Source organism: Corynebacterium sp. HMSC073D01, assembly GCF_001815555.1.
Classification (GTDB): domain Bacteria; phylum Actinomycetota; class Actinomycetes; order Mycobacteriales; family Mycobacteriaceae; genus Corynebacterium; species Corynebacterium glucuronolyticum.
This window is the reverse complement of sequence record NZ_KV821038.1, coordinates 1-114264: the sequence shown is the minus strand read 5'-3', so window position 1 is coordinate 114264 and position 114264 is coordinate 1. Positions and strand designations below refer to the sequence as shown.

Sequence of the window (114264 nt, the reverse complement as noted above, 5' to 3'; positions counted from 1 at the left end):
CATTGCGCATATCGACCACGGGAAATCCACCCTTGCGGATCGCATTTTGCAGCTCACCGGAGTGGTGGAGCAGCGAGATATGCGCGACCAGTACCTGGACAACATGGACATCGAGCGCGAGCGCGGGATCACCATTAAAGCGCAGAACGTTCGCCTGCCGTGGGTGCCCCGCAGCGGTGAGCACGAGGGCGAGAACATCGTCATGCACCTCATCGATACGCCCGGCCACGTCGACTTCTCCTACGAGGTGTCCCGCGCGCTCGAGGCGTGCGAGGGGGCAATTTTGCTTGTCGACGCTGCCCAGGGCATCGAGGCGCAGACGCTCGCCAATCTCTACATGGCCATGGAAAATGATCTTGAGATCATCCCGGTCTTGAACAAGATTGACCTCCCCGCCGCCGACCCGGACAAGTACGCGGAGGAAATCGCCCAGATCATCGGTGGTGACTCAGAGGACGTGCTGCGGGTATCGGGCAAGACGGGTGAGGGTGTTGAGGAACTCCTTGACCGCGTGTGTGACCTTGTGCCCGCTCCGACGAGCGAGCACGGAGCCGATGCCCCTGCACGAGCGCTTATTTTTGACTCTGTCTATGACACCTACCGTGGTGTGGTCACCTATGTCCGTGTGATAGATGGCAAGTTGGAACCGCGCCAGAAACTGAAGATGATGTCCACCGGTGCAACCCACGAATTGTTGGAAATCGGCATTGTCTCGCCGACACCGAAGCCCTGCAAGGGGCTTGGCCCCGGCGAGGTGGGCTATCTCATCACCGGCGTGAAGGATGTTCGCCAGTCCAAAGTGGGCGATACCGTCACGTGGACAGTCGGTGGTGCAGAGGAACCACTCAAGGGCTACGAAGACCCCAAGCCGATGGTGTACTCGGGGCTTTTCCCGATTTCCCAGGCGGAATACCCCGACCTTCGTGACGCGCTGGAGAAGCTGCAGCTCAACGACGCAGCCCTGACCTACGAGCCGGAGACCTCCGTGGCTCTGGGGTTCGGCTTCCGCTGCGGATTCCTGGGGCTCCTGCACATGGAGATCACCCGTACCCGCCTGGAGCGAGAGGCTGGACTCGAACTCATCTCGACCGCCCCGAGTGTGAACTACCGCGTGGTGACGGAGGACGGCAGTGAAAAGATCGTCCACAACCCGTCAGACTGGCCCGAGGGCAAGAACCGTGAGGTGTGGGAGCCGATCGTGGATTCCACCATCATCGTTCCCAGTGAATTTGTGGGCCCCGTCATGGAGCTATGTCAATCCAAGCGCGGTCAGATGAAGTCCATGAATTACCTGTCCGAAGACCGCGTTGAGCTGGACTACACCATGCCACTCGGCGAGATCATCTTTGACTTCTTCGATTCCCTGAAATCGCGTACGCGTGGCTATGCCTCGCTGAACTACGAGGAGGCAGGGGAACAGCAGGCTGACCTCGTGAAGGTGGACATCCTGCTGCAGGGTAAGGCCGTCGACGCGTTCAGCGCGATCGTCCACCGGGATAACGCGCAGTGGTACGGCAACAAGATGACGGTGAAGCTGCGCAAGCTCATTCCCCGCCAGCAGTTTGAGGTGCCCGTGCAGGCGGCAATCGGCTCCAAGATCATTGCCCGTGAGAACATCCGCGCGCTGCGGAAGGACGTGCTCAGTAAGTGCTACGGCGGCGACGTCTCCCGCAAGAGGAAGCTCCTGGAAAAGCAGAAGGCCGGTAAGAAGAGGATGAAGTCTATCGGCTCCGTATCTGTGCCACAGGAGGCCTTCGTTGCAGCTCTGTCCACGGACGAAGATGAGAAGTAGAGCAGTAGTGGCCGTGGCCATCGCCACGGGCCTCACCGTCGCAGGCTGCAGCACGGGCACGAGCGACTACCCTCCGACAGAGCCCCTATCAACAGAAAAGGTGGCCCCCACAACGGAGACCACCACACCTGGAATCGGCCTACCCGATCCGGTGAAATAGATTACTGCTGCTCGCCCTCTGCAGGTGCCTCGGGGGCGGGCTGCTGTTGCTCACGGTCTGCACCACGGTTGCCGATGCGCTCGTCAGCGGCATCGCGGGCCTGGCGGATCTGATCGGCCTTGTCCGCACCGAGCTTCTCGGTGGCGATTTGCTCCAGCTTGTCCAGGCCAGCGTCGGAGGCCTTTTCGATGAGATCGTCCTTGTTGAAAATGCCCATGGGGAATACCTTTCTTTAACGTTTCTTTTTAGTTCCAGAACTTCTCTGTAGCGTACCACCCGCCGTTTCCGTCGGGGGCAAATCCGATTCCGACCTCCCGTGCGCTTGGGTGCATCATGTTGGCATAGTGACCGGGGGAGTTCTTCCAACTCTCGGCGGCACCGCCGGGGTTGTTGGCGGATGTCCAGAAGATGTTCTCTGATTCGCCCGGTCGCATCACGGCGTGCCGGAACGCGTTGTGGGAGGCCATCCACTGGGAGTGTGCGCGAGCATCGTTGGCAAGCCCCTCGTTCCATGCGACGGGGGCAAGGCCGTGGCTGGTGCGCTCCGCGTTTAGCTTGTCAAAGATCGAGCGCTGAGCATCAGAAAGCTGCTGGTTGGTCAGCGCCGGGGCGGGCGCGCCGGGGGCGTTGAGGAGCTGAACGGAACCGTTGGTGATCTGGAACAGGAGATCTGAGGACCCGGGAATGCGGAGGGCGAGATCGACCAATGGTTGGGGGATAGCAATGGTGGCAGCGCTCGCTGCCGGTGCGACGGTGAGGGTCGCGGCGAGAGCAGTGGCGCAGGCGATGGCTAGGGGGTGTCGTTTCATCATGTTCCTCGGTAGGGATCGGGTGTACACTCCGCTAGCCTAGTGGAGCTAGGAGCTCGCTGCAGCGGAGATTTCTTCCTCGGTCAATGGATCGACAGTGATGATGGCCGGCTTCTCCGCAGGTTCGGTGGATGCGCGGAAAACAACGTACCACTTTCCCTCGTCGTTGTGCTTATAGAAGGCGATGGCTCCGGACTGCAGTGTGGGTTCGAAGATCATCTTCTTGCTCGGCGTGTTGTCGCTCCACTCGCGGTAGGACGTGGGAGCCCACAGCGAGTCAGAGGTGCTGGAGATTTCGATTTCCGTCGAGGCAAGGTCGCTGGCGCGGATCAGGCGCTTCTGCTTGGCCTGGTAGACGGCCGAATCCCGGGCGGCGTGGAGTTGTTTGTTGTCCCATGTCAGCGGTTTTAATCCCCTGGCCTCTCGCTCTTTGTTGATGAGCAGGAAGAGCTGCTGCTCGTTCTTGGATTGGAAGGAGATATCCGAGGACATGAGGGAGGACAGGTACTCGCTTGTGGGCTCGGGGCGGCCCTCCCACTGGTCAGCAAATGCGATCAGTGCCATGAGCCCGGATGAGATGGAGGCAATGGCAACGGCGACCTGTGCAGCGATGTTGGGGTCAAAGTTCGTGTTGACCTGCGGTGCCGGGAGATTGGGTAGCTCGATGGGAGGGAGTCCGGGGATCCCGATCTGGGTGGCACTCGCCGGCGCTGCTGGGGCAACGGTGGCGGTGAGGGTGCATGCGGTGACAGTGGTCAGGGCGACAGCGCGGGCGATGCGGCGGTTGTTCACGTGCGGGCCTTTCTCCGAGGACATATCTGACTGCCAATTGTAAAGGGTGTGTGCGCGAGGCGGGGTATTGGCGTGGGGTAAATTTTATGCTACAAATGAACCCGGCGGTTCAGAAAAAATAGACAATACGGTTCATTTTGGAATTGAGGACACAGTGATTATCACCGGAATAGCGCTCGGCATTGTGCTGGGCATTGTCATGCAACGGGGCAGATTCTGCGTCACAGGCATGCTGCGCGATATTTCCCTCGCACACACGTGGCGCCCGTTCACGGCACTACTCATCGTGATCGCCATCCACGCTGTGGGTATCGCGGGGTTAACCGCAGCCGGCGTTATTCAGCCGGAATACGACCCCTTCGCGCCCTACGCCGTGGTTATCGGCGGCTTTGTCTTCGGGATTGGCATTGTCCTTGCCGGTGGCTGTGCCTCGGGTACGTGGTACCGCTCCGGTGAGGGCTTGGTTGGTAGCTGGTTCGCGCTCCTGTTCTACGGGCTGTCAGCCGCCGCGATGAAGGCCGGTGCCCTCGGCGGTCTTAATTCGTGGTTGCGCGACAAGACTGTGAACCTCACCACGATCCACGGTTCGCTGGGCCTGTCCGTGTGGTGGCTCGCAATCCCGTTTGCCGCGTTGACCGCAGGACTAGCCGTGTACTTTCTGCAGAACGAGTCCACACCCGTCTCCCTGCAGCGGGGCTGGAAGAAGCCGCTTCACCTGTACACTGCAGGCGTGCTCGTGGGCATCCTCGGCGTTATTGCCTGGCCGCTTTCCGCCGCTGCCGGCCGCAATGATGGTCTTGGCATTACGAGCCCCACGGCGAACCTGACCAAGTTCATTGTCACCGGAGATAGTGGCCGTGTGGACTGGGGAGTCATGCTCGTGCTGGGGATTCTTGTCGGTTCCTTCATTGCAGCGAAGGCGACCGGTGAGTTCCGGGTGCGGGTCCCGGATGCCACGCAGACGGTGAAGTCCATTGTCGGTGGCGCGCTCATGGGTATTGGTGCCGCGTGGGCCGGTGGCTGCACGGTGGGCAACGGCATGGTGCAGACCAGCTTGTTCACCTACCAGGGATGGGTCGCGCTGCTGGCCATCGCCACGGGTGTATTCACGGCGGCAAAGATCTGGCTCAAGCCGACGAAGTCAGCTGCTCCGGCAGTGCCTGCCACGTCTGAGGGCGAGCACGTAGGTACCTTCAATCTCAACGCTCCTGTCCTCGGCGGTTCGGCTGTGGCCGTCGCCACGGCGACGGAACTGAGGGAGGTAGCACCTGCGGTCTTCGCTCTGGATACGCTCGGCTCGGTCTGCCCCTTCCCGCTTATCGACGCGAAACAGGCGATGAATGAACTGGAGCCCGGAGAGTGCCTCCGCATCGATTTCGATTGCACGCAGGCTACGGAATCCATCCCGCGGTGGGCGGCCGACGAGGGTTATGAGGTCACTGACTTCCACGAGGTCGGCGACGCCGGCTGGCAAATCACGGTGAGGAAGTAGCAGCTCAGCGGCGGGCGCTACTCGTCGGATGAGGAGTCCTCGTACCCGTCGGCCCACGTGTCGGTGGAGAAGTCGTAGTCGACGGGTTCGCCTGCCTCGTTCGTCCGCTGGTACCAGTCCGTGACGCTGGAAGCGGCGGAGTCGAAATCGGCCCCGGCGCCGCGTCCGTCGCGGGCTGACTGAATAGACAACTCAAAATCATCTCCATGCTCCTCAACACCACGGCGGACGGCGTTAGCCACCGCCGTTTTTGCGTAGTCGGAGCGGATGGCAGCGGGATCCTTACGGAGATCCATGAGGAAGGCGACCATCATGACAATGAGGATCGCAGAGAACGGGAGGGCCATGAGGATGATGAGGGACTGCAGTCCGCTGAGCGCCTCCTCGCCTCCGGCGAGGAGCATGACCACGGCGATTCCCATCATGCACAGGCCCCAGAAAACGACGATTGGTTTCGGCGGTGCGGGGTTGCCCTTGGTGCTCATCGTCCCCATCACCACCGAGGCGCTGTCCGCCGAGGTGATGAAGAAGATCGCCAGCACGACCATGAGAATGAACGGCGTGATCTGGTGGAGGGGGAGCTCCCCAAAGAGGGCGAACAAAACCTGCTCGCCGGAGTGGGAGCCGTCGAAAAGCGAATTTCCCTCGCGGCGGAAACTGATGGAGGTGCCACCGAAGACCGTGAAAGCGAAGATGAGAATCGCCGTGGGCACGAGCGTGGCGACGATAGTGAACTCACGGATGGTGCGACCGCGGGAGATGCGGGCGACGAACATTCCCACAAACGGCGTCCAGGCGATCCACCACGCCCAGTAGAAGGCGGTCCAGGAGGCCTGGAATTGTAGCGTGTCCTCGCCCCAGGACAGCGACCTGCTGAGCATCGGGAGCAGCTCATCCACATACATGAGCGTGCCGGAGGGGATGAGGTTGAGGAGGAACAACGTGGGGCCGGTGAGGAACACGAAGACGATGAGTCCGAGAGTGAGGGTAATGTTCGCGTTGGACAGATAGCGGATGCCCTTGGACACGCCGGAAACCGCCGAAATGATGAAGCACACCGTCAACACGGTGAGGATCGCGATGAGGATCGTGTTTGTTACCTCGCCTGCGCCGGAGATGATCGTGTAGCCTTCGCCGAGCTGGATGGCGGAGATCCCGAGGGAGGCGGCAGTTCCGAAGAGCGTTGCCCAGATGGCAAAGATATCGACCACCCGCCCGGCGATGCTGCCGGCGGGGGACTCGCCAAAGAGCGAGTGGAATGTGGACGAGATCAAAGAGACGCGACCGCGCCGGAAACAGGAGTAGGCCATCGCCGCGCCGACGAAGGCGTAGAGCGCCCACGGGGCGAGACCCCAGTGAAAGTGGGACTGTGCCATCGCCATGTGCAGGGCAGCCGGCGTTTCCGGGGAGACCGTTTCCGGGGGAGGGGTGATGTAGTGGGATAGTGGCTCGGAGGGGCCGAAGAAGAAAATTCCTACGCCGATGCCGGCGCCGAACATCATCGCCACCCAGGAAAAACGTGAAAACTCCGGCTCCTCGTCGTCGCGGCCGAGCTTGATCTTGCCGTAGCGGGAACACGCGAGGTAGGCCATGAGCACTATGCCGAGGCCGCAGACGGCGTTGAGGAGCCAGCCTACATTGCGCATCGCCCAGCCGAACGCCGTCGCCGCCACGCTGGCAACGGAGGCGGGGCTGAGGACACCCCAGATGATGAAGGCAATGATCAGGATGCCGGTGACACCGGCGACAACCTTGTCCACGCCGAAGGCGTTGCGCTGATCGTCGACGCTGATCCCCGGTACGAGGGCGGGGTGGAGGCCGTGGGGGTATTGGGAGAAGTCTTTACGGTCGGGATTTTCCGAGCGACCGGAGGAGGTGGGCATAGACGCGCTCACTTACAAAAGTAGAAAATAGTTGTTTCGCCAGTGTAGCAAGCGTGCGCGCGGAGAAAGAGAAAAAGGGAACGCGAAGCGCGTTCCCTTTTTGCCACTAGCAAGCGAAGTTAGGCCTCTTCGCTGGTGGATTCCCCACCGAGGCGGGCATCGATGCGGAGGATGCCGGAGCCGTCGGAACCGACGAGTTCGAGCTGGTCGACGATCTCGGAGACGGTTGCCTCCTCCTCGATCTGCTCGTCGAGGAAGAAGTTAATGAGGGAGCGGGAATCAAGATCCTTCACCTCGTCAGCGATGAGTGCGAGGTCGCGGATCATCGCCGAGACCTTCTTCTCGTGGTCGTAGGCTGCCTTGAAAGCATCCAGCGCGCTGTTAATAGTCAGCGAGGGAACCTCGATGGTGTGGAGGGCAACCTTCTCGCTGCGGTCCAGGAGGTGCTGCGCAAACTTTGCTGCGTGGCTCTGCTCCTCAACGGCATGGGAAGCAAACCAGTCGCAGAGGCCCGGGAGGGAGAGAGCGTCCATCTCGTACGACAGCTGCTGGTAGATGAGGGCAGCCTGGAACTCAGCGTTGACCTGCTCGTTGATTGCAGTGAGGAGCTTGTTATCGATAGTCATAGACATTCCTTTACTTGACGTGCAGGGGCACGAACGGAGGTGTCGTGCCCGTCTGTGAGACAAGAGCAATTTTACATAAGAATGGAAAAGGTAAACAGTAAAATGAAGGGTAGCCTAAGTTTGTGTTAGCCCCGCGGGGGTACCTCGCCGGGAAGGGTGTCGGCCATGTCGGGGTAGCTTGCCTGCGCGCCACGGTGGGTGACGGCGAAGGCGGCGACACGGGTGGCGTGGCGGGCAGCGTCGACAAGGCCCTCACCGGCCAGCAGCTTCGCGGCGACCGTGCCCACGTACGCGTCTCCCGCGCCGGTGGTCTCCACCGGTTCGACGGCGACGGCCGGAATGTGCGTCGTTTCAGACGCGTCGCTGACAATAGACCCGTGGGCACCGAGGGTAATGATGACGGAGGCGAAACCGGCGGCGCGCAGGGTGGTGGCTTGCTCCTCGGGGGTGGCCTGGGAGGGGAGGCCAAGGAGAGTGAGGATTTCCCCGGCCTCGTGCTCGTTGGCGATGAGGGGGTTGGCGCGGAGGAGATCCTCGCGGTTGACCTCAATGACGGGGGCCAAGTTGATGACGACACGGCCGGTGGCGTGGGCAATGGCGGCCGAAAAACCACTGGCCGGGATCTCGCCCTGCAACAAGATCATGTCGCTTTCCGCGATTGTCTCGGCGTGGGCTTCGACGCGCTCCGCGTCCATAGCGGAGTTCGCCCCGGGCACGACGACGATGGTATTCTCCCCGGACTCGGAGACGGTAATGAGGGCGAGGCCGGTGTGCCCCTCGAGGAATTCAACGTCGGCGAGGGAGACATCGGAGGATTTCAGATTCGTGAGGGCGGATTCCGCATACGGATCCTTGCCCACGGCACCCACCATGCGCACGTTCGCCCCCTGCAAAGAAGCGGCCACGGCCTGGTTGGCCCCCTTGCCGCCGGCAGAAATATCGCCGCCTGTGCCGAGGACAGTTTGTCCAGGAGCCGGGTGGCGGGTGGCATGTACGGTGAGGTCGGCGTTAATAGAACCGATGACTGTCAGACGCGGATTCATAGGCAACACCATACCGCCTGGTGTCTGAGGAAACAGAAGACCCCGGGCACGGGGACCTGCTCACGGCTTCAGGGAACCGATCGCACATCACAGTGTCCGGGGCACCGTCCGGGGTAATGCATCTGGGGTTTAGCCGGGGGAGCTCAGTTACTCCACCCAGCCGTAGGTGCGCTCCACAGCGCGGTTCCAGTCGTGGTAGAGCTTGTCCACTTTCTCCTTTTCCATCTGCGGCTCCCACACCTTGTCGATGTCCACCTGCGTCTTCAACTGCTCGAGGGAATCCCAGAAACCAATGGCCAGGCCGGCGGCGTAGGCGGCGCCGAGGGCGGTCGTCTCCGTCACCTTCGGGCGAACGACCTCGGTGCCAAGGATATCGGCCTGGAACTGCATGAGCAGCTCGTTCTTGACCATGCCGCCGTCGACCTTCAGGCGGGTGATCTCGACGCCGGAATCGGCGACCATCGCGTCGAGGACCTCGCGTGTCTGGTAGGCCGTCGCCTCGAGCACGGCGCGGGCGAAGTGGTTGCGGTTGGAGAAGCGGGTGAGTCCGACGATGGCACCGCGCGCGTCGTCGCGCCAGCGGGGTGCGAACAGTCCGGAGAACGCGGGGACGATGTAGACACCGCCGTTATCGTCAACCTCGCGGGCCATCGACTCGATCGCTGCGGCGTTCGGAGTTATTGCCAGCTGATCGCGCAGCCACTGGACGAGGGAACCTCCGATGGCCACGGAACCCTCGAGGGCGTACACGGGCTTTTGGTTTTCGATCTGGTAACAGACGGTGGTGATGAGGCCGTTGTCGGACCACGTCGCCTTATTGCCCGTGTTCTGTAGCATGAACAGGCCCGTGCCGTACGTGTTCTTGGTGTCGCCGGGCTGGAAGCACGCCTGGCCGAAGGTTGCGGCCTGCTGGTCACCGAGGACACCACGGATCGGAACATCGGCGAGCGGACCCACATCACGGGTGCGCCCAAAATCGCCCACCGAGGGGCGGATCTCCGGCAGCATGGACATAGGGATATCCATGGCGGCGCAGAGCTCCTCATCCCACTGCAGGGTTTCGAGATCCATGAGCAGGGTGCGGGACGCGTTGGTCACGTCCGTGACATGCTCGGCGTTGCCCTCGGCGCCGCCGGTGAGGTTCCAGATGAGCCAGGAATCGACTGTACCGAAGATGAGATCGCCCTTTTCTGCGCGCTCGCGGGCACCCTCGACGTTGTCCAGGATCCACGTGATCTTCGGACCAGCGGGGTAGGAAGTAATGCGGAGACCCGTCTTCTTGCGCCACCGGTCAATCCCCTCATCGCCGGCGAGCTCCTTGCAGATCGCCGAGGTGCGAGTGTCCTGCCAGACGATAGCGTTGTACACGGGCTCGCCCGTGTTCTTATCCCAGACAACGGTGGTCTCGCGCTGGTTGGTAATGCCCAGTGCGACCACATCGGAGGTATCGGCATCGATATCGGTGAGGGCGCGCCCCATAGCGCGGCGGGCGTTTTGCCACAGCTTCATCGGGTCGTGCTCCACCCATCCAGCCTCGGGCATGATCTGATCATGCTCATACTGGCCGGTGGAACAGACGGTGCCTTCGTGGTCGAACAGGATGCAGCGGGTGGAGGTGGTGCCGGCATCGAGTGCGGCGATGAACTTCTTGCGTCCCATAGCGGTAAAACCTTTCTTTTATGTGGGTGAGAGATATTGAAATATCTGTAGTTCGGGAGTGCGGGAGTGCTGGTTAGACGGCGAGTGACAGTAGACCGACGGCAACAGCCGCCAGCAGCGGTCCGATGATCGGAACCCAGGCGTAATTCCATGACGCGGATTCCTTGTTCTTAAAGGGTAGAACGAAGGCATACATGAGGCGCGGGCCGAGATCGCGGACCGGGTTAATGGCGTACCCGGTGGGCGTACCAACCGAGAGGCCGATGGCGACGATGATGAAGGCGACACCGAAGTAGCTCAGCGGGCCGAGCTCTCCGCCGGACGGGCCGAAGGCGATGAAGGCCAACAGCGCGAAGGTGCCAATGAACTCGGTCACGCAGTTCCAGCCGTTGTGCGGATGTGCGGGCCGGGTGAAGAAGATCCCGCCGGGGATGGCCTCATCGTGGTGATCAAACAGCTGCTTGTAAGCGAGGTAGGCGGCACCGGCGCCGACCATGGCGCCGAGCATCTGGCCGGCGATGTAGGCGGGGGCCAGCGACCAAGACAGGTTCCCGGCGATCGCTGCCCAGATCGTCACTGCCGGGTTGAGGTGGCCGCCCGTGGGGTCGGCGATCGACGCACCGATGAACACGCCGAGGCCCCACCCGAAGGCGATCATGAGCCAGCCGGTTCCTTTAGCGGCCGATGTGCGAAGGTTGACAGCGGCACAGACACCGTTGCCAAACAGGAGGAGCATGGCGGTGCCAAAAAACTCCCAACCGAATGCAGATAGGGGGGTTAATTCCATAATCGGACTTTCTTGTTGTTGGGTTATTGCCCAGTTATCTGTGTTTATGTGGGTTTTGCTCTGAATAGGTGAAAACCCCGCACATGGCGGGGTCTTCGGCGTTATGTAGTTTTACTGTTCGTCCTGCGACTCATCGAGGTGAGTGCGCGGATCGGAGACTTCTTCCAAACGGGCATTCGCAGCCGCATCGGTAAGCTCCTTCTCGGCGGCGAGCTGACCCTTCATGCGGGAGGTGAAGGACTCAATCTCGGCCCGCTTGGTCTCGTCATCCCAGCCAAGTAGTGGGGCGATGATGTCAGCCACGGCCTCCGCAGAGTCGATGCCACGGTGGTCGTACTCCATCGTGATGCGCGTGCGGCGGGCGAGGATGTCCTCGAGGTGCTGTGCGCCCTCGTGGGTGACGCCGTAGCGCACCTCTGCCTCGAGGTAGTCGGGCGCGCCGGGGATCGGCTTCAGGCCGTCCGGGTCGGCGGCCACAACATCGTCGACAAGCGAACCATAGCGGTGGATGAGGTGGTCGGCGACCTTCTCGGACACACCGAGGCGCTTGGCCAGGGCCGGCAGCGAGTTCTTCAGGGCCTGGAAACCGTCGGCGCCGAGAATCGGCGTGTGATCCGTGACGGACTCGGGGACGCGGATCTTGATGTCCTCGGCGGCCTTGTCCACGGCGTCCTTGCCGATGACGCGGTAGGTGGTGTACTTACCGCCAGCGACGGAGACGAGACCCGGGGCAACGCGGGCGACCGCGTGGTTGCGGGACAGGTTCGTCGTGGTGTCGGACTTGCCGGCGAGCAGCGGGCGCAGGCCGGAGTACACGCCGACAATATCGTCGTGGGTGATCTGGCGAGAGACGCGGGAGTTGAGCTCGTCGAGGATGTAGTTGATATCCGTTGCCGTCGGGGCCGGGTCAGCGCGATCCATGTCCCAGTCGGTGTCCGTGGTGCCGACGATCCAGTAGTTGCCCCACGGGATCACGAAGAGCACGGACTTCTCGGTGACGAAGCAAATGGCGGCGTCTCCCTCAAAACGGTCCTTCGGGATCACAATGTGGACACCCTTGGATGCGTGGACGGTGAACTTGGCATCCACGTCGGCAAGCTCCTGGATCTCGTTGGTCCACACGCCGGTGGCGTTGATGAAGGCGTCTGCGTGGATGGTCGTCGTGTCGCCGGTGTCGGAATCCTGGACGTGGACGCCGGTGACGCGGTCGCCGTCCTTCTCAAAGCCAGTGACCTGGGTGGAGTTGCGGACCGTCGCGCCGTAGTGGGCGGCGGTGCGCAGGACGGTCATCGTGTGGCGGGCGTCGTCGACAAGGGTGTCGAAGTAGCGCACGCCACCGACGAGGGCATCCTTCTTCAGACCCGGAGCCAGGCGCAGGGCACCCTTGCGGGAGAGGTGCTTCTGGAATGGCACGGTCTTCGCGCCGCCCATGAGGTCGTAGAGGGCGAAGCCGCAGAACATCATGACGCGTTCCCACACGGGGTGGGTCAGCGGGAAGAGGAAACGCAGCGGGGTGACCAGGTGGGGAGCGAGGGCGGACATGGACAGCTCGCGCTCGTGCAGGGATTCGGCGACGAGGGCGAAGTCGAACATGGCGAGGTAGCGCAGGCCACCGTGGAACATCTTGGAGCTCCTGGAGCTGGTGCCGGCGGCGAAATCGCGAGCCTCGATCACGGCGACATTCAGACCGCGCGTTGCAGCGTCGAGTGCGGCGCCGGCACCAACGGAGCCACCGCCAATGATGACGAGGTCGAAGTGCTCATTGCCGAGTTTTTCCCAGGACTCCTTGTGCACCTCGGGGGAAAGTGTTGAGGTGGGGTGAAAAGCCATGATAAGTCTCCCTTTCATGTGGTTTTGTTTGACGGCTTGGTGATGACTAAAACTTTACCTACGAAACCGTAAGTTACGAAAGTGTAGCGTCCCCTGTTTGGGGTTAGGGGGCGGACACGTGGATGCACGGCCAACGTTAGTTTTGTGCCCGTGATCCTGCATGACAACGTTTATTCCTGCACGTGAAGGAAGTGGGGTGTGTGCGGGGAAGAGGAGGCGGGTGCCGTGATGTGTCTCACTATGTGGTGTGAGGGGGTGCATGTGGCTGTGGCGGGTTGACACAGGTGCGAGGTTCTCGTCGTCCCGTCGTGCGAGTCGGGTCAGTGGGGTAGGCTGAAACGCGTACGTTGTTTACGGCCAGTGGGTGTCCGCACCCCTTCGAGTACTTGGAGATAACAATGGAAGCGTATTTCATGCCCCGTCGTGTGCCCACAGTTCACACGGTGGATCCCCAGGTTGCTGCAGCGGCCGCAGCACAACATCGGGACGACAATATCCTGCAGGCCTTGGACACCCAATTCTCGGTAGACCAGGAGCACGTCATCGACATCATGTCGGAATATTGGGGACCATATTCCAGCTAGCACCTGCAGAAGCAGATAAGCTACCGCACTTTCCAGGCAAAACGGTAGATTGGGGGAAAGAAACCACTTCCATTGATCGCCGGTGATCGTGTGTGGCCCGGCAGTGAGGACAGTAGTCATGATTCCCGCCGACAAGAATGACGCTAACGACGCTCTTTTAGACCGTGCACAGGGGGTGCTGTACGGCCAATTCATCGGGGACTCCCTCGGCTCACTCGTGGAGTGGATGTCCCCGCACGAGATTGAGGCTGACTATCCGGATGGGGTTCGGGAGCTTGTCGACGGCGGGCCCCACGGTCTCCTCGCAGGCCAGCCAACTGACGACTCGGAAATGGCGCTGGCACTCGCGCGGTCGCTCGTCTCCCTCGGCTCTTTCGATCTCGACGATATTCGTGGTGCCTACGAACGCTGGATGCGCTCGGAACCCTTCTCCGTGGGGCAGACGTGCCGGGCTGCACTCACCGGTGGCTATATGAGCCCGGATTCGCAGGCCAACGGCGCCCTCATGCGGATTTCACCGCTCGCCGTCTTCGGCGCGGGCCGCCCGGCAGATGCCGACGGATCGATCGCCGAGGCCGCCACGGAAGACGCGAAAATTACGCACATCAACCCGCTGTGCACGGCGGTGAACGCCACCTACGTTCTCACCCTCACGCGGATCGTGCGCGAGGGCCTCACCCGCGATGCGGCGGTGGACACCCTCCAATCCGTCGCGCGCGAGTATGGCTCCCCAGAAGTAGAAGACCTGGTTGAGCGCGGGCTGCAGGCACCGCCGACGGACTTCGTCCAGCAGATGGGCTGGGTCACCATCGCGTTCACCAACGCCGTGTACGAGCTCGCGCACGGCGACAGCATTGAAGAGTCCCTCGTCCGAACGGTGAGGCAGGGTGGCGATACCGACACAAACGCCGCCATCTGCGGCGCGCTGCTGGGTGGCCTTTACGGTGCCGAGGCGATCCCCGCACGGTGGCGGGAAACTATCGACACCTGCAAGGCCTACCCCGGTACCCTGCGCCCACGGCCGGAGGAATACTGGCCCGCAGATGTCTCCCAGCTCGCACGGAGCCTGTTGGCCCCGTAGCTAGACAGGCGGTAGCCCCTACGATGTGGTGAGCGTCAGCCGGGAATCCAAGAGCTGCTGCGTGTACGCGTGCTGGGGGTTCGTGTACACGGCATCGGAGGAACCGCGTTCCACGATGCGGCCACCCTGGAAGACGGCCACATCCGAGCAGATCTCGTGAATGACACCCAGATCGTGGGAGACAAACACCGTGGTCAGGCCGTACTCCCGCGACAGACGCTGGAGCAGGTTCAGGATCTGGGCGCGCACGGACACGTCGAGGGCAGAAACCGCCTCGTCGGCAAGCAAAACCTCCGGATGCACGGACAGCGCGCGAGCGATAGAGATGCGCTGGCGCTGGCCACCCGAAAACTCGTGCGGATACTTGTCGGCGGCCGACGGATCGAGACCCACCTCCGCTAACACCTCCTCCACACGAGCGCGGGACACGTCTCCCGGCTCTGCAATCGAACGCCCCACCGTCATCCGGGGGTCGAGCGAGCCACGTGGATCCTGGAATACCATCTGCACGCTCCTGCCCACGGTGCGCGGATCGACCGGTTTCCCGTGCAGGGTGATGGTGCCACTGGTAGGCGTAATGAGGCCGGAGAGGAGACGCAGGAACGTCGACTTGCCCGAGCCGGATTCGCCCACGATGCCGAGCTGCATCCCCTGCGTCACAGTGAGCGAAACATCGGACAATGCCGTGTTTTCTACTGCCGGGTGGAAGAGCTTCTTAGAGGTGAACACCTTGGACACGTTTTCAGCAACGATAATCGGGGCAGGGCCGTGTGTGCTCGCCGCTGTTTCTGCTTCTGCTGATTCTGTTTCTGCTGTTTCTGTAACCGCCGTTGCTGTTTCCGTCGGGGCTGCCGATACGCCCTTCTTCACACCGGGGACGTACGTGTCCGCCGTGGAGACCGTGTAGAACTCGCCGTTTTCGTCGCGGGCGGTGAGATCCGTCGCCGCAACGAGCCCGGCAGTGTAGGGGTGCGCGGGAGAACTGATGAGAGTCGACGTAGCGCCCTTTTCCACAAGATGCCCATCCTTCATCACGATGAGGGAATCGCACACGTGGGAAACGAGGCCGATGTCGTGCGAAATGAACAGCACAGCCGTGCCACGCTGTTCCGTCAACCGCGAGATAAGGTCCACGATCTGCTGCTGCACAGTAACATCGAGGGCCGTCGTTGGCTCGTCGCAAATGAGAAGATCCGGGTTGTTCGCCACAGCCATGGCGATCAGCGCCCGCTGCCGCTGGCCACCGGAAAGCTCATGTGGGAACGCCTCATAGGCGCGTTCCGGCAGGGAGCACTCCGCAAACAGGTCCTTGGTGCGCTGGGCGGCAGTGGCCTTGTCCGCCGTGCCGTGCAGAAGCATCACCTCGTCTACCTGTTTGCCCACGCGCTTCAGGGGGTTCAGCGCGGTCAACGGCTCCTGGAAGACGATCGAGATGCGGTCACCACGTAGAGGGGCAACCTCCTTTTCCGGCGCGCCGATAAGCTCCCGCTCCGCAAAGGTGGCGGAGCCGGTGGCGTGGAGATTTTCAGCGAGGAGGCCGAGGATGGCGTAGGACGTGAGCGTCTTGCCGGAACCGGACTCGCCGATGATGCCGAGCTTTTCGCCGACATCCAGCGCGAACGTGATTTCCTTGACCAGGTCACGGCCGGAGGCGGTGGAGACGGTGAGGTGGGAAACGTTAAGAAGACTCATCGGTTTGCTCCCGTTGTCGGATCAAGGATGTCGCGGAGGGCATCACCTAGCAGGTTGAAGCCCAAAACCGTGAGGGCAATAGCCATGCCGGGCCACACCACCAAAAGCGGCTGGGTGGACAGGAAGGACTGCGCCCCCTGCAGCATGCGTCCCCACGATGGATCTGGCGGGGGAGTGCCGAGCCCGAGGAAGCTGAGGGCCGCCTCGGCGAGGATCGCCAGCGCAAATACGATGGAGGCCTGGACGATGACGAGGCCAGCGATGTTCGGGAGCACGTGGTGCACAGCCTTGGATACTCCCCCCTTGCCCGCGAGCGTGGCGGCCTCCATATACGGGGCCGTCACCACACGCAGCGTGCCCGCGCGGGAGACGCGAATGAAGGCGGGGATGGAAGCAATGCCAATGGCCACCATAGCCGAGCCCGTGCTCGCACCCACCATCGCACCGGCGATAATCGCCATGAGCAGGGCGGGGAAGGCGAGCAGAATATCCGCGCCGCGGATGATCAGCTGCTCGATGACGCTATCCCTGTTCATCCCGGCAATGATGCCGAGCGGCACCCCGACGAGCATGCCGATGGTGACGGCGACAAAGCCGACAAAGAGGGTGATCTGGCTTCCGGCCATGATGCGCGACAGGATGTCGCGCCCGTAGCGGTCGGTTCCCATGAGGTGTTCCCACGAGGGGCCCTCCAAGGCGGAGTGGGGGAACGCCTGGATCGGGTCGTAGGGCGTCCACACCAGTGAGATAAGGGCGACGGCGACGACGATGATGACGAGGCCGGAGCCGAGGTAAAGCTGGAGTTTTTTCATGCGCGGACCCTCCTCACGCGGGGGTCAATGATGGTGTAGCAGAGGTCCACGATGGTGTTAATAGCCAGCGTGAACACGACGAGGACAAGGACAGCGGACTGGACGGCGGGGAGGTCGCGGTTGGTCACGGAATCCAACAGGAATGCGCCGAGGCCGGGGATGGCGAAGACGCGCTCGATGACAACCGCGCCGACCACGAGGCCGGCCAGCTGCACGCCGGTGACGGTAATGACAGGAAGGGCGGCGTTGCGCAGGCCGTCCTTGACCAGAGCCTGCCAGCGGGTCTGGCCTTTGGCGCGCGCCGTCCGCAGGAAGTCGTCGTTAAGAATATCGAGGACGGCGTTGCGAACGTAGCGGGTGATAATCGCGGCCTGCACGGCAGCGAGGGCGAGGACGGGGAGGATGAGTCTGGACACGAATGCGCCGAAATTCCATCCCGGTGGCATCCAGCCGTTGGCCGGCAGCCACCCCAGCTGTACGGAGAACACCGTCACCAACAGGATCGCGGCGAGGAAGGAGGGGATGGCGATACCTACCTGGCTGGCAGCCGTGATGAGCACACCGTCGATCTTGCGGGCTCGCAGGGCGGCCCACATCCCCAGCGGGACGGCGATGGCTACCGCAATGATGAGCGCCGTGGTGACCAGGATGAGGGAAACCTGCAGGCGGTCGGCGATGAGCGGGGAGATGTCCTGCGAACTGGTGAGGGACTTTCCAAAATCACCGGTGAACAGGCCGGAGACCCAGTCGACGTACTGGGTGAGAAGCGGCCGGTCGGTGCCGAGTTCCGCGCGCTTTTTGGCGAGGAGTTCGGGGGTGGCGTTCACGCCGAGGGCAATCTCGGCGGGGTCGCCGGGGACGACGCGGAGCGCCAAAAAGATGAGGATAGAGGAGGCAAAAACCGTGCCCACGAAGCGGACCCCGATGCGGAGGAGCTGTCTAATCACTTGTCTGCCTCCATATCCGCCAGAGGCAGGCCCTCCGTCACGACGTTGGGGTTAAAGCCCGTCACGCCCGGCTTGGTGACCACGATATTGGGGAAGTTGAACACGGTATCTGCTGCCGCATCCTGCATGATGGTGTCCACCGCATCGCGCATGTACTGCACGTTTTCCTCGGGGGTTCCCGTGTCGGCGAGGCTAAGTTGCTCGCGCAGTTTTTCGCTGTCGTAGCCGAGGTAGTAGTCGGGGTTACCAAACAGGTGGGGGATGTCGCGGGCCTCCACGTGGGCGATGAGCGACATCTGGTAATCGGCCTGGCCCATGACCTTGTTCAACCACACGGCGGGGAACTCCGTGCCCACGATGTAGGCATCGAGTCCGATGTCACGCAGCTGGCTGACAATGATCTCGGAGGCGCTCATGGCGTAGGGGAAGCTGGGGACAGCGAATTCCACCTTTGCGCCCTCGGCACCCGCTGCGCGGATGAGCTCCCGCGCCTTGTCCGGATCGTAGGGGTAGTAGTTCTTCTCTGTGTACCACGGATCGGTGGGGGGAACTGGTTGCCCGCCGGTATCCGTGCCGTAGCCTGCCCATGCGGTATCGATGACCGCTTGGCGGTCGATGGCGTACATGACGGCTTGGCGGACGCGGACATCGTCGAACGGGGCGCGCTTGTTGTTCATCGATAGCAGCACCTCCCCGTTGGTGGTTCCCACCTGCACGTTGTACTTGCCACCGGATACGAGCCCGGATACGAGCTCGGGTTGCTGCGCGGCCCAGAGAATATCGATGTCGCCGCTGAGGAGGGCGTTGGTGGAACTTGTGGCATCCGCGAAGTAGCGAATCACCGCGTGGGAGTGGTGGGGTTTTTCGCCCCAGTAGGTCGGGTTTTCTTTAAGCGCGACGGACTGGCCGACGGCGAAGCTGTCAATGGTGTAGGGGCCGGTGCCCACTGGTTCGGTTGCTAATTTGTCCACGTGGTCGGGGTGCATCATGGCACCGATGAGCGTGCCCATGGACCACAGCCACTGGTTCGACGGGTGAGACAGGGTGACTTCGAGGGTGAGGGGATCAATAACGCGGACGTGGTCGACCACGTCCATGCCCTTTTTCATTCCGTTGGTCCAGTTTTCCTGCACGTTGGTGATGGAAAACGCTGCGGTATCCGCGGTGAAGGGTTCCCCTGTAGAGAAAGTCACGCCGTCGCGGAGGTGGAATGTGTAGACGGTGCCGTCCGGGGACATTTCCCAGCTAGTGGCAAGGCCGGGTACGATGTCGCCCTTTTCATCCAGTTGGATGAGGGTCTGGTACACGTTGCCCATGAGCGCCGAGGGGATGGCGGCGCCACCGGTGGTGGTGAAGTCCAGGCTCGCAGGTGGCCCGGAGGTTCCGACGACGATGGAGTCTTGTTGCTGATTTGTTGCTGTGGGGGTCGCCGTGTAGCCAGCGCTACACGCCGTTGCCGCAGTCGCGATCGTGATGCCCGTGAGGACACTCGCGGTCGCCCGGAGTGAAAACATGTGGAACATGGTAAAACGAACGGCAATTAAAAACACGTTTTTTTGAATATTTCCCCCCGTTTTCTCCTGTCGCTTCGCGCACGAGTGCAATAATGGCCCATCGTGGGAGACGTTATTCATGGTTTTACTGTCGTCGCGCTGATTATCGTCGCCGGATTCGCTGTCGCGCGGACCGGTGTCCTTGGGTCGCATGCGGAGAAGGTTCTCTCCGCCCTCGTCTTCTACGTGACCACCCCGGCGCTCATCATCACGCACACGGCGACGACGCGCCCTGCGGAGCTCTTCTCCCCACTGTTCTTCGTCATCGTCGCTGCGGAAATGGTGATGTTTGTCCTCGTTGCGGTGGGCTACCGGCTCGTCGGGCGGACCCGCTGGGACCGGGCGATCTTCGCGGGGATGAGCACGTCCTACGTCAATGCGGCGAACCTCGGCATCCCGTTTGCCGTCTATATTCTTTCCGACGCCCACCCCGCCGTCCTCACCATCGTGTTTCAGACCTCACTGTATGCTCCCTTTGCGCTGCTGCTTGTCGACGCTTCCCGGGGCAGGCACGCCAGCGACACGCGCGCCTGCGGCCGCAACCGGTGGGCGCCACTGAAGAACCCCATCGTCATCGCTGCGGCTATCGGCATCGCGGTGAGTCTCACGGGCGTGACGATCCCCTCGGTGATCTTTGATCCACTGCAGCTGTTATCCGATGCGGCTGTGGGGCTCGCACTCATCTTCTTCGGTGTTTCGCTCTCCTCCACGACGTTCCTGGAAAAGGGGGTGGTCTCCCGGCGGGAGGCGGCGGGACTCAGCGTGGCCAAGTCCATACTGCACCCGGTAGTGGGGGTGGGGATTGCTACGCTTGTGGGGCTGGATCCCGCCGGTGTCATCGCGGCGGGGCTCATGGGGGCGCTGCCCACCGCGCAAAACGTGTTCGTGTACTCCTCGCAGTACAACACCGCACCGCACCTTGCTCGGGATGTGTCCGTCATCACCACGTTGGCGGCGCTTCCTGTCATGCTCGTCATTGCGCTGGTTCTGGGGTAGGGGCAGTAGTCACCGCTCTGAAAAGTCGAGTGCCCCCACCCCGAACATGTATTGAAGGGATTCTATGTGAGTGCTAGCCTACGTATTGAAAAGTTTCGATATATAGGAGGTTGGCAGTGGCACCTGAAGAGCGCTATTCCCGCATCGCCGGCATGATAACAGCCCTCTCACAGCCCAAGCGGCTGCAGATTGTGGATATGTTGTCCTGCGGGGAACTGTGTGCGTGCGAAATATTGGAAGCGTTCCACATCACCCAGCCGACGCTGTCCTACGACATGAAAGTGTTGACGGAAGCCGGCATTGTGAAGGGGCGAAAAGACGGCAAAAACACCTACTACACGTTGTGGCGAGAAAACCTCACATGGCTGCTAGGAGAGCTCAATGCCGTGTGTTCTGACACCCCCGATTGCCTGTGTCATGTGGCCCACCGAGGTGACTGCTAATGGACTTCTTCCACAAATATCTCTCAGTGTGGGTTCTCCTCTGCATGCTTGCAGGTGTCGCCCTCGGTGCTCTCGTGCCTGCCGTCCCGGACGCTCTGGGGAGGCTGACTGTTTCAGGGATCTCCATCCCTATCGCCGTGCTCATCTGGATCATGATCTACCCCATGATGATCAAGGTGGACTTCGCCAGTGTCCGCACGGTAGGGAAGAATCCCGGTGGGCTCGTCCTCACGTGGGTGATCAACTGGTTGGTCAAGCCGTTCACGATGTATGCCATCACCGCCTTCTTCCTCTTTACTGTTTTTTCGGCAGTCATCCCTAAGGATCTCGCTACCGACTACCTTGCTGGCGCGGTTCTGCTTGGCGCCGCGCCGTGCACGGCCATGGTTTTTGTGTGGAGCAGCCTGGTCAAGGGGAATCCCGCGTACACGGTTGTTCAGGTTGCGACCAACGACCTCATCATCCTCGTGGCCTTCGTACCCATCGTCACGTTCCTCCTCGGGGTAACAGATGTGCACGTGCCCTATACCGTCCTCATCCTCTCCGTGGTCCTGTTCGTCGTGATCCCGCTCGTGGCCGGCGTAATTACCAGGCAGGTAGTCGTCCGGAAGAGGGGAGAAAAGTACCTGGCGGACACGTTCCTGCCGGCCTTCGACGGCGTGACCACCATTGGTTTGCTGGCAACCTTGGTCATCATCTTCAGCTCCCAGGCGGAGACGATTCTGGCGCACCCGGTTCATATCGCCCTCATCGCGGTCCCCCTCATCATTCAGACCGTCGTCATCTTCGGTCTTGCGTATGCGGGAGCCCGGGTCATGGCACTGCCGTTCGACATTGCTGCACCGGCGGGAATGATCGGGGCCTCGAACTTCTTTGAGCTTTCTGTAGCCGTCGCCGTTGCACTGTTTGGCGCGGGCAGCCCGGCAGCTCTGGCAACGACCGTGGGGGTACTCACCGAGGTGCCCGTCATGCTGGCCCTCGTGGCGTTTGCGAACAGAACCAAGGGCTGTTTTGCGACCGGGCAAAAAGCGAGGGGCACCTCCAGTGTGAGCAACACCTCCAGCGGGGGTGAGCCGCGTGAGAACTGAGCATGGTGTGAGAACTGTGCATGGCGTGGGAACGAGGCCACGCGTCGCGTTTATTTGTGTGCATAACTCGTGCCGGAGTCAAATCGCGGAGGCGTTCGCGCGGCTCCGCCTGGCTGATGTGTGCGATGCCTATTCTGCGGGGGTCGCCGCTTCCGGAAGCCTCAACCAGGACGCGGTGCGGCTCATGAAGCAGCTGTACGGCATCGATCTGACAGGGCAGAAGAGCAAGACGATCGAGGAGATCCCGAACCCGGACATTGTTATCTCCATGGGGTGTATGGACGGGTGCCCATACATTGGCAGGGGATACGACGAGGATTGGGGGATACCGGATCCGACAGGAACCGATGACGAGACCTTCGCCCGCACGATCCGGGTAATTGAAGGAAAGGTAGCTGCGCTGGGAGCACGCCTCAGACAGCACAAAGCCCACCGAAAGTAATTCCGGTGGGCTGCCTGCCGTCAGTATAGGCGGGAGAAAAAGTCGGGGTTTACGCGGTAACCGCTGCCTCCACGGGTTCATCCTCGTGGAGGGTGGCGACACCGACCTGGATGTCTTCCTTCTTACGGGTGGTGAAGTCCAGGATCAAGCCGACGATAGCGGCTGTCAGAACCGGGAGCCACCAGCCGAGGTCGTTGGAGTGACCCGGTGCCCAGCTGATGAGCGGCTCGATGACAGCAGAACCCCAGCCGAGGGAATTCAGGCTCATGAGGCCGGCCCAAATGATGGCCACATACAGGGAGATGCGGTACGTCCAGAACAGCTTCCGGCCGAACAGGGGCTCCACCAGGGTGATGAGCACGAGGGTCATGGCCGCCGGGTAGAGGAAGCCGATGATCGGGGCGGCGACGGACAGCACGGCGGTCAGGCCCAGGGAGGAAATGCCCAGTGCGATGACGGAGAAGATGATCACCCACGCGTGGTAGGAGATGCCGGGGGCAATCTCGTTGAAGAACTCGGAGGTCGAGCCGATAAGGCCGACCGAGGTGGTCAAGCAAGCCAGGAAAACGATGGCGCCGAGAGCGTACATGCCGGGGGTGCCCATGATCTCATGCGCGGATGCAGCAAGCAGTGACGCGCCATCCTTGTAGGAGCGACCATCAGCCAGGTTCTTGCCGATGATTCCCAGACCGATGTAGACGAGGGCCAGGAGAATGCCGGCACCGATGGCGGCGGCGGACACGGAGCGGACGAGGCGCGGGCCTTCGCCGACGCGCTTGTACCGCAGGGAGGTAACGACGAGAATGCCGAAGGCGAGGGCAGCCAGGGAATCCATGGTGGCGTAGCCCTGGATGAGGCCAGCGGACATCGGGGCAGCATAGTCCTCAGCTGGGGGCAGAGCCTGCGAGTCCAAACGGACGAAGCTCATGATGATCATGACGGCCAGCAGGAACAGCAGCGCCGGTGTCAGGAACTTACCCAGGTTGTCGATGATCGAGTTCGAGTTCCATGCCAGGGCGGCCGAAATGACGAAGAAAACGATGCAGTAAATGACCAGTGAGGCCTTGTTGTCCACGCCCGAGATCGGGACGAACCCGGAGCCGTAGCTCACGACGGCTGTACGGGGGACGGCGTACAAAGCGCCGATGGACAGGTACACAAGGATCGGGAAAACGATGCCGAATACCTTGCCGCCACGGTTGGACATGTCGGTGATGGAATCACCGGTCACGGCGACGGCGATGACGGAAATCACAGGAAGAAGCACACCGGCGAGAAGGAAGCCGATAATGGCGGGCGTGAAAGCCTCGCCTGCGTGTGCGCCGAGCATCGGCGGGAAAATAAGGTTACCGGCGCCGAAGTACATGGAAAACAGCATCATGGACGCCACGATGAGCGTTATGTAGTACTTTCCACCTCGGATCGTCGGTGTTGCTGCGTCGGCTGACGCATTCTTTGCAGTCATGGTAGGAACTCCAGTCCTCTCAAAAATCTCACTCTGACGGATTACCTACCGGCCCTGTGCCCTTTGTCAGATCGGGTCGATTCGGTAGTGGTTTGCCGTGGTTACCGCCTATGGGTGGGGCGGACTACGGCTCCCCATGTCCTTTATTTCACTGTATGGGACGGTATCCTACACAGTGGGAGGCAATTTGTGAAATTTTATCCCTAAAAGGTATTCCCAATTCTGCTTATCATTTCTGCTAGGGTTGACCGGTCGCACCCGAAATTGAGACGCGCAAACCCGTCATGAACTGCCCCGAACCCGGTGCATGCGTTGAGTCCGACGCGCGCTTTCTCGGCCAAAACCTGCTGTGGGTTGTTGCGCAGCGCAAGGATCTCACATTGTGAGAAATCAAGCCACATGAGGTAGGTCGCATCCGGATGTGACATGCCGATTCCGGGCAGAACCTCGGGCAGGTGGGTGAGGAGATAGTCTCGGTTTTCCACGAGGTACGCGATTTCGTCATCGAGGAACGAGGATGTGTCGGTGTAGCAGGCCACGGCCGCAACGTTCCCGAGAATCGATGGTGGGGGCACGGCGCTTGGGTTGAGTTTCCCCCACGCGTCATTGTCGTGGTCGTTGGTGAGGATGATCTGAGCGGAGCGCAGGCCAGCGACGTTCCACCCCTTGGACGTGGACATGAACGTGATTGTGCGCTCAGAGGCGACATCGGACACGCTGGCGGTGGGGCGGTGATGGTGGCCAGGGTAGACCAGAGGCGCGTGAATTTCGTCGGAAAGCACGCGCACGTCGTACCGGTCCGCGAGTTCCGCCAGATGGATGAGGTAATCCCGCTCGTGGACAACCCCCAACGGATTGTGTGGGGAACAGAGAATGAACGCTGCGGGGTGGTGGTCCTGGAATGCCTCCTCCACTGCGTCGAGGGACAACCCGTCAATGGTGACAACCTCTCGCCCTGCTGATCGGCAAGCGAAGAAGAACGGCGGGTAGCTCGGTGTGGGGATCACGACGGGGCCTGCGGGAACGATGTAGCGGAGCGCTGCGATGAGCGCCTGCATGACGTCGGTTGCCAGATGGATGCGGGAGGGATCGACGTGCCACCCGTAGCGGGCTTGGCAGAACTGGCTGAGCGCCTCTGCGACCTCGTTTCCCGCCGGGGGATAGCCGAATTGTTCCTCGTCAATGGCCTGGTGGAGAGCCTGGGTGATGCAGGGGTTGGTGGCAAAATCTGATTCGGCGATCCACAGTGGCAGCACATCTGGCTCGAAGGCTGTCCACTTCATCGTCCGGCGGCGGCGGAGCGTGTTGAGGTCTGGGCATTTCATGCTTTTGATTGTATTCCTCTGCCGTGCTCATGGAACCTGGCTCACTGTGTCTGCGGTGTCTGGGGTGCCTGGGGTGCCTGGGGTGCCTGGGGTGCCTGCGGTGTCTACTGTGTCTGCTGTGCCTTGCCCACAGAGCGATTAGTTGATGAGGCCGAATTCTTTCAGACGCTTGCGGCTCTCCTCCGTTGCCGTGGAGGTGAGGGCGAGGAGCTGGGAGTAAATACCACCGGAGGCCGCCAGCTCCGCCGGTGCGCCGATCTCGTCCACGCGTCCCTTATCCATCGTGACGATCGTGTCCACGGTCGCAATCGTGGACAAACGGTGGGCGATGATGAGCGTCGAACGGTTGCACATCAGCGCCTCCAACCCGGCCTGAACCTGCTGCTCCGCTTTGGTGTCAAGGGCACTCGTCGCTTCATCAAGAACGAGGATGGGAGCATCCTTCAGCATTGCGCGGGCGATAGCCACGCGCTGCTTCTGGCCACCGGACAGGCGAAGACCACGTTCGCCGATGACAGTGTCATAGCCGTCGGGGAAAGCCTCGATGAAGTCGTGGGCGTACGCGGCCTTGGCAGCGTCGATAATTTCCTCGTCCGTGGCACCGGGCTTGCCGTAGGCAATGTTCTCGCGCACCGTGCCGGAAAACAGCGAAGAATCCTGGAACACCACGCCGATGGATGCCCGCAGATCCTCTGCCTGAACATCGGTGACATCGTGCCCGTTGATGGTAAGTCGGCCGTCGGTCGGCCTATACAGGCCGAGGATGAGATTGACCAGCGTCGACTTGCCGCCGCCGGATTCGCCAACGAGTGCAACCTTTTCACCCGGGTGGACAGCAAAGCTGATGTTGTGGATGACCTCGTCGCCCTCGTCGTAGCTGAAGCTCACGTCGTCGAAAGTGATGGCGGTCGATCCGGCCGCTGCCAGGGGCGTGGCGTGCTGGGGCTGCGCCTCGAGCGTGTGGGAGGAGCCGGTCGCATCGACGACGATCTCGTTGGCCGTCGGCTCGGGGGACACCTCCATCACCTCGAAGTAGTCCTTGGAGCCCGCGATCGCCCGCTGCGTCGTGTCTACGAGGTAGCTCATCATCATGACCGGTTGACGCGCCATGGTGACCAGCTGGATAAGCATGACCATGTCACCGAGGCTGAAATAGCCGTGGAGAGTGCGGTAGAAGAGCACGCCGTAGATGAACAAGAAGATGAGGTCCATCGCCGCGCCGCGTGCGACATCCATGAGGTGCCAATAGCGGGACTGCTCGCGGGTATGCGTCACCGTCTTGCCGTAGCGACGGGAGAAGCCGACGAGCTCAGCCACCTCCGTGACGAAGGACTTCACCACCTTGACCTGGCCGATGACCTCGGCAAAACGCCCGCCTGCGAGGTCAATTTCCCTGTTCTTCGCTGCCTCGATGCGCTGCCATTTCTTGCTCGTCAGCGCCGTCAGCCACATGTAAATGGGGAAAATGATGGCCAGCAGGACCGCAAGCGGCCAGTAATACACCGCCGTGATGATGAGGACAGCCGCCACCGTGAGCAGCATCGGGAAAAAGTTGTTGGAAAAAGCCTGCAGGAACTGCGTGATAGAGGTGATGGACCGGTCAAGCCGGGCGATGATCGTGCCGGTCACTTGGGAATCAAAGTAGCGCTGTGGCAGGGACAACAGCTGCGCGTAATAACGCGTGGAGAGGATCTGTCGCATCCGCGCGGCCATGACATCGCCGATATAGCCGCCGATGTTGCGCACGCCGGTGTTGAGAAGTCCGACGACGAGGATTGCCACGGTCAGCCAGATGATCCGCGTGTTCGCGTCACCCAGTGGCTGCTCGCCGGAAACGACGGAGACGATGGTGTCAGTCGCGTCGCGCATGATGAACGGGTTAATCAGGCCGAGCGCTGCGGTGACAAGGGAGGCGAGGATCACTCCCACATAGAAGGGCCACAGGGCTGTGGCATTTCTAATAATTCGTAGGATGCTACGCACACATACTCCTTCTACCCGCTGTCCCCGGCTCCCGGGGATTATTGCCATATCACCAAACACGCACCCTACCTCACATATTCCCACGACGTGGGGTCGGTAGAATAAGCTAAAGTGCACGTGCTCAGTTCTGGTACGTGTGGACCAAGGATTTCAAGGATGGACGTTTCGTGATGAATCTTCGCCGACCGATCGCCTCTGTGGTAGCTGTTACTGTGTCTGCTGCGCTGGTTCTAGCTGGTTGCTCCGACGAGAAACACGACGGGAACAGTGCCCAAGAATCGTCGGTTAGTGAGAAGGTGTCCACCTCGACTGAGGCTGCCCCGTCGTTCACTCCCAAGGATGTCGCGCCTAAGACGGTGGAAAAGTTTTCCGAACCGGTCGTCGACGAGGGCCTCGGGTTGACCTACAAGCTCGTCAGCGTTGCCGCGGGTAACTTCGGTGGCACCACCGTCGTTGTCACGGTGGAAAACAACAACGAGCAACCGTTCCCGCCGAGCGCGCTGAAGGCCACGTACAAATTTGAGGACTACGACGGCAACAAGGAGCTTTCGGAGGGGGAACCGCTCACGATTTCCGATCCGGACTACATCGTGGGTCTCGACGTGCCCCTCGGTGTGGGGGCGAAGGCGAACCTGAACTTCCCCTACGCTGTGTCCCCCAGCACCGCCTACGATGCGGAGTTCACCATCGGTAACGTGACGTTCAAGGGGAATCTCACCGCCGCCAACTAGGAGCGCACGGTTTTTCGATGCCTCCGCGCACCCTCTTCTCGTCCCCCACGGTCTGCACCGGTGGGGGTTTTTCTTTGCCCCCTTACGCGTAGGGCAGGGGACCGGATGTGGAATCTCCGCGCAGGCGCTTGAGCACATTCTCGGCAGAAATGAGGCACAGTGGAACACCGACACCGGGAACCGTCGTTCCGCCCGCAAAGTACAGGCCGGCGACTTTGGACGAGGCGTTGGAGCCACGGAGGAATGCGGACTGCCACAGCGTGTGCGCCAAGCCAATGGAGGAGGCCTGCCACGAGTTATAGCGCTGGGCGAAATCCGCCGGTCCGATGGTAAACCGCTTTTCCACCTTGGTCTTCAACGCCGGGGCATCCGCGCGCCGGGCGACGACGTCGATCACCTCATCCACGATGTCCTCCACCCGTGGGCTGGGCGCATCATTGTAGGCGGAGCCCCGGCCGATGTGCGGATCAGCGACCGTCGGGATGAGGATGAAGATGTTGGAATGCCCCTCCGGGGCCAGCGTCGGATCGGTGGCGCTGGCCTTGCACACGTAGACGCTGCGCGAAAACTCCTGTCCCGGACGCTTGCCGGAGATAGCAGCAAAGTCGGGCGACCAATCGTCGGAAAGCGAAAGAGTGTGGTGAGCAAGCGTCGGCAGCGGATCGGCGACGCCGAGGAGCGCGACGATCGAACTGATCCCCGGGTCCTTCCGCGACCAGGAGCGGACCGAGCGCAACCGGCGGGGGAGGAGAGACGTCTCCGTGTGGTGGAGATCTGCGGTGGAAACAACGATCGCCGCCGGGATCGTCTCCTCTGTGCCGTCGTGGGTCACCCGAACACCCGTGACCGTTGCGTCCTCCGTGAGGATGCGGGTGACGGTACAGCCGGTGCGCAGCGTCGCGCCGCTAGCGGTGGCGAGCTCCGCCATCTTCCTGATGAGCTGATAGTAGCCACCCTGGGGGTAAGCCACGCCGGCGATGAGGTCGGTGTGACTGAGGAGCTTGTACATGCTCGGCGCGCGGTCGGGTCGCGTGGCCACAAAGACGGCGGGGTACTCCAGCAGCATCCGCAGAATCGGGTTGTTGAATTGGGACTCCACATCGTCCTTCAGGCTGCGGGTGAGCAGCCGGATGAGAAGCGGAATGCGGGTAAGGATCTCCCTGTCCAGGAATGGCTTGATGGAGGTGAACGTGGTGTAGAGGAACGTGGTGAGCGCCACCCGGTAGGTGAGGCTCGCCTCCTCCAGGTAGGCGCGGAGCTTTTCGCCCGCGCCGCGCTCCACCGACTCAGCAAGAGCAACCACATTCTCCATGCCCGTGCGCACGTCGACGGTGGGGAAACTGTCGGTGACCACGCGGTACGCGGGGTCGAGGCGATGGAGGTCGAGCTCCGCCTCCGTTGATGTGCCCATGAGCGAAAAGTAATGGTCGTAGGCCTCCGGCATGAGCCACCAGCTGGGGCCCGTATCCCACCGGTAATCGCCGCTGGTGAAGGTGCCGACGCGCCCGCCCAACCCAGTGAGCTTTTCCACGAGCGTCACCGAATAACCCGCGCGAGCACACAGACCCGCTGTGGCGAGGCCGGTTACCCCACCACCAATGACGACGATAGGGGCGGATGTGGCGGAGACGGGGGCGGGCACGGTGGATTCCTTTTCTCTCGGGTGCGGGGTGAGCATTGGCAGGATTCGCTGCGGGTCTTACTAATCCACATAATCGGGGTGGAGGAGCGCGCGGAAGCGCGAGCACAGGTACAAGAAGGTTGTTGTGGCTGGTGCGGAGAACACGTGACCGGCAGTGGCCTTGTCTGTCGCTGCGGCGAGGTGGCTCTCGCCGATGGAACGGGCCTCGTCCACGATCCCTGAATCGGCGAGGAGCGTGCGTGCCTCATCTAAGCGCATCGAGCTGAGCGCCAGGTGGATTTTCGGCCACGCGGGATAGTTTTCGGCGAGCACCATGAGCGGGGTGGTGCGGTGGTTGCGGATATCGCCCACGAATCCGTTGCCGGTGAGGGCGCGAAGATCGTTCGCCATCCGGAAAGCGGCCCCCAGGTGGCGGGCGACCACCCGGAGCGTGTCACACACCGCCACCGGCCTGCCGGCGATGAGCGCCCCACAGACGAGCGGGGCCTCGAAGCTATAAGGAGAGGTTTTGAGCAGTGCCGCGTTGTCCACCTGGCGTGGGGTGGGGTCGTGGCCGGGGAGAGAATGCTCGACGTCCATGAATTCACCGATGATCGCGTCGTCCACAGCGGTGGTGAGCTCGGCAATCACCCGGCGTGTCGTTTCCGGATCCATGTCCGCCTTGGCTACCAGGGAGGTCGCAGCGTTGAGGGAACTCATCCCGATGAGGACGGCGATGGAGTTGCCATAGTGCGCCGCCGCGTGCGTGCCGATGGTGGGGGAGGCGATGCCGGTGGCGGTGGCGTGAATGGTCTTCAGCCCGCGACGGCTGTGATCGGCATCGATGACATCGTCGATGATGCACAGTCCCGTATGGACGAGGTCGAAGGCCGCACCAACAAGCGCATCCGGTTCGTAGACGGCATCCGCGTCTCCGCCTCCGTCTCCGCCGTTGCCGTCGTCGGCGTTGGTCGGTCGATCGGCACCCAAGTGAACGAGCAGGGAGCGCAGGTGCGTTCCCGTCGTGGCGATCTCCGCCGTGCGTCCGCCGTAGTCAGCGTTGTCTGAGTTGAACTCGTCCAGACGAACGGAAAACGCCGCCGCCTCACGGGCGACGATCTGGGCGGAGGCGTGTGTTCTGGCGCGGAAAATCGGGTGCGCTTCAAGCGGGGCGGGCATAGTGCCATTGTCCCACAGCACCAGGTGATTTCGTGGGAGCACCGGCCAAGTACCCTTAGGGGCATGACAACTCCTCGTACCGAACCAGAGCTGGTCGTGCTCCTCGATGCGTCCAAGGCCCCGTGTGGCGTTGCCGATAAGGCCACCGTCCACACCGACAAGACTCCGCTGCATCTCGCATTCAGCTGCTACGTCGTTGATTCTGCGGGGCGCGTCCTCGTCAGCCGGCGGGCGCTGAGCAAGCTCACCTTCCCCGGTGTGTGGACGAACTCCATGTGCGGGCACCCCGGTCCGGGGGAGACACCGGAAGAAGCGCTCGTGCGGCGGGGCGCGGAGGAGCTCGGCATGCGGCGGGAGGACTTCGTCTCCATCGAGTGTGTGCTCCCTACCTTCGAGTACCGGGCGACCGATTCCAACGGGGTAGTGGAGTGGGAGGTCTGCCCGGTGTTCGTCGCGCAGGTGGCGCCGGACGCGCACGTGGAGGTCGTCCCCGACGAGGTCGATGCCTTCACGTGGGTTCCTGCGGAACAGCTCATCGCCGGGGTGCAGGCCACCCCGTTCGCGTTCAGCTCGTGGATCGGCGCGCAGCTCTCGCACGACGAGCTCCGCGCGGCACTTGTCCGCCGGGTGTAGGCGGGATGACGAAACGGGGTGAGGCCGGAACGAAATCAGGCAGGGGCGAGATCAGGCAAGGATCCGCGCGAGGGCGGTTTCCGGCACGCTGATCATCTCCGGCCGGTTCTCCCTCTCGTACACGACCTCGTAGGCGCACTTATCCGCGATGTACGCGCGGAGGACATCGGCATCCACGTCACCGTAGCTGCCCAGCAGCTCGGCTGCTTTCTCCTCGGTCCAGCCGTCGTCCTTCCCACTGGCGGCTGCAGCGTAGCCGAAGGAGCGGATCATCCCCGCCAGGTCGCGCAGCGGTGAGTCGAGACGCCGGCGCTCCTCAAGGCTGGCTGCGGGCTCCCCCTCAAAATCGATGAGCACCCAGGTGCCATCGGCAGTCAGCGTCTGCCCCAGGTGGAGGTCGCCGTGAATGCGCTGGGTGGGTATGGTCCGGTCGGCGACACTGCGGTAGAGGGCACGGAGATCGTCCTCGTAGCGGGACAACTGCGGTGCACGGGCGAGGAGGCCGTCGAGGCGGGCATCGAGGTTGCGTGCGAGCTCGCCGGGGGCGAGGGTGCCCGTGCCGCACGTCGCGGCCAGCTGGGTGTGCACGTCGCGGATCGCGGCGCCGAGGGGTGCTGCGTCGAGGTCATCGGGGTGGGCGGTGACGAAATCGTAGCCGTCCTCGCCGGGCACAACGTCTTGCACCATGGCGGTGACGTATTCCGTCCCCTCAAGCTCAACGGTGGTCCAGCCGCGCAGGGGAGCGATGTGGGTGCACCCTGCTTCGGTCAGCGCTTCCAGGAGCTCGATATCGGGGTTGGGGCTCGGGGTGAGGCGCCGGAAGTATTTGACGATGACCCGGTCGTTGTAGATCCACGAGGTGTTGGATTGCTCACCCACCGGCCGCACGGATTCCACCGGTGGCATCGCCGGGTCGGTGAGCTTGTGCAGCACACCCGACCCCGCCGCATACCCGTTGGACAGCTGTTTTCCCGCCGCGAACGCGGTGTCCTCCTGCCCGAGGATGTCGTTTCCCTGCTTGTCGACGACCAGTTGGTACAGGTCACTGCCCTGCTCACGGTGGATGCGTGCGAAGGTGAGCGTACCCGGGGCATCCTTGCCCTTGATGAGCTCAGGGCGGGCGAGGGGTGCCTCGCCGAGGATCTCCACGCCCGTGATGGGTTCGGACTTGGTGGCGAAGAAACGTGCAGTGGTCAGTGTGTCTGTATTAATCATGAAATATCAAACCAAAAGAATCCGTAGGGGGGCAGGGTGAGCGTCCAGGAGTCCGTCAGAGGCGGGAACTCCTCCCCGCCGGTGAGCTCCCGGGCACTGCCACCGGCGAACTCGGACAGATCTAACCGGGCGGGCTGCGGGCGGGAGCTCAAGTTGTTGACGCACAGTATCGTCTCGTCCTCGTGGGTGAGCACAAAACTGAACACTGTTACATTGTCGCACGGCAGTTCCTTAAATTCACCCTTGCCAAAGGCATCGTACTGCTTGCGGATGTGGATCAGGGAGCGCGTCCAGTTGAGGAGGGACGACTCGCGGCGGCGCTGCGTCTCCACGTTGATGGCACCGTAGCCGAACTCAGCATTCATGATCACGGGAGCGTACAACTTCTCCGGGTCGGCGGAGGAGAAGCCGCCGTTCCTGTCCGGTGACCATTGCATGGGGGTGCGCACGCCATCGCGGTCACCGAGCCAAATATTGTCGCCCATGCCGATCTCGTCGCCGTAGTACAAGACGGGGGACCCTGGCAGGGAAAGCAGCAGCGCGGTGAATAGCTCCAGCTGGTTTCGGTCGCCTTCCAGCAGCGGGGCGAGGCGACGCCGGATACCCACGTTGGACTTCATCCGGGGGTCGTAGGCGAACTGCTGGTACATGTACGCCCGCTCGTCCTCAGACACCATTTCCAAGGTGAGCTCGTCGTGGTTGCGCAGGAAGATGCCCCACTGTGCGGAATCCGGGATGACCGGGGTAGAACGCAGGATGGAGGAGATCGGGTCACGTGATTGCATCCGGGAAGCCATGAAAATGCGCGGCATGACGGGGAAGTGGAAACACATGTGGCACTCGTCGCCGACGGTTGGTTCGCCGAAGTACTCGACGACGTCAACGGGCCACTGGTTGGCCTCTGCCAAGAGGATGCGACCCGGGTACTCCTCGTCGATCATCGCCCGGCAACGCTTCAGGAAGGCATGCGTCTCGGGGAGGTTTTCGCAGTTCGTGCCTTCCCGCTCGAAGAGGTAAGGCACGGCATCGAGGCGGAAGCCGTCGAGTCCCAGGTCAAGCCAGAAACGCATGGCATCGAGGATGGCCTCCTGGACCTTGGGATTGTCGTAGTTGAGATCCGGCTGGTGGTGGAAGAAGCGATGCCAATAATACTGTCCCCGCTTTTCGTTGTAGGTCCAGTTTGAGGTCTCCGTATCCACGAAGATGATGCGTGCATCGGAGTACGCATCGTCGGTGTCACTCCAGACATAGAAGTCGCCGTAGGGGCCGTCCGGATCCTCGACGGACTGGGTGAACCAGGGGTGCTCGTCGCTCGTGTGGTTGACCACCATGTCGGTGATGACGCGCAGCCCGAGCTTGTGGGCCCCGTCGACAAGCGCGACAAAGTCATCGACGGTGCCGAATTCCGGCAGAATCTTCCGGAAGTCGCGGATGTCGTAGCCGCCGTCGCTCAGGGGGGAATCATAAAACGGCGGCAGCCAAATGCAGTCGACGCCGAGCCACTTAATGTACTCGAGCTTTTCTGTGAGTCCCTTAAGATCGCCGGTGCCGTCGCCGTTGGAGTCGTAGAAGGCGCGAACGAGTACTTCGTAGAATACGGCGCTCTTGTACCACTCGGGATCGGATTTTTCCCACGGCAGGTCGCCCGGGGCGGGGGAGGCCTGCGGGAAATTGCGGGCGCTGGTTTCTTTTACCAGGCCGTCGGGGGTGAGAGCGTAGTCGGCGTTATCTTTGTCAGCCATATCTCCACACTAAAACAAATAGTCTCGCTGTGTCCCACGTTTTATTTGCGTCTTGAGTTTAAGACTTAATATGGAAGATTCCAAGGTTGCACATAGAAAAGCAACTCTTTTTAAAAAATGCTTGCCAGAAACTTAAGTGCCGTCTAAGCTAGGCCTTAAGTAAGAAAGCCCCAGCGCCTAAGGAGAAACAATGAAACGAGCAGCCGTAGCAGTCGCTACTTCCACCGCTGTCGCGTTCGCATCGCTTGCAGCCCCTGCAATGGCGCAGGAGACGATCAACGTAAATCCCGTTCCCCCGGTTGCCGAGCGGAACATCCCGGATCCCACTGATCACAACACGAACGATGATTTCCTCGGCAACAAGTCCGGTCTGACCAGCGAGCTTGAGGGTGTCATCGCAGCTATCGCAGCGCTCATGGGGTTGGCCGCTATCGCCGGTGTCGCAACCACCGCAGCAGGCCCCATCGCAGGCTTCAACTTCTGACAAAAGCTTTTCCCCGCAGCCTAGGCTGCGGGGATTTTTTATTGCCCTAATCCTGCGGAAACGCCCTCATGATAGGGGTGAAGGGATCGGAGACGAGCTCCGCTGTTCCTGAAAACAAACCAACGCTAAGAACATTCTTAGACTCACCATAGGCAGGCCAGCTCACCGTGCCATCTGTGGCAAAGCTGAGAACCTCCGGATGAACCCTAGCCACGGTCGCGGAAATATCCGCACCCACACGCTGCTGCTCCTCCTCCGGATTATCCCCAAAAGAATCAAAGAAGATCGGCAAATCCGCGCAGTGCTTCGCGGCGCGGGCCACACCATCGTCGCCCCTCCCATGAAACGACAAGAGCCACGTGGTGTCCGGCGCACACTCCGCCACCCGCACCGCGTGCTGACGAATCATGAAATCGCCCGTGAGCTGCTGCATCCGCCGCTTCTTCGGCTCATACGAGGTGTACAGCTCAGGCGTTGCAAGCCCCAATGTGGGGGCGAGCGTCTCAATCGCCTTGCCAGTAAACGGCAGCCGATCAAAAGACGGCGCCGGAGGCATGTCGTAGCACTCGTTTTCTAAGGTATCTATCACAATCGGGATCTCCACTAGCTCCTCCGGCTTAAACGGTGCCGGGCCGAAGGCGAGATCCAGGCGGGACGCGCGGTGCAGCTTCTTGGTCAACCGGGCGATGTCATCGTGGCGCAGGGAATCGAAGTGCCCCGCAGTCAAAGCCCCGCCGACGCTGCGCCGAATCGTGTCCTCCTTTAGCGTCACAGGGTGCCGGGGGAAAGCAGGAGACAGTGCCCACAGGCGTCGAAAAGCCCCGCGGTAATGATCGCGGCGGGCCAGCCACAAAGCGATCGCCCCGCCAGCAGACTGCCCAGACAACGTGACATTCGTGGGATCACCACCGAACGACTCAATCGCATCCTGCACCCACTCCAGAGCCGTATTCACATCGTCGATCCCCCGGTAGTGGTTCGGCTGATCCGCAGAAAACGGAACAAAACCCTGCACACCCAGGCGGTAATCCACCGACACCGTGATGACGCCATCCCGCGCCGCCGACGACGCCCCATACCACGGGCCGATATGCGTGCCCTCCTCAAAACCCCCGCCGTGCACAAACACGATGACCGGCAGGTGAGAATCCGCAGTGGCATGGGCGGGACCCGTCACCGACAGATACAGTTCGTGCGGCGGACTCTCCGGATCAGGCTGGGGGACAGGCCCTTCCGTGGGGACGATCGCCGAGGCCCCAAACGGGGTAGGAGATGCCCCGAAACGGATCGATTCGAAGAAGGCGACCTCCTCTTCCTCCGTCACCCCAAAGGCCCGCCCGTGAGGCGTATCAATGACTAGCTCGCTTTGTGCCACGTGTCCTCCTATGTCTCGTCTACCATGAATCTTATGACGAACCCACTGCTAAAAGAATCACCACTGCCGTATCACCTGCCGCCGTTTGCTGAGATCACCGACGCCCACGTCCTCCCTGCCTTCCGCGAGGGGCTGGCCGCTCATGATAAGGAGATCGAAGAGATCCTCGCCGAGCCGGAGGCCACCTGGGAGAACACCGTCGAGGCGTTCGAGCGCTCCGGGGCGATCCTCGACCGCGTCTGCGCATACATCTATAACGTGGTGGGCACCGACTCCAACGACACCCGCGAGGCGATCGTCGCCGAAATGAGCCCCGCCCTCGCCGAGCACGAAAACGCCATCTACCAAAACGAGGCGCTCTACGAGCGGATCCAACAGGTCACCCCGCCGGAGGCCGAGGGGGAGAGACTGAAGAAGGAACTCCTGCGCCGCTTCACCCGCGCCGGCGTCCGCCTGTCGGCGAACGGGAAAAAACGACTGTCGGCCATTGACCGCGAACTCGCCGAGCTGGACGACCGCTTCTCCAAGACGCTCAACTCCACCACCCGGGACCTCGCCGTCGAGTTCACCCGCGCCGAGCTCGAGGGGCTTTCCGACGATCAGGTAGCGTCCTACCACGTCTCCGGCGACACCTACCGCGTTCCTCTGGAACTGCCCACGGTCCAGTCCCTGCAGCGCGAACTCACCCGCCACGATTCCCGTGCAAAGCTCTACGAGGAGTCCCAGAAGCGCGGAGGGGAGGAGAACCTCCGTCTGGCAGTCACCATGGCGACGCTGCGCGCCGAGCGCGCCCGCCTCCTCGGCTACCGCACCCACGCCGATTACGTCATCGAGGTGGAGACCGCCGACGATGCCGACGCCGCCCGCATGCTCCTCGCTGATCTCGCGCCCAGCGCCTCCGCGAACGCCGCCGGCGAGTTCAAACTGCTTGTCGACGCCGCCGACGAGCCTGTCACCGGCGCCGACTGGCCCTACTGGGAGTCCCGGGTGAAGGTGCGGGACTACGCCCTCGACGAGGCGGAACTCAAGGAATACTTCCCGCTCGACCGCGTGCTCCGCGACGGCGTTTTCTACGCCGCCAACCGCCTCTACGGCATCACCGTCACCCACCGCGACGATCTCCACGGCTACAACCCAGACACCGATGTGTGGGAGGTGAAGGAAGAGGACGGAACCGGAATCGGCCTCATCATCACCGACTATTTCGCCCGCCCCGAAAAGCGCGGCGGCGCGTGGATGAGCAGCTTCAACGACCAAGCCCACCTCACCGGTGAAAAGCCCGTGGTAGTCAACGTGTTGAGCATCACCAAGCCCACCGACGGCTCCACGCCACTCTTGACCATGGACGAGGTCACCACCTTGTTCCATGAGTTCGGCCACGCCCTCCACGGGCTCCTCTCGGACGTGAAGTACCCAAGCTTCTCCGGCACGAACGTCCCCCGCGACTGGGTCGAGTTCCCCTCCCAGATCAACGAGAACTGGGCGCTCGACCCTGCCGTCATCCGCCACTACGCCCACCACGTCACCACCGGCGAGGTCATCCCCGACAGGCTTATCGACGCCATCGAGAAGGCACGCCTGTTCGGCCAGGGCTTTGCCACCGCCGAATACCTCGGCGCCGCCATCGTCGACCTGGCCTGGCACTCACTTACCCTCGACGAGGTGCAGAAGATCGCCGCCACCCCGGAGTCCGTGGCCGAGTTCGAGGCGAACGCGCTGGAGAGCTACGGCCTGTCCGTCGACCACCTTGCGCCCCGCTACCAGACAGCCTACTTCCAGCACATCTTCGCCGGCGGCTACTCCGCCGGCTACTACTCCTACCTGTGGGCGGAGGCACTCGATGCCGACGGCTTCAGCTGGTTCACCGAGACCGGTGCGGCGGGGGCAGAGGACGTGCCTGCCAGCACCGTCCGCGAGGCGGGGCAACGCTTCCGCGATCTCATCCTGTCCACGGGCGCCTCCAAGGACTACACCAGCCAGTTCCGCACGCTGCGCGGCCGCGATAAGGACGTGGCACCGCTGCTTGCCCGCCGCGGCCTCATGGGTGCTGTGTAAATGCTGGATTGGTGCACCCAAACCCTTACCTCCTCCAGCATGTGGCTGCAGGTGCCGATCGTGCTGGGGGTGGCGGTTCCGCTGTGCGCCGTCGTCGCGGAGTACATGCAGCGGGCGCTCAACTTTTTGGGCGCGAAAACCTATAGGTGGTTTAATGGTGAAAAGACAAGGAGGATACGTAAAGGTGAATAAAGCCGAGCACTTTCAAAAAGACAAGGGAAAGCGAGGCCCAACGGTTATCACGTGGTCGCTCGTGGGCCTCATCGCCTTTGTCATCATCGCCTGGCTAGTGACCTCGCTCTAGCACGAGCGCCTTGTAGTAACGCTGGTCACGGAGCGTTTCCAGCGTCACCGCCTCACCCTTTTCATTGGTGAGCGGGATGCACCAGTTGGGATACTGGCTGCGGACGGTCCCCGGCTGGTTCTGCGCCCGCCGGTCGCCGGTGAGATCCACCAGCGCCGTACACGTGAGCAGCGAGGGCGTGCCACGGACAAACTCCGACAACTGGCGCACAATCTCCAGCGTCGTATCCCTGGAGGGGCGCTCGCTCAGGTCCAAGGAGGCGTAGAACTCCGGGTCAAGCGCGACCTCGTAGATCTGCTTCTGCCACGCAAAATCGGAGGCATCCTCCTCCTCAAAGCTGTTTTCTAGGAGCCCCAGTCGGTCGCGCAGGGCGATGTGCTCGCCTTCCACCATGCCGGCTGTCGGCGGCAGATCATGCGTCGTTCCGCTGGTCAAAGCGAGAGTGCGGTACTCGTCTTGGCGACGCGCGCCTTCATGATGTGGCGACCCCTCAAACCACAAGATCGACGTCCCCATCAGCCCCCGCTCCGCCAGATAATCCTGCACCCACGGCTCGAACGTGCCCATGTCCTCGCCGATGACAACAGCACCGGCGCGCGTGGCCTCGAGGGCGAGGACACCGACGAGGGCGTTGTAGTCATAGTTCATGTACGTGCCGAGCTTCGCGGACTCGCCACGGGGAATCCAAAACAGGCGGAACAGTCCCAGAATGTGGTCGATGCGCAGGGCACCGGAGTGGCGCAGGACCGTGCGAATCATGTCGCGGAACGGCGCGTACCCGGCCTCGGCGAGGGCGTACGGGTTCCACGGCGGCTGCGACCAGTCCTGGCCGAACACGTTGTACGGATCCGGCGGGGCACCGACAGACACCTCCGGGGCGAGGATGTCCGATAGCGTTTCCGCATCCGCGCCCTTCGGGTGCACGCCGACGGCGAGATCGTTCATGATGCCGATCTCCATGCCCGCGTCCTTCAGCGCTTTCTGTGCCGTGGCCAGCTGCTCGTCGCAAATGAACTGCAGCCAGCGGTAGAACTCTGCATCCTCGGGGAAACCGTCCTCCTCGGCGTGGGCGCCGGTCGCGGTGCACTCCGCGCGTGCGAGCTGGTGGCCGCACCAGAGGGCGAACTCGTCGAGCCCGTCGCCTTCGGCCTCGCAGTAGGCGCGGTACATATCATGACGGGGTCCGGACTGTTCGCGGTGGAAGAACAGCTCGCGCAGCGCCTGCAGCTTGATGTCAAAGATTGGGTTGCGCTTGATCGGATCAGGTGTGGTGTTCGTCGCTCGCAGGCCCGCGGCAAGGGCGTCGATGTCGGCGCGGGTCGCGTCGTCGACAAGCGAATACTCGGGGACATCCTCCACACATATATAAATCGGATTGACGAAGCGACGCGAGGTAGGCAGGTACGGGGAATCCTCTACCGGCGGGGCAGGCTGGGCGGCGTGAAGCGGATTGATGAGCAGAAAATCCACATCATCGTCCTCCGCGAGGATGGTGCCCAACGTGGCCAAATCGCGGAAATCACCGATCCCCCACGAGCGTTCCGAGCGCACCGAATACAGCTGCGCCATGACTCCGTGGCGCTGGCGGGATGGGGTGGGCACCTGTGCCGGCACCACGATCAGCCCAGTCTCCGCCTGCACACTCTCCGAATCAAGCCGCAACGTGTGCCAGCCAAGCGGCAGGTCCCGTGGGGTGGAGAAAGTCGCCTCACCCCACAACACCCCACCGATGGTGCGCGGATCCGTCCAGTTCTCCTCCTGCACGGCCTCCACCACTTCGCCCTGCTCCGTGGCGATGGTCACGTGCGCAGACGCGCCATGATGAACGTGGACAGTAAAGAAGTGAGAATCACCCTGCCGGGCAACCACGCAGCGGGGGAGAGGCCGCGAGAACAGTTCCTCCTCCGCCGCCAATTGTTGGGAAACCAACTCTTCCTCGGTTTCACCTACTGTCACGCCGATTGCGTGAAGGAGCGCCGTGAGCGTCTCAGGGCCCGCCTCCACTGTCGTACCCGTCGCCGAGGTATAGCTCGTCGAAATCGAGTATGCCTGCGCCAACTTGGAAAGCTCGTCGATGTAACTCACGAGTTTTATCATGCCAGACTGTTAGTAAATGCGGGGATTCAGGGCTGTCGCGCCGGGGAACTAAGTAGCTGGTTCCGCGAGCTGCGTACTAACCTTAACCCCATGCAGGAATTCAGTACCCCCGCGAAGTACGACATCGGCCCCCACGACACCGTGCTCACAGCACTCCTCGGCCTCGCACAGGCGCGACCATACGGTGTCAGCTTCACCCGGCCCCAGAACTTCGAATGGGTGAACGTCACCACCAAAGACTTCGTCGATGAAGTCTTCGAAGTCGCCAAAGGCCTCATCGCCAACGGGGTACAGCAAGGCGACCGCGTAGCCCTGCTCTCCGAGACCCGGTACGAATGGTCGCTCCTCGATTTCGCCATCTGGGCAGCAGGTGCCGCCTCCGTCCCGATCTACGGCTCCTCCTCCCTGTCCCAGGTGCGGTGGGCCATCGAGGACTCCGGTGCGGTCATCGCCGTCACCGAGACCCGAGACCACACCGAGATCATGAAGCACCTCGTCCTCGGCCCCGATGGCAAGCCACCGCTATCGGATTCCCCCTCCAAACTGCGCCGCATCCTGGAAATCAACAGCTCCGGTGTCGACACCATCAAATTCGAAGGCCGCGATATTTCCGACGACGAGGTGTGGGAACGCATCCGCACCACCTCCTCGGATGACCTCGCATCGATCGTCTACACATCAGGAACAACCGGGCGCCCCAAGGGCTGTATGCTCACCCACCACAACTGGCTCGCCCAGGTGCTGGGTCTACTCACACACCCCATCGGCCAGATCGCCCGCCCCGGCAACTCCATGGTGACCTTCCTGCCGCTGGCCCACGTGCTCGCCCGCGCCGTGTCCCTCGCCTTCGTCGTCTCCGGCGGCACGCAGTCCCACTGGTCCAACTTCAAGACCATCTCCGTGGAGCTGCAGCGCAACCGCCCGAACCTCATCCTCGGCGTGCCCCGCGTATTTGAAAAGGTACGCAACGCCGCGGCCAACAACGCCCTCGACCGCGGGCCCATCCAGGCCGCCACCTTCGCTAAGGCGGAGCAGGTCGCTATCGACTACTCCAAGGCCATGGACGAAGAAGACGGACCCTCCCGCAGGCTGGAGATGCAACACTCCATCTTCGAAAAACTCATCTACAAGAAGATTCGCTCGGCCATCGGTGGCGCCTGCAACTACGCCATATCAGGAGGCTCCGCCATGAGCCATGACTTGCTGCACTTCTTCCGCGGCATCGGGATCCCCGTCTACGAAGGCTACGGCCTCACCGAGGTCGCCGCTGCGGCAGCCGTCAACTTTGGCAAGGACAACGTCATCGGCACCGTCGGCCAGCCCGTCGGTGGCATGGCCGTAAAAATCAACGACGACGGTGAAATCTGCCTCCGCGGAGAGCAACTATTCACCGGCTATTGGCAAAACGACATCGCCACGGCAGAGGCCTTCGACTCCGAGGGCTACTTCAACACCGGTGATCTCGGCGAACTCCTCGACACCGGGCACATTGTCATCACCGGCCGCAAGAAGGACCTCATCGTCACCGCAGGCGGCAAGAACGTCTCCCCCGGGCCACTGGAGGACAAGCTCCGCGCCCACCCGCTCATCTCCCAGGCACTCGTCGTCGGCGACGGTAAACCCTTCATCGCCGTCCTCATCGCCCTCGACGAAGACGCCATGCTGCGCTGGAAACTCGGCCACAACTTCCCGGAGAACAAGCCCACCAAAGAGCTCGTCACCGACCCGATGCTGCGCGCCGAAATCCAAGACGCTATCAACGCCGCCAACGCCTCCGTCTCCCACGCGGAATCGATCAAGAAGTTCTACATCCTCGACCGCGATCTCACCGAGGAAGGAAACGAACTCACCCCTACCATGAAGGTCAAGAGGAACATCGTCGTCAGCCGTTTCGCAGAGGAAATCGACTGGATCTACAGAAAGAAATAACCTCCCCGGCCCTGCCTCCCCGGCCCGGGGCACACGGAGCCGTAAAGTGAGGTGCAGTCCGGTCGAGCCGTAAAACGCTCGACCGTTTCCACCCGTCGCACAACGTTTTGGGAGGTCGCTGTCACCGTGGCTTATCTGGCTGACGCCAAGCTTCACGACGCCAAGCTCCGGCTCCGCGACCTCACCCAAGCACTCTTCGACATCGGCGACGAAATCGCCGATTACATCGACCACGTCGCCGAAGCCGTCGCCGACTGGGACGAACTGCTTGTCGACGACTGCCTCCGCGAACTCAACGACATCATCACCGAAGGCCGCAACGATTCCCGCCGCGCCGCTGCCGAACTCGCCGGCATGCGCCACGCCATGGTCTCCGGGCTGCGCGCCGGCACCCTCAGCGGCCGCACAAGCGCCCGCCTCACCCCTTCCATCCCCCGCCCCGAGGCACTCACCGCAGCAGACCTCCTCCACCTAACCGCCCCCGTGCAACGCACCCATGCCGTCGTCGACTACCTCACCACGCTTGCCGACTGGGTCGTCGAACAAACCGCCCTCGCCATCGACGACCTCGAATCCGTCTCCATCCCCCTCACCGCCACCAAAGCCTGGCAGCTTGTCAACCTCGCCGTCGGCGCCTGGATGACCGTCGTTGTCATCCCAGACCCCGACATCACGAAGACCCTCCGCGGCAACAACCCACCCGAGTTCCTCCACGAACGCGCCCGTGTCGAGGCCATCGTCCACCGTGTCGCGGCCAAAGCGCGCAATGCGAGCGGGAACAACAAACCGAACCATCCGTCGAAAGGCCTCTAAGTGGCATTCGGACTCTACATCCACGTTCCGTACTGCACCGTGCGGTGTGGGTACTGCGATTTCAATACCTACGTCCTCGGCTCGGACGATGCCCTTCCCGCTTATCATGAAGCCTTGGAAAAGGAACTGGAGCTAGCTACCGCCCAGCTCGAGGCCACCGGCGGCATGCCCGCTGATGGAGTATCCACTATCTTCGTAGGCGGGGGCACTCCGTCGGTGTTGGGTGGGCAGGGGCTTGCGCGCATCCTCGACGCCGTCTCTCACACCATGAAGATCGCTCCCGGGGCTGAGGTAACCACCGAAGCGAACCCGGAGTCCACATCACCAGAATTCTTTTCGACGATCCGCTCGGCAGGGTTTACCCGAGTCTCTCTCGGTATGCAGTCTGCCTCTCCCCACGTGCTTCGTGTACTCGAGAGGCAGCATTCTCCGCAGCGCGCGCTGGATGCTGCGCGTGAGGCGATCGATGCTGGATTCGAGCACGTGAACCTGGATCTGATCTACGCAACACCAGGTGAAACTGATGATGATCTTCGGCGTTCCGTGAAACTTGCGCTCAGTACCGGCATCGACCACCTGTCTGCCTACTCACTTATCGTCGAAGAGGGCACGGCGTTGAACCGTAAGGTTCAGCATGGTGAGTTACCAATGCCGAGCGAAGAGATCATGGCCGACCGTTACGAAATCATTTCCCACATGGCAGAGGAAGCAGGCCTTTCTTGGTACGAGGTATCGAATTTCGCCAAGCCGGGTGGTGAGTGCCTTCATAATATGGGGTACTGGCGCAGCGAGCCGTGGTGGGGCGCAGGTCCGGGTGCGCACTCGTTCGTCGGCAAGCATAGGTGGATGAACGAGAAATTGCCGGCGCGTTATGCCGAGCGGTTGGGGAGGGGAGAGCTTCCGGTGAGGAGCGAGGAGACCCTGACCGATGAGGACCGGTATGTGGAGGAGGTCATGCTGAGGTTGCGCCTGTCCGAGGGGATTCGGCGCGCTGCGGTTCATGATAACGGGCAGGTGCAGATCGATCGCTACATCGCCGCCGGCCTCCTGGAGGAGTCCGGCGGTCAGGTGCGTGTGACCAGGGAAGGTCGGCTGCACGCCGATGGCATTGCAGCTGACATCCTGTTTTTGGGGTTAGAGTAGTCGCCGTTTGGGGCGGCGTCTGTGAATTTTTTGGCGGATTTTTTGGCGGGCAAGGTTTTCCGCTTTAGTGCGTCTTTTTAGGTTGGCGCGTTGTCGCAGGTGAAGGCCTCGCCCGGAGTATTCGCGGCAGTGGTTTTTGTGTCGTTTCGGTGGTCCTCCGTCGGGTGGGAGGAAGATGGCTTCTTTGGTTTTGGGGTCTCGGACGTGGCGGCCGTTTTTGGGTTTGTCGGGGTCGTCGTCGTTTTGTAGGTTGTGGTTTCTGCAGAGGGGGATGATGGTGTCGGAGTTGGCTTTTCCGCCGTGTTTGTGGGCTTTGGAGTGGTGGCCTTGGGAGTAGACGGCGAGGTTGTAGCAGCCAGGGTGGGAGCAGAAGATTTGGTCGCAGGCGATGGCAGAGAGGAGTTGTTTGCTGGCGAGTCGCTGGTTTTCGAGCAGGTAGTGGCAGCCGATGTTGCCGTTGCGGTCGTAGATGCTGACGAGGCCGTAGTCGGCGAGTTTGATGTCGGCGAGGTCTTCTTTTCCGAGGAGGGTGCCGTCTGTGGTTGCGAATTTGCCGTCGCCGATGTAGTCCCCGTCGACTGTGATCATGAAGGCGGGGGTCATGGTGCGGTCCCACGGGTCGTCCTCTTTTTGCTTGTCGACGCCCTGTAGTAGGAGTTTCCTCAACCCCTCTGCGTACCTGTAGGACTGGGGCAGTTCGGTCCACTTCTCGCCGAGGTTTTTCAGGGTGACGCGGAAGGTAGCCATGAGTTCCGGGTCGAGGCGGACGTGCGCGTGCTGCATGCCCGTGATGTCGGTTGTTTTGGAGAAGGTGACGGAGTTGGAGACCTTTCGGGCTTGTTTGGCGCCGGCGATCTTTTTGATGTGCGCGCGAACATCTTCCCAGCTGGTGTTGCCGTGGTCGGCGAAAATGAGCATTTCAGTGCGGAATGCTTCGACATCCTCATCGGGGTGGAGGAGGTTCATGGCGTGGGAGATGAGGATGAGGACGGGGACGGGAACGTCGAAGGCGAGGTGGTCGGGGTCGGTGTAGGCTGCCCAGTTTTTGGAGGCGGTGACAAGCTTGTTGGCGTCGGTTTTGGAGTAGTAGAACGATTCTGAGATAAAAGTGGCAGCATCACAGCGGTCGGCGGCGATTGCCGCGACCTCCTTGAATATGGCAAGGCCGGTGTTGACCACCTTGGCTGCGTTGAGAATCGTTGTCATGCCTTGGACACTAAGCGCAATTGTTGTGTGCTGCTGAAAAAGGCCGATAGTTATCCACAGTTTCCCTTTTTCTTCCTATATGCGTAGTTTTCTGTGGATAACTCGGGGGATATCGGGGCGGGATATACAATTAGGCCGTGACGTAAGGAGGCGTTTGTGTCTAATTCAGCGAGTGGTCGGCGTGAGCGAGTTCTTCGCGCGATAGTAAGTGATTACATTGCACAGCAGGAACCGGTGGGGTCGAAGGCTCTTGTCGAAAGGCATGGGCTCAAAGTTTCGTCTGCCACGATCCGTAATGATATGGCCGTGCTGGAGGCGGAGGGGCTCATCGCCCAAACCCATGCCTCCAGTGGCCGTATCCCCACGGAGAAGGGCTACCGGGAGTTCGTGGATTCGATTCAGACGGTGAAGCCCCTGAGTAAGGCGGAGCGTGCCGCCATCATGAAGTTTTTGGATCAGGGCGTGGATTTGGAGGATGTGCTGCGCCGTGGTGTGCAGTTGCTGAGCCAGCTGACCCGCCAGGTGGCGATGGTGCAGGTGCCTACGTTGCAGGTTTCCCGCGTTAAGCACGTGGAGGTGGTGGGTCTGACCCCGACGCGTATTCTGCTGGTTTTGATCACGGATACGGGCCGGGTGGATCAGCGCAATGTGGAGCTCACTGAGCTTGTGGGGGAGGATGTTATTACTGAAGCGCGGGCTGTGCTCAACGAGCACCTTGTGGGCAAGTCGATGCCCGAGGCTCGTGGTGCGTTGGAGCATGCGGTGGCTGACGCGCGCCCGGGCGCTCATGATGTGGTGGAGGCGATGTCCCGTGTTCTCCTGGACACGCTTGTCGACGCCCCCTCCGACCGCCTCATCCTCGCCGGCACCCCTTACCTCACCCAGCTACGTGGCGAGCTTCCCGCAGGCCTGCCCGCCGTGTTGGAGGCGCTGGAGGAGCAGGTGATCATGCTGAAGCTCATGAGTGCTGTGCATGAGCTGGGGCAGGTGAAGGTGTCCATCGGGGAGGAAAACGAGGACCAGAAGTTGCACGGTGCCTCCGTCGTGGCGACGGCATATGGGCAGGCGATGGCCCCATTAGGGGCGCTGGGAACAGTGGGCCCCACCTATATGGATTATTCTGGGACTATTTCGAAGGTTACCGCTGTTGCTCATTATGTGAGTAAGGTGCTCGGAAGTTAGAACCAATATTTGTAGGAGATTTCAAGAACTGTGGCTCGTGATTATTACGGCATTTTGGGTGTAGATAAATCTGCGTCGGATAGTGAGATTAAGAAGGCGTACCGCAAGTTGGCGCGCAAGTATCACCCCGATGTGAACCCGAGTGATGAGGCGGCGGAGAAGTTTCGTGAGATTTCTGTCGCTCATGATGTGTTGAGTGATCCGGAGAAGCGTCGCATTGTTGATATGGGCGGCGATCCCATGGAGCAGCCGCAGGGTGGCCCCGGCGGCTTCGGCGGGTTTTCCACCGGCAGTGGCCTGGGGGACATCTTCAACGCGTTCTTTGGTGGCCAGGGGGCGGGGAGCCAGCGGAGGTCGCGTGTGCAACCGGGGGCGGACGCATTGTTGCGTACGTCGATTAGCTTGGAGGATGCTTTCGCCGGGGTGAAGAAGCAGGTGACCGTGGATACGGCGGTGGTGTGTACGTCGTGCCAGGGGTCGGGTTCGGAGTCGGGAGCGAAGCCGGTGACGTGTCCGGTGTGCCACGGGCAGGGCATGGTGCAGGAGGTGCAGCGTTCGTTCCTGGGCGATGTGATGACGACGCGGCCGTGTGCGGAGTGTGATGGCACGGGTGAGGTCATTGAGGATCCGTGCAAGGAGTGTGCGGGTGATGGGCGTGTGCGTGCGCGTCGTGATCTGACGGTGGCGATTCCGAAGGGGATCGCTGATGGGATGCGGATCCGGATGGCTTCCCAAGGCGAGGTTGGCCACGGTGGTGGACCTGCCGGTGACCTGTATGTGGAGGTCCGTGTGGAGCCGCATCCGGTGTTTACCCGTGAGGGGGATAACCTCCATGTGGAGCTTTCGGTGCCGATGGTGGATGCGGCGCTGGGTGCGTCAACGTCCCTGGAGGATCTGGGTGGCGAGGAGATTTCTCTCGATGTGGCTCCGGGGACCCAGCCTGGCCAGGAGATTCGTGTCGAGGGCAAGGGCATGCCGCGGCTGCGTAAAGATGGTCAGGGCGATCTCATTGCGCACGTGACGGTGACGGTGCCGACGCACCTGGATCGGAAGGCGAAGGAGCAGTTGCGGAAGGTGCGCCGGAGTTCGCAGGAGAAGGTTGAGGTGGTCCAGCGGGATCATTCGAGTGGTTTCTTCTCTAATCTCCGGTCGAAGCTGGGGTTGTAAGTGACAGCGGCGACGTTCATGGTGAATGTAGCTCCGGCACCCGGGCCGTTTACGCTTTCTGGGCCGGAGGGGCGCCACGCTGTGACGGTCAAGCGCATCGGTCCCGGTGAGATTGTCATGCTTGCCGACGGCCACGGTGGCCGCTCGGTGGGCACAGTCACCGCCACCCAGGGCAAGGACGTGCTTCACGTGGATGTCACCTCCCGCGAAGAGGTGCCGCCGCCCAACCCGCAGGTGACGGTTATTCAGGCGCTGCCCAAATCGGAGCGGCAGGAGCTGACGGTGGACCTGTTGACGCAGGGCGGGGCCGATGTCATCGTGCCGTGGGAAGCGGAGCGGTGCATTGCCAAGTGGCAGCCAAAGAAAGCGAAGAAGTGGGAGAATGCGGCGGTGGCGGCGGCGAAGCAGTCGCGCCGGGCGCGCCTTCCTCTTATCACGAAGCCGAATGCGCTGGATGAGGCGTTGGATGGGGTGGATCTCGTGCTCGTGCTGCATGAGGAGGCGAGCGTGCCGTTGGCGGAGGTTGACCTCTCGCAGGCCCGGCGCATTGCGCTCGTGATTGGGCCGGAGGGCGGATTGAGCCCAGCGGAGGTGGAGCGATTCCGTGCTGCGGGCGCACGTCCTGTGCTGTTGGGGCCCGAGGTGTTGCGCACAGCGACGGCCGGTTTTGCGGCGCTTGCTGCAATTGGCGTGCAAACCAGCAGGTGGCTGGTAGAGTCTTAACGGTTATATCGACGATTGATGAGAAGGCAGGGACTGAAGAAACACCGTGGTGGAAAAGAATACGCCGATCGTGACAAAGGTCATTGATCTCGACCCCGCTCACGTGCAGACAATTCTCGGTGTTGAGGATAAAAACCTCAAGGCATTGGAGGAACATGTGCGGGCGGAGATTTTCGCCCGCGGCACCACGGTGACCATCACCGGCCCAGATGTGGATGTGGTGCGCGCGTCCCGCGTCTTGTATGAGCTGGCGGCGGCTGCGAAAGCCGGTCGCACCATCAACCCGGAGACCGTCCGTCACATGGTTGGGCTTGTCCGCAAGGATGCGCCGGAGACGGTGTCGGCGGCGGCGAAGCGGGACATCATTTCGCGCCGTGGCAAGACGGTGCGGGCGATGACGCACGGGCAGCAGAAGTACGTCGATGCGATCGACAACAACACGATCGTCTTCGGGATTGGTCCCGCTGGTTCGGGTAAGACGTATTTGGCGATGGCGAAGGCAGTGCAGGCGTTGCAGTCGAAGCGCGTGCAGCGCATCATCCTCACGCGCCCTGCGGTGGAAGCGGGGGAGAAGCTGGGGTTTTTGCCGGGCACGCTCGGTGAGAAGATCGATCCGTACCTGCGCCCGCTTTACGACGCTCTCCGTGACATGGTGGATCAGGAGGCCATCGGCAAGCTGTTGGAGTCGGGGATCGTTGAGGTCGCCCCGCTTGCGTACATGCGCGGGCGCACTCTGAACGATGCGTTCGTCATCCTCGATGAGGCACAGAACACGACGGCTGCGCAGATGAAAATGTTCCTTACCCGGTTGGGCTTCGGCTCAACGATGGTGGTCACCGGCGACGTGACGCAGGTGGATCTGCCTGGTGGACAGCGCTCTGGCCTGCGGGTGATTAGGGATATTCTTGATGGGGTGGAAGGAATCCACTTCTGCAACCTGACGAGCTCGGATGTGGTGCGCCACCAGCTGGTTGGGCGGATTGTCGCCGCCTACGACGAGTACGAGCAGACCCACAGCACAAAGAGGTAACGGATGTCTATCGAGGTTTTGAACGAATCGGGAAATACCGACGTGGATGAAAAGCAGCTGTCCACGGTGGCGGAGTTTGCCCTCACCACCATGGATGTCCACCCGTCGGTTGAGGTCACTATTACGTGCGTGGATCTGGATACGATCGAGGACCTCCACGTGCGCTGGCTCGACCTTGAAGGGCCGACGGATGTTATGAGTTTCCCGATGGATGACATTTCCTCCACCGGTGGACGCCCCGATGCCGCCGATCCGGGTCCTGCCTACCTCGGGGACATCATTTTGTGCCCCGATTTTGCTCAGAAGCAGGCGGACAAGGCAGGCCACAGCCTCAACCACGAACTCGATCTCCTGACCGTGCACGGCTGCCTGCACTTGCTTGGCTACGATCACGCGAAGCCGAACGAGGAGCAGCACATGTTCGCGCTGCAAAACGACATTTTGAAGCGGTGGTACGAGGCCACCGGGCGTGAGAAGCCGACGACACCTAAGGCGTTCCCCAGCGCGGCGGAGAAAGAGAACCTGTAACAACACATCATGGAGCCCTTCCTATATTCATTTGTCGCCCTTGTCGCCCTCGTCTTGTCAGGGCTCTGCCGGACGGTGGATTCTGCGCTTAGCGGTATCTCCGTTGCACGCGTGGAAGAGATGGTCAAGGACGATGTGCGTGGGGCTGCTCGGCTGCGTCGCGTAGCTGGCAACCGGGCGACGCACATCAACCTCATGGTGCTAGCGCAGACGGTGCTCGATGTCACGGCAGCAGTGTTCGCTGGTGCCGTCGCATTCGAGGTGTTTGACCGGTTGTCGGTGGCGATGGTGGTGACCATCGTTGTCATGAGCCTTATCAGCTACGTATTCGTCGGCGTGCTGCCACGAACGCTGGGCAAACAGTCACCGTATTCGACGGCGCTCGCTGCCGCGCCGATCCTAAGCGTCCTGGCCACGGTGTTCGGGCCGGTGGCGAAGCTCCTCATCTGGGTGGGCAACAAGGTCACACCGGGCGGTGGCTTCCGCGAGGGCCCGTACTCCACTGAAGTGGAGCTGCGGGAGATGGTGGATATCGCCCAGGAGAAGGGCGTGGTGGAAGTCGACGAAAGACGGATGATCCAATCGGTCTTTGACCTGGCGCAAACAACGGCCCGCAGCGTCATGGTGCCGCGTACGGACATGATCTGGATTGAGGCGGACAAGTCCGCAGGGCAGGCAACCACGTTGTGCGTGCGTTCCGGACATTCCCGGATCCCCGTCATCGGCGAGTCCGTGGATGACATCGTCGGCATTGTTTACCTCAAGGATCTGGTGGCGGAGACGTATTCGCATGCGGATGGTGGCACCTCCGTTTTGGTCAAAGACATCATGCGGGATGCGAACTTCGTCCCCGATTCGAAGAACCTCGATGATTTGCTTCATGATATGCAGAGGCTTCGTAACCACATCGCTGTGCTTGTCGACGAGTACGGGGCCATCGCCGGCCTCATCTCCATCGAAGACATCCTCGAGGAAATCGTCGGCGAGATCGCAGACGAATACGACGATAAAGAGGTCGCCCCCATCGTTGACCTGGAGGCCGATACCTACCGCGTCGTCTCCCGCCTCAGCCTGGAAGACCTTAATGATTTGGTTAAGGAGACCTACGGCAAGGAACTGACGTTCTCGGAGGATATCCTCGATACGGTGGATACCGTCGGCGGGCTCATTGCCTACGAGCTCGGCCGGGTGCCCCTACCCGGCTCGACCGTGCACACATGTGGCATGGCGCTGACGGCGGAGGGGAAACGGGATCGCCGTGGGCGGATGCGTGTGACGAGCGTGGTGGTCACGGTTTATCCCGACGAGCTGGGCGCGGGGTATGATCAGGGGGACAACTCCTCACCTTCTGATGATTAAGGATGCTTACTTGTTCACCGATACCCCCGAAGGTTTCCGCTCCGGTTTTGTGAGCTTCGTCGGCCGCCCGAACACTGGCAAGTCGACGCTTACGAATGCCCTGGTTGGGCAGAAGATTGCGATTACCGCGAACCAGCCGGAGACGACGCGCCACCCGATCCGGGGCATCGTGCATAGGGATGATGCCCAGGTCATTGTGGTGGATACACCCGGGTTGCACCGGCCGCGGACACTGCTCGGCGAACGCCTGAATGAACAGGTCAAGGAGACCTACGCGGACGTGGACGTGATTGCGCTCACGATCCCCGCAGACGAGAAGATCGGCCCCGGCGACCGGTGGATTCTCGATGCTGTCCGGAACGTAGCACCGAAGACGACGCTCATCGGCGTTGTGACGAAGATCGACAAGGTGGGGCGCGACCAGGTGATGGTGCAGCTACAGGCGCTGCATGAGCTCCTTGGTGGCGAGTGCGAGGTCGTGCCGTGTTCGGCGGTGAAGCAGGAGCAGCTGGACGTGCTCACGGACGTGATCGTCGACAAGCTTCCGGAGGGGCCAAAGTTCTACCCGGATACGCACCTCACCGACGACGATATGGAAACCCGCATGGCGGAGCTCATCCGCGAGGCGGCGCTGACGGGCCTGAAAGATGAGCTGCCGCACTCCGTGGCGGTAGAGATCGACGAGGTGCTCGAGCAGCCGACGGAAAAGGATCCGGGTAAGCAGGCCATCCACGCGATTATTTACGTCGAGCGCCCGGGGCAGAAGGGTATCCTGCAAAAGCGTATGGGCAGGATTATTACGGATGCGCGCCGCTCGCTCATCGAACTGACGGGACACAACGTGTTTCTCGATCTGCGGATTAAGGTGCTGAAGAACTGGCAGTCCGACCCGAAGGCGCTCGGTCGGCTGGGCTTTTAGCCTATGCGCCGTGGCTCTTATAGGGAACGGGCGGTGATCGTCCGCACCTATGATTTTGGCGAGGCGGATCGCATCGTCGTGTTCCTTACCCGCACACGCGGCATTGTGCGGGGTGTGGCCAAGGGGGTGCGCCGGGCCAATAGTAGGTTTGGCTCCCGGCTGCAGCCGTTTGTGGAGCTCGACGTGCAGTTTTACAAGGGACGGAACCTGGAATCGGTGACGGGGGCGGACGCCGTCACCTTCTTTGGCAGGCTGATCGACGACTACCCGCGCTACACCGCCGCCAGCACCGTTCTGGAAACCGCAGAGAAGGTGAGCCTCGGGGCGGAGTCGGAGGGCGTGTACGACCGTGTCCTCAATGCTCTGGCGGAGCTCAACGAGACGGGCGTGGTGACCCCGGTGCTGGACGCTTTCCTCCTCCATATCATGAGCGATGTCGGCTGGCCGCCGTCGCTGTTCGACTGCGCGCAATGCGGGGCGCCTGGGCCCCACGAGGTATTCCACGCCGGTGCTGGTGGCGCGTTGTGTGAGCGCTGCAGGCTGCCGGGCTCAGCCACGCCCGATCCGGAGACGCTGCACCTCATGTGGCAGTACATACATGTGGGTGCACCTGCGGCGGCGGGGCAGTCAACGGCGCGGATATCCGAGGCACACGCCCTGACAACCGCCTTTGTCACCTTCCACCTGGAGCGCCGGGTCCAGGCCCTGTCCAAGTTCAACGAAGCGTAAGGCGTGAACAAACCGGAAAGGGGAGTCGTCGACAAGCGATAACTAGGACGGCGGGCTACCCGCGTGGCACAATGGGGGGTTGTGAAACCAGATATCCCACGCAAGTTCCTTCCCAACCACATCGCCCTCGTCATGGACGGCAACGGCCGCTGGGCGCAGGAGCGCGGAATGGTACGCACCGAGGGGCACAAACGCGGCGAGGCGGTTCTCATGGACATCATCGATGCCTGCCTTGAGCTGGGAATTCCCCATCTTTCGGCGTACGCGTTTTCCACCGAGAACTGGCGGCGAACCGCCGACGAGGTGCGCTTCCTCATGGGATTTAACCGCGACGTTTTGCACCGTCAGCGTGACGTGCTCAACGAGAAGGGCGTGCGGGTGCGCTGGGCTGGGCGCAGGCCCCGGCTGTGGCGGTCGGTGATCCGCGAGCTCGAGCTCGCCGAGGAGATGACCAAGGAAAACACCCGGATGACGTTCTACATGTGCGTGAACTACGGTGGCCGCGCGGAGATCGTCGACGCGGCGCGGGAGATCGCCCGCCGGGCGCAGGCGGGAACCCTGCGGCCCGAGCAGGTGACGGAAAAGACGTTCGCGCAGTTCCTCGACGAGCCGGGGATGCCAGATGTGGACCTGTTCCTCCGTCCGTCGGGGGAGAAGCGGACGAGTAACTTCCTGCTGTGGCAGTCCGCCTACGCGGAGATGGTCTACCAGAACACCCTCTTTCCGGACTTCACCAAGGAGAACCTGTACGATGCCTGCCTCGAGTATGCCAAGCGCGACCGCCGTTTTGGGGGAACGAAGTAATGCCGTCAGCGAGGCAGATCCGTCGTTGGCGCAAGTATTTGGCCAACGAGCGCGCGGAAGCTCGCACGTACCGGGCGCTTGCAGATAAGGCAGCGGGGGAGGAGCAAGAGATCCTCCGCTCAGTTGCGGAGGCGGAGACCCGCCACGAGCGCTATTGGGAGGACATGCTCGGGCCGTACGCCAATAAAACCGTGCAACCGAGCCTGGAGACCCGGATTGTGGGTTTCCTCGCGCGGCGGTTCGGTTCCGTGTTCACCCTCGCACTGCTGCAGGCAGCGGAGCAGCGTCGCCCCTACGAGGACGATGCGGATGCGACGGAACGGCTCAGCGCCGACGAGAAGATCCACGCGGAGGTCGTGCGCGGTCTCGCGGCGACCGGGCGCGAGAAGCTCTCGGGCAACTTCCGCGCCGCGGTCTTCGGCGCCAACGACGGCCTGGTCAGTAACTTGGCCCTCGTCATCGGCATGGTGGGCAGTGGAGTGAGCAACTCTGTCATCCTGCTCACCGGCGTGTCCGGGCTGCTCGCCGGCGCGCTGTCGATGGCCGCGGGCGAATTCGTCTCGGTGAGCTCGCAGAAGGAGCTTCTCGACGCGTCGACGTTGGACTCATCCACCGCTTCCTCGGCCCTCCCGGCCCTCGACTTGGACGAAAACGAGCTGGCGCTCGTTTTCCGGGCGCGGGGAATGGAGGCCGGCGAGGCTACGAGATACGCGCATGAGGCGATCGAGAAGTCGAAGGCGTTGCCGCGAGGGGCGGAGGCAGACGTGTTTTCCGGAGTGGGGGGACTATTCGAGGCGCGGAACTCCGAGGTTGTCGGCAGCGGTGCCGCTGCCGCAGCCGCGTCCTTCTGCTTCTTCGCACTCGGTGCTCTCGTGCCGATTCTGGCTTTTCTCTTCCCGCTGTCGACGGTCGTGGCGACGTGCGTCTCCCTCGTTCTGGTCGGCGGGGTGCTCATGATCACCGGTGGTTTCGTCGGGGTGATGAGTGGTGCGAGCCCGATGAAGCGTGCGTTGCGGCAGCTCGCCCTGGGGATAGGCGCCGCAGGGATCACCTACGTGCTGGGACTCGCTTTTAGCTACGTGCTGTAGCGGCGCACGCTGGGCAGAGCCCGAACACCTCGGCGGTGTGGCTCGTGAGCGTGAAGCTGTGGTTGGCGGCTTCCGTACGTGCCCATTCCTCCACGGGACCGCCTGAAATCTCCACCGTGGTGCCACACTTCTCGCACACGAGATGGTGGTGATGGTGCTCGTTCGCACAATGGCGGTACAGTGCTTCCCCCGAATTGGTGTGCAGGACGTCTACTTCCCCGAGATCGACGAGGGACTGAAGCGTTCGGTAGACGGTGGTCAGCCCGACGGATTGCTTCCGCGTGGTGAGTTCCTCGTGGATGGTCTTGGCAGAGGAGAAATGATCCATCGTCTGCAGCACAGACACGACGGCGGCCTTCTGCCTCGTTCTGCGTTGACCAATTTTGGGCAGGGATGCAGAAGCTTGAGCCGGTGTTCTCATAAATGCCACTCCTTCTAACGCGAGTCTGTGGCCAGTATAGACGAGGTCTGCTATCGCTCCTGCTGGCGGCAGGCGAGGATGATCGTAGCTGCCGTGTTGGAGCACAGGGAGTACACCTTTTCGCGGCCGACTCGTCTGCTCGTCACCACGCCGGATTCTTTGAGCACCTTCAGGTGCTGGCTTACGAGGGGCTGGCTTGCGCCGGTCTCCTTCACTAGCTCGTGGACGCGACGCTCCCCATCTGAGAGGAGGAGGACGATAGTGAGGCGCAACTGTGAATCAAGTGCGCGCACGGTAGACAGGATGGCGGACTGCTGTTCCTCAGTTACGGAGATGCGGGAGAGAATAGTGGAAGGGTCGACCATTTCGTAGCGTCCGGAGGAATCAGGCACGACAACTTGGACGCGGGGAGAAGCGGTGAAATCATTGTCCATGATGTTGAGGCCTCTTTTCTCGTACTGTCGTACGACTGCTATTCACTGATATGTGATGTCCTATATATTGTCCTTGGCGCTCCGGTGAGGAAGAGGGGTGGTTACCGCCCTATCCACTTTCATTAAACCTTATTGTCTATATGTCTGCAGAACAAACGCAGTGGACAGTCCACCCATACAGGGCTAATATGCATAGAGACTTATTAAATGGTTTATTCCCCTACTGATCTCAACCAATGAGTAAGCTCTTTTATTTCCTCTCGTATCTCCGGTTATACCGGGGTCTCCGTGTGAGATAGTGCTACCGGGTACTATGTGAGTACACGTAAATTTTGGAAGGGAACAATATGGCTAAAGGGTCAGTAATAGACAGTGTGGTTAACCTCTGTAAGCGCCGCGGGTTCGTTTACCCGTGTGGTGAGATTTACGGTGGCACTCGCTCCGCGTGGGACTACGGCCCGTACGGCGTCGAGTTGAAGGAAAACCTCAAGCGTCAGTGGTGGCGCACGATGATCACTTCCCGCCCGGATACCGTGGGAATTGACTCCTCTGTCATCCTTCCGCGCGAGACGTGGGTTGCCTCGGGCCACCTCGAGGTGTTCCATGACCCGCTGGTCGAATCTCTCTACACGCACAAGCGTTACCGTGCGGATCACCTGTTGGAAGCCTATGAAGAAAAGCACGGGCACCCGGCCCCCAACGGCCTCGCAGATGTCAACGATCCGGAAACGGGCCAGCCCGGCAACTGGACGGAGCCGCGCGATTTCTCCGGCATGCTGAAGACATTCCTCGGGCCTGTTGACGACGAGGAGGGGCTCCACTACCTGCGTCCCGAGACAGCCCAGGGCATCTTTGTGAACTTCAAGAACGTACTCACGACGTCCCGCGCTAAGCTCCCGTTCGGCATCGGCAATATCGGTAAGAGCTTCCGCAATGAGATCACGCCCGGCAACTTTATTTTCCGTACTCGCGAGTTCGAGCAGATGGAGATGGAGTTCTTTGTCAAGCCTGGTGAGGACGAGAAGTGGCACCAGTACTGGATTGATACCCGGCACAAGTGGTACACCGACCTCGGCATCGATCCGGAGAACCTGCGCCTGTACGAGCACCCGAAGGAGAAGCTGTCCCACTACTCAAAGCGAACTGTGGATATCGAGTACGCCTTCGGCTTCCAGGGCTCCACGTGGGGTGAGCTGGAGGGTGTCGCGAACCGCACCGACTTCGACCTCGGCACGCACATGAAGCACTCCGGCGAGGATCTCCGCTACTTCGACCAGGCCTCTGGCGAGCGCTTCATCCCGTACGTTATCGAGCCCGCAGCTGGCCTCGGCCGTGCCATGATGGCCTTCCTCGTGGACGCTTACGCGGAGGAGGAGGTGCCGAACGCGAAGGGTGGCACCGATACCCGTACCGTCCTGCGCCTCGACCCGCGCCTGGCACCCGTCAAGGTCGCCGTTCTGCCGCTGTCCAAGAAGGACACCCTCACCCCGCTGGCTGAGGAGATCGCCCAGACACTGCGTGGCTACTGGAACGTCGACTACGACACCTCCGGTGCCATTGGTCGCCGCTACCGCCGTCAGGATGAGATTGGCACGCCGTACTGTGTAACGGTAGACTTCGATTCCCTTGAGGATCACGCCGTTACCGTGCGTGACCGTGACACGATGCAGCAGGAGCGCGTAAAGATCGACGAGCTGGAAGGCTACCTCGCTCAGCACCTCATCGGCTGCTAAACCAGAAAGGTAAGAATGGAACTGGAATTTCGTCCCCCGTCCAAAGGCACGCTTTCGCTGTACCGTGGCGACGAAAAGATAGCCGAATTTACCGAGAACAGCGCAACTGTCGGCGAGGCACAGTGGGGTCTGGAAAAGACCTCCACGGAGCTGAAGCGGACCGATGCGCCGGACTGGGTTGCTACCACCAAAGACGAGGCAACGCTAGCTAAAGCAGACCGCGTCGAGGTTCACGCCGGTAGTGCCGACTTCATTCTGGATAACGAGGTGAAGTCCGACTGGGTCATTCTCGACCCAGCCGATGAGTATGTCGGACAGTTCACGGGTGCTCGCCACGGCGTGCGCCAGCCGGTCGTCAGCTTTGATAAGGAGCTGCCCACCGACCAGGCTGCGTTCCTGTCGTGGATCGCCCGAGAACTCTTGATGTCCTCGATGATCCGGACAACAGGGATCACCACCGGTGCGCTCATCGCGCTCACCGTCCTCGGCATCATGATCGTATTACTCTAAAAAGCATGGAGTTTAACGAGCCAAGCTGGGTGTGGAGGGACAACAACCTCATTGATGCCCTCGGCACCCAGATGGCATCGGTTCGCGCCGATATCATCCACGTGGGTGAGCAAAACATTCTCATTGAGGCCCTGGCTACCAATCTGCATTTCAAGTGCCGTGCGACAACGAGTAACGGGGAAATCTTCACCGTCTCCCAGCGCGGTTTCACGGTAGCCAACCTGGACGCTACCTGCGGGGAGCGGCACTACACCCTGGAACGGATATCCACTTGGCGCAAAGTGCGCGGTATTGCCAGCCCAAGCGGCGATGTGTACGCCTACGTCCAGCCCCGCGCCAATGGGCGCGTCGAGGTTCACGACGGTCCGTGTGTCGACGACCTTCCGCTTCTCGACGCAGTCTTTCTCACCTGGGTGTGCGTTCTCGTCGATGCCACCGTCAGGCGCCCACGAATCTGATCCACAAAATGACCACCGCAGACGATGCTGCGGTGGTCTTAGTCGTTTCTAAAAGCGACCGCCCCAGGAGCCGCCTCCGCCGAAGCTGCCGCCTCCGCCGAAGCCGCCGCCTCCGCCGAAGCCGCCGTTCAGCATCGAGCCGAGCAACAGCCCGGTGAACAGGTCACTGCCGCCGCCACCACGACGCGCCCGCATGGAACTCTGATAATCGTCGAAGTCTCGCTGCGCCGCCTTCAGCGAACGCTGCGCGAGTTGGCCGGCCTGGCTGGCAAGTGGCAGTGCCTTCTTCGGGTCGGATTGTCCCACGGACATCGCCTTGGCCAATGTCTGCTGCGCCTGCGCAAGTAGCGTGCGCGCACGCGAGCCGATGACACGCCCGCGGGTGGAGATAAAGTCTTCTGCCTGCTGCACCGTCGCCTGGGAGGAACGCAGCGTCTGGTTAAGAAGCTGCATGTTGCGCTCGTTGGTGGCCTTCACCTCGCGCAGCGTATCGATGAGCGTGTCAAGCTCTGCATCAATGGAGGTAAGAGACGTGTAAGCGGACAGGGGATCGGTATCGTAGCTGGCTTTAGCCTCTGCGAGAACACCGCTGGCCTTTTCCGCGAGCCCCGCTGCCTCCGCGCTGGAGCTGAGCCCCCGCAATTCACTAATCTCGCCTGCCACCTCGTCGCGGATGGAAACGAAGTTGTCCGTGGCGAGGCGCAGGTTGTCCTCGCCGTGCTCGACGGCGGTAAGCAGCTCGTCGGCCTTCGAAATGGCCTCCTCGGCGCGGCGGATGGCAGCGATGAGCCCACCTTGGGAACCGGCGGGCTGATCCGCAATGCCACGAGCCTCGTCGGTCGCCTTTTCTGCCTCGTCCAAGGCGGCTTCGGCGAAGTCCGGGTTCTGTGCTATCGATGCCAGCGCCTGGGAGCCGTGGTTGGCCTCGAGCGTAGACAGCGTTTCGCGGGCGGCTGGGAGCCGCCGGTGGAGGCTAACGACTTGGGCCGACAGATCGGCGACGACGTTGTCGGCGTTGAGGATCGTGTCGCGCATGGAGCGGAACTCGTCCTCCTTCTCCTTGAGCGCCTCCTGGGCTGTTCCGCAGGAGCTGACGATCTCCACAAGCATTGCGCGCCGCTCTTCCTCGGATTCGGGGATGGAATCGTTCAGACGTTCCTGCAGCTCGAAGGCGTGGCGCAGCGTCGTATTGGCGTTGTTCATGGCGCGGGTAAACGGGCGGGTGCGCTCGGCACCGAACTCGGCCTGCGCGAGGTCGAGCTCCTTCTTCGACTGCCGGACTGCCTCGTCTGCAGAGACCAGAACATCCGAGGCGAGGTCGGTGAGGACGGGCGTCGGCAAGCTAGAAAGTCTGCCCACATCCGACGGCGAGATTTCGCGGGCATCCTTGGCCATCGCCTGCGTCTCCTCGCGGCGCTTCTTCTTGCCCCGGCTCGCCATCACCGCGCCACCACCGACGACCACGGCACCGCCGCCGAGCAACCACCACAGGCCATTGCCGTCGGACGAGCTCCCAGCGAGGACCTCGCCGGCGTGGAACCAATCGCCACTGGACAGCGCGCCGGTGGCCTCCGACTGGATCGCGGAGACAGCCGACGACGGCCAATCGGCGCCGTACTTCATGCCGACGGTGCGGTCATTAACCCCGACGACGAAGATGAGAACGTTATCGCCACCACCCGTCTTGAACAGCTGCGTGGCGGCCTGCTCACCGCTCATCCCGCCGAGGTCCTTCTCCAGCACGTAGAACGGGACGAGGCCGGTCTGGGAGGTAAAATTGCTAAATTTCTCGTTCAGGGTCGCCTTCTCGTCGGCAGACAACACGCCGGCATTGTCGGTCACCCTGTCGGTGAGCTGCTGCGTCTGCACCTGCGCAGTGGCAGGCAGTCCAACCGCGAGCGGCGTGCCGATGGCTAGCGCCGCAGAGGCTAATACGGTTCCTACTAAGCGTTTCATAGCACCCAGAGTACAGCCTTGCAGGTACACTTAGCGGTTATCATGTACACCTACGACGCGTTCGACCAGGAGCGGTACGTCACAGAGGCCCCCAAGCGCAGTGGCCTTAAAGGTACCCCTCCGGATCACCGGTCCGTTTTCTCCCGCGACCGGGCCCGCGTCTTGCACTCCGCGGCCCTGCGCCGACTCGCGGACAAGACACAGGTGGTGGGGCCGCGGGACGGCGATACTCCGCGCACGCGCCTCACCCACTCGCTGGAGGTGGCACAGATTTCCCGAGGCATCGGGGAAGGACTCGGCGTGGACGGGTCGCTGGCTGAACTTGCCGGCCTCTGCCATGACATTGGCCACCCACCGTTCGGGCACAACGGGGAAGTGGCGCTCAATGAGCTCGCCGCCGACTGTGGTGGCTTCGAGGGCAATGCGCAAACCCTGCGGATCCTTACCCGCCTGGAGCCGAAGGTCATGGGGCACGGCCTCAACCTCTCTCGCGCGTCCCTCGACGCGGCCATCAAGTATCCGTGGACGGCCCAGGGGCGGCGGAAATATGGTGTTTACGAGGACGATCTCCCTATCTTCCAGTGGGTACGCGACGGAATCGAGGGAGAGGGGAAGTCCGTCGAGGCGCAAATCATGGATGCTTCCGATGACATCGCCTATTCCGTTCACGATGTGGAGGACGGCATCCTCGCCGGGCGCATTGACCTGCGCGTCCTCGGTGACTTGGTGGAGTTGGCGGCGCTGGCTCAGAAGGGGGCGGCGATGTTCGGCGGGGATCCGGAGTCGTTGGTGGAGGCCGCTGCGAGCCTTCGCTCTTTGCCGGTGGTCGCCGAGGCTTCGCTTTTCGACGGCTCGTTTTCCGCACTTATCGCCCTCAAACAGATGACCAGCGAGCTCGTCGGCCGCTTCGTCGGCGCCGTCATCACCGCCACTCGTGAGCACAACGGGGATAGCCCCCTCGGCCGCCACCACGGCACCCTCGTCGTACCGCCCGGCATCGACGCGGAAATCAGGCTGCTGAAAACCCTCGCTGTCCTCTATGTCATGGAGTCGCCCGCACACCTTTTGCGGCAGGATATCCAGCGGGAGCGCGTGGCGATGGTGTACGAGTACCTGTACGGAGGGGCACCGGGCACCCTAGACCCGGCCTTTGCAGCGTGGTTCACCGAGGCGGATTCGGACGCGGCGCGCAGCCGCGTGATCATCGATCAGATTGCATCCATGACCGAGTCCCGCCTCGAACGCATCGCCCGCGAGGGTGCCGAGTACAACTCGTTCTACAGCTAACCGAGTTAATCGGTATTTTCTACGGTTTTTCCCCCTTTGACAGTCAGGTGGCCTGTTAGCAGCCATACGAAGGGGGCAGGGCTCGTTGCCCCGCTAGTCCTCGGCGTCCGGGATCTCGCAGAAGCTGTCGTAGTGGTCGCCGGTGTAATACCACGTGTCCGGGTCCGTCTTCGTCCCGCCGCCGACGACGATCCGGCGCTCACCGCGGTGGCCAATCCCCGGCGTGGGAACCGTGAACTCGCGGTAATACTGCGAATTCTCTTTGGGAAGGCGGTTTTGGTAGTTGCCAAAATGCGTGTTGTCATCGCCGGGAAAAGCGTAGGGGCCACCGCTTTCGATCGAATCGGCAACCGTGCGCGCTTCCTTGGGCAGGCTGTCGATGGGGCAGATCGCACCCGACGGAGAATTCTGCGGCTGATGCTGGTTGCCGTCCGTGGTCAGATCGATGCCGAAATAGGCTGCCACGACGGCGACCAGGAGACCAAGAATCCACGAGCCCTTCTTCACCCGGCCTATTGTAATGTGGGGATAACAACTGGTTGTAATCGGAGGTTTCATGGCGCGCGGACGGATTCCGGAAGAAGATATCGACTATATCCGGGAAAACACCCCCATCGAGGAGATCGTGGGGGAGTATGTTCAGCTCAAGCCGGCGGGTGCGGACTCCCTCAAGGGACTGTCACCGTTCAAAGACGAAAAGACCCCGTCCTTCCACGTCCGCCCCAACCACGGCTACTTCCACGACTTCTCTTCCGGCGAAGGCGGCGATGTTTTCAGCTTCCTCATGAAGCTCGAGCACCTGACCTTCCCCGAAGCCGTTGAATACTGTGCCGATAAGATCGGGTACCACATTAACTACCAGGGGGGTGGCACGGGAACGCGCGAGAAGGCAGGAACCCGCCAACGCCTCGTGGCCATTAACGCAGAGGCCCACCGATTCTTCGTCGAAAAGCTACAAGAACCGGAAGCGGAGCGCGCACGTGCGTACCTGACAGAGCGCGGATTCACCGCAGAGCACGCCCGTCACTTCGGCTGCGGATATGCGCCGGGCGGCTGGGACACGCTCACCAAACACCTGCTCCGCATGGGCTTTTCCGCAGAGGAGCTGGAGGCGGCTGGTGTCACCTCCATGGGGCGTCGCGGCCCCATCGACCGCTTCCACCGCCGCCTGATCTGGCCGATCAAAAACCTCGCCGGCGACGTCATCGGCTTCGGTGCGCGCAAGCTTTTCGACGACGACAAGCTCGGCAAATACCTCAACACCCCCGAGACGATGCTGTACAAGAAGTCGAAAGTGCTATTCGGCATCGACCTTGCTAAGCGCAATATCGCCCAGGGGCACCAATGCGTCGTGGTCGAAGGCTACACCGACGTCATGGCCATGCACGCCGCCGGCATCACCACGGCCGTCGCCAGCTGTGGCACTGCCTTCGGCGAAGACCACCTGCAGCTCATCCGTCGGCTCATGCTCGATGACCGCACCTTCCGCGGCGAAATCATCTACACTTTCGACGGCGACGAGGCCGGCCAGAAAGCCGCCATGCGCGCCTTCGAAGGCTCCCAGGAATTCTCCGGCTCCAGCTTCGTCGCCGTCGCCCCCGGCGGTATGGATCCCTGCGAGCTCCGCCAAGACAAGGGCGATGTCGCGCTGCGTGACCTCATCGCCCGCCGCATGCCGATGCTCGAATTCGTGGTGAAAACCATCCTTGGGCAGTACGACGTGGGCACCATCGAAGGGCGACTGCAGGCCGTCCGCCGTGTCGTCCCCATGATCGGAGCCATCAGGGACCCCGCACTGCGTTCCCAGTACGCCCTCCAATTGTCCGGGTGGGTCGGCTGGCTCAACGAGGACGAACTGTCCCGCATGGTAGAAGACGCTTCTCGGCGCCCCGCCGCCGCGCCACAGGCCGCCACCCGGGGCACAGCGCCCCAGCCCACCCCCACAACCGTGCTGCCCGATCCGCGCGACCCCGCATTGTGGCCCCAGCGCGAATCCTTAAAAATCGCCCTGCAGGCACCCGACCTCGCCGGGGCCTCCTTCGACGAACTGGACCCCGAGGGGTTCTTCCACCCCGTCTACCGGACCATCCGGGACGGAATCGCCGCCGCCGGCGGTGCCAGCGGCGGCGACGGAAAGGCCGGATGGATCGCCGCGATCACCGACGCGATCGTCGACCCGGCCGTGAAAAACCTCGTCTCCGCCCTCGCGGTAGAGGAAATCCGCACCGATGCCGACCACTTCGAGGCCTACATGGATGGGGCGTTCGCGCGCCTGGAGGAAGGAGTGGTGGCCAACCAGATCTCCAACCTCAAGGCGACGCTGTCACGGACGCGCCCGTCCGACGACCCGGAGGCCTACAACGCGATGTTTAGCGACCTCCTCGTCCTCGAACAGGTGCGGCAGGAACTCGTCGACAGGGCAATGGGGCGCTAGCTGATGAAATCACCCATTCCACGCTATTTGAACCTGATCCTCGACGCCGTCCGGGAGACCGACGGGGGAGAGGTCGCCGATTACATCCCGGCGCTGGCAAAAGTGGACCCTGCGCGTCTGGGCGTTGCCATCTGCACCACGACGGGCCGCTGCTACCAGGTAGGCGACAACGCCCCCTTCTCCCTTCAGTCCATCTCCAAGCCTTTCACCTATGCGCTCGCGCTGGAGGAATCCGGATTCGAGGCCGTCAGCGAGATTGTGGGCGTGGAGCCAAGCGGTGATGCCTTCAACGAGCTCTCGCTTGAAGCCGATGGCCGTCCCATGAACCCCATGATCAACGCCGGTGCCATCGCCGTCAACCAGCTCATCAACGGCTCGGGGTCGAGTGTTTCTGACCGGATTGAAAAGATTCTCGGTTTCTTCTCGGCCCTTGCCGGCAGACCGCTCACAATCAACAAGGAGATTGCCACCAGCGAGCTGGACACCGCAGACCGCAACTTCGCGCTCGCCCACATGCTCCACTCCTTCGGGATCGTTGACGACGACCCCCACGACGCCGTCGTCACCTATGTCCACCAGTGCGCCATCGAGGTCACCGTCTCCGACCTCGCGGTCATGGCGGCCACACTGGCGAGCGGGGGAATCCAGCCCGTCACCGGTGCTCGCGTCATCGGGCTGGAGGCTGCGCGTATTGCCCAATCCGTGATGACCTCGGCAGGCATGTATGACTACGCCGGGCGCTGGATGACCAAGGTCGGAATCCCTGCCAAATCCGGTGTCTCCGGTGGTCTCATGGGCACGCTGCCGGGACGCATGGGCATTGCCACATTCTCCCCCAAACTGGACTCCACGGGCACCTCCGTCCGCGGCCGCGAGGCTTTCGCCTACATGAGCAGGCACATGGATCTCCACCTGCTGCAGGGCAATAACTACCGGGTGCCCGGTGTGCGCTCCATCCACGAGGAAAGCGACAAGACCGTCATCACCCTTCAGGGCTACGTCAACTTCACGGTGGCCGAGGAGATCTCCAGCACGCTCCTGCGCGAAGCGCCCGCGTCCTCGCGCGTCATACTGGACGTCTCCCGCGTCACGGGCTTTAACGCCATCGGCCGCAAGATTGTGAAAGAACAACTGCGCCGCATCCGCGAGGAGGGCGCACAGGTTGTCCTTTACGACCCCGAAAACCGCATCACCGACATGGATTACTCCGACGGCACGCGCATGGACGAGGTGGATACCCTCTAGTCGTCATCCTTTTCCAGGATCTGATTCCCATCTTCCGTCCGCAGGTTTTTTACCTCACGCATGCGCGGGTTCGGGTCGAGGCGGTTGGCCAGGGCGGTGCGCCCTGCCTTCACGGCATTCTGTGCGACGGGGGAGTTCACGGCGGCGGTGTATGCCCGCTTGATCTGATCAAAGCGTTTCCTACCCGCCTTGGTGCCAAGGACGTAACCGGCGGCCGCACCAACAACAAACTGAATCATGCCCACTACTGTACCGCCACTGAATGAAAAGACACCGGGCGGTTACCGCCCGGTGTCTGAGGGTGGGGCTACTCGGGCTCGAACCGAGGACCAACGGATTATGAGTCTGCTGCTCTAACCGACTGAGCTATAGCCCCGCAGAAAAGTATATAGTCCGCCCCCGCTAACTCTGAAATTGCTCCATTACCAGGCGATTTGCTCAAAACGTAGGTAGCCCGTTATAGTTTATCCACGTTGCAAGGAAGCAATATTCCTCCATAGCTCAGTTGGCAGAGCATTCGACTGTTAATCGAAGGGTCACTGGTTCGAGCCCAGTTGGAGGAGCCACAAGCCCAGGCCTTTACGGTCTGGGCTTTATCTCGTTATGATGGACCATTGTGTCATCTGTGGATCCCATGATTACTAACCTCTATTCCACCCTCGACCTCATCGGGGTGCTCCTTAACGGAATCATCGGCGGCGGCATCGCGCGCAGGCTCGACCTCGACTTCATGGGCACGCTCTTCCTCGCCGTCTTCACCGGTCTCGGCGGCGGTATGATCCGCGACACCCTCATGCAGGTCGGTCCTCCCGTTGCCATTGCTGAGCCCATCTATATGACGATGGCGCTCATCGGCGGCCTCATCTCCCTGTTCATCAATACTGAGGGGCGCTGGTGGGTGCGCATCAAAAACCATGGCGATGCCCTCGTCCTCGGAGTGTGGGCCGTTGCGGGATCGACGAAGGCGCTCACCTACGGCCTGCCGTGGCAGTCCGCCATCGCCCTCGGCTTCATCACCCCCATCGGCGGCGGCATGCTCCGCGACATCGCCATCGGCCAAATGCCGTCCATCTTCGGGGGTCGCACCCTCTATGCTGTCCCCGCCTTCCTTGCCTCCGCCACGATGGTGGGCTTCCACTACTTGGGCTATGAGGCAGCTGGCATGATCGTTGCCGCCATGGTTGGTTGGCTCCTCACCTCCATTAGTTACTGGAGAGGATGGATTATGCCGACGCAAATCCGTGTCCCCGGTTCGCGCAGCGTCATGGTGTGGACTCGCAAGGCCGGGCAAAAGACTGTGCGCGAGGTGGATCCCCTCCTGCGTCGGATTAACTGGCTGAAGAGAAATACCAAAGAAATCCTCCCTGGGAGCAAAAAGCCCAAGTTGTAACGGTAGACTAAGTTGTCCATATTGACTAAACCGATTGGTGCGGTCTAGTGTCAAGGGGTCATATCAACGAAAACACCTTGAAGGAAGAACATGACCAAAACCGCACCTGCGGATTCGCCAACCCAACACAAGTCGAATCCCTTTACCAGCTTCGCCGCCCAGGTGATCTACGGTCTCATCATCGGCCTTATCCTGGGCTTCATCTCCCGCTCCTTCGATATTGAGTGGCTTGAATCTACGCTCACAGCCGTCGGCTCGGCGTATGTCACCCTCCTGAAGGTGCTTATCCCGCCGCTGGTTATCACGGCCGTCCTTACATCTATTGCTAACCTGCGCCAGGTGACCAACGCGGCCCGGCTTGCCTGGCAGACCCTTTTGTGGTTTGCGATTACGTCCCTTGCCTCCGTCGTTGTCGCCACGATCGTGGCGCTCGTCCTGAAACCGGGCGTGAATACGACGGTGGATGCGTCCTCGGCCGCCGCCCCGTCGGGGCAGGGCTCGTGGCTTGGGTTCCTGCAATCCATCGTCCCAAGCAACATCTTGGGTCTTTCCGCTCGCGCGACGGACTCGGGCGTTTCGCTGAATTTCAACATTCTGCAGATTCTTGTCCTGTCTATCGCTTTCGGGATCGCCTCGATCCAGGTGGGGAAGAAGGCTGAGCCCATCTTCGAGCTCTCGGCCAGCGTTCTCGAGGTTATCCAGAAGGTGCTGTGGTGGGTTATTCGCATTGCACCGATCGGCACGGCTGCGCTCATCGGCAAGGCTGTCGCAACATACGGTTGGGATGCTCTGACATCTTTGGGGATGTTCGTCATTGCGATCTATGTGGGCCTTGCGCTTGTCATGTTCGTGATTTACCCGCTCGTCCTGAAGACGAATGGGCTGTCTGTTGCACAATTCTTCCGCAAGGTGTGGCCCCTGACCTCACTCGGTTTTGTTACCCGTTCGTCCATGGGTGTCATGCCGGTAACGGAGCGTACGACGGTTGATGCGCTCGGTGTCCCCCGTGCCTACGCTGCCTTCGCGGTGCCGCTTGGTGCCACGAGCAAGATGGATGGCTGCGCTGCGGTCTACCCAACGATCTCAGCGATCTTCGTGAGCCAGTTCTACGGCATCCCGTTGTCGATCACGGATTACCTGCTTATCGCCTTCGTCTGCGTCATCGGTTCTGCTGCAACTGCGGGCACGACGGGTGCGACGGTGATGCTCACACTGACGCTGTCGACCCTCGGTCTCCCCCTTGAGGGCGTGGGCCTCCTCATTGCCGTCGATTCCATCATTGACATGGGGCGCACGGCTACGAACGTCACGGGCCAGGCGCTTGTCCCGCTTATCGTGTCCCGCCGCGAGAAGGTCCTCGATACCGCCGTGTACGAGGACGATGACCAGAGGATCAGCGCTAACATTTAGGCATGATCGATTTTTCCGACTGGCCCTGTGACACCGTCGCCGCCGGCTCGCTATCTGGCTTCTCCTTCGGTGACACGTCCGCCGTTTTCGAGTTGGCGAGCGTGACGAAACTCCTTTCGGCTTACGCCACGCTCGTCGCCGTCGAGGAAGGTGTCTTTAGCTTGTCGACGCCCCTGGGCCCCGAAGACTCGACCGTCCGTCACCTTCTGGCTCATGCTTCCGGCCTCTCCCACGATGATCTCACCCCGCAGAAGCCGGTGGGGGAGCGCCGCATTTACTCTTCCTCGGCCTACGCGCTGCTGGGCCAGGAAATCGAGCGGCTCACCGACATCCCCTTCGGGCAGTACGCCCGCGAGGCGGTCTTCGAGCCACTCGGCATGGAACATACGGAGATCTACGGTAATCCCGGCTTCGGTGGCCGTTCGACGGTGGAGGATCTGCTTCGTTTTTCGGAAGAGGTCATTTCCCCGCAGGTGTTGCATCCGTCGACTGTCAAAGAGGCGACTACTGTGCAGTTCCCGGACCTCAACGGCATCGTTCCCGGCTACGGCAACTACAAGCCGTGCCCGTGGGGCCTGGGGTTCGAGATCAAGGGGGAGAAGAATCCGCATTGGACGGGGCCGTCCATGCCCGCGGATACTGTTGGCCACTTCGGCCAGGCGGGGACGTTCTGGTGGGTTCATCGTGTGTCCGGCAGGGGCCTTGTTGTGCTCACCGACCGCCCCTTCGGCGATTGGGCGAAGCCGCTGTGGATGGAGGCCAACGAATCCTTCTGGCTGGCAAACTCTTAACCTGGCCTTGAAAGACTGGGGGGTTAAGTGGTTGTTGAGGGTTGCGTGCTGGAAGTGATTCGCGTGACAATTGTGTCAATCCGAGGCCGTTGGGGAAGACGCACCTCGTCTTAGCGCTCCGCTTATGTCACGCGGAAGACGCTCACTTTTCGACGACGATTAAAGGTTTTCCCATGACTAACGCACTCCGCCTCCCGCACGTTGCCCCCGCAACCGATTCCACCGCTTCACTTCGGCTCACCGCCGTTCCTGTTCGTGCCCGGAGACTCATCGAAGATGCCCTCGTCCGGTGTCTGCCGGCCCCATCCCAGATTACGGATTACTCCTCCGACCCGTTGTATGCTGAGTGGTTCACGCAGTGGCACCGCGCTCCCGGACAACGGCGGATGGTCGAATGCTCCCAACTGCTTACTGGAAGCCCCGAAGGGCTGGGGGAACTGAAGCGAGCCCTCGATGACCTGTCGTGTTCCTGGGGGTTCAACGTCGACATGGTGATTGTGGACTAGCAGGAAATAGGACATGCAAGATGCCCCGCCGTGGCGGGGTGTGTCGCGAAAGCCGGGCCTATTCCAGTCCAGCTGTGTAAGCGCACGGGACCTTCCTGTGTATTCGATCTCCGAGTATTCGACCCCGTAGTTGGCAGTGGGGTGGATCTGCTCGTCGTAGGGCGGTTTTCTGGCTGCTCGTTCGTCCTCGTCCTGCTCGTTCGTCCTCGTCCTGCTCGTCCGTGTTCGCCCCGCCCGCGCCTCGCGTTTTTCTTGTTTGCCGGTGGTGTATCGGTCGTCGTCGTTGTAAATGGTGTGGTGTGCTTGGGAGTAGAGGGCGAGTGTGTGACTCCGTGCAGGAAGGAGTCAATAGCCCGCAGGAAGGCAAGCCCCGAAGGTTACAGGTGGCTTATGTCTGCGAGAGTAAGACGCCTTTCTTCCAGGCGAGCTATCCACAAAAACAGGGTCAGTCTGCGGGCTGGGACGGTACGATGTAGGAAACGAGGTCACCGACCGTCGACAAGCGCGAAAAATCCACCGTATCCGAGCGCACGCCGGTGGCATCTTCGAGCCGGACGGCAAGTTCCACCAGGCTCAGCGAGTCCACACCAATGTCGCTCAGGGGCTCTTCAGCCGATACCTCGCGGCCGGCGACGGCGGCAATGATGTCGTAGATGTTTTTCGTATCGGGCACGGTTTCCTCCTATACTTTCCCATCGAATAGACAAGCCAGTGACTACAAAAGGACATTGTACGGTGGAAATCTTCGATTCGGTGAGTACCCTATGGAAGCGCCTGATCAAGGGGAAGGAACAAAAGGCGCAGCAGTTCTCCGATACCGAGCGCCCTGGACTTGTCGGCGTCACCCACAAGGGGACAATCGACCGCGACGGGTTCCAGCTTGTGTACAAGGAAATCGGTCCGGCAGACGCAGACCTGACAGTCGTCTTCATTCATGGCTTCACCCTTGCCGCTGACAGCTACTTCATGCAGACGGACTACCTGCGCGATCAGTACCCGAACGTGAAGAGCCTCCTCATGGATCTTCGTGGCCACGGTGAGACCGGGGAGATACCCGCAGATAAGCTCACCATCGAGGCCTGCGGCGACGATATCCTGGCTCTCGTCCGCGAACGCAGCCCCAAGTCGAAGATCATCTTCGTCGGGCACTCAATGGGTGGCCTCATCGCGCTCAACGCAATCAAGAAGCACCCCGAAAATGTCGTGGGACTCGTGCTCATCGCCTCCTCCATTGAGTCGCTTTCGTCCCAGGGGCTGCCGCAAGTGCTTGCTTCCCCGCTTGCGGATAAAGCGCAGGAGTCCGTCGAACTGGCACCCGGCGACGCGCAGAAAATCAAGGATGCGTTCGCCACCGTCCTCGCGCCGGCCCTGTCCGCGACGGTGTTCAAGCGCAACGGCACCGACTACAACCTCATCGAATTCCACGCCTCGATGATCGACAACACCCCGCTGGAAACCTTCGTCGGCTTTTTCGACGATCTTCAGCACCACGACGAGGTCGATGCGGCTAGCTCCCTTCAGGGCATCCCCGGGTATGTCCTCGTGGGCAAGAAAGACGATGTCACCCCCGAATCGCAGGCGGATCGGATCAAGGAGCTGTGGCCACAGGCGCAGGAAAAGCGCCTGAAAAAAGCCGGCCACATGCTGATACTAGAAACCCCCGATGCCGTGAACGCGGCAATCGGGGATCTCGTGAAGGCTGCTCAGGCAGCGCCAGAACACTAGTGGTCCTGCGTTGCCCCCTGGTAGGTGGCCGTCGCATCAGTGATCTTCATGTCCTTAGCAGCCTGTACCGCAACCTCGCGGTCGACTTTTCCTTCCCGTGCTAGGGCACTCAACACCGCCACAGTGATGGACTCGCCATCGATGTTGAAGTAGCGGCGGGCTCCTTCGCGCGTGTCCGAGAAGCCGAAGCCGTCGGCACCGAGGACCGTGTACTCGCCGGGCACCCACTTGCGGATGGAATCGGGAACCGCGCACTCGAAATCGGAAACGCCGATGTACGGGCCGTCAACCTTTTCCAGCACCTCGGTGACGAATGCCTTTTCCGGATCCACGGACGGATCACGCAGGGCGACGCGATCCTTCGCGCGGCCATCGCGGGCAAGCTCGCTCCAGGAGGTGACGGAGAACAAGTTGAGGCTCACACCGTAGTCGTCGCGGAGGATGTCGCGCGCCTTCAACGCCGACTGCATCCCGACACCGGACGCCAACAGGTTCGCGGAGGGGCCGTCACCCGTAGCCTTGTCGTACAGGTAGATGCCCCTGTGCAGGCCCTCCACATCGAGGTCGTCCGGTGCGGCTGGCTGGTGGATCGGCTGGTTGTAAATCGTGATGTAGTAGATCACGTTTTCGCCGTCGGCCGTGCCGTACATCCGCTCAATCCCACGGGGGATGAGGTAGGCGAGCTCGTAGGCAAACGCCGGATCGTAGGACACGACAGCCGGGTTTGTCGATGCGAGGGTGAGGGAGTGGCCGTCCAGGTGCTGCAAGCCCTCACCGGTCAGCGTCGTGCGACCGGCGGTGGCACCGAAGAGGAATCCGCGAGCCATCTGGTCGCCGGCGGCCCAGATAGAATCGCCGGTGCGCTGGAAACCGAACATGGAGTAGAAGATGTACATCGGGATCATCGCCACGCCATGGGTGGCGTACGCCGTGCCGGCGGCGATGAACTCGGCGACGGAGCCAGCCTCGTTGATGCCCTCGTGCATGATCTGGCCGTCGACGGCCTCGCGGTAGCTGAGCATGAGGTCGTCGTCCACCGGCGTGTACTGCTGGCCGAGTGGGTTGTAGATCTTCAGCTTGGGGAACCAGGAGTCCATGCCGAAGGTGCGGGCCTCATCGGGGATGATCGGCACGAAACGCTCACCGAGCTCCTTGTCGCGCATGAGATCCTTGAAGATACGCACCACCGCCATGGTGGTGGCGACCTTCTGCTTGCCGGAGTCCTTCATGTGCTTCTTCAGAGTTTCCGGTCCGGGGACGGTCAGTGGCTCGTAGCGGTGGCCGCGCCGCTCCGGCAGGAAGCCGCCGAGTTCTTTTCGACGCTCAAGCATGTACTTGATGGAGGGGTGATCCGGCCCCGGGTTGTAGTACGGGGGCTCCTTTGGGTTCTTCTCCAGCTCTTCGTCGCTGATCGGGACGTGCTGCTTGGTGCGGAAGTACTTGAGGTCTTCCAGCGTCAGTTTCTTCATCTGGTGGGTGGCGTTCTTGCCCTCGAAGTTACGGCCAAGGCCGTAGCCCTTGATGGTGTGGGCGAGGATGACGGTGGGCTGTCCCTTTGTCTCCAGGGCCTTCTGGTAGGCGGCGTAGATCTTGCGGTAATCGTGGCCACCGCGGTGGAGGTGCCAGATTTCCTCGTCGGTCATGTTTTCCACGAGCTTCGCGGTTTCGGGGGTGGCCCCGAAGAAGTGCTCGCGGACGTAGGCACCGTCGTGGCCCTTGAACGCCTGGTAATCGCCGTCCACGGTGTGGTTCATGAGTTTGACAAGGTTGCCGTCCGGATCAGCCTCGAACAGTGCATCCCACTCGCGGCCCCAAATGACCTTGATCACGTTCCAGCCCGCGCCCCGGAAGAAGGCCTCGAGCTCCTGGATGATCTTCCCGTTGCCACGAACCGGGCCGTCGAGGCGCTGCAGGTTGCAGTTAATCACGAAGGTGAGGTTGTCCAGCTGGTTGGTGGCCGCAGTTTGAATGAGGCCACGGGACTCGGGTTCGTCCATCTCGCCGTCGCCGAGGAAAGCCCACACATGCTGCTCGGACGTGTCCTTAATGCCGCGATTGTGCAGGTACTTGTTAAAGCGTGCCTGGTAGATGGCATCCATTGGACCGAGGCCCATAGACACTGTGGGGAACTCCCAGAACTCCGGCATGCCGTGCGGGTGCGGGTAGCTGGGCAGGCCACCGTTTTCGCGGGAGACTTCCTGGCGGAAACCATCGAGGTTTTCTTCCGTCAGTCGCCCCTCAAGGAAGGCGCGGGCGTACATGCCGGGGGAGGCGTGGCCCTGGAAGAAGATCTGGTCTCCTCCGCCGGGGTGGTCCTTGCCGCGGAAGAAGTGGTTGAGACCCACCTCGTAGAGCGGGGAGGCACCGGCGTAGGTGGAAATGTGCCCGCCGACCTCGATGCCGGGGCGCTGCGCGCGGTGCACCATGATGGCGGCGTTCCAACGGATCCAGCGGCGGTAATCCTTCTCGATGTCCTCGTCGCCGGGGAATTCTGGTTCGAGAGAGGTAGGGATGGTGTTGACGTAGTCGGTGGAGGTCAGCGAGGGCAGCGGGACGCGCTTTGCCGTCGCACGCTCCAGAAGTCTGAGCATGAGGAAGCGGGCGCGACCCATGTCGCTGGTTTCCAGGAGACCGTCGAGGGATTCGAGCCATTCGCGCGTTTCTTCGGGGTCGTCGTCGTGCAGGTACGAGGCGACGCCGTCGCGGACGAGGACGTAGTTACTATCGTCCATCATGTTTTCTGCCATGGCGGGTTTTTCCTCCTAGGGGTAAAAAGATTACTTTTGTTTAAATTTTACGTGTTATTCCTCCTCGTCGCCGGGAATCATCTTTTCTAGGAGGCTTCCGTCGACGCGCTTGCGAATGAATCCGAACCAGGCAATAGCCCACAGGATGGCGAGAACAACGAAGGTAGAGATGGTGATTTTGCCCGCCGTATCCTGCATCCACATTGCAACAATGATGAGGGCAAGGAAGGCGAGGGTGAGGAAGTTAGTGACTGGCGCGCAGAACAGCTTGAAGTCCGGACGCTCCACTTCACCGCGCTTTGCCTTGCGCACGAAGAGCCAGTGGGAAACCATGATGGACATCCATGTACCGGCGATGCCGATGCCTGCCAGGTTCATGACGATGTTGAAGGCATCGGTGGGGTAAATGTAGTTGATGAGCACACCGACGAGCCCAAGACCAGCGGTGATCGCGATGCCGCCGGCGGGAACGTGGTTCTTGTTCATCTTGGCCGCTACCTTTGGGGCAGAGCCCGCAACAGCCAGCGACCGGAGGGTGCGGCCGGTGGAGTATAGGCCGGCGTTGAGGGAGCTCATGGCGGCGGTGAGGACGACGAGGTTCATGATGTCACCGGCATGGGGGACACCGATGGCGGAGAAGAAGGTGACAAACGGGCTCTCGTTGGATGAGTAGGCGTCGTACGGCATGACCATGATGAGGAGGAACACGGAGCCGATGTAGAACAGGGCGATGCGCCACATGACCGAGTTGACGGCCTTGGGCATGACCTCGCGGACGTTTTTCGCCTCGCCGGCTGCGACACCGACCATTTCTGTGCCACCGAACGCGAAGACAACACCGAGGGCCAGGGTGACCATCGGCGCGAAGCCCTCGGGGAAGAGGCCACCGTTGTCGCGGATGAGCTGGATGCCGGGATCGTAGCCGGCGCTGGAGTTTCCCGTGACGATGAAGATGATCGCGACAATCATGAAGATGACGATCGCCGCCACCTTGATGAGTGCAAACCAGAACTCGAGCTCACCGAAGACTTTCACGGAGAGCAGGTTGAGGACAAACACAATGGCCAGAGCGCCGAAGGCGAGTATCCATTGGGGGATGGTGGTGAAGATGGACCAGTAGTGGACGTACAGGGCGACCGCAGTGATGTCCGCCATCACGGTCACGGACCAGTCGAGGAAGAACAGCCAGCCGGTGGCGTAGGCGCCGCCCTCGCCCTGGAACTCGCGGGCGTAGGAAACGAACGCGCCGGAGGACGGGCGGTAGATGGTGAGCTCGCCGAGGGCACGGATCATAAAGAATGCGAAGATGCCGCACAGGGCGTAGGCGAAGGCGAGGGCAGGGCCACCCATGGAAATGCGTCCGCCTGCACCGAGGAAGAGGCCGGTGCCGATGGAACCGCCGATGGCGATCATTTGCATGTGACGCGGTTTGAGAGCCTTTGAGTAGCCCGCGTCCGCTTTATCCACGTGTTGGGATGACGGGGAAGTCATAATGTGTTCCTAATCATACAAAGAACGGATAGTGTCACACTTATCTTAAACCCTTGCATCGTTAAACAATCTCACTACGCGGACGCTCCTACTTTCGTATGGTTCATGCCTGCTTTCGTGGAGAAACAGAGCAATAGGCGGTAATATGTAGTGCAATATTCAGTTTTTACTCCGTAGAGGAAGGTTTATTTCACGTGGCAGATGGTCGCGAGCAGGATTACGCGAAGATCCTGGGGGCACGTCCTGGTCTCATTGTTCAGGAACTGGGGTGGGATGACGATGCCGATAGCAACATTAGCGAGGCGCTCGAAGACGTGATCGGTGCCGATCTCGTAGACGAGGACACTGACGACATCTGTGATATGGTTCTGTGCTGGTGGCGGGACGAGGATGGAGATCTTGTCGACGGTCTCGTCGACGCAGTGCGCAACCTCTCGGATTCCGGTTGCATCTGGTTGCTCACCCCCGCGACGGGTACGGAAGGAACCGTCGAACCCGGCATCATCGCTGAGTCTGCGCAGCTGGCAGGTCTCGTCCAGACCGGCGCGCAGCGTCTGGGAAGCTGGCAGGGTTCCTGCCTCGTGCAGCGCGGAAATAAGCAGGCCAAGTAGGCGATTTTCGCGGACCCGACGGTCCGTGCTACAGTTACCTGCACGTCGGCGCTTTTAGCTCAGTTGGGAGAGCATCTGGTTTACACCCAGAAGGTCACAGGTTCGAGCCCTGTAGAGCGCACGAATAATGATAAAGGCCAGACCCCCGCTGCGAAATGAAAAGCGGGGGTCTGGCCTTTTCTGGTACACACTGGGTACACACGCCAGGCTTTCGTAGAAAGGGAACGGACATCCGTGCAGTGGGGGATAATCACAGGTTTTGTCGCAGATAAGCTTTTCGGCGACCCACAGCGCCACCATCCCGTGGCCTATTTCGGCTCCTACGCCAGCTTCCTCGAACGCCACCTATACCGGGATTCGAAGCTCGCCGGCATCGGCTTCACCGCAGCCGCTGTTATTCCCCCGACGATTCTGGCAGCGCTTGCTCCAGAAATTCTCCTGCCGGTCGCCGTGTGGGCCTCGCTCGGTGGGACGACGCTGGAGAAGGTTGGCACGCAGGTTGCACACGACCTGGAAGAGGGGGACGTAGACCACGCGCGGACGTGGGTGCCGTGGCTGTGCTCCAGGGATCCGCAGGTTCTCGACGGCGACGGCATCGCCCGGGCGACGGTGGAATCATTGGCGGAAAACACCTCTGATGCGGCGGTCGCGCCACTCGTGTGGGCGGGTCTTGCCGGCGCGCCGGGCGTGGTGCTCCACCGTGCAGCGAACACGCTCGACGCGATGGTGGGATACAAAAACGAGCGGTATTCCAATTTCGGGTGGGCTGCTGCGCGGCTGGACGATGTCTTGGGCTATCTACCCGCGCGGGTGACAACGGCGATCCATCTCCTGTTCGCACCGAAAAAGCGGGACACGTGGCAGCGCGTGTACGCGGCGGCGGCCAACCACCCGAGCCCGAATGCTGGCTGGGTGGAAGCCTCCGCTGCGGAGGCGCTGCGGGTGCGTCTCGGCGGCCGGACGGTGTATTCATACGGAGTGGAGGAGCGGCCTACCCTCGGGCACGGGCCGTACCCGACAACGCAGACGGTGAAGAAGGCAGTCGTGCTATCCCGTGTGACGCAGCTTGCTGCCCTCGGGGTGGGGCTCGTTATCGCTCAGAAGCGGTCTTCGCGGCGCGCTTCGAACTTGGCGTAGGGGTTGCGGCGCTGCCCGCCGTAGCGGGAGCGCTGTGGCGCCGGCTCATCGTCCTCATCGTCATCGGGGTCGGGGATGAGACCCTCGAGTTCCTCTTGTTCTTCCTCGTCGCGTTTTCTCTCCTTCAATTCCATACGAATGAAGTAGAGGAGGGCGATGGGCGCGCCGATACCCATGGCGATCCACTGGAGGCCGTAGGAGAGGTAGGGGCCACCGTCGAGCTTGGGCAGGGGGATGGCGTTGAGCACGCCGGGCTGTTTGTCGGCGAGTTGGATGTAGCCGTCGGCAAGCGAGGTGCCCGTGAGCGAGGAAATCTGCGGCAGGTTGATGTCGAGAACGTATTGGTGGGAATCGTCCGCGTGCGGTGGGCGGCCGGAATCGGCCTCGCCGGGCAGAGCGTTGCCGGTGATGGTCACGGTGTCTGTCGGGGCGGCGGGGATCTCCGGAACTCCGGAATCCTTTTGCTGCGGGACATACCCGCGGTTGATGAGGTACGCGTCGCCGGATGTGGTGGTGAAGACGGTCAGCACTTGGAACACCGGGTTACCGGCCACAGACCGCATACGCAAGATGACCTCGTCGGAGGGGGAATAGGTGCCGACGAGTTCCACCTGTCGCCACGCGTTGTCGGCGGGAAGCGCGCCGTTCACAAAAATCTCGTCTACGGGGATGGGGTCGGTGCGCAGGGCCGTGCGGATCTGCGTATTTTGTTCGCTTTTGACCTCGTGTTTCCCCAGCTGCCACGGCGCCAGCACGGTGATGGCGAAGTAGGAGAACACGACGATGAGGACAGCCGTGATCACCCAGCCGGGTTTGAGGAATGTCCGCAGGATCTTTGAAGTGCTCACAGCCTCTTAGTCTAAGTGATTGATGCACCACTCAAAAAGACCAGGCAGGGAGCTCTCAATTTGGGTGCGCGTTGTGGTGAAACCACTGCGCCCGCCGTAGTACGGGTCGTCGATGGAGGCGCCACGTGGTGCCTGTGGGTCGAAGGAACGCAGGAGCCGGATCTTCGCGGGATCCGCGCCGAGGGAGGCGAGGCTGCGGACATGGTTGGCGGCGAGGGCGACGATGAGATCCGCGCTGAGGTGTTCCTCGGACACCTGTTCGGCGCGCAGGTAGTTGCCGTCGATGCCGACCTTCTTCAGTTCCACGAGCGCGCGCATGTCCGCGTGTTGGCCGACATGCCAGTCACCGATGCCGCAGCTCGTGACGCGGATGCGCTCCTCGCCACGCGTTGCAAGGAAGTCGTTGAATAGTGCCTCGGCCATCGGGGAGCGGCAGATATTACCCGTGCATACGAAGGTGACGTGGAGATTAGGCTTCGGACCAGTCATGCACATATTCCTTCAGCTCGTCTGGGGTGGCCACCACGTGGTGTGCCTGGCGGTGTTCCGAGGGGGTGCCATACCCCCACTCTACAAGGACGGCGGGGATGCCGAATTGCCGCGCGCCGTCGATGTCGTGGATGCGGTCTCCGATGAGGAGCATCTCGTCGGTTGTGGCGGGGTGGGGGAGGTTGTCCAGCGCGTAGCGGATGACTTTTTCCTTGGTGCGCCGCGGCCCGTCTTCTTCGGCGGCGGCGAAGAAGTCGAAGTAGTCGAGCATGGCGTAGCGTTCGAGGGTCTTCCGTGCGAACTCTTCGCCCTTGCTCGTTGCGGTGACAAGTTGGAAACCTGCTTGTTTTGCCCAGGCGAGGAATTCCGTCATCCCGTCGAAGGGGGCTGAATTGTCCCAGCCGTCCTCGCCGTAGTGCCCCAGGTAGAGACGCAGCCCTGCGGCCGCTTGGTCCGCGCTGAGCCCGAGTCGCATCATGGTCTGTTCCATGGGTGGGCCGGCGATGGAGGAGACGAACTCCTCGTCCGGGTGGTTGATTCCCAGGTCATCGAGGGCGGAAAGAAAACTTGCTCTAATGCCGGGGAAAGAATCGATGAGGGTTCCGTCTACGTCGATGAGAAGCGTTTTCATAATGCCCTTCATTTTGCCATACTGTACAAATGCAGTATACGAGCGTCGACCTGGCTTTTCACGGCGACGAAGAAGAGGGATCCCGGCTCAACTTCGCCGTCAACGTCCGTGGGCTCACCCCTCCCAGGGGGCTTGTCGACGCTCTGGCGTCCGAGCTTGCCACCCTCGGCTCCTACCCCTCCGCCGCCCGTGAGAGGGCAGTCGTGGCTGAGCTTGCTCGCCGCCACCACGTCGCCCCCGAGCAGGTGGTCCTCCTTTCTGGGGCAGCAGAGGGCTTCACCATCATCGCTAACCTCGGGTGGCGCGACGCCACCGTTATCCACCCCGGCTTCACCGAGCCGGAGAACGCCCTGCGCCTCGCCGGCGTCCCGGTGACCCGGGCGATGATGGAGCCACCCTTCGACACGCTCCCCGCGATCGCCCCCACGCACCTCGCCGTCATCGGTTGTCCTATCAATCCGACGGGCACGGTCATCGAGCCGGTGCTGCCCGCCGAATTTTTGCTTGTCGACGAAGCGTTCGCCGACATCACCGACATCCCATTCACAGCGCCACCCAACGCCTTCGTCACCCGCAGCCTGACCAAAACATGGAACCTCGCAGGACTCCGCGCAGGCTACATGATCATCCCGGAGGGCGTTGACGTGGCGCGCTTCCGCCCCCACTGGGCGACAAGCTCGCTACAGCTAGCCGCCTTCGAGTGGGTGCTGGAACACGAGCCGGGGGATATCTCTGCCGAACGCGAGGAGATGAAGTCCCTCCTCACCGCAGCCGGGTTCACGCTCGCCTCGGATTCGAAGGCACCCTACCTCCTCGTCCAGCCGCCCGGTGACGCGGAATCACTGCGCCAGGAGCTAGCCAGACGCGGCATCGCCATTCGGCGGTGCGATACCTTTCCCGGGCTAGACTTGAGCTATTGGCGGCTGGCCGTGCGGCCCGCCGAGGATGTGCGAGAACTGATAAGAGAGGTTCAACGATGCCAACCGTAGGCGATATTGTTCGGGTCATGGAGGCCCACTACCCACCCAGGCTCGCGGAATCATGGGACAAGGTGGGGTTGTCCGTCGGTGACCCGGAGGAGCAGGTAACAAAGGTGGCCTTCGCCCTTGATCCGACGCTCGACGTTGTGCGCGCCGCCCTCGATGCCGACGCGCAGATGCTCATCACCCACCACCCGCTGCTGCTTAAGGGTGTCAATTTCGTCTCCACGGCAACCCCCAAGGGGCGGATCATTCACGAGGCGATCTGCGGTGGCCTCGCCATCTTTTCGGCCCACACGAATGCCGACTCCGCCCGCCCCGGTGTCAACGATGAGCTCGCCCGGCTGGTGGGGATCACCGGCGACACCCGTGCTCTCGATGAACAGACCTCCATCCTGGATAAATGGGGCGTCCAGTTCCCGGATAACGGCGACATCGCTGCCTTCAAGCGCGCCTTGTTTTCTGCCGGAGCGGGCAACGTGGGGAATTACAGTGACTGCGCATTCCACACCGAGGGGACAGGTCAGTTTCTTCCCGGCGAGAATTCGTCGCCGGCGATCGGCTCCCACGGTGAGCTAGAAACGGTGGCCGAGGTGCGCATTGAGTTCGTCGGCAAGCGAAAGGACAGGGAGCAGATCCGGGCGGCGATCTACCGTGCACACCCGTACGAACAGCCCGCCTACGACTGTGTAGAAACCGCGCCGGAACCCACCGGCACGGGGATCGGGCGCATAGGCAGGCTGGAAACGACCGTAACCTTTGCAGAGTTCGCCCAGCGGGTGGCAGACGCGCTACCGGAAACAGCGTGGGGTATCCGTGCCGCCGGCGACCCGGACAAACCCATCACCACCGTTGCCGTCGCCAGCGGATCGGGCGGCTCCTTCCTGCCCACCGCCGCAGCAGCCGGCGCGGATGTCCTCGTGACCAGCGACTTGAAACACCACATCGTCGACGACCACCTCGCCGCCAGCGACATGTGCGTCATTGACACGGCGCACTGGGCCAGCGAATTCCCCTGGGTGTACCAGGCGGAAAGGGCGATCACGAGCGAACTTGACGTGGATACTACAATTATCACGCTCGTGACAGACCCGTGGAACCTAGGCATTCGAAAGGAAACGTAGTGCTCACACTCGACCAGGACAAGCAGCATCTTCTCGTCGACCTCGCCGCCGCCGAACTCGGTGGTGCGAGCGGCCCCACCCCCGAAGACCTCGAGGTGGAAAAGCTCGGCGAGCAGCTTGCCGAGGAACGCGAGGCCCACTCCCGTGCCGTCCTCGCCGCCAGCGACATCGACCTGGAGATCCGCCGCATCCAGCAGGACCTGGTGAAGCTCCAACGTCGCGAGCAGGCAGACCGCAAAGAGCTCGGCGCTGCCACCGACCGCGAAACGCGCAAGGACCTGGAGCACGACCTCGCCTCCGCCGCCCGCCGTTCCAACGATCTCACCGGTGAGCTGAAAGAAAACCATGATGCCATCGCCGCCCAGCGCGCCAACCAAGACCTCCACGCCCAGCGCGTGAAGGAACTCGAGGAGCGCCTCGCCGCCGCGCAGCGCGCCGCCGCTGCCGCCCACACGCCTGCCGACGATTCGCAGCGTGCCGAGGACATCCGCGCCCAGCTGCCCGAAGACGTCCTCGCTGCCTATGACAAGCAGAAGGTTATCTCGGAGTTCGGTGCGGCCGCCTTCACCGGTCGTGCTTGCGGTGGCTGCAACCTCATTCTTCCTGCAGCCGACATTCAGGAGATCCGCTCCGCCCCCGCAAACGTTGTTCCCCAGTGCCCCGAATGCGGCACCTACCTGGTGCGTTAATGCTCGGAGTTACAGTTTTTGCCGACGGTGGCTCCCGCGGCAATCCCGGCATCGCCGGCTCCGGCAGCGTCGTGAAGGATTCCCACGGGAACGAGCTGCGTGCGTTGTCCCACTTTGTGGGAAAGACCACGAATAACGTCGCCGAATACCAGGCGCTCATCAACGGCCTCAGGGCTGCCCTGGAGCTCGGTGCGACGCACTGCCAGGTGTTCATGGATTCCAAGCTCGTCGTCGAGCAGATGTCCGGGCGCTGGAAAATCAAGCACCCGGACATGCAGGCCAAGGCCAAGATTGCCCACGAGCTGATAAACCAGTTTGAGCAGTTCTCGATTCTGTGGGTTCCCCGCAAGAAGAACGCGCGCGCCGACGAGTTGGCCAACATCGCGATGGATGCCGGCGCACAAGGCGCGAAGCCGGGCTTCGTTGGCTCTGCTGCCCCATCCAGCCACCCTTCGGATCCGAAGGTCGCGCCCTCGCATCCGAAGGATGCAGAGGATACGAAGGATAGGCAGGCTGCACACGCGCCAGCGAACAAGGACTGGGTCGGTGCCACTACGGAGGCCCTGACCATTTACCTCGTTCGGCACGGGCAAACCGAGATGAGTGTGAAGAAGCAGTACTCGGGTTCGAGCGACCCGGCGTTGACCGAACTGGGACGCACACAAGCCTCGCGTGTGGCAACCTTCTTTGAAGGCACGAACATTGATGCCGTCATCTCCTCGCCCCAGAAACGGGCACAGGAGACGGCTCGGGGCATCGCCGATATGGCAGGAGTCGCCGTCCATACCGACGAAGCGCTGCGCGAAGTTGACTTCGGCACCTGGGAGGGGTTGACCTTTGCCGAGGCCCACGAGCGCGACCCCGAACTCCATGCCGAGTGGTTGGACGACCCGACCATCGCCCCACCGGACGGCGAATCCCTCGACTCCGTCTATCGGCGGTCGAAGCGGTTCGTGACCAAAGCACAGAAGACATGGGCGGGCAAGACCATCGTCGTGGTCAGTCACGTCAACCCGATTAAGGCCATCGTACGGCTCACGCTGCGCGCGCCGGGGAAGTCCGTTTCGCGAATGCACCTCGACCTGGCATCCGTGAGCACCGTCCAGTTCTACGCTGATGGTCCGAGCTTGTTGACGCTCTTCAATTCCACAGCGCACCTGTCCTAAAACGCCCCCTGGTTGCCCCGGTGATTGCCTTTATCTGAGGGTGGCTTCTGGCCTGGATTGGGGCGTTGCGCTGTGTTTTCCTGTTTTCTGAATCGGTTCCCTCGACTGAGGTTTAAATTGGTTTTTTGTTAGCCCACTAGTATGTGGGGCATGAACTTAAGAGCTCAGATCGCGGCTTTGTTGCCGCATACGATGGAGCTCCTAGGTGTTTATCAGGGGATGTCGACTGGGGAGATTAGGAAACAGGACGGGGCGGATGACCGCTTCGCCCGGATCATGCCTGGCAGGTTCGTGTCGAGTTGACGCGAAGCGTTGCTCATTGCCGCACGGTCAGGGCCGCTGCGGTGGCTGTGCTGGTTCGTTTTAATTCGATGCAGGCGACCAATCCGAAGAATTCGTTTACGGAACAACCGATTTCTGGCACCACAAAGATGCGGATCACTATTGTGGTGGATCAGCATTTGGGGCGCACGGCGATTGATAGGGCGCGTGCCCAGGGTGGGGATGCGGCTGTCAACTTTGTGACTGCTGCTGTTGGCGGCACGGGAGAACTACCCGCTGTGGAGCCGGTTGTTGTGTTGCCGGCGGATACTTCCACCATGGGGGCGACGGAGCATGAGTTGTATAACTACATGTTGTCGCTGTCGGATGGGACGTCGGTTACTGCGTTGGAGTGGGCGCAGATGAAGCTTGCCGAGTTTGGGTGGGTGTTGGTGTTGGATCCTGTGACGGGTAAAGAGTTGGGGTTTTTCCGGTTCCGTACTGCGGATGCGCGGTTTGCGGGTCCGCTTGAGCGAAAGATTCAGCGGGCGAAGACGCCGGTGTGTGCGGTGGAGGGGTGTGCATGTGGGCGGATAAGTGCCAGATGCACCACAGTGAATCCTGGGTAAGCGGTGGCCCCACCACGTTGGAGAATCTCACCATGTTGTGCCCGTTCCACAACGGGCGCAACGATGATGATCCCACCAAGCCGAGATACGGCCGGATTGAGCGGATCAACGGCTTAGACTACTTTGTTCCCCCGTTTGGTGGTAGGCCCCGCCTCAACATGAGCACCTGCGCCTGCGGCGGGGCAACAAGCCGACATCCACACCCCGCCCGTGCTGTAGAGATCCCTACTCGTAGCGAAGCGCCTCGATGGGGTTCAGGCGGGCTGCTTTGCCGGCGGGGTAGTAGCCGAAGAACAGGCCAATTGCCAAGGAGAAGCCGAGGGCAAAGATTGCGCCACCAAGTGGAGGCAGGACAAACTGGCCCATGAGTTTCGAGCCAATCATGCCGATGCCACCACCAACGATGAGGCCAATAATGCCACCGATGACGCAGACGATCATCGACTCAATAACAAACTGCGTGCGGATATCCTTGCGCGTGGCGCCGAGAGCCATACGCACGCCGATCTCGCGAGTGCGTTCCGTCACGGAGACAAGCATGATGTTCATCACGCCGATGCCACCGACGAGGAGGGAGATACCGGCGATGGTGGACAAGATGGCGGAGATGGCGGTGAAGAATTTGTTGACCGACTCCAGCACGGCTTTGTTGTCGGAAACCTTCACCTTGTAGTCCTGGGATGCGTCGAAGAAGTTCGTGATCCGGGTTTTCAGACCCTCCACGTCGGCGTTGTCCGAGGGGCGTACGGTGAAGTCCGTGATGCCGGCCACAGACTTGTCCATTTTCTTAGCCACGGGGTAGGGGATATACACCGAGGGCGGACCGTTGAAGAAGATCGCCCCGCTGCTGCCGTTTTCCGAGTTGTACACGCCAACGATAATGAAGGACTGCAGTTCACCCTGGTATTCGACGCTGATCTCCCCGCCGAGGGCGGCGTTGAGGTCGCCATTGAACAGTTCGTCGACAAGCTTCGAGGGGATAACCGCGACGTTTCGGTGACCGGAGATGTCCTCGGCGCTGAGGAGGTGGCCGCCTTTCATCTTCATGTCCTGCATGTTGAGGGCATCGGCGTTGACACCCTGAACGTAGGCCTGCTCGCGTTCCCTGCCCTGGGTGACGGTGGCGTTCCACATTTGGCCTGCGTTGATGGAGATGTAGTCTACGGAATCACCGAGGCGGCCGCGTAGTTGCTCGATCGAATCGTCGCTGATGCGGTCGGATTCGTTGGAAGGGTCGGCGGGGCCGAACATGGAGTCCTCGTCGTCCTTGTTTTCCTCGTCGGAATCCTCGTCCGTACTCTTTTGCTGCAGCGTGACGTTGAGGTCGCTGGAGCCGATGTCGGAAAACGTTTTCTCCGATTGGGCTGTCAAGGAGTGCCCGAGCGTCATGATCGCCACCACGGAGGCGATGCCGATGACAACGCCGAGGAGGGTGAGCGCCGAGCGCATCTTGTTGGCACGGAGGCTGGTGAGGGCGAGGCGGATTGCTTCGCGCAGGTTCATCGTGCGGCCTCCGTTTCCGGCTGTGGCATACGCCCCTCGCCCTTTGTGCCATGCGGGTTCGCGATGACACCGTCGGTGAGGGTGACGATGCGGTCGGTTTCCTCCGCGAGCTCGGGGTTGTGGGTAATTAACACGATGGTTTTCCCCTCTTCCTTGTTGAGCTTGTGGAACATGTCCATGACCATGCGGCCGGTGTGCGAGTCGAGGGCGCCGGTGGGCTCATCGGCAAGCAGGAGCTTCGGCTCATTGGCCAGCGCCCGGGCGATGGCCACGCGTTGCTTCTGGCCACCGGACAGCTCATTCGGCTCGTGGCCCATGCGGTTACCCATACCGACGAGGTCGAGGAGTTCGCGGGCGCGGGCGGCGCGCTTCTTAGGGGAAACGCCGGCGTACATCATCGGCATTTCGACGTTTTTCTGCGCGTTCATGCGGCCGATGAGGTTGAAGTTCTGGAACACGAACCCGATGGACTCGCTGCGGTAGCGGGCGAGCTCATCGGATTGGGCGTTGAGAACGTTGACACCACCGAGGACGTACTGGCCACTGGTGGGGGAGTCCAAAAGCCCAATGATGTTCATGAGCGTTGACTTGCCGGACCCAGATTGGCCCACAACGGAGACGAATTCGCCGTCTTTGACGTAAAAATTGCACTTGTGCAAGACCGTCAATTCACCGGGCTGGCCGATGTTGAAGGTCTTGACAATATCTTTCATTTTGATGAGCAAGCTCATTAGGCGCCCTTCGCGCTCATCTCGACCTTGGCCGTCGCACCCACCTTGTCGCGGTACTTCTCCGCCGTGGTGATGACACGGTCGCTCTCCTCGAGGCCCGAGCTAATCGACGTATCGAAGTCGTTGCTGTTGCCGGTTGTTACCTCGCGCTCCTCAATCGTCCCCTTGTTACCGCTGCCGGTCAATACGAGGACCGCAGTTTTACCCGCATCATTGGTGAAGACGGCATCGCGCGGGACAGCGATGGTGTCGTGCGTCTCCGAGCGAATAATCTGGGCCTTTGCGGAAGAGCCAAGGCGAAGCTCGTCGCCTCCGGTGATTTCAATCTCCACGGGGAAGGTGACATCGGTGGAGCCTGCGCCGGCGGCAGCTGCGCTACCCTCACCACTCGCGCCCGAGGACATGCTTGCCATGGGGTCGTTGGCGACAGGGGAAACCTTGACTACCTTGCCGGTGAACTCCTTGTCCCCAGTGGACGGGGTGGTGAAGCGGACCTTGGAATCCTTGGTCACCTTGGGCAGATCGACTTCCTTCACCTGAACGACGATTTTCTTGCGAGAATCGTCAGCGACGGTGACAATTGGCCCCGTGGCCGGTGCGCCCTTCTGTGCCGGAAGTGCGGTAACGATGCCGTCAAAAGGACTGTTCACATCGGCGGAATCAATGTCGATCATGAGCTTGTTATTCGCCAGATCGCTCGAGGCATTCGCAGCTGCTGCGGAATTCACGGCCTGGTCGAGGGCAGAAGCGGAGGTTTCGAGGCCCTGCTTGGCGCCGAGCTTGGCGGCTTCGACACCGACGGTGGCATCAGAAACCGCGTTCTCAGCGGCGTTCACCTTGCGCTGCAGCTGGCCGAGCTCCTGATCGGAGGTCGCGAGAGCGTCGGCGTAGCGGTTTTCCGCCTTGGTGCGTGCATCCTTTGCATCGCTGGCCTGGTTTTCTGCCTGTCGTAGCGAGGTAACAGCATTGGCGATGGACTGGTCGCGCTCGGCGCGTGCGCCGTTTTCCCCATCGATGGTGTTTTGCAGGCTTGCGATCTCCTGCTCGGCTGCCTCGCGCAGCTCCGGAGTAAGCCTGGATAAATCCTGGTTTTTGAGCTGGTCAAGGCGTGCTCGGTTGAGGTCAGCCTGGTGTTCTGCTGCACCATTGACGCGCTGGACAGTTGCCAAGCCGAATTCGGCCTGTGCACGTGCGAGATCTGCATCGCGGGCAGCCTTACGTGCTTGCTCCGCAGCATCCTTCTGTTGCTGGAGCGCCGGGTCGTTGTCTTTTTCCACCTGCTGGGCGCGGTTTGCGAAGTCCTGCTTCGCGCCTTCGAGCTGCAGGTTGGCATCGCGGAGCGCGGAGTTAGCAGAGTTGATTTCCTGGTTGAGGCCGCGGTCGAGCTTTTCGCGCTGCTGTGCGAGCTGCTGCTGGGCCTGCTTGATCGCGTTCTGCGACTCCGAGCTGGAGGCAGATTGTTGCTGGCGCTGGCTGTCCAGCTCACGCTCGAGAGAGGATGTATCCATGCGGGCGAGAAGCTGGTTGGCTTTCACTCGGTCGCCGACGGCGACGGGCAGATCCTGCACGGGAGTCGTGAGCTTGGTCGACAGGGTTGCCGTGCGGATCGGCTGAATCGTTCCCTTGACGCTGACGCGGTCGATAACGTCCTTCTTCGCAACGGTGCGGAAGTCGGTGGAGCTCACCGTCTCCTTGGGGCTGAACGCTGTCAGGACAGCGCTGCCGATGCCAAAGGCAGAGGCGAGGAGCACGGCGATGATGAGCGGGATGATCACCCATTTGTGCCGGGAGAAGAATGTACCTTCTTCCTTTTCCTCGTATTTTTCGCTGAGGGACATGGGTTCCCCCTCCTCGGCGGCGAATTCGTCGTCGTCCCAGAAGGATTCTTCGCTATCTACCGGGTCGTTAGGCGTTGTTGGGAATTTTTCAGTGTTGTCTTCCATAACTTTCCGAGCATATATAGATGGAATCTATGTACCTTAGCGCACGTAGATGTGTTTTTAGACCTACATCAGCTTACCGTACTGTCTATCTGTTTCCAATAGTTGTAACTGTCGAGGATCTGTCCGGTCGGTGGGAATTTCATCGGCATGGGGGGAAGGGCTACAATTTTTTCTCGCGAGTGAGTCGACCATGGCGATCGCGTCGGCGTGAACGAGGGGACTGGTTCCCCAGCGCGCGCTGCCGAGGAAAGTCTGGACTCTATAGAGCACGGTGGTTGTTAACGGCAACCCGGGGCGACCCGAGGGATAGTGCCACAGAAACGAGACCGCCAGCACCGTTTCGGTGTTGGTAAGGGTGAAAGGGTGCGGTAAGAGCGCACCAGCGCGGTAGGTGACTGCCACGGCTTGGTAAACCCCACCGAGAGCAAGGCAAAAGGTCATATCCTTTAGCGGTGTGGCTGCGCAGGCGCCTGAGGGCTGCTCGTCCGAGTCTGCGGGTAGCTGCTATGTAGAAGGCCGTCAGCAATGGCGGTAGCGAGATGGATGGTCGCCACACGACAGAATCCGGCTTACGGTTGGCTCACTCGCCCACGCGTTTCGGGGCACAATGGGAAAGTATGAAGCTGTATGCCGCTGAATTAGACTTCTCCGACGTCGCCCGCGAGTTCCAGGTGGAGCGGGAATTCCCGCCCAACCTTGTCGAGGAGGCCCGCTCGGCGCGCGATCAGTTCGCCGCTCACCGCCGGGATCTGCGCGACATCGACTTTGTGACGATCGATCCGGTGGGGTCCAAAGATCTCGATCAGGCGGTGTACATCACCGAGAAAGGCGATTGCCTCGAGGTTTGGTACGCGATCGCCGATGTGGGGGCCTTCGTCCGCCCGGGAATGGGGCTGTACGACGAGGCGCTTCGCCGCGGACAAACCATTTACCTCCCAGATGAACCCGCGCGGCTCTACCCGCCGGAGCTGTCGGAGGGCAGCGCCTCCCTGCTGCCCGGAGTCGACCGCCCCGCCGTGTGCTGGCGGATGCTTGTCGACGCTGCGGGGGAGGTGCAAGAATACGACCTCTCGCGGGCTACGGTTCGCTCCCGCGCGCAGCTGGATTACGTTAACGCTCACCATCCGTCGATCGATTTGTTGCCCAGGCTGGGGAGTCTGCGACGGGCGAGCTCACTGCGTCGAAAAGCCGTGAACCTTTCCCTTCCCGATACGCGCGTACACCGGCTAGACGACGGCAAGTACGAGCTCATCCTCGAACCACGCAACCAAGCCATGGACGACAATTCGGAGGTCTCCCTCATGGCCGGCATGGTTGCCGGTGCGATGATAGCCGAGTGGGGGCACGGCTACCTGCGAACGCTGCATCCTGCGCCGGAAGAGGCTCTCGAGGCCTTTGCCACTGAGCTAGCAAGCCTTGGGTTGACCTTCGACCCGCGCAGTGAGGTCGGCGTATTCCTGGCCTCCGTCGACCCAACCACCGTGACGGGAATGGCCGTACATAAAGAAGCGGCCAAGCTCCTCCGCGGTGCGGACTATCTCTTCCTCGATACCAAGCCTGCAGTGATCCACGCGGGCGTTGGAGGGATGTACGCCCACGTCACAGCCCCGCTGCGCCGCCTCGTGGATAGGTACGCCACCGAGTACTGCCTCGCCCGCGCGGAAGGACGCGCGCCGGAATCCTGGGCGCGCGAGGATGCCGAGGCTGTCATCGACACGATGCGCCGCACCTCACAGCGCGCAAACACCGTGGATAACGCATGTATCCGGCTGACAGAGGCGACTGTCTTGCAGCCGTGGGTGGGGACAACTTTCGACGCGCTCGTGCTGAAGACGAACGAGGAAAAGAACACGGCGAAGATCATGCTCTCTCAGCCGCCGATCATCTCCACCGACCTCGTCGGGAGCCCTGCCGAGGGAGACACCACACCGGTCACGCTCGTTACAGCTGATCCCGCCGAGCGAGAGATCGCGTTCGCCTGGCCCGCTGACTAGTGCGCGCGGGTACCGGGCCGGAGAACGATAACGTGGGCTCCCGGAACATCCGGCAGGTCGTTGTAACCCGTCAAACAAAGCATGGCTGTGGAGCGCCCGATTGCCGCCGGTCGCGCCGGAATGTCGGTTGGAGCCGCAGCAGCCGCTTCGTCGAGGGCAAACTCGCGCAAGGGACCTGCGGAGCGGGCGAAAACCTCGAATGCGTCGTCCATTCGACGGGAGCGGAGCAGCCCAGCGAACTCGTGTGCCCGGGTGGCTTCCTCACCGAGGTAGGTGAGCCAGCCCACCGCAGCCCCGACCGTCGGCAAGCCCTCACTACCCTTCACCGAGATGACAGTGCGAAGCCAGTCACCTACGCGCGCCGGGGCGTCGGGAAGCTGCTGGAGCGTCGTTACACCGAAGTTTTTCAAAGCCTGGGAGACGAAGGTGCGTCGCCAGGCAAGCCGATCGCTGTTGTCGCGGGCCTCCGGCAGGCGCGTAAGCGCCGGGGTGATGACCATGGCGTCCTGTATGGCGGGCGCAACGGTCAGTGAGCCGTCTCCAAAGTCCACGAGGTTCACCCCCTCACCCGTGCCCCTCAGACAACCGACGAAACGCGCGCGCGGGTGCATCAGCCCCGTAAAAACTTCCGCAGCGCAATGCGCGACGGACGCGAGCTTCGCCCGGGTGGGCGCATCGTCGCGCTCGTCCGGCTCGCCATTGAGAGCGAACGCCAATGCTGACGTGACCGCGGCTGTGCGCCCCAGGCCTGCGTGCGGCGGAATATCGCACACCACGGTCACATTCACCCCCGGCGTATCCCTGGTCAAAAGCTGGCGGTGAATCATCGTGATCACCACGCCACCGAGTCGGACAGCCCATTCATCGGTGGGCAGACTGGAGGAAACATTCCACTCCGCAGGACTGTCATCCTCGTGCACGGGGGGATCCAGGATGGTCCCAGCCGCTTTTTCCAGCTCATCGGCATCGGCTGAGGAAATGTCCTCCTCGCTTCCCGTCTGGAGGAACCGAACGTGAACTTCACGATCCGTGCGGTAGGAAAACGCCACAGCGGCCTCGAGCGAATGAACCATGACCGCGCTCATCCCGCCCGTGAAATCCGTGAACTCGCCCATCAACACGCTCGTTGCGGGGGCACACGCCACGCCGTCAGGGGCAGACCACTGCTTCCGGTGCTCGCTAGACACAATGTCTGCCAGGTTATCCTGAGGCTCCGGCCACCGTTCCATTTCTAGCCACCGCTCCTTTAACATTTGTCGCGCCAACCGTTTACCGTCCCAGAGTACACGGCCACAACCAACGAACTCGGCTGTGTGCGAGGGAAACCAGGTAACCTGGGGCGCATACCAATCAATCCGAAAAGAGAGGACGACCATTTCATGAGCGACAAGTGGTATTACAACGTGGAAACCGGCGAGGTGCAGCAGGGGAAGCAGGCCAGTTGGGATAACCGCATGGGACCCTACGATACGGAGGGCGAAGCCCGCCAGGCCCTGTCCATCGCCGCGGAGCGGACGAAGGAAGCGGATCAGCAGGACGAGACCGACAACAACTGGGGTAAGCCGCCGGCCTGGGAGAAGTAAAAACTACCAACCCGTTTCGGTGGAAGCCTCCTCCTCGTGGTTGTGGGCTTCCCTGGCTTCGCGCTGGCGAGCAGCCTTACGCACCTGCTTCTCCAGCTTGCGGTACGCCTTCCGGATGCTCTTCTCGGCGCTTGCATATTCCTTCAGTGCAGCAAGTCCATTGGCCATCTCCACGTGGTACAGAACGCCGTAACCGAAGGTATCGCGGCCACGTTCACGCGCCTCCTGTGCCTTCTCAGCGATGACATCACGGGAGGTGACGGAATCCTGGAAGTCGCCGAGTACCGTCTGCATCTGCTTGCAGGCGTCATAGAGTTTCCGCGTTTTTAGATCCGTAGCTTTGCCCACAGCCTCCGCTGAGTAGCGGAGCTTCTTGGCTGCCTTCCGCATGTTGTGGAAGTTTGCCTCGCGGTGGGCCAGAGGGAGGGTGTCATCCTCCCACTCCTCCACAGCCTTGAGGTGTCGCCGATGAAGCTTGATGTAAGCCTTGGACAGGTGGCTGGCGAGTACCGCTTCAGGAGTGTCGTCCACGGGATCCGTCGTATCTGCTTCCAGAGGACGATCTTCGGCAGCGTCGTCGGGTGATTCCGGGTGCTCATCGGGCTGAACCGGTGCGTCTTCTTCCACCGTTTCGGGGGTCGGCGGATCCTTGATGACCTCGTCCAGGCAGCGCAGCAAGGTGAAGTACCGGTCGGAGTCGAGGTAGGAGAGGATCTCGTCGTGGGCGTTGCGGTAGGTCTCCGACATTGATGAGGTGAGGTGCGCGCGGGTTTCCCGGCCAATGACCTCGATAGGTACTTGGTCGACGAGTTCAGTGAAGCGTGCTTCGACCACTTCTGCGTCTCGCGCAACGCCGAGGAGCCCAGCAAGGTACTTGAGTTCCTTTTCCAGTTCAGTGACGCGGGGACCAGTGATGATTCCCTCAAAGGTTTGAATATGGCTGCGAAGCTCCCGGGTGGCAACTCGCATCTGGTGGACGGAATCCCACTCATCGCGGCGAACCTGCGGATCCATCTCAATTATTCTGTCGCGCCCTTCAGCCAAGGCGGTGACGACGGCATGGAGCGGAGAATCCTCTTCTACCTGGGCGACAGGAGCCGGAGAGGAAACATTGTCTACGGATTCGCCGAGAGCCATAACGAGTTTAGATGGGCTGTGGGAGACGGACGCGCCGTTGACTATGAGGAGGCGCGTGGCGGACGTGAGGATCTCCTGCCCTTTATCTGTTCGTGACACATCATTGCCGAGTTCCACCTCCCACTCGCGCCAGGAGGTTCGGTTGCCTCCGGGGAGAAGAGACCAAGCGGTGACGTGGTCGTCACAGAACTCCGCCATCTCGGTTCCGTTGAAGGCACGCAGGACAGTTTCGTGCCGTACATTGTCCACTTGGGCGATGGGGACGAGTTCCCGGTTGCGGGTGAGGACCTTCACCGGGTGCAGAACTTCCTCCGGTGGGGTCAGTGGCCCCTCCTGCTCGGGATCGAAGTCGGCGTGCACCTCTACCCGTCCGAGATCGGAGGGGAGCTTGAGGTGCCAGCCGGAGTCTTTTCCGCCGGTGCGCCGACGCAGAGTGACCTTCGCGCGGGTGAGCGCGAGGTCCTCCGTGTCGTAGTAGATTGCGGACAAGTGAAAGACATTCGTCTCGTCCACCGAATCCACGTGCGCGATCTTTGTGAAATCCGGAACCGGCAGTGTGTCGGAGACAGCGAACTTAGCTTCGACCTCGAGGAAATTTTGTGTGCCCATACCCCTTTTCTATCAGGTTCTGGCGGGCTGCGTGGGGCGAGGGCAGTTTAGGCACCGATGCTTCGCCGCCCACCAACTCCGGAAGAATCGCCGCCGAAGTGAGAAGACTTCGCTGACCGGGCTCCCTCCTGGTATCCGGCATCGTTCCGGGCATGAATATGAGTTGTGGATGTCTCCGGGAATAGGTCGCGGAAGGTCTTATCCACAGCGGCGGTTGTCTCCACCAAGGCGGAGTGGGAGGCCTCGTGTGCGTCGGCTATATTTCGTGTTGCAGAGGCAAGAATATCTCCGATCTCTGAAGCGTACGCAATGATGAAGCTGCGTCGGAATGAGGTTGTGGTGCCTGTGCTTCGTGCCTCGCGTGCGCGTGGTGAGTTCTCCATGAAATACAGGCACTGTCGTTCCAGACTGGCAAACATGTCACTGACGTAGGCGAGATCCGCAGCGTATCCGACTGTGCACATGACACCGGTAGAAGTCAGTGCGATGACTCGTACACCGCAGTTTCTGGCGATCGCGCAGAGGAGCAGACTCTTTTCTCGCACATACGGGGCGGAAATGAGCACTCGCTTGGTACGTACGTGTCGGGGCTGATCCACAGTAGCAGCGGCAACGTTGTACTTGGCCTGTAAAGCAGCCGCTTTCTGAATGTAGGTAGCCGCTTCCTCTTCGTAGGGAGTCGATTCGGCCTTTCGCAACAGAGCTGTGATTTTACGTTGCGCTTTTCGCTGCTCTTCCGGCAGATTGTCGTCGTCAGCGCATGGATCCTCGGCCAGGCGAAGGTCGACGGACGTGATTTGAGGAAGCTTGCGCAGCTGCTCCCAAAGTGTATGGAGGTTTGTTGAGGACGCATCCTGTTTTTCTGCATATGGACATTCGACGTGCCAGTGGTAGCGCACCTCTGCTGGAACCGCATCGCTGAGCTCACTCTTGGCTAGAAACATGCAGTAATCGAGAAGGGGGAGGGTGTTGGTCTTGGCTAGGTGGTGGCGGAGTGCTTCCGGTGTCCACCCGAGTAGTGCGGCGTGCTTGAGAAGGTTGATGGTGTAGGTGGCGAATGATGTGGTGCTCATGTCAGTGATCCTTTGTAGGAGAGAGTGGGTATGGAGGGAAGTCGTATGTTGGAATGTCGGACGTGGGCTGATCGTCACTATGCGGCGGGTCTGGCAAATGAAGGTCCTTTCGAACGAATGATTGCTTGTGAACACATTCCAGCACCACATACCCACGCCATCTACCCCCGTTTATTCGAACATATATGCTAGCCAGGGGGAAGTGGGGAAAAATTTACCCCCGTTTCCGTCCCGCCGTGTGGAGGGTAAAAGCTAGATTGGTAGTCATGACAAGCTCGCAGGAATTTGTGCTCCGCACGCTGGAAGATCAAGACATTCGCTACATTCGCCTCTGGTTTACCGATATGTGGGGCATGCTCAAGTCCGTCGTTGTCGTGCCTGCGGAGATCGAAAGCGCCTTCGCTGAAGGCATCGGTTTCGACGGCTCTGCTATCGAGGGATACTCCCGCGTTGCAGAGGCCGACACGCTGGCGCGCCCTGATCCATCGACGTTCCAGCTTCTTCCTTTCGAAGGGGATGACGGCACAGGCCTGACAGCTCGCATGTTCTGCGACATCACAACCCCGGATGGGCAACCCAGCTGGATTGACCCGCGACAGATTCTGCGCTTCCAAACAGAAAAAGCAGAAGAACAGGGATTCACCTTCCACGTCCACCCGGAGGTAGAGTTTTACCTGTTGAAGACGATCTACACCCACGGACAGCGTCCGGAGCCGACCGATCTCGGTGGCTTCTTCGATCAGGCGCAGAATGACCAGGCGCCAAACTTCCGCAGGGAAGCAATGAGCGCCTTGGAATCGATGGGTATCTCGGTGGAATTCTCCCACCACGAGACTGCGCCGGGGCAGCAGGAGATTGATCTCCGGCACACGGACGCGTTGACGATGAGCGACAACATCATGACGCTTCGCTACCTGGTTAAACAGGTGGCGCTGCGCAACGGCGTGCACGCCTCGTTTATGCCCAAGCCTTTTAAGGAGTACGCAGGTAGCGGTCTTCACTCGCACCTGTCCCTATTTGAGGGGGAGTACAACGCGTTCCATGACACCGACGATGAGTTTTACCTTTCCAAAACTGCAAAGCAATTCATTGCCGGAATTTTGCAGCACGCGCCGGAGATCTCTGCGGTCACCAATCAGTGGGTGAACTCGTACAAGCGCATTATGTTCGGCGCGGAGGCACCCACCGCAGCGACGTGGGGAATGTCGAACCGGTCGGCGTTGATCCGCGTGCCCGGTTATTCGCCGCAGAAGGCCAATACCCGGCGTATTGAGGTTCGCTCCGTGGACTCCGCCTGCAATCCGTATCTCGCGTACGCCGTATTGCTCGCTGCTGGGCTCAAGGGCATCGAGGAGGGCTACGAGCTCGCAGACGCGGCTGAGGAAGATATCGCAGCACTGACCAGGCGTGAGCGTCATGCACTTGGGTACGTGGATCTGCCCCAGACTCTCGACCAGGCGCTGCGAAAGATGGAAAAGTCCGAGCTCGTGGCCAATACCCTCGGGGAGAAAGTGTTCGAGTTCTTCCTGCGGACAAAATGGGCCGAGATGCGTGAGTACCAGGCGCAGATTACGTCGTGGGAGCTCGAATCGAACCTCCCCCTGTAGCAGCAAGAAGCGAATCTTTCTAAGGAAGAAAAGTGCAATCACCACGGACAACGAGGAAAGCAGTTCCCACGCCGGCGGCGCTTGGCTTCGAGCGCCCGGCAGCGGAGTCTGAGTTGGAGGAACTCGGGTGGTACAAAGCCGAGCACAGTGACCTGCTGCGCGACATGTCGGGAGCCGCCGACCCCGACCAGGTTCTCCTCGGCCTGTTGCGGTTCAAGGATGCGGTCTCTGCAGATGAGTGGAGCGTGTTTAACCAGAGCTTGCACATCAATCCTGAGCTGCGGTTGCGGATCTTTGGACTACTCGGGGCATCAACTGTCCTCGCGGACCACCTCGTTGCCCATCCGGAACAGTGGCAGGAGGTAGGAAAACCGGCACCGACACCGGGGGAGATGATGCGTTTCATGCTCGAGGCAGTCGATGCTCGCCCGGACTGCAGCCACGAGGGATGCGGTGCGACGGACAGCCTCGATACTCCCGGTATGTATCGTTCGCCTCTTCGCGGTACGGACGCCGTCCGAACGATCAAACATGCCTACCGCACGCTCCTCATGCGCATTGCGGCTGTCGACCTGGCAGGGACGTTCCTCGTCCGTTCAACTTCCGGGGCGGTGGCGATTCCCGTCCCCTACACGCACGTTACGGCGATGCTCTCGACGCTTGCCGACGCCGCCCTGACCGCAACTCTCGCATGTGCGCAGGGCACGGTGTGGGGCGATGAACAGGCCGACGCGAGGTTGTCTGTGATAGCGCTCGGCAAGTGCGGTGCGCGGGAGCTCAACTACATCTCGGATGTGGATGTCATCTTCGTGGCGGAGCCAGCTTCGCCGAAGGTCACACGCGTGGCTAGTGAGTTCATACGTATCGGCTCGCAGGCACTGTTCGATGTCGATGCGGGACTGCGTCCCGAGGGCAAGAACGGTGCGTTGGTGCGGACGCTGGAATCGCACAAGGCGTACTACTCGCGGTGGGCCGAGACCTGGGAATTCCAGGCTCTCCTCAAGTCCCGGCCGCAGACAGGTGATATGGCACTCGGCCAGGACTATATCGACGCGCTACACCCTCTGGTGTGGGAAGCGTCGCGGCGGGATTCGTTCGTTCCCGATGTGCAGGCGATGCGTAGTCGTGTGATCCGCAACGTGCCCGAGAACCTTAAGTCCCGAGAGCTCAAGCTCGGCCGCGGTGGACTGCGTGACGTTGAGTTCGCCGTCCAGCTACTCCAAATGGTGCATGGGCGCGTGGATGAATCCCTGCGGGTGAGCTCCACTGTCGCTGCACTCAACGCCCTCATCGCAGGCGGGTATGTCGGCCGCGAGGATGGACACGCACTCATTAAAAACTACGAGTTCATGCGGCTTCTTGAGCATCGCCTGCAACTCCAGCGCCTGCGTCGTACACACACGATGCCGAAGGAGAAAGATGTCGAATCGCTGCGTAGGATCGCCCGCGCGGCGGGGATAGCAGGCACCGGTGGGCACAGCTCTGCAGCACAGCTCTTAGAGCTGTACCGCAAGACGCAACACTCGATCGCAGACATTCACACCAAACTGTTCTACCGGCCACTCTTGAACTCGGTAGTGAACCTGGATACGGGGACGCTCGCTCTCTCCCCAGAGGCCGCGAGGCTCCAGCTTGGGGCCCTCAACTACAACTTCCCCGACCGTGCCTACCAGCATCTGCAGGTGCTGGCCTCGGGCTCCTCGCGGAAGCAGAAGTTGCAGCAGCTTCTGCTGCCGAGCCTGATGACGTGGTTGGGGTCTACCTCAGACCCAGATGCGGGGCTCCTTAATTACCGCAAGCTCTCGGAGACGATGGAAGACCGCAGCTGGTTCCTCCGGCTCCTGCGGGATGAGGGGGCTGTGGGGAAACGACTCATGCATATTTTGGGCACGTCGCCGTATGTCTCCGAACTTCTATTGTCCTCACCTGACACGGTCAAGCTTCTCGGAGACGGGGCGAATAACCCGAAGCTTATTTCCACTAATCCGGAAAAGGTTCGCACGGCTCTCGTCGCCGCAGCCGGCAGGCAGTCCAGCCCCGAACAGTCAATCGCCGTGGCGCGATCGCTGCGGCGGGCTGAGCTCGCCCGCATTGGTGCAGCAGACCTGCTGGGGATGATGGATGTACGGGACGTGTGTCGCTCGTTGTCCATCGTCTGGGATGCCGTCCTCCACGCCGCTTTGGCGGCGGAGATCCGAGCTGCGGGAGAGCCGAAGGCGCGAATCGCGGTTATTGGTATGGGACGCTTGGGCGGCGCGGAACTCGGATACGGGTCGGATGCCGACGTGTTATTCGTTTGCGATCCGTTGCCGGGTGTCGGTGACACGGAGGCTGTCACATGGTCCATCGGTGTCTGTGATCGGATGCGTCGCAGGCTGGCCAAGCCATCCGGGGATCCGCCACTTGATGTTGACCTCGGTTTGCGCCCAGAGGGCCGGTCGGGGCCGGTGGTTCGCACGTTGGCGAGCTATGCCACCTACTACGAGAAGTGGGCGGAGACATGGGAAATGCAGTCACTCCTGCGCGCTACCTACATCGCCGGTGACGAAGAGGTGGGCGAGGCCTTCATCGCGCTTATTGACCCACTCCGCTACCCCGAGGGTGGCATCGACGAATCAGCCATCCGCGAGGTGCGTCGGATGAAGGCACGCGTAGATAAAGAGCGGCTCCCCAAGGGGGCAGACAAGACAACGCACACGAAACTCGGGCGCGGGGCACTCACGGATATTGAGTGGACTGTGCAGCTGCTGACGATGATGCATGCGCACGAGTATCCGGCATTGCACACCGCCTCCGCACTGGAAGGGCTCGATGCCATCGAAGAGGCCGGCATCCTCGATGCCACAAGTGTCGAGCGTCTCCGCCATGCCTGGCTCACCGCCACAGGCGCCCGCAACGCTCTCGTCCTCGTACGGGGAAAGCGGACGGACCAGCTGCCTCCACCTGGTCCGGCGCTCGCGCATGTTGCGGGAGCCGCAGGCTGGGACCCGGACGATTCGCGTGGCTACCTGGAGCACTATCTCAAGGCCACGCGCCGTGCGCGCCGGGTGGTGGACAACGTGTTCTGGGGAGAGTCAGAGTCCGAGTTCTCGATCGAGCCCTAGCTTCCCACGTAGGTGCCCTCGGTATCGACATCATGTGCCCACTGGACAACCAGCTCCTGGCCACGTTCTTCTACGCGCCGGGTGAGCTCAGGAAGGTGCTCCTCAAGAATGCTGCCGTGCCACAGTGTCGTGCGCACCTGGAGATCAATCTTTCCCGCGTTCGCGGTACCTGCCAGGTAGTCGAGGGACTGCCAGGACCGCCGCGCGCCGACGGGGGTGCAACGGACAACCTCCGGGAGGTCGTCGGGAAGCCCCTTGACATCGAGCCCGATCCAGTCGGGGCACGTAGAGGGGTCCTCCACCAGGCTGCGGAGTCTCTCGGGGAGGTACCCGCACGTGTGGAGGCCGATGCCGAAGGTCGGTTCTGTGGCCCGAACAGCGCGAATGGCGTCGGGAAGTCCACGGTGCATCGTCGGCTCACCGCCGGAGAAGACCACCCCGTCGAGGAGCCTGCGGCGGGCGGCCGCAAGTTCGAGGACCTCAGCCATCGTGGATGTCGTCTGACCGCGCGGATCCTGCAAGGCGGGATTGTGGCAGTACACGCAGGCCCACGGGCAGCCAGTGGTGAACACCGTGGCAGTGAGCTGGCCGGGCCAGTCCGTAGCGGAAAACGGGATGAGTCCGGCGATGGGCAACTCAGGCATGGGCGGGGGTGACTAGCTTCTCGGAGAAGTAGGTGCGCTCGTGGAACTCGCCCTTCTTGCCCGTATTGAACGAGCTCACCGGGCGGAAATAGCCCATGACGCGGGTCCACATTTCCGTCTGCTCACCGCATCGCTCACACGTCGGGTGCTCTCCCGAAAGGTAACCGTGGTTAGGACAGATGGAGAATGTGGGCGTGATGGTGATGTACGGCAGTCGGAAGGCCGTGAGTGCGCGGCGAACGAGGCTCGAGCACGCCTCGCCGCTGCTCATGGCTGCACCCATGTACAAGTGCAATACGGTGCCGCCGGTGTACTTCGTCTGCAGATCCTCCTGCTCAGCCAGGGCGGCAAACGGATCGGGGGTGTGCGAAACGGGAAGTTGCGAGGAGTTGGTGTAGTAGGGTTCCTCCGCTGTGCCGGCCTGAATGATGTCGGGGTAGCGGGCGAGATCCTCGCGTGCAAACCGGTACGTTGCCCCCTCGGAGGGGGTGGCCTCCAGGTTGAACAGGTGGCCGGTGGACTCTTGGGCCGCTACGAGCTTCTCGTTGATGTGGTTGAGGATGCGCAGCGCCATCTCGTGTCCGTTGGGGTCGGTGATGTCGTAGGCATCGCCGACAAAGTTGCGCACCATTTCGTTCATCCCGTTGACACCAATGGTGGAGAAGTGGTTGTCCAGGTTCGGCATCCAGCGGCGCGTATAGGGGAACAGGCCTTCGTCGAGTAGCGTGGTTATGGTTGCGCGACGCCGCTCAATGGTGTCGATTCCGACGTCGATGAGGTCATCGAGCTCAGACATGAGGGCTTCCTCGTCGCCAGCGTGGAGGTAGCCGAGGCGGGCGCAGTTGATGGTGACCACGCCGATGGAGCCGGTGAGTTCTGCGGAGCCGAACAGCCCGTTGCCACGCTTGAGGAGCTCGCGCAGGTCGAGTTGGAGGCGGCAGCACATGGACCGGATCATGCCGGGATCGAGCTCGGAGTTGATGAAGTTCTGGAAGTAGGGGAGACCGTACTTGGCGGTCATCTCGAACAAGAGCCGTGCGTTCTCGGACTCCCAGGGGAAGTCCTTGGTGATGTTGTAGGTGGGGATGGGGAAGGTGAACGGCCGTCCGTCGGCATCGCCTGTCATCATCACGGTGATGAACGCCCGGTTCAGCATGTCCATCTCTTCCCGCAGTTCACCGTAGGTGAAGTCGCAGACTTCCTCGCCGATGTAGGGATGGTTGTCCGCGATATCTGCGGGGCACACCCAGTCGAAGGTGAGGTTGGTGAAGGGGGTCTGCGTGCCCCAGCGACTGGGCACATTCAGGTTGAAGACGAACTCCTGCACAGCCTGCTCCACTTCTTCGTAGCTCAGGTTGTCGAGGCGCACGAAGGGGGCAAGGTAGGTGTCGAAGCTAGAGAAAGCCTGGGCACCCGCCCACTCGTTTTGCAGTGTGCCGAGGAAATTCACCATCTGCCCGAGTGCGCTGGATAAGTGGCGGGGTGGCAGCGAGCTGATCGCACCGGGTACGCCACCAAAGCCCTGTTCGAGGAGCTGGCGCAGGGACCAGCCGGCACAGTAGCCGGAGAGCATATCGAGATCATGAATGTGGATGGCACCTTCGCGGTGGGCCGTGTTTGCTGCGGGGGAGAACACCTGGGTCAGCCAGTAGTTGGCCACGACTTTGCCCGAGGTGTTGAGCATCATGCCGCCGAGGGAGAAGTCCTGGTTGGCATTGGCGTTGACGCGCCAGTCGGAGCGGTCGAGGTACTCATTGATTGTGGAAATGGCATCGATGGAAACGCGGTCGTGTGTGAAGGTCATACATCGAATCCTAAGCCAGTAATTACATCCACGTAACTCCAACCTATGTTTGATGACACCCCAAATATGGAAAAAGTAAAAGAGGTAGGCACTACATGTAGTAGGTTTAAGCGTCTGTCCGCTGGAGTGATCTGGAAGATGTTGATTTATTAGTGTTACCTTCATCTCACTTTCCAATGCCCCCTTTTGGGGGAAGGTATACTCGGGGCCATGGCACTGACATTTTCCATTAACCTCGATGACGCAACGTTTGCCGATCTTTCTTCGCTTGTCGACGCCGCCCGCTCGTCCGGGGTCGCCGCCGACACGCGCGTTCGGCTCGAGGGGCAAACACTCACCCTCACCGTTGAGCCAACCTCCCCTGCCCCCGCTCCTCGCCCTCGACGCCACGACTCTCAGCACACCGAACCCGCCCCGTCGACGCCGCAGTTCGATGCTGGACCGCTGAAGGACGCTGTGCGACAGGTGCTCACGGACACCATCCTGAATAACAGGTAGGTGTACATACGGAAGGTCCAAATTGAAACGGCACCGGGGCCGGCTGTGGACCTCGGTTACGTAGAGCACCTGCCGGTATTCCAGGCGCTAAAAGAGAGTCCCCTTGAGTTTTCTCACCCAGTCACAGTGTTCGTGGGGGACAATGGTGCGGGCAAGTCGACACTCTTGGAGGCCCTCGCCGTAGCTATGCGCTTCAATCCCGACGGCGGGTTCCTGGGAGCGAGGAGTTTCACCGCTACCGGTGAGCCGACGCACTCACCCCTTCACCAGCTGCTGCGGGTAAGCAGGCCAGAAAACCCGCGTGCCGGGTATTTCCTGCGTGCGGAAACGCACTACAACCAGGTCACGAAGCTGGACAGGAGCGTTTCCTACGCAGGTGCGCACCGTCGTTCCCACGGGGAGACCGTGCTTGATGTCCTTGATGATGCGCTTAAGGACCGCGGTTTATTTCTTTTCGACGAGCCGGAGGCAGGGTTATCTGTCGTCAGTCAGATGGCGGTCATGGGGCACATCGCCCTCGCAGCTCGTCGTGGCAGCCAGTTCATTGTGGCCACTCACTCGCCGATTATCGCCGCGGTGCCGGGGGCGGACATCCGCAGCGTGAGCGAGGGCGGCATTGTCCAGACGGCATACGACGATACGGAGATGGTTCGGGCGACACGGGGATTTTTGTCTGACCCGATCGGGTCAGTTGACTTCATTATCGACGGTGTCTAGCTCCACCTTGTGCGATCCCGTCTTCTCCACCGCCTGCACTTCATCATCTGCGGCGGGCGTCGTAGGAGCTGCCTCTTCGGCAGCAATGACCTTGTAGTGGGTGTAGAGGGTGTTCTGGTATTCCGTTGACAACGACTTTCCAATCGCCTCTACGGGGGCGGAAGCAATGACATCCAGTGGGTAGTTCACCGTCAGAGTCTTCCCCTCGAGGCGGTAGCCAAGCAGAGGGATGAATGCGGACTTCATCCGCAGAAAGCCTCGAAACGCCTCGACAAAGCTGGGTTCCTTGGAATCATCGTCAACGTAGACCTCGCGAACCTTGCCCACCTTCTTGCCTTGGCTATCGACAACAGTGGCACGCAGAAGCTGTTGAAGCACATCGGGCTTGCCCACGAATGATCCTTTCCACGACGGTGGTTTTTTTACCTATCACGCATTGTACCGACCGCTGATTCCTGCCGGTGACCGATCAACACGACGTTGTAGTCTAGATCCTTGTCCGCGGTGATAGCGCACGTTATGAGCACCACACGACCGGGTGCGTGGGAACGGAAAATATCGGTGTCACCGGTCATCGCAGACTTACTGATGAGAAAAACCGTATCGACCGTCCAGCGCACCGTGACCCCGGCAGCGTCGACAAGCGAAAGAGTGGATCCCTGAACACTCTGCGATGGTAGGCGTGGTGACGGTGCAGAAAAATCCGTCCGCGCGGTGACGAATTCCGACAAGCCGTTGAGCACGTAACCTGACTGAGACCATGAATGGCCGATGAGAAATACCGTGCCTGCAGCCGCGTCGGCGGGCGGCACACCGAGCCCGTCAACCCACTGCACGTCATTGAGACCCGTGGCGCTCGGTTCGAGCGGATCGACTGCGGGAGTAGGCGAATACACTGCTGTGGAAATCGGTGCCGGTCCATCAAGAAACAGGCGACCAGTTCCAGAAAGAGTGGGTGGTGGTGGCGGAGGCGGAGCGGGCTGTTCAGACGTCGATGTCACAATGGGTGTTGGCAGAGCCTGTTCCGGTTCTGTCTTCGAAAATGACAGCACCCCTAGTGAGAGCACGATGACAAACGCGATGAGACCAGCCTCCTTGGCCATCGCGCGAATTTTCCTTCTGCGGGTGCGTGGACCGAAACGTAGAAACCCCCGTAACATAACAATGAGTGTAGACCTCATCGCTGGGGAACGCAGGGCAAGAAAAAGGTGGCTGCACAGCGTGCAGCCACCGGGTTATAAAAAGAGGGGGACGTTACTTGCGGTCGGCCTCCGGGTCGACGTAGCCGTCGATACCCTTGGTGTCGATCTCGTCGTGCTTAACGGTCTCGGACACGGTGCGAGTCTCCTGGACCTGCTCGGTGCCGAGGGAAACGCGCTCGACCGGGACAGACTCCTTGGTCACGTTGATCTTGTCCTCGTGGAGGGTGACGGTTGCCTCGGTGGCATCGGAGCCGACGAAGTTCTTGGCTTCCTCGGGGGAGATGGGGGTGCGCTCAATGCGAACCTCTTCGCGGGTGACCGGAACCTCGACGGTCTCCGTTTCCTCAACCTGGTACTTGCGGAGGCGAGCCTCGCCGGTGGCGACGCGCTCGGTGCCGACATTGAGGTGCTCCTTCTCGAGGATGATGTCGTCGGTGCGACCAGCGACAGGCTCGCGAACCTCGCGCTTGTCGGTGTCGATGACATCCTTAGCCTCTGTCTCGTCCTTGGCACCAGCAGCGCCGGCGAAGCCAGCGCCGGCGAAGCCTGCGCCCGCAGCTGCGTGGCGGTTGGTGTCCTCGGTTACGTGCTCCTCAGCGGCCGGACGGTCGGTGACGTAGCTCTCTACATCCTGAACATCCGCGAGGCGGTAGTGCTCGTAAATCTTGTCCTGATCGGCAGCCGTGAGCTGGTTTTCGAAGTCGATTTCCGGTGCGTCCTTGATAAGATCCTTGTCAAAGGCGAGCTTCAGCTCGTCGCCATTGAGGCGGTGGCCACGGAGCGGAACCAGGCTGGAACCCATGCCGAAGAGACCATGGTTTACCTCGATGAACGTGGGCTGACCGGTCTTGTCATCAACGAAAAGGTTGTTGATCTTGCCGAGCTTCTCGCCCTTGGCGTCAAACGCAGTGGCGTTCAGGAGATCCTGGATATTCCTCTTGTCCGTCATCTTCTGTCTATCCTTTCTTAGGGCACTATCCCCGGCAGGAGGTGTTCGCCGCCGTCAGTAGGTGATAAGTACCGATCACAATAAATCTGGAAGAGAATCGGCGCGTGTTTTCGCGACCGATAAACTTGGTGATGTCTCGCGATGCGCGCGACACTGCAATCGAGTGTAAGGAAAAACCGCTCGGTTGGCCGGGGGTGACGGCGATGGTTCCACTTGGCACGCCGGTCCGTTAACTTTCTCGTAATAAAAAAATCCCGTGATATGGGATATTGTCTCCGCGTAAAGAAATAGTGATTAAACGAGTGAAAGAGGGGAAGGGTAGGGAATGGTTAAGACCGCTGGCAGGAGCGATGTATGACGGGTAGAGCCTGCTATATATTCAGTATTGTACTTAAAGTTAGCTGGAGAAAACCTTTAAATGTAACGATTTGGTAAAGATCGGCCAAAATCTTCCGATTTGCACCAAAGTACCCCCGCAACGAGGATGTCCGATGTCGCTTTTTTCTTGTTGTGCGGTATCGGGGGTAGAAAAAAGGAGAGACAGAACTACGTTCTGTCTCTCCAGAGATGAGGGGAAATCTATTTAGAAGACACCCTTAGCCTTGTTGCCGAAGTCATCAGTGGTGATGTCGGCGGAGTTGAACTCCTTAGCGTTCACGTTAGCGTCGCCCTTGTGGCCGCCGGTCTGCGTGACCGTGATGGTGTTGGTCATGCGGTGGCCGCGGATGAGGCCGTCACCGAAGTGAATGTTGGAAACGAGGACCTCTTCGCCCGGCTCAATCGGGTTGGACAGGGTGACCTCGAAGGTACGGACGGACTTGTCGCGGTCGAAGCCGAGGTCGCGGGTGTATGCACCGTTGAACCAGCCAGCCGTCATGAAGCGGTCGACACCGTAGAGGTAGTCACCGGGCTTAGCGGTGGTCTTAACCTCGATGCGGTAGGTGGTGTAGGGGAAGTCGGGCTCGTAGCGCTTGGTGCCGGTGTTCTTCAGGCGAAGAGCGACGGCACCGGAGAAGCCGGTTGCCTTAGCGGTCGTGAGGCGGGGGGTGAGCTCGTAGTCGCTGTTGACGGCCTCGGACGGATCCTTGGCCTCAGAAGCCTTTGCGTCTTCCTCTGCGATCTTGTTCTCGGCCTCGGCGCCGGAGACGATCTCCTCGGTCTCGACGGGCTTTACTACCTTGTCCTCTTCAACGGCGGAGTCATCGCCGACAACGTCGCCAGCGTCGACGGAGGTGTTCTCCTCGACGGTGGGCTCGGTCTCGTTCTTGAGGTTCTCGTTGATGACGTGGTCGACCTTGTTGTTGGCGACAGCGTCATGTGCACCAGCTAGGGTGGAGTAGGTCTTAACCTTGACTTCCTTCTTGATAGGAGCAAGTGCGGACCACAGGGTCGGGGTGGACCAGGTGCCGTTCGGCTTGCAGTACTGCTGCGTGCCATCCATGGTGATCGTGCGGAAGCCGTAGGTGGCCTCGCCGGTCTCACCGGGCTTAATCGTGTACGGTCCAATGCTCTGGCCCTGATTCCAGCTGAGGCTGTAGGAAGCAGAAGCGCCGAGGGACTGGGACAGGGACATCGTGATGCCGTTGGAGACGGAGCCGCCATCCTTGCTGTAGCCACCGCCAATGTTCATGGAGGTGCTCATGGAGCGGTCGCCCTTGACGTTGAGGGAGATCGACTGGCTCATGGACAGGCTCTGGGAGAGCGGGATATCGTTGGTGGTCTGGTTCGTGGCAGAGATGGTGCCTGCAGGGGTGAAGTTGTCCTTAGCCTTGTACAGGACGGTGCGGTAGTCCTCCCAGGGGTTGCACACCGGGTGCGGGTTCAGGATGTTGGCCTTGATGTGGTCAGAACCGTGGAAAGTGTGAACGATGGGGAGCTCGGGGTTGATGAGCGGGGTCTCGTTGTAGTCGTCGCTGATGGTTGCGGCACCTGCGGTGGTGGACAGGCCAGCTACCACCGCTGCAGCAGTGAAGGAAGCTGCAATCTTGGTGAACTTCATCTGTATCTCCTGATCAGAGTCGTGGTTTCGGAAAGGGAAAGAATGGTAAGCCGCGCCACATGGAGGTCTTGTAAAAAAGACCTGGCCACTGGCTGGCAACGCAATTAAATCTAGACCAGGAAACGCCCTCGTTCAAGGGTTTTTTGGGGCTAAGTTAATAAAGGGTTAAAAGGGAAAAAGTTACGGAGTTGATGAAAACCTTAAAAAATTTAAGGTACTTTCGGACATTTGCAAGGTTGATGGGGGTTCTGGGGAGGGAACGAAAGTTCCAATTTTTCTATAGGAAAGTAAAAAACGTCCGACCTAATGGGGGTGGAGGGAGGGGGTGGTTATCTGAGAGCTTTTTCCGATTGGGTAAGTCGGAACTCATAGCTATATCCAGCAGTATTGGTTGGATGGGGAAGTGTCACTGCTTTGAAAGGTGGTGTGCAAATTGACGGTAGTGAATGAATCTTGAGTGGGGGGAGAAAATGGAAAATCCGCCACCTGATTGGTTCACAGGCGGCGGAATCTGAGAAGAATGTAAGAGAAGGCGGCTTAGCTGTCGGAAGAGGACTCGACAATGCGTACTCGGCGGGGCGCTGCGTTCTTGCGTCGCGAGGCGAGGAAGATCCCTGTGCGCAAGATCGCAATAAAGACGAGTCCTGCAAACCACGTTGCGGTGACCGCATGCCATCCGAACTGGAAGTCTGCCCACGTGTACGTGGTCGAATCCGCGGAGATGTCTAGGAGAATACCCATGCCCTGAGAGGCGACCATGCCAAAGATAAAGCCACCCATGTTGGCAAACCCGGTGCCTGTGGCTACAACATTGTGGGGCAATTCTTCGCGCACGAAGTCGAAGCCGTAGTTGGAGGCGGGTGTGAGGATCGACATGCAGACCAAAGCGATGACGACGGCGACGAGGCCGCGAGGCTTATCGGACCAGAAGAAGATGACCCAGGTCAGGCCAAGGCCAATGGCGAAGATGAATGCTGCAATGTCGCGCCGACCCCCGAGGCGCGCGGAAACGAAGCCGTGGAAGGGGCCGATGGCGAAGCTCACCACGGAGTTGACGGTGAGGACGAGGCCTGCAACTGCGGGGGAGAGGCCCATTCCCTGCGTCATCATGGGGAGCCCCCAGAGGAGCGTGAATGTGATAAGTGGTGTCATGCATGTGGCGTGAATGAGAAAAGCCAGCCAGACGATGGGGTTTTTCGCTACCTTCTTCACGGATTCGATGGTGTCTCGCCCGTGGCGGCCTCGCTTCTCGTCCTCCTGTAGGCGCGTAAGAGCGACGAGGGGAAGGAAGAACTTCCGTGCGCCGCGGAGAACCGCTCGGCGCTGGCCGTCGGCTCGCTCTGCGACCTGGTGGGCGACGACGTTGGCCTTCTTTACGGGCGGAAGCCCTGCCCGCTCACGCTTGGCAGCGTCGGCACGTTGGCGGCGGAGCTCCTTAACGTGCTCTTCCTTTTCGTGGCGTGCACGACGGATTTCTTCCATTGCCGCGTCGGTCTCCGGGCTATCGGCGACTGCGACACGAGCTCCCATGGCGACGAGGATTCCGACCGCGCCGAGGGTGACGAACGCCGGTGTCCATCCCGCCCAGTGCAGGAGGGTGAGGAAGGGAATCGCGGACAGGAACTGTCCTAGCTGGCCGAGTGAGGAGGTGAGCTGCGTGAACATCGGCGACTTGTGCAGCGGAATCCAGTAGGGGAGGATGCGCATCACGGAAAGGAATGCCGTGGCATCGCCCATACCGATGAGGATGCGGGCGCAGATAGCAACCCCGTAGACCGTGGTGAAGCCGAGGAGCAGCTGCCCGAACGCCATAATCAGGGCGCCATAGACGAGCAACTTACGCGGGCCGTAGCGGTCGATGAGTAAGCCTGCTGGGATTTGTGAAAGGGCATAGGTGCCCACTTGTACAGCGGTGAATACCGCGATGTGTGAGGCATCGACCTGGAACCTATTCAGGGCCTCAACCCCGGCGACACCGAAACTGGTGCGCCCTGTAATAGCGATGATGTAGACAATAACGGCGGACATCCAAACCGCGAGGGCGCGGCGGGTGACTACTTCATGAGGATTCGGCATATGATAGCACCTTAATCATGTGGCACGGGGAGGGGTTAACATGGCTCGTGCAATCATTCCATAAATCACCAAATTATTGTTACTTTGATCACATAAATGATCGTTTTCGGGCAGGCGCTGACCGTCCTCTGCGGCCTGAGAAAAGGTGGGGAATGCCGCGACGTGATGCGGGAACGTCCGCCAGCGGGAGGAGAAAGTAATGTGGAGGCATGCCTACACCCGAATTCATTATGACTTTGCGTGAGAAGATCGGCCACGATCCGCTGTTTTTACCCGGTGTTACTGCAATCGTTCTTAAACCTGTGCCGGAAGGAGCACCGATCTGGGAGGTTCCCCAGGTCCTCCTGGTGAAAAGAGCCGATAATGGTGCGTGGACACCGGTTACGGGGATCGCTGAACCCGGCGAGAATCCGCACGTGACTGCGGCCCGCGAGGTGAAAGAAGAAGCCGGTGTTGACGCAGAGGCCGTAGCTATCATTGGCACGGGCACATCTGGTCCCACGACCTACCCCAATGGGGACGTGACTAGTTACATCGATATTTGTTACCGGATGGAGCTCACTGGAAACGATGAGCCATTCGTGGGGGATGAGGAATCTGCGGATGTGCGGTGGTTCTCCGTGGCGCAGCTTCCCGAGATGCAGCAACGTTTCCGACTGCTCATTGCCGATGCCGTGGTTAACCTGCGACACCCGGATAAGTTTCGCCCGCGCCTTGGGTACGAGAAGCGCTCGCACAATCAGTGATCACGCGCCGATCCCCACACACTGAAAAAGATATCCCCGCCACCGACTGGGTGGCGGGGAAAATTTTGGGTTTTTACTCAGGCTTGGCAAATGTGCCGGCCTTGACTCCCTCGGTGAATTCCCTCTTCAGGTTCTCAGCGAGGTCCTTGTCCACGTTGGCCCAGTACTCGTAGACGCGCTTCTCCGTCGCGGCGGAAACACCATCCATCGCGCCGGCGATGTTGGACACGAAGCGCTTCTTTGCCTCCTCGTCGTAGACGTTGAGGTACAGGTCGCGAGCCTGGACGAAGTCGTCGTCCTCGGCGTGCTTCTTGTATGCGTAGCGGGCGAAGTCCGGGTCGTTCGGCTCCGGGTTGATGTAGAGGCCCTCGGCGGAGTCGAAGGACTTCATGGAGGACGAGGTCTCTCCATCGTCGAGAAGCCCGTCGATAACATCCGACTTATTGGGGGCGTACGGGGGCTGCGACGGGTCGGAGAACTCGTAGGCCATCGGGCCGTTGTGCGTGTAGGTGACCACCTGGTTGAGGGGCTGGTTCACCGGGATCTGGCGGTAGTTCGGCCCGATGCGGTAGCGCTGCTCGTCGGCGTAGGCGAACACACGGCCCTGAAGCAGCTTGTCGGGGGACAGGCCGACACCGGGGACGAGGTTCGCCGGGTCGAGGGCGAGCTGCTCAATCTGTGCGTGGAAGTTCTGCGGGTTGCGGTTGAGCACGAAGTAGCCGATCTTCTTGCGTGGGTAGTCCTTCTTGGACCACACCTTCGTGATGTCGAAGGGGTTGAAGCGGTACGTCTTCGCATCCTCGAACGGCATGATCTGTACCTCGACGTCCCAGATCGGGTAGTCGCCGCGCTCGATCGCCTCGAAGAGATCCTGGCGGTGCAGGTCGGGGTTCTTGCCGGCCATTTCTGTGGCCTCTTCGTCGGTGAGGTTCTCCACGCCCTGGCGGGAGATGAAGTGATACTTCACCCATACGGGCTCGCCCTTCTCGTTAATCCACTGGAAGGTGTGGGAGCCGTAGCCGTTTTGGTGGCGGGTGCTCTTCGGGGTGCCACGATCGCCCATGAGGTAGGTGACCTGGTGGGCGGACTCGGGAGCACGGGTCCAGTAATCCCAGCGCATGTCAGCGCTCTGGAGGCCGGAAGCCGGTGTGCGTTTCTGGGAGTGGATGAAATCGGGGAACTTCATGGGGTCGCGCATGAAGAACACCGGGGTGTTGTTGCCCACGATGTCGTAGTTACCGTCTTCGGTGTAGAAGCGAAGGGCGAAGCCGTGGACATCGCGCATCGTGTCTGCGGAGCCGGATTCGCCTGCAACCGTGGAGAAGCGGCCGACCATCGGGGTGACGGTGCCCTTCTGGAAGAGCTTGGCCTTGGTGTACTGCGAGACATCCTCGGTAATGTGCAGTTCGCCGAACGCGCCGTGGCCCTTGGCGTGGGGGATGCGGTCCGGGACCACCTCGCGGTCGAAGCTGGCGAGCTTCTCAATGAGGTGCACGTCGTTCAAAACGATGGCACCGGTCTCGCCGGTGGAGATGGACTTGTGTTCGCTCATGACCGGCTGGCCACCGCGAAGGGTGGTGTGTGCGCCGGGGGTTGCGGGGTATTTGCCGCGGTCGATGACCTTGTCGGCTGCCGATTCGCCAGCAGACTTTTCGGACTGAGTCATGAGGTTCCTTCCGTTCTTTAACAGGTGAATATGCTCGGTTTCCACCCTACCAACAATATGAACCTATTAGCTAGAAGAAATTAATAGGGCGGGTTTCACCTGCCGTTCTTAGGGGAACCTCGCCGAATGATGGCCTACTTTTTGTTACTTTGCTTGTCGACGATCCATCGCTTCCTCCAGCTCCTCCCTCGCCGTCGCCATCGCCGGACCGTACCAAAACAGGTTGCGCCCGGCGACGTGAATCGCAGGGACAGGGAAGTGCTGGTGATCTGTCGCGGTGAAGGCGTACGGCTCGTCGGGAAGCGCAACAACGTCGGGCGCGCGCTCGGCGATGTCGACGAGGGTGAGGAGCGGGTAGCGCTCGTCGGTGACCACGTTGTCCCAGCCGAGGTGTTGCATGAGGTCGGTGGCGAACGTGTTGGCGCCCACCCAACGCCACGGCTTCGTCCAGATCGGCAGCGCGACGCGGATACGTGGGCCGCTAGCCGGGTGGGGCCAGACGCTACGCGCCTCCTCTAGCCACGCTGGTACCGCGACGCGGAAAGCCTGAGTGAACAGGCGCGTCATGCTGTCAAGCGCCTTGACCCACACGGGGATGGTGAGTCGCCGCAGCTCCTCCACATCAACCCGCCGATTCTCCTCATTGTTGACCACCACGGGATCAGGCCGCAGTCCGGCGATGGCGGTGATGTCTGGGTTCTTCGTCCCGCGCACGCGGGTGACCGTGAGATCGGGCGGTTGCGTACACCAGTCGGTCGCCCCAATCAGCGCCGTTGGTGCGGTAAGCGCGATGGCCTCGGTCACGGACGGCACGAGGCTTACGACCCGCTGAGCCGGTTGGTGGAGGGGGACGGTGGCCCCGAATCGTCGATAAGCATCGGCATCCTTCCTGTAAAAGCCCCGTTTCATCGTAACCGGGTGCGTCGGAATCGGAGAAGTCGAGTACGCTTTCAATCACAATCCTGCACTCACGATCGGAAGGACACGTTTATGCACCCGCTCGACCTCCCCGACAGAAGTCAGGACTACCTCAAGGCGATCTACGACCATGAGGAACGTTCCTCCACGCCGGCCACACTGACGAAAGTCGCGGAGGTTGTCGGGCAGAAACCCTCCACCGCCTCCGAGGCCATCAAACGGCTGGCCTCAATCGGGCTCGTCAACCACGAGCGTTACCAGGGCATCACGCTTACGGAGGAGGGCAGCCGGATCGCGCTCGCCATGGCGCGCCGCCACCGCATCCTGGAGACCTTCCTCGTGGAGACGCTCGGCTACACGTGGGATGAGGTTCACGAGGAAGCAGACGTTTTGGAGCACGCCGTAAGCGACAGGTTCCTCGAACGCCTCGATGCTCACCTCGGCTACCCCACGCACGATCCGCACGGCGACCCGATCCCCGCCGCCGACGGCACCATCGCGCAGACGGCAACGGTCCCCCTGTCGCGCGTGGCACCCGGAACAGGGATCCGCATCGCCCGCATCGGCGACTCCGATCCCGAACTTCTCCGCTATCTCGCGGAGCAAAACATCCTCCCCGGGCACATCATCGACATGCCAGAGCCCCCCGTGGTCGGCATCGCTCATGTGCTTGTCGACGGCGCGGCCGTCGCCGTGGCTGAGGCCGCCCTGGGCGAGATCTTCGTCTCAGCGGGCGAAGCTGAATCCTAACAGGTGCCGCTCGTTATGTACGGGTGCGTCCTTCTCTGCCGCGGCGTTGATCCATTTGGCTAGGTGAATCGGCGTGGGTGGGTACTTCTCGCTGACGGCGTAGGGGGCGTTATCCGAGAGGCGCGTGGGCAGCGGTGCCCACGCGCCTTTGAGAGAGGGAAGCTCGATGGAAAGGAGCCCACTCGGCTCTGGGCCCGCTAGGGTAGCGGCGATTTCCCAGTCCACCCAGGCACTGTTCCACGTCTTCTTGCCCAGCAGGACGATAGTGACAGCAGAATCTTTCAAGCATTGTTCCCGTAGAGCGGATAAAGCCGCTGACTCGTCGCCGAGTGCACGGATGCTCTCTTCGGTGAGTTCTGGGCCCCGGGTGAGAAAAACCTCCCCCAAATTGTCAAAAGTGGACATAAAGTGCTCCGCTTCGTCGCGGTCCTCGGGGGCGAACGAAACGTAGACGGTGTGTTTTGCACGGCGGGCGAGCTTGGATTCGAGCATGTGAACCTTTCCAACAAACGTAGACGAGCATTCATCATATATCGGGGGGTGGTGTACCCCCGTTTCGTGGTGCGCT

Annotated in this window: 102 protein-coding genes, 3 tRNA genes, 1 other RNA gene and 1 pseudogene (1 of these 107 only partly in view); 56 read left to right on the top strand and 51 right to left on the bottom strand. The window is 61.3% G+C overall.

What is annotated here, in order from left to right:
* A protein-coding gene (lepA, locus tag HMPREF3044_RS06260) for a translation elongation factor 4 (protein WP_070740078.1) crosses the window boundary here: on the top strand, positions 1-1792 show its 3' portion. The gene continues 62 nt to the left of window position 1, outside the view; the window shows 1792 of its 1854 coding nt (coding positions 63-1854); its start codon lies off the left edge, out of view; the stop codon is at positions 1790-1792.
* A gap of 7 nt (positions 1793-1799) precedes the next feature.
* Positions 1800-1952 (top strand): hypothetical protein, encoded by a 153-nt coding sequence (locus tag HMPREF3044_RS13100; RefSeq protein WP_005395331.1) that lies wholly within the window; start codon positions 1800-1802, stop codon positions 1950-1952.
* A 1-nt stretch (position 1953) separates the two neighbouring features.
* Here the strand turns inward: HMPREF3044_RS13100 and HMPREF3044_RS06255 are convergent, their stop codons facing one another.
* The 3 genes from HMPREF3044_RS06255 to HMPREF3044_RS06245 are packed head-to-tail and all read right to left on the bottom strand — an operon-like array spanning position 1954 to position 3553.
* Positions 1954-2169: an Rv0909 family putative TA system antitoxin gene (locus HMPREF3044_RS06255; protein ID WP_005389231.1), complete on the bottom strand. Its 216-nt coding sequence runs from the start codon at positions 2167-2169 to the stop codon at positions 1954-1956.
* Between the two features lie 28 nt (positions 2170-2197).
* Positions 2198-2764 (bottom strand): CAP domain-containing protein, encoded by a 567-nt coding sequence (locus HMPREF3044_RS06250; RefSeq protein WP_070740075.1) that lies wholly within the window; start codon positions 2762-2764, stop codon positions 2198-2200.
* Between the two features lie 45 nt (positions 2765-2809).
* Complete coding sequence (locus HMPREF3044_RS06245) at positions 2810-3553, bottom strand: CAP domain-containing protein (protein ID WP_231286026.1); 744 nt, start codon at positions 3551-3553, stop codon at positions 2810-2812.
* 154 nt (positions 3554-3707) lie between these two features.
* Between HMPREF3044_RS06245 and HMPREF3044_RS06240 the strand changes: the two genes are divergently transcribed.
* Positions 3708-5045: a YeeE/YedE thiosulfate transporter family protein gene (locus tag HMPREF3044_RS06240; RefSeq protein WP_070740072.1), complete on the top strand. Its 1338-nt coding sequence runs from the start codon at positions 3708-3710 to the stop codon at positions 5043-5045.
* A gap of 17 nt (positions 5046-5062) precedes the next feature.
* Here HMPREF3044_RS06240 and HMPREF3044_RS06235 read toward each other — a convergent pair whose 3' ends face one another.
* The 6 genes from HMPREF3044_RS06235 to HMPREF3044_RS06210 all read right to left on the bottom strand — a co-directional run bounded on the left by HMPREF3044_RS06235 (position 5063) and on the right by HMPREF3044_RS06210 (position 12873).
* Positions 5063-6928, bottom strand: a complete 1866-nt coding sequence (locus HMPREF3044_RS06235) for a BCCT family transporter (protein WP_070740068.1) — start codon at positions 6926-6928, stop codon at positions 5063-5065.
* Between the two features lie 119 nt (positions 6929-7047).
* On the bottom strand, positions 7048-7560 hold the full coding sequence (locus HMPREF3044_RS06230; RefSeq protein WP_005389237.1) for a ferritin: 513 nt from the start codon (positions 7558-7560) through the stop codon (positions 7048-7050).
* Between the two features lie 119 nt (positions 7561-7679).
* Positions 7680-8597 (bottom strand): ribokinase, encoded by a 918-nt coding sequence (locus HMPREF3044_RS06225; protein ID WP_201841245.1) that lies wholly within the window; start codon positions 8595-8597, stop codon positions 7680-7682.
* Positions 8598-8744: 147 nt separating this feature from the next.
* Positions 8745-10256: a glycerol kinase GlpK gene (glpK, locus tag HMPREF3044_RS06220; protein WP_070740064.1), complete on the bottom strand. Its 1512-nt coding sequence runs from the start codon at positions 10254-10256 to the stop codon at positions 8745-8747.
* A gap of 73 nt (positions 10257-10329) precedes the next feature.
* Positions 10330-11043 (bottom strand): MIP/aquaporin family protein, encoded by a 714-nt coding sequence (locus tag HMPREF3044_RS06215; protein WP_070740062.1) that lies wholly within the window; start codon positions 11041-11043, stop codon positions 10330-10332.
* 111 nt (positions 11044-11154) lie between these two features.
* Positions 11155-12873, bottom strand: a complete 1719-nt coding sequence (locus tag HMPREF3044_RS06210) for a glycerol-3-phosphate dehydrogenase/oxidase (protein WP_246820924.1) — start codon at positions 12871-12873, stop codon at positions 11155-11157.
* A 413-nt stretch (positions 12874-13286) separates the two neighbouring features.
* Here HMPREF3044_RS06210 and HMPREF3044_RS06205 point away from each other — a divergent pair, with 413 nt between their 5' ends.
* The gene (locus HMPREF3044_RS06205) at positions 13287-13457 is read left to right on the top strand and encodes a hypothetical protein (protein ID WP_231286028.1); all 171 of its coding nucleotides are present in this window, start codon (positions 13287-13289) and stop codon (positions 13455-13457) included.
* Between the two features lie 118 nt (positions 13458-13575).
* Positions 13576-14538 (top strand): ADP-ribosylglycohydrolase family protein, encoded by a 963-nt coding sequence (locus HMPREF3044_RS06200; RefSeq protein ID WP_005389243.1) that lies wholly within the window; start codon positions 13576-13578, stop codon positions 14536-14538.
* 18 nt (positions 14539-14556) lie between these two features.
* Here HMPREF3044_RS06200 and HMPREF3044_RS06195 read toward each other — a convergent pair whose 3' ends face one another.
* The 4 genes from HMPREF3044_RS06195 to HMPREF3044_RS06180 are packed head-to-tail and all read right to left on the bottom strand — an operon-like array spanning position 14557 to position 19503.
* Complete coding sequence (locus tag HMPREF3044_RS06195) at positions 14557-16230, bottom strand: dipeptide ABC transporter ATP-binding protein (protein ID WP_070740055.1); 1674 nt, start codon at positions 16228-16230, stop codon at positions 14557-14559.
* The gene (locus HMPREF3044_RS06190; RefSeq protein WP_005395350.1) at positions 16227-17042 is read right to left on the bottom strand and encodes an ABC transporter permease; all 816 of its coding nucleotides are present in this window, start codon (positions 17040-17042) and stop codon (positions 16227-16229) included. Before HMPREF3044_RS06190 ends, HMPREF3044_RS06195 begins: the two co-directional genes overlap by 4 nt.
* Positions 17039-17989 carry an ABC transporter permease gene (locus tag HMPREF3044_RS06185; protein ID WP_005389248.1) on the bottom strand — a complete coding sequence of 317 codons (951 nt, stop codon included), beginning with the start codon at positions 17987-17989 and terminating at the stop codon, positions 17039-17041. Before HMPREF3044_RS06185 ends, HMPREF3044_RS06190 begins: the two co-directional genes overlap by 4 nt.
* Complete coding sequence (locus tag HMPREF3044_RS06180) at positions 17986-19503, bottom strand: ABC transporter substrate-binding protein (RefSeq protein ID WP_070740187.1); 1518 nt, start codon at positions 19501-19503, stop codon at positions 17986-17988. The genes HMPREF3044_RS06185 and HMPREF3044_RS06180 overlap by 4 nt, the downstream gene beginning before the upstream one ends.
* 102 nt (positions 19504-19605) lie before the next feature.
* Here HMPREF3044_RS06180 and HMPREF3044_RS06175 point away from each other — a divergent pair, with 102 nt between their 5' ends.
* From HMPREF3044_RS06175 to HMPREF3044_RS06160, 4 genes are all read left to right on the top strand, one after another.
* On the top strand, positions 19606-20538 hold the full coding sequence (locus HMPREF3044_RS06175) for an AEC family transporter (RefSeq protein WP_070740053.1): 933 nt from the start codon (positions 19606-19608) through the stop codon (positions 20536-20538).
* A gap of 116 nt (positions 20539-20654) precedes the next feature.
* The gene (locus HMPREF3044_RS13540) at positions 20655-20981 is read left to right on the top strand and encodes an ArsR/SmtB family transcription factor (RefSeq protein ID WP_311197310.1); all 327 of its coding nucleotides are present in this window, start codon (positions 20655-20657) and stop codon (positions 20979-20981) included.
* A complete protein-coding gene (gene arsB, locus HMPREF3044_RS06165; protein ID WP_070740050.1) occupies positions 20981-22069 on the top strand; it encodes an ACR3 family arsenite efflux transporter in 1089 nt (362 codons plus the stop codon). The genes HMPREF3044_RS13540 and arsB overlap by 1 nt, the downstream gene beginning before the upstream one ends.
* A 25-nt stretch (positions 22070-22094) precedes the next feature.
* Complete coding sequence (locus HMPREF3044_RS06160) at positions 22095-22511, top strand: arsenate reductase ArsC (protein WP_070740181.1); 417 nt, start codon at positions 22095-22097, stop codon at positions 22509-22511.
* A gap of 49 nt (positions 22512-22560) precedes the next feature.
* Here HMPREF3044_RS06160 and brnQ read toward each other — a convergent pair whose 3' ends face one another.
* From brnQ to HMPREF3044_RS06145, 3 genes are all read right to left on the bottom strand, one after another.
* A complete protein-coding gene (gene brnQ / locus HMPREF3044_RS06155; RefSeq protein WP_005389257.1) occupies positions 22561-23976 on the bottom strand; it encodes a branched-chain amino acid transport system II carrier protein in 1416 nt (471 codons plus the stop codon).
* Positions 23977-24179: 203 nt separating this feature from the next.
* A complete protein-coding gene (locus HMPREF3044_RS06150; protein ID WP_070740047.1) occupies positions 24180-25301 on the bottom strand; it encodes a MalY/PatB family protein in 1122 nt (373 codons plus the stop codon).
* Positions 25302-25439: 138 nt separating this feature from the next.
* The gene (locus HMPREF3044_RS06145; protein ID WP_070740179.1) at positions 25440-27332 is read right to left on the bottom strand and encodes an ABC transporter ATP-binding protein; all 1893 of its coding nucleotides are present in this window, start codon (positions 27330-27332) and stop codon (positions 25440-25442) included.
* 122 nt (positions 27333-27454) lie between these two features.
* On the opposite strand from HMPREF3044_RS06145, the gene HMPREF3044_RS06140 reads away from it, so the two are divergent.
* A complete protein-coding gene (locus tag HMPREF3044_RS06140) occupies positions 27455-28015 on the top strand; it encodes a hypothetical protein (protein WP_231286067.1) in 561 nt (186 codons plus the stop codon).
* A gap of 82 nt (positions 28016-28097) precedes the next feature.
* Here the strand turns inward: HMPREF3044_RS06140 and crtI are convergent, their stop codons facing one another.
* Together crtI and HMPREF3044_RS06130 are read right to left on the bottom strand one after the other, a co-directional pair.
* Positions 28098-29693, bottom strand: a complete 1596-nt coding sequence (crtI, locus tag HMPREF3044_RS06135) for a phytoene desaturase family protein (protein ID WP_005389262.1) — start codon at positions 29691-29693, stop codon at positions 28098-28100.
* A 24-nt stretch (positions 29694-29717) separates the two neighbouring features.
* A complete protein-coding gene (locus HMPREF3044_RS06130; protein WP_070740176.1) occupies positions 29718-30815 on the bottom strand; it encodes a polyprenyl synthetase family protein in 1098 nt (365 codons plus the stop codon).
* A 63-nt stretch (positions 30816-30878) separates the two neighbouring features.
* On the opposite strand from HMPREF3044_RS06130, the gene idi reads away from it, so the two are divergent.
* Positions 30879-31448 (top strand): isopentenyl-diphosphate Delta-isomerase, encoded by a 570-nt coding sequence (idi, locus tag HMPREF3044_RS06125; RefSeq protein ID WP_005389264.1) that lies wholly within the window; start codon positions 30879-30881, stop codon positions 31446-31448.
* A 51-nt stretch (positions 31449-31499) separates the two neighbouring features.
* On the opposite strand, the gene HMPREF3044_RS06120 is transcribed toward idi, so the two are convergent.
* Positions 31500-32663 carry a phosphotransferase gene (locus tag HMPREF3044_RS06120; protein WP_070740044.1) on the bottom strand — a complete coding sequence of 388 codons (1164 nt, stop codon included), beginning with the start codon at positions 32661-32663 and terminating at the stop codon, positions 31500-31502.
* On the bottom strand, positions 32660-34405 hold the full coding sequence (treS, locus tag HMPREF3044_RS06115) for a maltose alpha-D-glucosyltransferase (RefSeq protein ID WP_005395380.1): 1746 nt from the start codon (positions 34403-34405) through the stop codon (positions 32660-32662). The genes HMPREF3044_RS06120 and treS overlap by 4 nt, the downstream gene beginning before the upstream one ends.
* 190 nt (positions 34406-34595) lie before the next feature.
* On the opposite strand from treS, the gene HMPREF3044_RS06110 reads away from it, so the two are divergent.
* The gene (locus HMPREF3044_RS06110) at positions 34596-34889 is read left to right on the top strand and encodes a hypothetical protein (RefSeq protein ID WP_070740042.1); all 294 of its coding nucleotides are present in this window, start codon (positions 34596-34598) and stop codon (positions 34887-34889) included.
* A 46-nt stretch (positions 34890-34935) separates the two neighbouring features.
* Here the strand turns inward: HMPREF3044_RS06110 and HMPREF3044_RS06105 are convergent, their stop codons facing one another.
* On the bottom strand, positions 34936-36264 hold the full coding sequence (locus HMPREF3044_RS06105; RefSeq protein WP_070740041.1) for a carboxylesterase family protein: 1329 nt from the start codon (positions 36262-36264) through the stop codon (positions 34936-34938).
* Positions 36265-36288: 24 nt separating this feature from the next.
* Here HMPREF3044_RS06105 and HMPREF3044_RS06100 point away from each other — a divergent pair, with 24 nt between their 5' ends.
* Both HMPREF3044_RS06100 and HMPREF3044_RS06095 read left to right on the top strand, forming a co-directional pair.
* Positions 36289-38319, top strand: coding sequence for a M3 family metallopeptidase (locus tag HMPREF3044_RS06100; RefSeq protein ID WP_070740174.1), 2031 nt, complete (start codon positions 36289-36291; stop codon positions 38317-38319).
* A 39-nt stretch (positions 38320-38358) separates the two neighbouring features.
* Positions 38359-38511: a hypothetical protein gene (locus HMPREF3044_RS06095; RefSeq protein ID WP_231286029.1), complete on the top strand. Its 153-nt coding sequence runs from the start codon at positions 38359-38361 to the stop codon at positions 38509-38511.
* A gap of 94 nt (positions 38512-38605) precedes the next feature.
* Here the strand turns inward: HMPREF3044_RS06095 and malQ are convergent, their stop codons facing one another.
* Entirely contained in the window at positions 38606-40708 is a 2103-nt protein-coding gene (gene malQ, locus HMPREF3044_RS06090; protein ID WP_210400529.1) for a 4-alpha-glucanotransferase, read from the bottom strand.
* A 102-nt stretch (positions 40709-40810) separates the two neighbouring features.
* On the opposite strand from malQ, the gene HMPREF3044_RS06085 reads away from it, so the two are divergent.
* From HMPREF3044_RS06085 to hemW, 3 genes are all read left to right on the top strand, one after another.
* The gene (locus HMPREF3044_RS06085; RefSeq protein WP_070740034.1) at positions 40811-42649 is read left to right on the top strand and encodes an AMP-dependent synthetase/ligase; all 1839 of its coding nucleotides are present in this window, start codon (positions 40811-40813) and stop codon (positions 42647-42649) included.
* A gap of 126 nt (positions 42650-42775) precedes the next feature.
* Entirely contained in the window at positions 42776-43462 is a 687-nt protein-coding gene (locus tag HMPREF3044_RS06080; protein WP_005389278.1) for a hypothetical protein, read from the top strand.
* On the top strand, positions 43463-44605 hold the full coding sequence (hemW, locus tag HMPREF3044_RS06075) for a radical SAM family heme chaperone HemW (protein WP_005389280.1): 1143 nt from the start codon (positions 43463-43465) through the stop codon (positions 44603-44605).
* On the opposite strand, the gene HMPREF3044_RS06070 is transcribed toward hemW, so the two are convergent.
* Complete coding sequence (locus HMPREF3044_RS06070; RefSeq protein WP_070740031.1) at positions 44597-45811, bottom strand: HNH endonuclease signature motif containing protein; 1215 nt, start codon at positions 45809-45811, stop codon at positions 44597-44599. The genes hemW and HMPREF3044_RS06070 overlap by 9 nt on opposite strands.
* Positions 45812-45967: 156 nt before the next feature.
* Here HMPREF3044_RS06070 and hrcA point away from each other — a divergent pair, with 156 nt between their 5' ends.
* The 10 genes from hrcA to HMPREF3044_RS06020 all read left to right on the top strand — a co-directional run bounded on the left by hrcA (position 45968) and on the right by HMPREF3044_RS06020 (position 55340).
* Positions 45968-46993: a heat-inducible transcriptional repressor HrcA gene (gene hrcA, locus HMPREF3044_RS06065; RefSeq protein WP_070740028.1), complete on the top strand. Its 1026-nt coding sequence runs from the start codon at positions 45968-45970 to the stop codon at positions 46991-46993.
* 30 nt (positions 46994-47023) lie between these two features.
* Complete coding sequence (gene dnaJ / locus HMPREF3044_RS06060) at positions 47024-48160, top strand: molecular chaperone DnaJ (RefSeq protein ID WP_005395392.1); 1137 nt, start codon at positions 47024-47026, stop codon at positions 48158-48160.
* Positions 48161-48883 (top strand): 16S rRNA (uracil(1498)-N(3))-methyltransferase, encoded by a 723-nt coding sequence (locus HMPREF3044_RS06055; protein ID WP_070740025.1) that lies wholly within the window; start codon positions 48161-48163, stop codon positions 48881-48883.
* Between the two features lie 49 nt (positions 48884-48932).
* Positions 48933-49913 (top strand): PhoH family protein, encoded by a 981-nt coding sequence (locus HMPREF3044_RS06050; RefSeq protein WP_005389286.1) that lies wholly within the window; start codon positions 48933-48935, stop codon positions 49911-49913.
* Between the two features lie 3 nt (positions 49914-49916).
* Positions 49917-50441, top strand: coding sequence for an rRNA maturation RNase YbeY (gene ybeY, locus HMPREF3044_RS06045; protein WP_005395393.1), 525 nt, complete (start codon positions 49917-49919; stop codon positions 50439-50441).
* Positions 50442-50450: 9 nt separating this feature from the next.
* Positions 50451-51800, top strand: coding sequence for a hemolysin family protein (locus HMPREF3044_RS06040; protein WP_070740022.1), 1350 nt, complete (start codon positions 50451-50453; stop codon positions 51798-51800).
* Positions 51793-52719: a GTPase Era gene (gene era, locus HMPREF3044_RS06035; RefSeq protein WP_005389290.1), complete on the top strand. Its 927-nt coding sequence runs from the start codon at positions 51793-51795 to the stop codon at positions 52717-52719. Before HMPREF3044_RS06040 ends, era begins: the two co-directional genes overlap by 8 nt.
* Positions 52720-52722: 3 nt before the next feature.
* On the top strand, positions 52723-53448 hold the full coding sequence (gene recO / locus HMPREF3044_RS06030; RefSeq protein WP_070740019.1) for a DNA repair protein RecO: 726 nt from the start codon (positions 52723-52725) through the stop codon (positions 53446-53448).
* A gap of 132 nt (positions 53449-53580) precedes the next feature.
* Positions 53581-54252, top strand: coding sequence for an isoprenyl transferase (locus tag HMPREF3044_RS06025; RefSeq protein ID WP_371326117.1), 672 nt, complete (start codon positions 53581-53583; stop codon positions 54250-54252).
* Entirely contained in the window at positions 54252-55340 is a 1089-nt protein-coding gene (locus tag HMPREF3044_RS06020; protein WP_005389297.1) for a VIT1/CCC1 transporter family protein, read from the top strand. The genes HMPREF3044_RS06025 and HMPREF3044_RS06020 overlap by 1 nt, the downstream gene beginning before the upstream one ends.
* On the opposite strand, the gene HMPREF3044_RS06015 is transcribed toward HMPREF3044_RS06020, so the two are convergent.
* Both HMPREF3044_RS06015 and HMPREF3044_RS06010 read right to left on the bottom strand, forming a co-directional pair.
* The gene (locus HMPREF3044_RS06015) at positions 55324-55761 is read right to left on the bottom strand and encodes a Fur family transcriptional regulator (RefSeq protein ID WP_005395402.1); all 438 of its coding nucleotides are present in this window, start codon (positions 55759-55761) and stop codon (positions 55324-55326) included. The genes HMPREF3044_RS06020 and HMPREF3044_RS06015 overlap by 17 nt on opposite strands.
* A gap of 50 nt (positions 55762-55811) precedes the next feature.
* The gene (locus tag HMPREF3044_RS06010) at positions 55812-56195 is read right to left on the bottom strand and encodes an ArsR/SmtB family transcription factor (RefSeq protein WP_070740016.1); all 384 of its coding nucleotides are present in this window, start codon (positions 56193-56195) and stop codon (positions 55812-55814) included.
* Between the two features lie 347 nt (positions 56196-56542).
* Between HMPREF3044_RS06010 and HMPREF3044_RS06005 the strand changes: the two genes are divergently transcribed.
* The 3 genes from HMPREF3044_RS06005 to HMPREF3044_RS05995 are packed head-to-tail and all read left to right on the top strand — an operon-like array spanning position 56543 to position 58896.
* Positions 56543-57928: a glycine--tRNA ligase gene (locus tag HMPREF3044_RS06005; RefSeq protein ID WP_005389302.1), complete on the top strand. Its 1386-nt coding sequence runs from the start codon at positions 56543-56545 to the stop codon at positions 57926-57928.
* A gap of 15 nt (positions 57929-57943) precedes the next feature.
* Entirely contained in the window at positions 57944-58438 is a 495-nt protein-coding gene (locus HMPREF3044_RS06000; RefSeq protein ID WP_005389303.1) for a hypothetical protein, read from the top strand.
* 5 nt (positions 58439-58443) lie between these two features.
* A complete protein-coding gene (locus HMPREF3044_RS05995) occupies positions 58444-58896 on the top strand; it encodes a hypothetical protein (RefSeq protein ID WP_005395405.1) in 453 nt (150 codons plus the stop codon).
* A 48-nt stretch (positions 58897-58944) separates the two neighbouring features.
* Here HMPREF3044_RS05995 and HMPREF3044_RS05990 read toward each other — a convergent pair whose 3' ends face one another.
* Positions 58945-60852, bottom strand: a complete 1908-nt coding sequence (locus HMPREF3044_RS05990; RefSeq protein WP_070740013.1) for a TPM domain-containing protein — start codon at positions 60850-60852, stop codon at positions 58945-58947.
* A 42-nt stretch (positions 60853-60894) separates the two neighbouring features.
* Between HMPREF3044_RS05990 and HMPREF3044_RS05985 the strand changes: the two genes are divergently transcribed.
* Positions 60895-62139: a deoxyguanosinetriphosphate triphosphohydrolase gene (locus HMPREF3044_RS05985; RefSeq protein WP_070740010.1), complete on the top strand. Its 1245-nt coding sequence runs from the start codon at positions 60895-60897 to the stop codon at positions 62137-62139.
* 93 nt (positions 62140-62232) lie between these two features.
* On the opposite strand, the gene HMPREF3044_RS05980 is transcribed toward HMPREF3044_RS05985, so the two are convergent.
* Positions 62233-62697 (bottom strand): guanyl-specific ribonuclease, encoded by a 465-nt coding sequence (locus HMPREF3044_RS05980; protein WP_005389313.1) that lies wholly within the window; start codon positions 62695-62697, stop codon positions 62233-62235.
* On the opposite strand from HMPREF3044_RS05980, the gene dnaG reads away from it, so the two are divergent.
* Both dnaG and HMPREF3044_RS05970 read left to right on the top strand, forming a co-directional pair.
* Entirely contained in the window at positions 62696-64573 is a 1878-nt protein-coding gene (gene dnaG / locus HMPREF3044_RS05975) for a DNA primase (RefSeq protein ID WP_070740007.1), read from the top strand. The genes HMPREF3044_RS05980 and dnaG overlap by 2 nt on opposite strands.
* Before the next feature lie 3 nt (positions 64574-64576).
* Entirely contained in the window at positions 64577-65818 is a 1242-nt protein-coding gene (locus HMPREF3044_RS05970) for a glutaminase (protein ID WP_070740004.1), read from the top strand.
* On the opposite strand, the gene HMPREF3044_RS05965 is transcribed toward HMPREF3044_RS05970, so the two are convergent.
* Positions 65815-66057, bottom strand: coding sequence for a hypothetical protein (locus HMPREF3044_RS05965; protein WP_034989438.1), 243 nt, complete (start codon positions 66055-66057; stop codon positions 65815-65817). The genes HMPREF3044_RS05970 and HMPREF3044_RS05965 overlap by 4 nt on opposite strands.
* 63 nt (positions 66058-66120) lie before the next feature.
* Positions 66121-66194, bottom strand: a tRNA-Ile gene (locus HMPREF3044_RS05960).
* Positions 66195-66308: 114 nt separating this feature from the next.
* Here HMPREF3044_RS05960 and HMPREF3044_RS05955 point away from each other — a divergent pair.
* The 5 genes from HMPREF3044_RS05955 (at position 66309) to HMPREF3044_RS05935 (ending at position 69915) form a co-directional block, all read left to right on the top strand.
* Positions 66309-66384 (top strand) — tRNA-Asn (locus tag HMPREF3044_RS05955).
* A 50-nt stretch (positions 66385-66434) separates the two neighbouring features.
* The gene (locus HMPREF3044_RS05950) at positions 66435-67208 is read left to right on the top strand and encodes a trimeric intracellular cation channel family protein (RefSeq protein WP_239170947.1); all 774 of its coding nucleotides are present in this window, start codon (positions 66435-66437) and stop codon (positions 67206-67208) included.
* A 90-nt stretch (positions 67209-67298) separates the two neighbouring features.
* On the top strand, positions 67299-68618 hold the full coding sequence (locus HMPREF3044_RS05945; RefSeq protein ID WP_070740001.1) for a dicarboxylate/amino acid:cation symporter: 1320 nt from the start codon (positions 67299-67301) through the stop codon (positions 68616-68618).
* 2 nt (positions 68619-68620) lie between these two features.
* Positions 68621-69409: a serine hydrolase domain-containing protein gene (locus HMPREF3044_RS05940; protein ID WP_005395409.1), complete on the top strand. Its 789-nt coding sequence runs from the start codon at positions 68621-68623 to the stop codon at positions 69407-69409.
* A 173-nt stretch (positions 69410-69582) separates the two neighbouring features.
* Complete coding sequence (locus HMPREF3044_RS05935; RefSeq protein WP_231286030.1) at positions 69583-69915, top strand: hypothetical protein; 333 nt, start codon at positions 69583-69585, stop codon at positions 69913-69915.
* Between the two features lie 445 nt (positions 69916-70360).
* Here HMPREF3044_RS05935 and HMPREF3044_RS05930 read toward each other — a convergent pair whose 3' ends face one another.
* The gene (locus HMPREF3044_RS05930) at positions 70361-70588 is read right to left on the bottom strand and encodes an acyl carrier protein (protein ID WP_070739998.1); all 228 of its coding nucleotides are present in this window, start codon (positions 70586-70588) and stop codon (positions 70361-70363) included.
* Between the two features lie 62 nt (positions 70589-70650).
* Between HMPREF3044_RS05930 and HMPREF3044_RS05925 the strand changes: the two genes are divergently transcribed.
* Positions 70651-71640: an alpha/beta fold hydrolase gene (locus HMPREF3044_RS05925; protein WP_070739995.1), complete on the top strand. Its 990-nt coding sequence runs from the start codon at positions 70651-70653 to the stop codon at positions 71638-71640.
* Here HMPREF3044_RS05925 and aceE read toward each other — a convergent pair.
* Together aceE and HMPREF3044_RS05915 are read right to left on the bottom strand one after the other, a co-directional pair.
* The gene (gene aceE / locus HMPREF3044_RS05920) at positions 71637-74387 is read right to left on the bottom strand and encodes a pyruvate dehydrogenase (acetyl-transferring), homodimeric type (protein WP_070739992.1); all 2751 of its coding nucleotides are present in this window, start codon (positions 74385-74387) and stop codon (positions 71637-71639) included. The genes HMPREF3044_RS05925 and aceE overlap by 4 nt on opposite strands.
* A gap of 54 nt (positions 74388-74441) precedes the next feature.
* Positions 74442-75878, bottom strand: a complete 1437-nt coding sequence (locus HMPREF3044_RS05915; RefSeq protein ID WP_005389325.1) for an amino acid permease — start codon at positions 75876-75878, stop codon at positions 74442-74444.
* Positions 75879-76072: 194 nt separating this feature from the next.
* Here HMPREF3044_RS05915 and HMPREF3044_RS05910 point away from each other — a divergent pair, with 194 nt between their 5' ends.
* From HMPREF3044_RS05910 to cbiB, 3 genes are all read left to right on the top strand, one after another.
* Positions 76073-76489 carry a DUF3052 domain-containing protein gene (locus HMPREF3044_RS05910; RefSeq protein ID WP_005389327.1) on the top strand — a complete coding sequence of 139 codons (417 nt, stop codon included), beginning with the start codon at positions 76073-76075 and terminating at the stop codon, positions 76487-76489.
* A gap of 48 nt (positions 76490-76537) precedes the next feature.
* Positions 76538-76610, top strand: a tRNA-Val gene (locus tag HMPREF3044_RS05905).
* Positions 76611-76723: 113 nt separating this feature from the next.
* Complete coding sequence (cbiB, locus tag HMPREF3044_RS05900; RefSeq protein WP_005389329.1) at positions 76724-77626, top strand: adenosylcobinamide-phosphate synthase CbiB; 903 nt, start codon at positions 76724-76726, stop codon at positions 77624-77626.
* On the opposite strand, the gene HMPREF3044_RS05895 is transcribed toward cbiB, so the two are convergent.
* The 3 genes from HMPREF3044_RS05895 to HMPREF3044_RS05885 are packed head-to-tail and all read right to left on the bottom strand — an operon-like array spanning position 77587 to position 79594.
* Complete coding sequence (locus tag HMPREF3044_RS05895) at positions 77587-78474, bottom strand: SURF1 family cytochrome oxidase biogenesis protein (RefSeq protein ID WP_070739989.1); 888 nt, start codon at positions 78472-78474, stop codon at positions 77587-77589. The two genes, cbiB and HMPREF3044_RS05895, sit on opposite strands and share 40 nt — an antisense overlap.
* Before the next feature lie 6 nt (positions 78475-78480).
* Entirely contained in the window at positions 78481-78963 is a 483-nt protein-coding gene (locus tag HMPREF3044_RS05890; protein ID WP_070739985.1) for a low molecular weight protein-tyrosine-phosphatase, read from the bottom strand.
* Positions 78944-79594: an HAD-IA family hydrolase gene (locus tag HMPREF3044_RS05885; protein ID WP_246820922.1), complete on the bottom strand. Its 651-nt coding sequence runs from the start codon at positions 79592-79594 to the stop codon at positions 78944-78946. The genes HMPREF3044_RS05890 and HMPREF3044_RS05885 overlap by 20 nt, the downstream gene beginning before the upstream one ends.
* 29 nt (positions 79595-79623) lie before the next feature.
* On the opposite strand from HMPREF3044_RS05885, the gene HMPREF3044_RS05880 reads away from it, so the two are divergent.
* The 5 genes and pseudogenes from HMPREF3044_RS05880 to HMPREF3044_RS13625 form a co-directional block, all read left to right on the top strand.
* The gene (locus tag HMPREF3044_RS05880) at positions 79624-80583 is read left to right on the top strand and encodes an aminotransferase class I/II-fold pyridoxal phosphate-dependent enzyme (RefSeq protein WP_070739979.1); all 960 of its coding nucleotides are present in this window, start codon (positions 79624-79626) and stop codon (positions 80581-80583) included.
* Positions 80571-81698, top strand: coding sequence for a Nif3-like dinuclear metal center hexameric protein (locus HMPREF3044_RS05875; RefSeq protein ID WP_070739976.1), 1128 nt, complete (start codon positions 80571-80573; stop codon positions 81696-81698). The genes HMPREF3044_RS05880 and HMPREF3044_RS05875 overlap by 13 nt, the downstream gene beginning before the upstream one ends.
* Positions 81698-82387, top strand: a complete 690-nt coding sequence (locus tag HMPREF3044_RS05870) for a zinc ribbon domain-containing protein (protein WP_005389339.1) — start codon at positions 81698-81700, stop codon at positions 82385-82387. The genes HMPREF3044_RS05875 and HMPREF3044_RS05870 overlap by 1 nt, the downstream gene beginning before the upstream one ends.
* Complete coding sequence (locus HMPREF3044_RS05865) at positions 82387-83553, top strand: bifunctional RNase H/acid phosphatase (protein WP_070739973.1); 1167 nt, start codon at positions 82387-82389, stop codon at positions 83551-83553. The genes HMPREF3044_RS05870 and HMPREF3044_RS05865 overlap by 1 nt, the downstream gene beginning before the upstream one ends.
* An 844-nt stretch (positions 83554-84397) precedes the next feature.
* Positions 84398-84445: pseudogene (locus HMPREF3044_RS13625) on the top strand (hypothetical protein); the annotation flags it as partial.
* A gap of 223 nt (positions 84446-84668) precedes the next feature.
* Here the strand turns inward: HMPREF3044_RS13625 and HMPREF3044_RS05855 are convergent.
* The 3 genes from HMPREF3044_RS05855 to HMPREF3044_RS05845 are packed head-to-tail and all read right to left on the bottom strand — an operon-like array spanning position 84669 to position 88620.
* Positions 84669-85946 carry an ABC transporter permease gene (locus HMPREF3044_RS05855; protein ID WP_070739967.1) on the bottom strand — a complete coding sequence of 426 codons (1278 nt, stop codon included), beginning with the start codon at positions 85944-85946 and terminating at the stop codon, positions 84669-84671.
* A complete protein-coding gene (locus HMPREF3044_RS05850) occupies positions 85943-86677 on the bottom strand; it encodes an ABC transporter ATP-binding protein (RefSeq protein ID WP_005389347.1) in 735 nt (244 codons plus the stop codon). Before HMPREF3044_RS05850 ends, HMPREF3044_RS05855 begins: the two co-directional genes overlap by 4 nt.
* Positions 86677-88620 carry a permuted SH3 domain-containing protein gene (locus HMPREF3044_RS05845; protein ID WP_070739965.1) on the bottom strand — a complete coding sequence of 648 codons (1944 nt, stop codon included), beginning with the start codon at positions 88618-88620 and terminating at the stop codon, positions 86677-86679. Before HMPREF3044_RS05845 ends, HMPREF3044_RS05850 begins: the two co-directional genes overlap by 1 nt.
* 180 nt (positions 88621-88800) lie before the next feature.
* Between HMPREF3044_RS05845 and rnpB the strand changes: the two genes are divergently transcribed.
* Together rnpB and HMPREF3044_RS05835 are read left to right on the top strand one after the other, a co-directional pair.
* An RNA gene (gene rnpB, locus HMPREF3044_RS05840) (RNase P RNA component class A) lies at positions 88801-89207 on the top strand.
* Positions 89208-89237: 30 nt separating this feature from the next.
* Positions 89238-90614 carry a ribonuclease catalytic domain-containing protein gene (locus tag HMPREF3044_RS05835; protein ID WP_070739962.1) on the top strand — a complete coding sequence of 459 codons (1377 nt, stop codon included), beginning with the start codon at positions 89238-89240 and terminating at the stop codon, positions 90612-90614.
* Here HMPREF3044_RS05835 and HMPREF3044_RS05830 read toward each other — a convergent pair.
* Positions 90611-91843, bottom strand: a complete 1233-nt coding sequence (locus HMPREF3044_RS05830; protein WP_246820919.1) for a GHMP family kinase ATP-binding protein — start codon at positions 91841-91843, stop codon at positions 90611-90613. The genes HMPREF3044_RS05835 and HMPREF3044_RS05830 overlap by 4 nt on opposite strands.
* A gap of 150 nt (positions 91844-91993) precedes the next feature.
* Between HMPREF3044_RS05830 and HMPREF3044_RS13375 the strand changes: the two genes are divergently transcribed.
* Positions 91994-92197, top strand: coding sequence for a hypothetical protein (locus tag HMPREF3044_RS13375; protein ID WP_246820917.1), 204 nt, complete (start codon positions 91994-91996; stop codon positions 92195-92197).
* A 3-nt stretch (positions 92198-92200) separates the two neighbouring features.
* On the opposite strand, the gene HMPREF3044_RS05820 is transcribed toward HMPREF3044_RS13375, so the two are convergent.
* Positions 92201-93943, bottom strand: coding sequence for a CYTH and CHAD domain-containing protein (locus tag HMPREF3044_RS05820; protein ID WP_005395437.1), 1743 nt, complete (start codon positions 93941-93943; stop codon positions 92201-92203).
* A gap of 47 nt (positions 93944-93990) precedes the next feature.
* The gene (locus HMPREF3044_RS05815) at positions 93991-95016 is read right to left on the bottom strand and encodes a DUF2786 domain-containing protein (protein WP_246820915.1); all 1026 of its coding nucleotides are present in this window, start codon (positions 95014-95016) and stop codon (positions 93991-93993) included.
* 266 nt (positions 95017-95282) lie between these two features.
* Between HMPREF3044_RS05815 and HMPREF3044_RS05810 the strand changes: the two genes are divergently transcribed.
* The gene (locus HMPREF3044_RS05810) at positions 95283-96623 is read left to right on the top strand and encodes a glutamine synthetase family protein (RefSeq protein WP_210400528.1); all 1341 of its coding nucleotides are present in this window, start codon (positions 95283-95285) and stop codon (positions 96621-96623) included.
* A 32-nt stretch (positions 96624-96655) separates the two neighbouring features.
* Positions 96656-99727 (top strand): bifunctional [glutamine synthetase] adenylyltransferase/[glutamine synthetase]-adenylyl-L-tyrosine phosphorylase, encoded by a 3072-nt coding sequence (locus HMPREF3044_RS05805; protein WP_081446693.1) that lies wholly within the window; start codon positions 96656-96658, stop codon positions 99725-99727.
* On the opposite strand, the gene HMPREF3044_RS05800 is transcribed toward HMPREF3044_RS05805, so the two are convergent.
* Both HMPREF3044_RS05800 and HMPREF3044_RS05795 read right to left on the bottom strand, forming a co-directional pair.
* Positions 99724-100371: an anaerobic ribonucleoside-triphosphate reductase activating protein gene (locus HMPREF3044_RS05800; RefSeq protein ID WP_005389361.1), complete on the bottom strand. Its 648-nt coding sequence runs from the start codon at positions 100369-100371 to the stop codon at positions 99724-99726. The genes HMPREF3044_RS05805 and HMPREF3044_RS05800 overlap by 4 nt on opposite strands.
* Positions 100364-102175 (bottom strand): ribonucleoside triphosphate reductase, encoded by a 1812-nt coding sequence (locus HMPREF3044_RS05795; RefSeq protein ID WP_070739947.1) that lies wholly within the window; start codon positions 102173-102175, stop codon positions 100364-100366. The genes HMPREF3044_RS05800 and HMPREF3044_RS05795 overlap by 8 nt, the downstream gene beginning before the upstream one ends.
* Positions 102176-102385: 210 nt before the next feature.
* Here HMPREF3044_RS05795 and HMPREF3044_RS05790 point away from each other — a divergent pair, with 210 nt between their 5' ends.
* The gene (locus tag HMPREF3044_RS05790; RefSeq protein WP_005389366.1) at positions 102386-102673 is read left to right on the top strand and encodes a hypothetical protein; all 288 of its coding nucleotides are present in this window, start codon (positions 102386-102388) and stop codon (positions 102671-102673) included.
* The gene (locus HMPREF3044_RS05785) at positions 102674-103390 is read left to right on the top strand and encodes an AAA family ATPase (RefSeq protein ID WP_005395448.1); all 717 of its coding nucleotides are present in this window, start codon (positions 102674-102676) and stop codon (positions 103388-103390) included.
* Here HMPREF3044_RS05785 and HMPREF3044_RS05780 read toward each other — a convergent pair.
* From HMPREF3044_RS05780 to HMPREF3044_RS05760, 5 genes are all read right to left on the bottom strand, one after another.
* Positions 103361-103783: a PRC-barrel domain-containing protein gene (locus HMPREF3044_RS05780; protein ID WP_005389370.1), complete on the bottom strand. Its 423-nt coding sequence runs from the start codon at positions 103781-103783 to the stop codon at positions 103361-103363. The genes HMPREF3044_RS05785 and HMPREF3044_RS05780 overlap by 30 nt on opposite strands.
* A gap of 29 nt (positions 103784-103812) precedes the next feature.
* Entirely contained in the window at positions 103813-104550 is a 738-nt protein-coding gene (locus tag HMPREF3044_RS05775; RefSeq protein ID WP_231286033.1) for a sortase family protein, read from the bottom strand.
* A gap of 94 nt (positions 104551-104644) precedes the next feature.
* The gene (locus HMPREF3044_RS05770; RefSeq protein ID WP_070739943.1) at positions 104645-105541 is read right to left on the bottom strand and encodes a PRC and DUF2382 domain-containing protein; all 897 of its coding nucleotides are present in this window, start codon (positions 105539-105541) and stop codon (positions 104645-104647) included.
* Positions 105542-106124: 583 nt separating this feature from the next.
* Positions 106125-107540 (bottom strand): hypothetical protein, encoded by a 1416-nt coding sequence (locus HMPREF3044_RS05765; RefSeq protein WP_070739939.1) that lies wholly within the window; start codon positions 107538-107540, stop codon positions 106125-106127.
* Positions 107541-108077: 537 nt separating this feature from the next.
* Positions 108078-109616, bottom strand: coding sequence for an MFS transporter (locus tag HMPREF3044_RS05760; protein ID WP_070739936.1), 1539 nt, complete (start codon positions 109614-109616; stop codon positions 108078-108080).
* 209 nt (positions 109617-109825) lie between these two features.
* Between HMPREF3044_RS05760 and HMPREF3044_RS05755 the strand changes: the two genes are divergently transcribed.
* A complete protein-coding gene (locus HMPREF3044_RS05755; protein ID WP_070739932.1) occupies positions 109826-110362 on the top strand; it encodes an NUDIX hydrolase in 537 nt (178 codons plus the stop codon).
* Positions 110363-110435: 73 nt separating this feature from the next.
* On the opposite strand, the gene HMPREF3044_RS05750 is transcribed toward HMPREF3044_RS05755, so the two are convergent.
* Both HMPREF3044_RS05750 and HMPREF3044_RS05745 read right to left on the bottom strand, forming a co-directional pair.
* Positions 110436-112028 (bottom strand): catalase, encoded by a 1593-nt coding sequence (locus tag HMPREF3044_RS05750; protein ID WP_070739929.1) that lies wholly within the window; start codon positions 112026-112028, stop codon positions 110436-110438.
* A gap of 144 nt (positions 112029-112172) precedes the next feature.
* Positions 112173-112937 carry a helical backbone metal receptor gene (locus tag HMPREF3044_RS05745; RefSeq protein WP_070740170.1) on the bottom strand — a complete coding sequence of 255 codons (765 nt, stop codon included), beginning with the start codon at positions 112935-112937 and terminating at the stop codon, positions 112173-112175.
* An 81-nt stretch (positions 112938-113018) separates the two neighbouring features.
* On the opposite strand from HMPREF3044_RS05745, the gene HMPREF3044_RS05740 reads away from it, so the two are divergent.
* The gene (locus HMPREF3044_RS05740) at positions 113019-113696 is read left to right on the top strand and encodes a metal-dependent transcriptional regulator (protein ID WP_070739925.1); all 678 of its coding nucleotides are present in this window, start codon (positions 113019-113021) and stop codon (positions 113694-113696) included.
* Here the strand turns inward: HMPREF3044_RS05740 and HMPREF3044_RS05735 are convergent.
* The gene (locus HMPREF3044_RS05735) at positions 113673-114188 is read right to left on the bottom strand and encodes a TIR domain-containing protein (protein WP_070739923.1); all 516 of its coding nucleotides are present in this window, start codon (positions 114186-114188) and stop codon (positions 113673-113675) included. The genes HMPREF3044_RS05740 and HMPREF3044_RS05735 overlap by 24 nt on opposite strands.
* Positions 114189-114264 lie beyond the last annotated feature (76 nt).

Bases quoted from the DNA above. Each gene is read 5' to 3' on its own strand.
- HMPREF3044_RS06255 (WP_005389231.1), bottom strand. From the start codon at position 2,169: ATGGGCATTTTCAACAAGGACGATCTCATCGAAAAGGCCTCCGACGCT.
- HMPREF3044_RS06250 (WP_070740075.1), bottom strand. From the start codon at position 2,764: ATGATGAAACGACACCCCCTAGCCATCGCCTGCGCCACTGCTCTCGCC.
- HMPREF3044_RS06235 (WP_070740068.1), bottom strand. From the start codon at position 6,928: ATGCCCACCTCCTCCGGTCGCTCGGAAAATCCCGACCGTAAAGACTTC.
- HMPREF3044_RS06230 (WP_005389237.1), bottom strand. From the start codon at position 7,560: ATGTCTATGACTATCGATAACAAGCTCCTCACTGCAATCAACGAGCAG.
- HMPREF3044_RS06225 (WP_201841245.1), bottom strand. From the start codon at position 8,597: ATGAATCCGCGTCTGACAGTCATCGGTTCTATTAACGCCGACCTCACC.
- glpK (WP_070740064.1), bottom strand. From the start codon at position 10,256: ATGGGACGCAAGAAGTTCATCGCCGCACTCGATGCCGGCACCACCTCC.
- HMPREF3044_RS06215 (WP_070740062.1), bottom strand. From the start codon at position 11,043: ATGGAATTAACCCCCCTATCTGCATTCGGTTGGGAGTTTTTTGGCACC.
- HMPREF3044_RS06210 (WP_246820924.1), bottom strand. From the start codon at position 12,873: ATGGCTTTTCACCCCACCTCAACACTTTCCCCCGAGGTGCACAAGGAG.
- HMPREF3044_RS06205 (WP_231286028.1), top strand. From the start codon at position 13,287: ATGCCCCGTCGTGTGCCCACAGTTCACACGGTGGATCCCCAGGTTGCT.
- HMPREF3044_RS06200 (WP_005389243.1), top strand. From the start codon at position 13,576: ATGATTCCCGCCGACAAGAATGACGCTAACGACGCTCTTTTAGACCGT.
- HMPREF3044_RS06195 (WP_070740055.1), bottom strand. From the start codon at position 16,230: ATGAGTCTTCTTAACGTTTCCCACCTCACCGTCTCCACCGCCTCCGGC.
- HMPREF3044_RS06190 (WP_005395350.1), bottom strand. From the start codon at position 17,042: ATGAAAAAACTCCAGCTTTACCTCGGCTCCGGCCTCGTCATCATCGTC.
- HMPREF3044_RS06180 (WP_070740187.1), bottom strand. From the start codon at position 19,503: ATGTTTTCACTCCGGGCGACCGCGAGTGTCCTCACGGGCATCACGATC.
- arsB (WP_070740050.1), top strand. From the start codon at position 20,981: ATGGACTTCTTCCACAAATATCTCTCAGTGTGGGTTCTCCTCTGCATG.
- brnQ (WP_005389257.1), bottom strand. From the start codon at position 23,976: ATGACTGCAAAGAATGCGTCAGCCGACGCAGCAACACCGACGATCCGA.
- HMPREF3044_RS06150 (WP_070740047.1), bottom strand. From the start codon at position 25,301: ATGAAATGCCCAGACCTCAACACGCTCCGCCGCCGCCGGACGATGAAG.
- HMPREF3044_RS06145 (WP_070740179.1), bottom strand. From the start codon at position 27,332: ATGGCAATAATCCCCGGGAGCCGGGGACAGCGGGTAGAAGGAGTATGT.
- HMPREF3044_RS06140 (WP_231286067.1), top strand. From the start codon at position 27,455: ATGAATCTTCGCCGACCGATCGCCTCTGTGGTAGCTGTTACTGTGTCT.
- crtI (WP_005389262.1), bottom strand. From the start codon at position 29,693: ATGCTCACCCCGCACCCGAGAGAAAAGGAATCCACCGTGCCCGCCCCC.
- HMPREF3044_RS06130 (WP_070740176.1), bottom strand. From the start codon at position 30,815: ATGCCCGCCCCGCTTGAAGCGCACCCGATTTTCCGCGCCAGAACACAC.
- idi (WP_005389264.1), top strand. From the start codon at position 30,879: ATGACAACTCCTCGTACCGAACCAGAGCTGGTCGTGCTCCTCGATGCG.
- HMPREF3044_RS06120 (WP_070740044.1), bottom strand. From the start codon at position 32,663: ATGATTAATACAGACACACTGACCACTGCACGTTTCTTCGCCACCAAG.
- treS (WP_005395380.1), bottom strand. From the start codon at position 34,405: ATGGCTGACAAAGATAACGCCGACTACGCTCTCACCCCCGACGGCCTG.
- HMPREF3044_RS06110 (WP_070740042.1), top strand. From the start codon at position 34,596: ATGAAACGAGCAGCCGTAGCAGTCGCTACTTCCACCGCTGTCGCGTTC.
- HMPREF3044_RS06100 (WP_070740174.1), top strand. From the start codon at position 36,289: ATGAATCTTATGACGAACCCACTGCTAAAAGAATCACCACTGCCGTAT.
- HMPREF3044_RS06095 (WP_231286029.1), top strand. From the start codon at position 38,359: ATGTGGCTGCAGGTGCCGATCGTGCTGGGGGTGGCGGTTCCGCTGTGC.
- HMPREF3044_RS06085 (WP_070740034.1), top strand. From the start codon at position 40,811: ATGCAGGAATTCAGTACCCCCGCGAAGTACGACATCGGCCCCCACGAC.
- HMPREF3044_RS06070 (WP_070740031.1), bottom strand. From the start codon at position 45,811: ATGACAACGATTCTCAACGCAGCCAAGGTGGTCAACACCGGCCTTGCC.
- ybeY (WP_005395393.1), top strand. From the start codon at position 49,917: ATGTCTATCGAGGTTTTGAACGAATCGGGAAATACCGACGTGGATGAA.
- HMPREF3044_RS06040 (WP_070740022.1), top strand. From the start codon at position 50,451: ATGGAGCCCTTCCTATATTCATTTGTCGCCCTTGTCGCCCTCGTCTTG.
- era (WP_005389290.1), top strand. From the start codon at position 51,793: ATGATTAAGGATGCTTACTTGTTCACCGATACCCCCGAAGGTTTCCGC.
- recO (WP_070740019.1), top strand. From the start codon at position 52,723: ATGCGCCGTGGCTCTTATAGGGAACGGGCGGTGATCGTCCGCACCTAT.
- HMPREF3044_RS06025 (WP_371326117.1), top strand. From the start codon at position 53,581: ATGGACGGCAACGGCCGCTGGGCGCAGGAGCGCGGAATGGTACGCACC.
- HMPREF3044_RS06020 (WP_005389297.1), top strand. From the start codon at position 54,252: ATGCCGTCAGCGAGGCAGATCCGTCGTTGGCGCAAGTATTTGGCCAAC.
- HMPREF3044_RS06015 (WP_005395402.1), bottom strand. From the start codon at position 55,761: ATGAGAACACCGGCTCAAGCTTCTGCATCCCTGCCCAAAATTGGTCAA.
- HMPREF3044_RS06010 (WP_070740016.1), bottom strand. From the start codon at position 56,195: ATGGACAATGATTTCACCGCTTCTCCCCGCGTCCAAGTTGTCGTGCCT.
- HMPREF3044_RS06005 (WP_005389302.1), top strand. From the start codon at position 56,543: ATGGCTAAAGGGTCAGTAATAGACAGTGTGGTTAACCTCTGTAAGCGC.
- HMPREF3044_RS06000 (WP_005389303.1), top strand. From the start codon at position 57,944: ATGGAACTGGAATTTCGTCCCCCGTCCAAAGGCACGCTTTCGCTGTAC.
- HMPREF3044_RS05995 (WP_005395405.1), top strand. From the start codon at position 58,444: ATGGAGTTTAACGAGCCAAGCTGGGTGTGGAGGGACAACAACCTCATT.
- HMPREF3044_RS05990 (WP_070740013.1), bottom strand. From the start codon at position 60,852: ATGAAACGCTTAGTAGGAACCGTATTAGCCTCTGCGGCGCTAGCCATC.
- HMPREF3044_RS05985 (WP_070740010.1), top strand. From the start codon at position 60,895: ATGTACACCTACGACGCGTTCGACCAGGAGCGGTACGTCACAGAGGCC.
- dnaG (WP_070740007.1), top strand. From the start codon at position 62,696: ATGGCGCGCGGACGGATTCCGGAAGAAGATATCGACTATATCCGGGAA.
- HMPREF3044_RS05980 (WP_005389313.1), bottom strand. From the start codon at position 62,697: ATGAAACCTCCGATTACAACCAGTTGTTATCCCCACATTACAATAGGC.
- HMPREF3044_RS05970 (WP_070740004.1), top strand. From the start codon at position 64,577: ATGAAATCACCCATTCCACGCTATTTGAACCTGATCCTCGACGCCGTC.
- HMPREF3044_RS05965 (WP_034989438.1), bottom strand. From the start codon at position 66,057: ATGATTCAGTTTGTTGTTGGTGCGGCCGCCGGTTACGTCCTTGGCACC.
- HMPREF3044_RS05945 (WP_070740001.1), top strand. From the start codon at position 67,299: ATGACCAAAACCGCACCTGCGGATTCGCCAACCCAACACAAGTCGAAT.
- HMPREF3044_RS05940 (WP_005395409.1), top strand. From the start codon at position 68,621: ATGATCGATTTTTCCGACTGGCCCTGTGACACCGTCGCCGCCGGCTCG.
- HMPREF3044_RS05935 (WP_231286030.1), top strand. From the start codon at position 69,583: ATGACTAACGCACTCCGCCTCCCGCACGTTGCCCCCGCAACCGATTCC.
- aceE (WP_070739992.1), bottom strand. From the start codon at position 74,387: ATGGCAGAAAACATGATGGACGATAGTAACTACGTCCTCGTCCGCGAC.
- HMPREF3044_RS05915 (WP_005389325.1), bottom strand. From the start codon at position 75,878: ATGACTTCCCCGTCATCCCAACACGTGGATAAAGCGGACGCGGGCTAC.
- HMPREF3044_RS05890 (WP_070739985.1), bottom strand. From the start codon at position 78,963: ATGACTGGTCCGAAGCCTAATCTCCACGTCACCTTCGTATGCACGGGT.
- HMPREF3044_RS05885 (WP_246820922.1), bottom strand. From the start codon at position 79,594: ATGAAAACGCTTCTCATCGACGTAGACGGAACCCTCATCGATTCTTTC.
- HMPREF3044_RS05880 (WP_070739979.1), top strand. From the start codon at position 79,624: ATGCAGTATACGAGCGTCGACCTGGCTTTTCACGGCGACGAAGAAGAG.
- HMPREF3044_RS05875 (WP_070739976.1), top strand. From the start codon at position 80,571: ATGCCAACCGTAGGCGATATTGTTCGGGTCATGGAGGCCCACTACCCA.
- HMPREF3044_RS05865 (WP_070739973.1), top strand. From the start codon at position 82,387: ATGCTCGGAGTTACAGTTTTTGCCGACGGTGGCTCCCGCGGCAATCCC.
- HMPREF3044_RS05855 (WP_070739967.1), bottom strand. From the start codon at position 85,946: ATGAACCTGCGCGAAGCAATCCGCCTCGCCCTCACCAGCCTCCGTGCC.
- HMPREF3044_RS05850 (WP_005389347.1), bottom strand. From the start codon at position 86,677: ATGAGCTTGCTCATCAAAATGAAAGATATTGTCAAGACCTTCAACATC.
- HMPREF3044_RS05845 (WP_070739965.1), bottom strand. From the start codon at position 88,620: ATGGAAGACAACACTGAAAAATTCCCAACAACGCCTAACGACCCGGTA.
- HMPREF3044_RS05835 (WP_070739962.1), top strand. From the start codon at position 89,238: ATGAAGCTGTATGCCGCTGAATTAGACTTCTCCGACGTCGCCCGCGAG.
- HMPREF3044_RS05830 (WP_246820919.1), bottom strand. From the start codon at position 91,843: ATGGAACGGTGGCCGGAGCCTCAGGATAACCTGGCAGACATTGTGTCT.
- HMPREF3044_RS13375 (WP_246820917.1), top strand. From the start codon at position 91,994: ATGAGCGACAAGTGGTATTACAACGTGGAAACCGGCGAGGTGCAGCAG.
- HMPREF3044_RS05820 (WP_005395437.1), bottom strand. From the start codon at position 93,943: ATGGGCACACAAAATTTCCTCGAGGTCGAAGCTAAGTTCGCTGTCTCC.
- HMPREF3044_RS05815 (WP_246820915.1), bottom strand. From the start codon at position 95,016: ATGAGCACCACATCATTCGCCACCTACACCATCAACCTTCTCAAGCAC.
- HMPREF3044_RS05810 (WP_210400528.1), top strand. From the start codon at position 95,283: ATGACAAGCTCGCAGGAATTTGTGCTCCGCACGCTGGAAGATCAAGAC.
- HMPREF3044_RS05800 (WP_005389361.1), bottom strand. From the start codon at position 100,371: ATGCCTGAGTTGCCCATCGCCGGACTCATCCCGTTTTCCGCTACGGAC.
- HMPREF3044_RS05795 (WP_070739947.1), bottom strand. From the start codon at position 102,175: ATGACCTTCACACACGACCGCGTTTCCATCGATGCCATTTCCACAATC.
- HMPREF3044_RS05790 (WP_005389366.1), top strand. From the start codon at position 102,386: ATGGCACTGACATTTTCCATTAACCTCGATGACGCAACGTTTGCCGAT.
- HMPREF3044_RS05775 (WP_231286033.1), bottom strand. From the start codon at position 104,550: ATGTTACGGGGGTTTCTACGTTTCGGTCCACGCACCCGCAGAAGGAAA.
- HMPREF3044_RS05770 (WP_070739943.1), bottom strand. From the start codon at position 105,541: ATGACGGACAAGAGGAATATCCAGGATCTCCTGAACGCCACTGCGTTT.
- HMPREF3044_RS05765 (WP_070739939.1), bottom strand. From the start codon at position 107,540: ATGAAGTTCACCAAGATTGCAGCTTCCTTCACTGCTGCAGCGGTGGTA.
- HMPREF3044_RS05760 (WP_070739936.1), bottom strand. From the start codon at position 109,616: ATGCCGAATCCTCATGAAGTAGTCACCCGCCGCGCCCTCGCGGTTTGG.
- HMPREF3044_RS05755 (WP_070739932.1), top strand. From the start codon at position 109,826: ATGCCTACACCCGAATTCATTATGACTTTGCGTGAGAAGATCGGCCAC.
- HMPREF3044_RS05750 (WP_070739929.1), bottom strand. From the start codon at position 112,028: ATGACTCAGTCCGAAAAGTCTGCTGGCGAATCGGCAGCCGACAAGGTC.
- HMPREF3044_RS05745 (WP_070740170.1), bottom strand. From the start codon at position 112,937: ATGAAACGGGGCTTTTACAGGAAGGATGCCGATGCTTATCGACGATTC.
- HMPREF3044_RS05740 (WP_070739925.1), top strand. From the start codon at position 113,019: ATGCACCCGCTCGACCTCCCCGACAGAAGTCAGGACTACCTCAAGGCG.
- HMPREF3044_RS05735 (WP_070739923.1), bottom strand. From the start codon at position 114,188: ATGCTCGAATCCAAGCTCGCCCGCCGTGCAAAACACACCGTCTACGTT.